This window comes from Streptomyces sp. NPDC037083 (genome assembly GCF_055606485.1).
In genome coordinates this window covers 1-112,472 of sequence record NZ_JBVJSQ010000010.1, presented here as the reverse complement: position 1 = coordinate 112,472, position 112,472 = coordinate 1, and the positions used below count along the sequence as shown (strand labels likewise).

The window sequence follows — 112,472 nt, the reverse complement described above, 5'->3', positions numbered from 1 at the left end:
GTCGAACATGCTATCGGAGCGATTCACAGGTTTTGTCGGTAACGCGGGGCATCACACAAACCCCCAGGTCATGGACCTGGGGGCGGGAGGTGTGCAGACGGTCAGACGGAGGGGTTGACGACCACCACGGCCGAGTTGTTCTTGGTCCTCGGGTCGAAGGTGCCGGGCCTGTCGGAGTGGGCGTGGACGACGACCCGACCTGTCGCGTCGGGCACAACCCGGTCGATGCGCAGCCGGAACGGGAAGGCGGCCTTCAGGTCCGGCTTGGCCCACATCGGCAGGGTGCAGGCGTAGTGGCCGAGGCTCGGGTCGTCGCCGGCCGTCCAGGCGCTGTGGCAGGTGGCGGGCACGGACGTGGCGGTGGTGCCCGGCGGGAGGTAGTAGTCGATCACGGCGACGGGGTCGCCGGAGCCGACGTTGCCGACCCAGGCCGGACCCCGGTTGACGAAGCGGAACCCGGCGGTGACGGTGTCGCCGGCCGCGCCGCTCGCCTCGCTGCCGTGCACGGCGAAGTCGGCGGTGTTGTCGGCGTCGATCCGCCAGGCGCGCCCGTTGTTCGAGCTGTCGAGGTCGGTGACGTCGCCGCCGGGCTGGACCTCGTAGTCGAACCGCTCGTACAGCGCGTGGCCGGTGACGGTGAGCCGCAGCGGCTCCGGCAGCTCCACGGTGGCGCCGGGCGCGACGTCGGTGTCGAAGGAGCAGGTCACGTACGTCATCGGCGTGTACTCGCCGCCGCCGTCCGGCCCGGTGTAGGTGCACTGCGGGTAGCGGGTGGCGACATCGAGGCCGTAGGTGGCCCACAGCTTCACACTGAGGCCGTGGGCGGTCTCGTTGCCGGTGTTGGTGACGGAGAACGGCACGGTGAGACTCGTGCCGGGCGCGACGCCGGTGACGTCCTGCTGGGCGCCGATGCCGAGGTCGGGGCCGGAGCCGACGGTGACGAAGGTCTCCGCGGAGAACTCCGGGGCGACGAGCTTGCCGTCGGGGCCCCCGGTGGCCTCGGCGGAGTACTCGATCGCACCCTGTGCGCCCACGGCGGCGCCGGCGGCGGCCCGCACCTTCAGCTGCACCTGCGCGCTGTAGCGGGTCGGAACGTCCCCGGTGTCGCACACGGCGACGGTGCCGGCGTCGTTCGGCGCACAGTTGGCGGGCCAGACCACCTCGGCGACCCCGGCGAGCCCGGAGACGTCGACGGTCAGCCGGCCGTCCGTCACGGTGAAGTTGTCGTTGTCGTGGTACAGGCCGAGCGCCAGCGACCGGTACTCCGCCGCACCGCCGTCCGCGGCCACGACGACCGCCTGCTCGTACGGCGCCTGGATCCACAGCTGATCGCTCTGCGCCTCGTCGTCGGCGAAAGCGACCCCACCGCCGAGAGCGGCGACGACCGACGCGCCCACCGCTGCGGCACATGCCCCGCGGCGCAGCACACGCCGGACGGAGACAGAACTCATGACATCCCCCATATGGGACAGAAGAGACCCCGGTGCAATGACCAGCACCGGACGCGCGTTGGACAACCCTGCGAAACGAAAGGTTGTAGCCGCGGCACGCCCGGCGCCTGATTCTTACCGTCCTCCGGTCACAGAGACTTTCTTCTCGGGCTGTTCTCGAACTCGCGCTCGACCCCCCGGACGTTGTCGAGGACGTCCTTGCCCTGCTGGTCCACCAGCCGTGTGACGCTCTCCTGCAATATGCCGAACAGGATCGCCCAGGCGAGGATCTGCGGACCGTTGTCCAGATTCGACAGACCCGGCACGAATCCCCCATGGATCAGGACGAGACCCAGCAAAGCGGCCAGGGCCCCCACCGGGATCCGGAGCAGCACCAGCATCAAGGGGACCGAATACGGAGTGGACGTCCCCTGAATTCCCTTCAGGGAGACCGCCGCCGCGAAAGCCGCCGCCGCCGAACCGAAGGCCATCACCAGGAGCAGGTCCTCGCCCCTTTCCGGGCCACTGATGGGACAGACCTTCTTCTTCGGCGGCGGAGTGAAGCAGACGTTCGACACGATCGAATCGGGAGAAAGGAAACCCCACAGGATGAACATTCCGGCGATCACTGTCGTCGCGATCACCGACACCAGCAGAATGTTCCGGAAACTCCGAGCCTTCGCCCGTTCCTTCTCCGACGCCCTTTGAGAAGCCAGCAGCGTGGTGACGGCGAGCTCACGCATTTCCTCGGTGAGCTTGTGGCCGTTGGCCCGCAGCTCCTTCTCCAGTTTCGCCCGGCGGGGGTCCGAGTCACCCAGATGCTGCCGTGCGCTCGCCAGCACCAGCGGCCCTAACTCGTCCAGCTCTTCCTTGGGCGTGAGGCGAAGAATGTTCGCTTCCGCGCGGTGTATGTTGGCGAGCGCCCGGTCGATGTCCGATCCGGAGATGACGGACCACGGGTTCTTTTTCCGATTGGCGGCCTGGCGCGCGACTTTGAGATGCGTTTCGACCTTTGCCGCGATCTCCTCTTCATGCGCCGCGAGTCCCTGGGGATTGAGCATCCTGATCCGGTTGATCTGGCACTGCAGTTCCGCTATGTGTGCGACGGTGCGCTGCCACCAGGAGGATCTGGCATAGCCGGCAACATCGCTGTCCGAGTCCAGAATCGCGTTCTTGCCGGATGTCATGACTGACGCCTCCCGTTAATTCCGGAGGTCGATCCGCTCCAATCCCCTATTGTCATGCTAAGCACGGCACGGCACGGCTGCATCTCGCCGGGTTCCGATCACTGTTCACCGACGGGAAGCCGGACGGTGAAAGTGGTGGATCCGGGGCTGCTGTCGAGCGCGACGCTCCCGCCGTGGGCCTCCGCCACCGCCGCGACGATCGACAGGCCCAGGCCGGTGCCGGCGCCTCCGCCCGCGCCCTCGGCCCGGCGGCGGTCCGCGTGGGTGAAGCGTTCGAAGACCTTGGGCCGGATGTCGGCGGCCACGCCCGGCCCGTCGTCGCGGACCTCGAGCACCACTTCCCCTCCCCCGACCTGAACCGGAACGGCCCCGAACCGGGGGGGTCTCGGGCCGGGGGGTCTCCGGTGGGGCGGTGGTCAGGGAGATGGTCACCGTGGTGCCGGTGGGGGTGTGGAGGCGGGCGTTGGCCAACAGGTTGGCAAGGACCTGATGGAGCCGGTGGGCGTCGCCCGTCACCGTGACCGGGTGGATCGGGCGGATCCGCGGCCACGCAGACCCTCACCGGGGATTCGGTCCGGACCCGCTGCGGGCCCGTCCAGGTCCGCGTCACCCTGACGAACGGGAAGATCACCGACGTCACCGCGGTCGGCTACCCGCAGGAGAATCCGAGGGACCAGCAGATCAACGCCTACGCCGTTCCGCAGCTGACCAGAGAGGCGCTCACCGCCCAGAGCGCCGACATCGGCACCGTCTCCGGCGCCACGTACAACAGCGACGGCTACCGCCAGTCACTCCAGTCGGCGCTGGACGCGGCCGGCCGCTGACGCCTCCGCCCGGGGCAGCGCTGCCCCGGGCGGAGGTGCGCTCAGCGCTGGGTGTAGATGAAGCCGATCTTGTCGACCTCCTCGGCGGCGCGGCCGTGGAATCCGGCGATCTGCCGGCCGGAGGGGGCGGTGCGGGTCACGCAGTCGGAGGTCGTGGTGCCGCCGGCCAGGGTGCGCCCCAGGTTGGTGGTGAACTTGGCGTAGAAGACCCGGGTGCGGCCGTCCTTCTGGCCCTGGCAGAGCTGGGCCGTCGTCACGTACTCGCCGTCGCCGAGGGTGAGGGAGGACGCGGTGCCGCCCGTGCCGCCGTGGGCGAGCGTGACGCCGTTGCTCAGGGTGAGGCTCATCCGGTCGACGCGGGAGCCGGCGCGCAGGGCGAGGGTGGTCGCGCGGGCGGCGGCCGGGACGCTGTCGATGTCGTTGAAGTAGTCGCCGTGCGGCCCGCCGAACTGGTCGCTGAGCTGGAAGGCGGCATTGCGCGACCAGGTGAAGCCGACCGTGATCGGGTCGTGGTCGGAGAGCATCAGCCCGCCGTCGGTGAGGAACTTGGCGTGCTCGTTGTCGTAGGCGGTGGCGGAGAGCGAGACGAGCTTGCTGCCCCGGTAGAGGACCTTGTCGACGACCTCGCACGTGTTGGGCACGGTGGGCTTGGTCTGGTCGCAGACCAGGGCGTCGCTGCCCTTGGCGGGCGGGGTGCCGCCGCGGATGAGCTGGACCCAGGCGTCGGTGAGTCCGTTGGCCGCGCCGAACTCGGCGATCGTGTCGCCGGAGCGGGTGTAGCGGGTGTTGGTGTCGCCCATGACCACGACGGCGTTGCCGGCGGAGTGGCTCTTGATGAAGGCCGTGAGCTGGGCGAGGTTGTCGGCGCGCGAGGCCAGGTCGCCGGCGTTGGTGCCGGCGTTGGTGTGGATGTTGTAGAAGTCGACGTAGACGCCCTCGGCGAGGCGCTCGCGCATGAACGTGAAGCCCTTGGGGGTCAGACAGTCGCCCGAGTCGTACTGGCAGGAGTTCCAGCGCACCCGCTCGAAGTCGTCCACGTCGTAGGGGATCTTCGACAGGGTGTTGAGCCCGCTGCCGATGCCCGCCCCGCCGCTGGTGGGGGTGCGGTAGGCGTGAGCGGTGTCGCCCGCGTACAGGTAGGCGTGGTAGTTGAAGTCCTCCTGCGCGTGGACGATGTCGTACGGCGCGATCCGCTGACCGATGGTGGTGGTGCTGGACTCGCGGGGCGTCGTCGCGCTGGAGATGGCCTCGGGCAGGCCCGCCACGTTGTAGCTGAGCACGCTGAACGTGCCCGAGTCTGCGGCCGCGGCGGCCGCTGCGGGCGGCGCGGCCGCGGCGAGGCCGCCGAGGGTGGCGGCCGCGGCCGCCAGGCAGGCGAGGAGTCTGCGCATGCGGGAGTGCTCCTGAGGAGTGAAAGCGGTTGTGAGGGAACCGGAATCGAAGTTACCGGCGGTCACTCCACTTGTCGTGCCCCTGGCAGAACTTTGTGCCCGCTGTTGCCCGGCCCGTGGGGACGGCGCCGGCAACCGTTTTCGCGCCGTTTCCCCGGGCGCTCGCGAGGCCAGGACGAGAGGCGGCTCGCGGGGAGCGGGCGTGCCTCACGCGACGGCGGGCCGGACGCGTGCCTCACGCGACGGCGGGCCGGACGCGTGCCTCACGCGACGGCAGGGCGGACGCGTGCCTCACGCGACGGCAGGGCGGACGCGTGCCTCACGCGACGGCAGGGCGGACGCGTGCCTCACGCGACGGCGGGGCGGAGATTCGCCCTACCGAGCGGCGCCCGATCCGCCTCCGGCCCGGGCGTCGCCTCCTCGCGGGCGCCCTCCCCGCGCGCCCCCTTCTCCTGGGGCCTCTGCCCGTGCGTCCCCGTCCCGGTCCGACGTCGGCCAGACGTACGGCAGGTCGTCCGGCACGTCGGGGAAGAGCGGTGCGTAGACGGCCGGGTCCTTGCGCACCAGCGCCGACCGGTGGCTGCGGTGGAAGTCGGCCTCGCCGAGCCACGGAGGCAGTTCCCCGGCCGCCTCCAGCCGCGCCTGGGCACGCGGAAGCGCAGTCGCCTCAGCTGTCGCAGCCGTCGCAGCCGTCGCAATCGCGGCAGTCGGCGCGTCGGGGAGGTGACGGAAGGCCGCGAAGTCGGCGACCAGCGTGGCGGCGCAGGTGTCCTGGTGCCCCTGGTCGCACCACACCTCGCAGATCTCCAGCCCGTACCGGACCAGCGCCTCCTCGTAACCCGCCCACATACGCACGGCCGGATGGCGACGCCATCCGTAGCCCGGCCGGACGAGGCCCCGAAGGACCTGCAGCGCCTCGACGCGCTGCTTGCCGAGGCGGCGAGGGTCCAGGACCAGCGCCGTGGCTCTGAAGTCGGGGCAGGGCAAGAAGGTCTGCATGCCGCCACCCCTTCCAGAGCACGCCGCGTTGTCTGCAGGTCAGAGGGTCGAGCCGGGGTTCTCGGGCCGGATGCGTCCGCGCCAGGCGCCCGTCTCGCCGCCGCGCCCCTCGACGTACTCCTTGAAGCGGTGCAGGTCTCCCTTCACCCGGCGGTCGATCATGCCGAGCATGTCCGCGCCCTTCTCCGCCATGCCCGAGGGCTCGACGTCCATCACGAGCTCCACCCGGGTGTGGGTGGCGTCCAGCCGCTCGAACCTGACCGAGCCTCGCTGCTGGGTCTCGCCGCCCACGGAACGCCAGGTGATCCGGTCGTCCTGCAGCTGGTCGACGATCTCGGTGTCGAACTCGCGCCGCACTCCGCCGATCTTGGTGGTCCAGTGGTTGTGCCGGTCGTCGAGCTGCCGCACCTCCTCGACGCCCTCCATGAAGTTGGGGAACTCCTCGAACTGCGTCCACTGGTTGTAGGCCGTGTGGACGGGGACCTCGACGTCCACTGCTTCCTTCACCGTGCTCACGGGTTCCTCCTCGTCGACGATCGGTACCGCCGGCCTTCGCCGACGGTCGTTGGGCACGACGCCGGGTACCCACCCACGGAGACGTGAAGACCCGCATTCCTGCATCAATGACTCGAAGCCCCACGAAGAAAAGTCCGTTATGTCTTGAATATGCGTATGGGCTGCGTCGAGCCGGATACCCGTGCGGCATGACACGGACACTGAGACCGCGAGGGTGGCACGCACGGCACGACGACCGCGTCGCCGCCGAGCACGAGGACGACAGGCGCGTGGACGACGGACGCGCGGGCGACGAGCGTCCGGACGATCAGCGCGCGAGCTACGAGCGCCTGGACGACCGGCGGGCGGAGGACCGGCGGGCGGAGGACCAGCGCGCAGGCGACGAGCGCCTGGACGACCGGCGCATGGAGGACCAGCGCGCGGACGACGTGCGCCTGGACGACCGGCGCGCAGACGACGAGCGCGTGGACGACCGCCGCGTGGACGACCGGCGCACGGACGACGAGCGCCTCGACGACCGGGGTGAGGGTGGGCGGGCTGCGGCCGCCGCCGGGCCGGACGAGCAGGTGGAGCAGCGGGCGCCGGACAGTCCGACGGACCTGCCCAAACGCTCCTGGGCGGCGGTGCTGAAAGGCACCGTGAAGGAGTTCAAGAGGGACGAGCTGGCCGACCGGGCCGCGGCCCTGACCTACTACTCGATCCTGGCGCTCTTCCCCGCCCTGCTGGCGCTGGTGTCGCTGCTGGGCATCGTCGGTAAGTCGGCCACGCAGACGGTCCTGGACAACATCCAGAAGCTCGCCCCGGGTCCGGCTCAGGACGTGCTGCGCAGCGCCGTGCAGCAGATGCAGGGCAAGGGCGGGATCGGCTCGCTCATGGCGATCGTGGGCCTGGTGCTGGCGGTGTGGTCGGCGTCCGGTTATGTCGCCGCGTTCATCCGCAGCGCCAACGCGGTCTACGACGTCCCCGAAGGCCGTCCGGTCTGGAAGGTGCTGCCGGTGCGGGTCGGCGTGACCGTGGTGCTGATGGTGATGGCCGTGATCAGCGCGCTGATCGTCGTATTCACCGGCGGTCTCGCACGGCAGGCGGGCACGGCGCTCGGGGTCGGTGACGCGGGTCTGACCGTGTGGTCGATCGCGAAGTGGCCGGTACTGGTGCTCCTGGTCACCGTCATGATCGCGCTGCTGTACTGGGCGACGCCGAACGCCAGGGTCCGCGGCTTCCGCTGGATCACCCCGGGCAGCTTCCTCGCCCTGGTGATCTGGATGATCGCCTCGGCCGGGTTCGCGCTGTACGTGGCGAACTTCGGCTCCTACAACAAGACGTACGGAACCCTCGCCGGTGTGATCGTCTTCCTGGTGTGGCTGTGGATCACGAACTTGGCGATCCTCCTCGGCCTGGAGTTCGACGCGGAGCTGGTGCGCCAGCGTGCCGTCGCCGGCGGCCACCCGGCCGACGACGAGCCGTACGTCCAGCCCCGCGACACCCGGGCGTGGGACGAGGAGGACCGACGCCGTCTGGGTTCCTGACGAGCGCCCGGGGAGCCGACGAGGGAAGCTCCCGTCGTCCGGTGACGTGTTCTGCACCGACGAGCGGTATCTCCGGTGCGTCGGCGGGTACTGGGGTGACCGACCGGCATGCACGCCGAACGGGCGGCCCGCTCGTCCGGAGGAAGGGACCCAGTGAGCGTTCAACCCCCTCTCGCCCTCGCGGCGGCCACCGTCATCGCCCTCGTCCTGCTGGCCCGCTGGGGAGCCACCCCCCGCCCCCAGCACGACCGCCGCCCCGGCCGGGTCCTCCCGCATCCCCCGCTTCCGCGCCGCCTTCCCGGCCCCAAGCCGGGCCCGGTCGGACACGAGACCGCCCGGGCCGTTCCCGCACCGGCTCCGGCCGGCCCCGCGCCGGGCGGAACGGGAGAACGGCGGCGGTCCGCCGCCCCGGACCCCGGCGCCCGCAGCGCGTTGCGCGACGTCGAGCAGCACCTGAGCCGCCACTGGGAGCGGCTCCGGCCCCTCTACCCGCACGTCTCCGACGCCCCGCAGCGCCCGGGCCGGTGACCGGCGGAGCCGTCAGCCCGACTGCGACGCCGTCCCGGACGGCGTCTGCCTGACGCCGTCGACGACGGCACGGTTCATGACGGCGCTGGTGTAGACGACCGTGCCGGGCTTGATCAGGCCGTCGTCTCCGTCGGCGCGGTTCACCTGGACCGTGCGCTCGCCCAGGAAGACATGGGTCTTCCTGTCGAAGATCCACTCTTCGCGCTGTCCGCTGGTCTCGTCGAGGCGGGCCACCGCCACGCCGTGCCGGCCCGCCGCGTCCACCGCGTCGTCCACCACCACGACGCCGGGGATCTTCGCGGCCGCCTTGAACAGGGCCGAGTACAGCGCCGCCGGCGGGTAGCTCTCGCCGAGCAGGTCGCCGATGGTGGTGAACGCCTCCTGGTCGGGACCGTTGCCGTGGCCCGCGGTCTCCTTGTAGATCTTGGCCAGCAGGGCGTCGGGGTCGGTGGTCAGCTTGGCCAGGTAGTCGTACGACGGAGCGTTCAGGTACGCCTCGGGCGTGTTGCCCTTCTCGTCGGGGAGGCTCAGGGTCTCGCCCTCGGGGCCGTCGTTGACGGCCGGGTCGATCAGCCAGCCCTTGGTGCCGTCCGGGGACATCCACACCTGACGGGTGTGCAGTTCGTGCGCGGCCAGGGTGCTCTTGTCGCCGTCGGTCCGCACGAAGCTGTCGGCCTGCTTGGACTCGACGTAGATGTACTGGCCGGGTTTGACGGTGGGGTGTCCCGCCTCGGCCGCCGCCAGCGAGATCCGGTCCAGCAGCTGCGGCACGCCCTTCGTGGACGCGACGCCGACGGTCGTGGTCAGGGCCGGTCCGGTGGCGACGCCGCCGTCCTCGACCCCGCCGCCGGACTTCATCACACCGAGGACGACCGCCGCGGCCACGGCGACGGTGAGCGCGGGCAGCGCGATCGCCGGGCGCGGCAGCCGCAGCCACCCGGCCCTCGACGCGCCCGGCGCCTTCGCCGCCGCGCCGGTGCGCTCCGCCTGCTGTGTCTCGTGAATCCGGGTCTCGTGAATCCGGGCCATCATGCGCTCCTTGTGGAACTGGTGACGGCCCGGCGGCAGGTCGCGCGTCGTCCGGTCGAAGAGCTGGGCGCCCTCGTGCCGCTCGGCGGCGTCGTGCCGGGACGGGTTCGCGTTCATCGGTTTCCTTCCTGTGCGGGCCGGATCGCGTGTGCGTGATCGCCTCTTGTCTGTCTGCCGGGGCGGCCGCCTTCCCGTTTCACCGGACTTTCCGCGGGGTTTTCTCCGCCATGGCCGTCGACGCGGGCACGAGCCCGGGCGCCCGTACGGGCGGGGGCCCGGCGGTCGGCAAGGGCCGCGGGACGGGCAGGGGCATGGTCATCGGCCTCGGCGAGCTTGCGGAGCTTTCTGCGGGCGCGGGAGAGCCGGGAGGCGACCGTGCCGACCGGAATGCCCAGTGCCTCCGCCGCGGCCTCGTAGTCCAGCCCTTCCCCCAGGCAGAGGGCGATGACCTCGCGCTCCGGGCGGCGCAGCGAGGCGAGAGCGGTCAGCGCCGTCGCGAGGCGCTGCCGGTCGTCGAGCCGGTCCGCCACCTCCTCGGCGTGGTCGGGCACCGAGAGCTCGGCCGCCGCGGCGGCCTGCGCCGCCGCCCGGTAGCGCCGGTTGCTCCGGTACTGGTTGCGCGCGGTGTTGGTGGCGATGCCCAGCAGCCACGGCCGCAGGGAACCGCCCTCGGGGTCGACCCTGTCGCGCAGCCGCCACGCTTCCATGAACGTCGCGGCCATCACGTCCTCGGCCGTCGACCAGTCGGCGGTCAGCCGGAAGGCGTGGTTGTAGACGGCGCGGGCGTAGGCGTCGAAAAGCTCCGCGAACGCGCTCGAATCCCCGGCCCGTATCCGGGTTCGCATAGGAGTGCTCACCTCAATGAGCTGTCCGGCACCCCGCACCGACTTCCCGTGACCTGCGCCACACGTGACCCGCGGCGGGGGCCGGCACTACAGGTAGTCCTCCAGGCGGGCGACCGTGTAGCCCTGTTCCTGGACGTGGCGCAGCAGGTTCGCCGTCATCTCCGTCATCGTCGTGCCCTTGAGCTCGGACGGGCCTCGGAAGTGGGCCAGGACGATGTCGCCCGGGTGGAGTTTCCTGTCGCCGCGCTGGTACTGCATGTTCTTGATCTGCATGGACTCGCGCCACAGGACGATGGCCTCCACGCCGCAGGAGGCCGCGGCGGCCCTGGTGTCCTCGTTCCAGTTGCCGTAGGGCGGGCGGAACAGCCGCGGCGCGGAGCCGTAGTGCTCCTTCAGCCGCTGCTGCTGACCGCAGATCTCCTGTTTCTGGGCGTCCGCGCCCAGGGTGCGGAGGTTCGGATGGGTCAGCGTGTGGTTCTGCACGCCGCCGCCGAGTGCCTGGAGCGGCTTGAAGTACCCGTAGTCGGCGCTGATGGCGGAGTCGGTCAGGAACATCGTGAAGGGGATCTTCAGCTCGCGCATCATCGTCACGAACCGCGGGTCCTTCTCGGCCCCGTCGTCGAACGTGAGGAAGACGATCTTCTTGTCGGTGGGTATCTCGCTGATCACCGGCACGCCGCCGCCGGCGCCCGTCCGCACCGCCGGTTTGGTCGCGGGCGGGGCGGGCGGCGCGGCGAGCGGCTTGAGACCCCACTTGCGGTAGGCCGCCTCCGTGGCCGCACGCGCCCCCGCGCCCGCCTCGCCGCGCGGGGCCCGGGCGGCCGGCGCCGAGCGGTGCGGGCCGGCGGAGGAGGAAGCGGAGGGGGAGTCCGAGCCGGAGCCCGCCGTGCAGCCCGTGGTCAGGGCTGTCGTGAGAAGAAGGCAGGCCAGTGCCGCCGTGCTGATCCGCCTGTCCACCGCGCGCCCCACCCCGTGTTCGTCCTTCACAACGGCCTGTCCGCCTTGCTTGATGGCGAACAGGTGTCCGAGGTTCCACAGTCTGGCCTGCGGATCTGCCCTCATGGGGGTCCTCGCCCGGTGATGTGTCCTTCGTCTCTGCGGGACACGCCGGCCCGATCGCCGACGCCTCCGCACGGCGGGCGCGGCCCTCCGGAGATCGGCATCAGAGCAGGTCACAGCCGCAACGGGACATACCGACCGATGACACCGGGGTCCACGGCGAAGGAATATCTGCGGCCGCGACATGAGAAATGGTTATGGCGCGCGACGGCTATTCCCCGACACGGAAGGCAGCCGGAATTATTTTTCGCGCGGGCTCGATCTAGGCGTGCTAGTGTCGATCTCAGTTGCAGTTGTGGTTGCCTTGAGGTTTTCCGACGGGTTGATCATCACGGCGACCGGAGTCCGCACAGGGCGAACTCCGAGCACCGTCCCGAAGGAGATTCAAATGGCTACCGGTACCGTGAAGTGGTTCAACGCGGAAAAGGGCTTCGGCTTCATCGAGCAGGACGGCGGCGGCGCCGACGTCTTCGCCCACTACTCGAACATCGCCGCCCAGGGCTTCCGTGAGCTCCAGGAAGGCCAGAAGGTGTCGTTCGACATCGCGCAGGGCCAGAAGGGCCCGACGGCCGAGAACATCGTCCCCGCCTGACACAGGCGCTGACGCATACTTCTTGCAGCTGGGGCCCGCACCTTGGGGTGCGGGCCCCAGCTCGCTGCATTTCCGGGTGTTTTCCTCCCCGCCGGCCGACGCTTCGGCCCCCTCGTTTTTCGGCTCGTTCTCGCGATTTTCTGCGCTGTTCATCTCGCTGCGGAATTCCTTGGCACGCGCCCGTATCAAGGAAGGTTTCTTCATGAATCGTTCGCAGAAAACTCGCACATACGACCGTTTCGCCGGCTCCTCCGCCGGGCGTTTCGGCGGTTCGCGCCGCTCCCCCGGCCGCGGACACCGACAGGCCGCGCCGCAGGGCGAATTCGCCCTGCCGAAGACGGTCACCCCGTCGCTGCCCGCCGTCGAGTCGTTCGCCGACCTCGCCCTGCCGGCCCCGCTGCTGGCCGCGCTCGGTCAGGAGGGCGTGACCGTGCCGTTCCCCATCCAGGGGGCGACCCTGCCGAACTCGCTGGCCGGCCGTGACGTGCTCGGCCGCGGCCGCACCGGTTCGGGCAAGACCCTCGCCTTCGGCCTCGCCGTGCTGGCCCGGACGGAAGGCCGGCGTGCCGAGCCCCGACGGCCGCTCGCCCTGGTCCTCGTCCCCACCCGCGAGCTCGCCCAGCAGGTCACCGACGCGCTGACCCCGTACGCCCGCTCCGTGCGGCTGCGGCTGGCGACCGTGGTCGGCGGAATGTCGATCGGCCGGCAGGTCGCCGCGCTGCGCGGCGGCGCCGAACTCGTCGTCGCGACGCCGGGACGGCTCAAGGACCTCATCGACCGCGGCGACTGCCTGCTCGACGACGTCGCCGTCACCGTCCTGGACGAGGCCGACCAGATGGCCGACATGGGCTTCATGCCCCAGGTCACCGCGCTGCTCGACCAGGTGCGCCCCGACGGGCAGCGGATGCTGTTCTCCGCCACTCTGGACCGCAACGTCGACCTGCTCGTCCGCCGCTATCTCAGCGACCCGGTGGTCCACTCCGTCGACCCGTCGGCGGGCGCCGTCACCACGATGGAGCACCACGTGCTCCACGTGCACGACGCGGACAAGCACCGCACCACCACCGAGATCGCGGCACGCGACGGCCGGGTGATCATGTTCCTGGACACCAAGCACGCGGTGGACCGGCTGACCACGCACCTGCTGAACAACGGCGTGCGCGCCGCGGCCCTGCACGGCGGCAAGTCCCAGCCGCAGCGCACCCGCACCCTCGACCAGTTCAAGAGCGGGCACGTGACCGTGCTGGTGGCGACCAACGTCGCCGCGCGAGGCATCCACGTCGACAACCTCGACCTGGTGGTCAACGTGGATCCGCCCAGCGACCACAAGGACTACCTGCACCGCGGCGGACGCACCGCCCGGGCCGGCGAGTCCGGCAGCGTCGTCACCCTGGTCACCCCCGCCCAGCGGCGCGGCATGACCCGGCTGATGGCCACGGCCGGCATCTCCCCGCAGGTCACCCCGGTGCGTTCGGGCGAGGCCGAGCTGAGCCGCATCACCGGCGCGCAGACGCCGTCCGGCATCCCGGTCGTCATCACCGCCCCGGCCGTGAAGCGTCCCCGCCGTGCCACGTCGTCCTCCTCTTCCTCGGCTTCGGGTTCGCCCTCCGGCTACCGGGGCCGTCGCGGCCGCGGCGGCGCGGGCCGGCCCGACCGGGACCCGGCGCAGCGCAGGACGCAGCGGCGACCCGCCGTCGATCCGGCTGCCTGAGGCCTCGTCACCGTCCCGCCCGCCGCGACCGCCCCGCCGCGCCACGGCGCTCGGGGCGCTCGCGGCAGGCAAGCTCATCCATCTCGGCAGGAGGCTTTCTTTGACACCGGTTCGGACGCGACAGCACCGGGCGGACTCCGCCCTCACGACCAGGGTCCACGACGTCGAGGTGGCCGGTCCCCGGGTCCTCGACGACATGACCGTCGAGGTGGCCCTCTCCCTGATGGCCGGCGCCGGAGTCGAGTACCTCCTCCTGTGCGACAGGGACGACCAGCTCACGGGCGCGGTCAGCCGCGCCCGGCTCGCCGTCTTCCGGGACGGTCCCGCGTACACGGACCGGGTCCGTCTGCGGGACGTCCCCGGCACGGACGACGTCCTCTCCCGCCTCGCCTGACCTGTCCGCGTCCCGGCCGGTCCGTTCCCTTCTTCCTCCTGGGAGGCATCACATGCGCTGTGTCATCGCCCGCTATCCGTTCGACCTGACCAAGCACGGAGTGCTGGACTCGATGAAGGGGATCCCGCCCGAGATCGTCACGGGCGAGTCCGTGACGATCGGCCGCCGCCGCTACCCCGTGAAGCAGGTCGGCGAGGTCATCACCCGGCAGGACCGGCGCGACTTCACCGGCGGCGAGGTCGTCCGGGCCATGGTCCGCCTCGGCTTCACCTGTCACGCCCGGCCCGACGCCGTCCCGCCCCGGTTCGCCCTCACCCCGCTGCAGACCGCGTCGGAGCTGCTCGGCAGCCCCGGGCCGCAGCCCGTCTGAGGCGGAACCGGCTCGCCTTCCACGCCGACGTCGAGGCACTGTCGAGCCGCGTTCGCGCAGCCGCGCCGCGCCGCCCGCGAAGCAGGCCGGAAACCCCGGGAACCCCGGGCGGGTGTCGCGCGCCCGACGGACGGGGCGCATCAGGAACATCGCCCGGAAATCGTCACGCCCGCCGCGCGCCGGAGATCACGGCCTTCGAACCGCGTCCGTTCCCCGCGTTCGGGCTGCCGATGACGCTCCGAGCCGCCGGCGGCCGATGAGTTTTCCCGGCGCGCGCGTCCTATGAGTGACGGGCGCACAGGGGCGCCCCTGTGCGAGGAGCGGACGAGTCATGGCGAAGAGCCTGGAGAACAAGGTCGCGGTCGTCTACGGCGGAGCGGGTGCGCTCGGCGCGGGAGTCGCCAGGGCGTACGCGGAGGCGGGGGCGCGGGTGGTCCTCGTCGGCCGTACGGAGGAGACGCTGCGCCAGGTGGCCGCCGAGACCGACGCCGAGTACGACGTGCTCGACGCGCGCGACGAACAGGCCGTCGAGGCCCATGCGACGGCCGTCGTCGAGCGGTGCGGCCGGATCGACGTCTCCTTCAACCTCGTGCCGCGCGGCGACCTCCAGGGCGTGCCGCTGACCGAGATGTCGGTCGACGACTACACCCGGCCCGTCGTGCAGGGCATCGCCTGCCAGTTCGTCACCGCCCGGGCGGCTGCCCGCCGGATGACCGCGCAGGGGTCGGGCGTGATCCTCTCCCTGAACAGCGGGTCGGCCAACGGCACCCCGATGCTGGGCGGGACGGGCGCGGCCGACGGCGCGCTGGACGCGCTGATCCGCCAGTTCGCGCAGGAGGTCGGGCCGGCCGGCGTGCGCGTCTGCGGGATCTGGACCGCCGGCGTCGTCGACACCCTCACCCCGGAGAAGCTGACGGCCGCGGGCGCCCCGGCCGCGGACGAGGCCGCGGTGGACGGCATCCGCTCCCACCTGGACGGTCTGCGGATGACGAGGCGCTCGCCGCGGATCGCGGACATCGCCGCGCTGGCGACGTTCCTCGCCTCCGACGCCGGCGTCGCCGTCACGGGCACCTGGGTCAACGCCACCGCCGGGATGTTCCCCAGCTGATCCCCGGCTGACGCGGGCGTTACGCCCGGACGTACGAGAGGGGGACGCTTCCGCGACAGGGCAGCGCGTTCCCCGAACTCGGCGGCCGCTTCGCCGACATGGGCTTCGACCCGGCGCGCTCCGCACCCCGGAAACCGGCCGTCGTGACCGGGCCGGGCCGGGTGAGCGGCCGCGGACGCCGACGGGCGGCGCACGCCGGCCCGGTGCCGGGGTGCGCCGCCCTCGGGCGGAACGGTGTGCGGGGGCGGCCCGCGCTGTCACCGCGCCTACTTCGGGTCGCGGTTGAACTTCGAGGCCGACCAGAAGTAGCCGAGCACGGCGAGCCCCAGGCACCAGGCGACGGCGAGCCACCCGTTGTGGCCGATCTCGCTGCCGAGCAGCAGACCGCGCAGGGTCTCGATGGCGGGCGTGAACGGCTGGTACTCGGCGATCGGCCGGAACCAGCCCGGCATCGCGTCGACCGGGACGAACGCGCTGGACAGAAGCGGCAGCAGGATCATCGGCAGCGCGTTGTTGCTGGCCGCCTCGGCGTTGGGGCTGATCAGACCCATGCCGACCGCGACCCAGGTCAGCGCCGTGGCGAAGAGCACGAGCAGTCCGAACGCCGCCAGCCACTCCAGGGCCGTGGCGTCCGTGGAGCGGAAGCCGATGGCCACGGCGACGGCGCCCACGAGGACCACGCTCATGACCGACTGCAGCACACTGCCGACGACGTGACCGATGAGCACGGCGCCGCGGTGGATCGCCATGGTGCGGAAGCGGGCGATGATCCCCTCGGTCATGTCGTTGGAGACGGACACCGCGGTGCCGATCACGGTGCTGCCGACGGTCATCAGCAGCAGGCCCGGAACGATGTAGGCGATGTAGGCGGAGCGGCCGGCGCCGCCGATGCCCGCGCTCATCACGTCGCCGAAGATGTAGACGAAGAGCAGCAGCAGCATGACCGGGGTGAGCAGCAGGTTGAGGGTGAGGGACGGGTAGCGCCGGGCGTGCAGGAGGTTGCGGCGCAGCATCGTGGCCGAGTCGCGCACGGCGAGGGAGAGCCGGGCGGGGCGGGCGGGTGCGAGGGGCGAGCTCATCGGACAGCCTCCTTGGACTGGTTCGGCTGGGCGGGCAGGTCGGGGCCGGTCAGGGCGAAGAAGACGTCGTCGAGGTCGGGGGTGTGCACGGTCAGCTCGTCGGCCTCGACGCCGGCGCGGTGCAGCCGGTCGAGGATGGCGCGCAGGTCGCGCTGGGTGCCGTCGCTGGGGATCTGCAGCGCCAGCGCCGCGTCGTCCCGGACGGCGTCGCTCACGGCCGAGGCGGCGCTCCGGTACGCGGACGGGTCGGAGAAGCGGAGCCGGACATGGCCGCCGGGGATCATCCGCTTGAGCTGCTCGGCGGTGCCCTCGGCCGCGATCCTGCCGTCGTGGAGCACGGCGATGCGGTCGGCGAGCTGGTCGGCCTCCTCCAGGTACTGCGTGGTGAGGAAGACCGTGACCCCGCCGGTGACGAGTTCGCGGATGATCTGCCACATGGTGTGCCGGGAGCGCGGGTCGAGACCGGTGGTCGGCTCGTCGAGGAAGATGATCCTCGGGTCGCCGACCAGGGTCATGGCGATGTCCAGGCGGCGTTTCATGCCGCCGGAGTAGGCGGCGGCGGGCTTCTTCGCGGCCTCGACCAGGTCGAAGCGCTCCAGCAGCTCTGCCGCGACCCGCCGGCCCTCGCTCTTCGACAGGTGGTGCAGGTCCGCCATGAGGAGCATGTTCTCCTCGCCGGTGATCAGGCCGTCGACGGCGGAGAACTGCCCGGTGACGCCGATCGCGGCGCGGACCGCCTGGGGGTCGGCGGCGAGGTCGTGGCCGCCGACCCGGATCTCGCCGGAGGCGGGGTCGGGCGAGACGAGGGTGGAGAGGATCTTGACCGCGGTGGTCTTGCCGGCCCCGTTCGGGCCGAGCAGGGCGAAGATCGTCCCCTCGGGGACGGTCAGGTCGACGCCGTCGAGCACGAGCTTGTCGCCGTAGGACTTGCGCAGTCCGTTCGCCGCGATGGCCGGGCTGGTCATGAGGGGTGCTCCTTCGGAGGCTGTGGGGCCGGAGGCCGCCGGGTCAGAGGCTGCGGGCGGTGATGTCGCCGTGCGAGGTGGTCGCGTGGATGGTCAGACCGGCGGCCGCGCCGTCGGCGTTGTGCAGCGCGTTGTCGATCCGGCCGTAGGAGGTGCCGGCGTTCAGGGACGCGGAGACTCCGCGGGCGGCGCCGATCGTGATGTCGCCCTTCTGGGTGCTCAGGGTGACCGTGCCGCTCCCGGCCTCGTCGACGCGGATGTCGCCCCGCTGGGTGCTGATCTCCGCGGGACCGCCCAGCCGGCCGACCGCGATGTCGCCGTCGAGGACGGTGAGGCGGACGCCGGCGGCCTCGTCGAGCTTGATCGGGCCCTGCGCGCCGTCGACGGCGACGTCTCCGAGCCGCCCGACGCCCCGGAACTCGGCGGCGGCCGCCTTCGCCTCGACGTGGGATCCGGCGGGCAGCTGGACGGTCACCTCGACGGCGCCGGAGGGGCCGAAGAGCTGGTTCTTCGCCTCGGGGGCGGTGATCCGCAGGACCCCGTCGGCGTACGCGACCTCGATCTGCTCCGCCGCCTTCACGTCACGGCTCCTGGCGGCGTCCGCGGGCCGGACCTCGACCGCGGTGTCGGTCCGGTCGGCGCCGATGAACCGGATGCGTCCCGCGGGGATGTCGACAACGGCGGAGACCGGGGCGGGGGTGTCGAACTTCTGCATCGTGCGCTCCTTCGAGGCGTTGTTTCTGACGATGGAAAAGCTACGTTGCGTTCATGGATTGCTCAACACCTTCGTTGCGCGCGCTGCTAATCATTGCAGCTCAGAGCGCATATTTTGTTGCAATGGATCTGAATGTAATGCAACAAAGAAAGGGGTCTCGTTGCAATGAAATGCCGGTGAACGCTATACTCGGGGGCACCACGGAGCACGAAGGAGACCGCGATGCCGGGAGGCAGGCTCACCCAGCAGGAACGCCAGCGGATCGCGCTGGGACTGGCCGACGGCCTCGCCTACGCCGAGATCGCCAGAGGGCTCGACCGTCCGACCTCGACGATCACGCGCGAGGTGATGCGCAACGGCGGCCCCACCGCCTACCGCGCCGACCTGGCCCAGCGCGCCACCGAACGCCGCACCCACCGGCGCAGGCAGGCCGCGCCCCGGGGCGCCGAGGCGCCCCCGCAGGCCCACGGGCGCGACCCCGAGGCCATGCGCGAGTACGAGGAGGTGTTCACCACGGTCCTCATGGGCTCGGGCATGCCCACGATGACGGCCCGCGTGCTGGCCTGCCTCACCCTCACCGACGACGGCAGCCTCACCGCGTCCCAACTCGTGCAGCGCCTCCAGGTGAGCCCCGCGTCCATCTCCAAGGCGATCGCCTTCCTGGAGAGCCAGGGACTCGTGCGCCGGGAACGCGACGACCGCCGCCGCGAGCGCTACGTCGTCGACGACGACGTCTGGTACCAGTCGATGATGGCCAGCGCCCGGTCCCTCCTCCAGGTCGTGGAGATCGCACGGCAGGGCGTCGGCGTCCTCGGCCCCGGCACCCCGGCCGCCGCCCGCCTCGAGAACATCGCCCGCTTCCTCGACTTCGTCAGCGAGAGCACCACCCGCGCCGCGGAACAGGCCCGCGCGATCCTCAACACGGGACCCGGGACGCCCTCCGCATGACGAAGGCCCGGGTCACGGGACCCGGGCCTTCGTCGGTCGTCAAGCCGTCGTGCTCACATCGGTCACAGCGTCACCTGCCTGCCGCCCAGCGTCACGACGAGACGGCCGTCCGAGGCGAACGACCAGCCCAGGGCGCCCTGGTACGAGGCGCACCGGGAGCCGTTCGCGCCGGTCCAGAACTGGTTGGTGCCGTCGACGTCGCCGATGGTCCTGTCGTGCGACCCGCTCACCGAGAACCTGCACGAGGTGTTCCCGCGGAAGACCGAGGTCCCGGCGTCCCACGAGTAGTTGCGCTGCGCGTTGTCGACGCTGAGGTTGTTCGACACGGCCATGGAGCCCGGGTTGCTGTTGTAGGTGAACCCGTGCTTGCCGTTGTGGAAGGCGATGCTGCGCCGGACGACGTGGTTCACCGCGATGTCGTCGCCGCCGAGCTTGTAGCCGTTGCGGTCGCCGTTGGAGTTCACGGTCCCGTCCGAGAGGGTGCCGTTGTCGTACGACAGCGAGTCCTCGACGGTGACCGGACCGATCGCGCCGGTGTCCGTCTTGGTGTACAGGTCCCAGCCGTCGTCGATGTTGTGGTGGGAGACGGCGTAGCGGAAGACGTTGCCGGCGCCGGTGGTGAGCTTGGCGGCGAAACCGTCGGCGTCCTCGCCGTCGGAGTCGGCGTTGTCGTGCGACTCGGCGCTCAGGATCAGGTTGCCGGACGGCCACTGGCTGCTCGGGGTGGTGGAGGCGATCCGGCCGAGCTGCAGCCCGGTGTCGCGGTTGTACGCCGTCACCGTGCGCTCGATGACGTTGTTGCTGCCGCCGACGTAGATCCCGTTGTCACCGGCGTGCTGGACGCTGATGCCGTACACCCGCCAGTACGACCCGAAGAGCTGCAGTCCCCGGTTCGACGCGCTCTCGCTCTGCGCCGAGAAGTCGAGGACCGGCCGCTCGCCCGGGTAGGCGGACAGGGTGGTGCGGGCGGCGGAGGTGCCGCTGTTGGTCTGCGGGACGGTGACCGTCGAGGAGTAGGCGTACGTCCCGCCGCGCAGGTAGATCGTCCCGCCCGCGGAGACGCGGCCGATCGCCGAGGTGAGGGTGGTCGGCGCGGACTGGGTGCCGGCCGCCCCGTCGACGCCCGTGGGCGAGACGTAGATCGCTCCGTCGGCGGGCGGGGTGGTGCCGCCGTCCGGGGTCACCGCGTCGAGACGGTCGACGTTGGGCAGACCGGCCGAGGTGGTCGGGGCGAGCCGGATCGTGTTGCTGCCGGCGTTCAGGGCGACCGTGAGGGACTTGGCAGCCCAGGTCGACCAGGCGCCGGTGGCCTCGAAGGACGGGGTCTGCACGGCGGCGCCGTTGACGACGAGCGAGGCGGGCCGCGCGTCGGCGGTCCCGTTGGCGAAGCGGACGCTCAGGGTCGCCGTGCCGGCCGTGGCCGCGGTCACGGTGAACTGGGCGTATCCGCCGGTCGAGTTGGCGCCGTTGCAGAATCCGCTGCCGGAGTAGCCGGCCCAGTCGGAGTCGATGGTGCCGGTGCAGACCGCCGGGGAGGTCTCCGCCTCGTAGCGGGCGGTGGCGGCCTGCGCCGTGGTGCCGGACAGCGCGACGAGCGCGCCTGTCACCAGGCTGACGCACGCCATGACGGATCTCAGCTGCATGATCATCTCCAGGAACGGGGCGAGTGCGGGTCGGCCGAACTGGAAAGCGCTTTCTCCCGGAAGCTAGAGCCCTGCCCTGAGCGCGTCAATAGTCGCGTACATGATTCCTGTTCACATGGATGGACGGCATCTTGAGCCCTCAAGGGATTTGTGCAGGAGCCTCACACAGGCTGCACACAGTCTCGCGAATGACTCGTTAGCGTGACGGCCGTTCGATCCCACGTGCGAACGTGACCAGGTCGCGGCCCCCGACGGGGTGACGGCACGTCAACTCAGGAAGACCGCAGATGGACTACTGCTCCTCGTGTCGTCGGCATCTCAACGGCGCCCTGGTGTGTCCCGGGTGCGGGGCCTACGCCCCGGACATCGCTCCGGTCACCGCCCTCGACCGCACCGTTTCGGCCCGGGTCGCACAGCCGATGACGTACACGACGGCGTACGCGGACCCGTCGCCGTGGACCGAGCCGTCCCGTGGTCCGGCGCCCGACCCGGCACTCGACCCGGCGCCCGCAGCGTCCGCCGGCGCGGAGGACGAGCCGTCCGTGGAGCCCGCGCCGTCCGCGCCGCAGGGGCGGGCCGCACGGCGGAGGCAGCTGGCCCGCTGGAAGAAGAACCAGCGCCGGGCCGTGGTCGCGACGGCCGTCGCCCTCGTCGGGGGTGGGCTGACCGTCGCCGCGCTGGGCCACCAGGGCGGCGACCGCACCCAGGCGGCCGCCGCACCGGAGCTCCCCGACACGTCGGCCGGGAAGGAACCCACCTCGGACCACACCCGGCCGACGGTGAGCCGGTCCGACGCGCACCGGCCCACGCCCGGCGCCCGGTCGCAGTCGCCGTCGCCGTCGACCGAGCTCGGGGGCCGGCGGTCCACACCGTCGGGCGCGGACGCCCCCGCCGCCGCGCCCCGGACCCACTCGACGACTCCGTCCGCCCCCCAGCGGGCGACGGGGTCCTCCTCCTACGACGCCCCGGTCACCGCCCCCGGCGACTCGGCCGGGCAGCAGTCGTCCACCTCGGGCACGACCGGCGACACGGGCTCGTCGAGCTCGAACTCGACCTCGTCGGACTCGAACTCGACCTCGGCTTCCGGGTCCGGGTCGGGTTCTGGTTCCGGAGCGGGTTCGTCGTCCTCCCAGACCGACCCCGCACCCGCGGCGACCTCCCCGTCCGAGGTCTGCCTGCTGGGGCTGGTCTGCCTCAGCTGAACCGAACGGCCTGCCTCAGCCGAACCGGACGCCCTCGAGCCCGCCCGCCCTGTCCGGCGGGCGGGCTCGGCCACGTCCGTGAACCCGCCGGAACTTATCCGGTCGGCCGGAAGTTTCTACGTTGCTGTAGATGTCGCCGCACCCGTGGTGCCGGCGCCGAACCGATCATCTGGAGTTCTGATGGCCCTGTGGGACCGCCTCAAAGAGTCCGCGTCGACGATGCAGACCCAGCTCGTGGCACGGAAGAACGACCTCAAGAGCGGCGCCTTCCGTGACGCGAGCATGGCGATGTGCGCCCTGGTCGCGGCGGCGGACGGCACCGTCGACCCCACCGAGCGGCGTCGGGTGGCACAGCTGATCGCCACCAACGAGGTGCTGCAGAACTTCGACGCCACCGACCTTCAGCGGCGCTTCGACGACAACCTGAACAAGCTGACCGCCGATTTCGACTTCGGCAAGGTGAGCGTCCTGCAGGAGATCGCCAAGGCGAAGAAGAAGCCGGCCGAGGCGCGGGCCGTCGTCCAGATCGGCATCGTGATCGGCGGGGCCGACGGCGACTTCGACAAGACCGAGCAGGCCGTCGTGCGGGAGGCGTGCTTCACCCTCGACCTGGCGCCGCACGAGTTCGACCTCTGACGGTCCGCACCGCACACGTCCGACGGTTCGCGTCCGCCACCGCCCCGAGGCCCCCGTCGGGCGGGCTCCGGCCCGCCCCGGCGGTCAGCCGGCGTCCGTCAGGGCGGTCGCCCGGCCGTGGTCGTCCCAGCGGACCTCCAGGACGCGGACGACGGCGTCCCGGTCGAGCGGGCCGAACACGTGCGGGAACAGGGTCCCGGGCCCGACGCCGGGCGGCGGCGCCGGGGCGGCCGCCTCCCACGCGCACCGCGAGGTGAGCCGCTCCTCGTCGAGGACCAGCGCCAGCAGCGGCCGGGGGGCCGTGCGGTAGAAGGCGTTGACGATCGCGAGCGTGGTCTCCTCGTCGGGCGAGCAGTGCACGAACCCCTCCTGCGCGAGGGAGGCCGGCGCGTAGGGCCGGCCGGCGTCGGCGTTCCACTCGTCGAGCGGTACGACGTGATAAATCATGATCCGTTTATACAACGGCACACCGCGGACACGCGGCCCGGAACAGCCGTCCTTCCGCGCCCTATTCGCCCTCGGGGAGTTCGATGATCCGGCCGTTCTCGTCGAGGGTGCGGGTGCTCCAGTAGACGTCCCACTCGTCGCCGACCTTCTCGGGCTCCTTGCCTTTCGGACAGCGGGCCCAGCCCGCCGCCGGTTCCTCGTCGTCGGGCACGCAGTCGCCGCCGCCGCTGTTCACCGCGAGCACCGGGTAGGAGCCGCTGCCGCAGACGGCCTCCTCGATCTGCAGGGAGCAGCCGCTCAGGGCCACCACGGCCGCGAGCATGGCCGGGGCCGCGGCCGCACGGGTGCGGCCCGCACCCGTGCTGCTCCTGGTCACACGCATGACGGCTCCTCTGCTCGCCCGGACGGCTGGACTGCTCGTGTCCTCAGCCTGCCGAGCCGCGGGCCGTTCCTCCTGAGTACGCGTACTCAACCTCGACCCGCGAAGAGACATGCACCACGTTGCACGGGCTCTTCCCGCCGACGTGTGCTACCGTGATAAAAGTGGCAGTTTCGGTTACCAGAGGCTTTTGAGTGCTCTTCGACCATACGTCGACGGGCACTCTTTTTGTTTTTGGGGCTTTCCTGATCCTGCGACGCCGGGTCCGCAAGGTGCGGACACCGGGCATTGCCCCAAAGGAGATACAGCATGGCATCTGGCACCGTGAAGTGGTTCAACTCGGAAAAGGGCTTCGGCTTCATCGAGCAGGAGGGTGGCGGCCCGGACGTCTTCGCCCACTACTCGAACATCGCCACGTCCGGCTTCCGTGAGCTTCAGGAAGGCCAGAAGGTCACCTTCGACGTGACGCAGGGCCAGAAGGGCCCGCAGGCGGAGAACATCCTCCCCGCCTGAACCGTCTGACGTCTGTTTCAAGCGGACGACACGGCCGGGGCCCGCACTCATGAGTGCGGGCCCCGGCTCATGGTGTGTCGCCCTTTCGAGGAAGGTCACGGATGAACCGCAACAGCTCCGTCCGCTCCCGTACGGACCGGCGCCAGGGCGCCCCGTCCCGTTCGGCCAAGGCCGGGCGGAACGGACGCGGGAGCCGTCCCGCCGCGTCCGGCGGTGAGTTCGCCGTGCCCGTCACCCTCACTCCCGCGCTGCCGCCGGTCGAGGCGTTCACCGAGCTCGACATGCCCGAGCAGTTGCTGACCGCCCTCGGAGCCGAGGGCGTGACCACACCCTTCCCGATCCAGGCCGCGACGCTGCCGAACTCGCTGGCCGGCCGGGACGTCCTGGGCCGCGGCCGGACGGGCTCCGGCAAGACCCTCGCCTTCGGCCTGGCCCTGCTGGCCCGTACGGCCGGACAGCGGGCCGAGCCCCGCCAGCCGCTGGCCCTGGTCCTGGTCCCCACCCGGGAACTGGCCCAGCAGGTCACCGATGCCCTCACCCCCTACGCCCGCGCGCTGCGGCTGCGGATCGCCACGGTGGTCGGCGGTATGTCGATCGGCCGGCAGGCGAGCGCCCTGCGAGGCGGAGCCGAGGTCGTCGTGGCCACGCCCGGCCGGCTCAAGGACCTCATCGACCGGGACGACTGCCGGCTGGACCGGGTCGCCGTCACCGTCCTCGACGAGGCCGACCAGATGGCCGACATGGGCTTCATGCCGCAGGTGACGCAGCTGCTCGACCAGGTGCGTCCCGACGGCCAGCGGCTGCTGTTCTCGGCGACCCTGGACCGCAACGTCGACCGGCTGGTGCGCAACTACCTGAACGATCCCGTCGTCCACTCGGTCGACCCGTCCGCGGGCGCCGTCACCACGATGGAGCACCACCTCCTGCACGTGGAGGACGAGGACAAGCACGCCACGACCACGGAGATCGCCGCCCGTGACGGGCGCGTGATCATGTTCCTGGACACCAAGCACGCGGCGGACCGGCTGGCCAAGAAGCTGCTGGCGGTCGGGGTGCGCGCGGCCTCCCTGCACGGCGGCAAGTCCCAGTCGCAGCGCAACCGGACGCTGGCCCAGTTCAAGGACGGCCACGTCACCGTGCTGGTGGCGACCAACGTCGCGGCGCGTGGCATCCACGTCGACAACCTCGACCTCGTCGTCAACGTCGACCCGCCCGGCGACCACAAGGACTACCTGCACCGCGGCGGCCGTACGGCACGCGCGGGCGAGTCCGGCACCGTCGTCACGCTGGTCCTGCCGCATCAGCGCCGCGAGATGACGCGTCTGATGGCCGACGCGGGCATCACCCCGCAGACCACCAGGGTCCGCTCGGGAGGCGCCGAGCTGAGCCGCATCACCGGAGCGCAGACGCCCTCCGGCGTCCCCGTCGTCCTCACCCCGCCGCCCGCCGCCGAGAGCCGGCCCGCGCGCGGCGGCTCGGCGCGCAAGGGCGCGGGCCGCGACGGCTCCCCGCGCGGCGGCGCCGAGCACAACGGCTCCACTCCCCGCCCCCGTCGCGGCCGGCCCGCCCAGGGCCGCCGGCGTCCGGCCGCGGGCGGCGGCGGCGCGGCCGGGCGCTGACGCCGGGCCGCGGCTCAGCAGCCGGCGGCCTCCGCCAGCGTGTGCGCGACCAGCGCGTTGGCATGGCCGTGGCCCAGACCGTGCTCGGTCTTCAGCCAGGCGACGAGCTCCATGTGACGGGTCAGCGGCGAGTCGCGGATCAGGCCCTTCCACTCGTCGATCGGACGGCCGTACTTCTTCTCGATCGACGGGAAGTAGCTCGCGGGGCCCTTCACGGGTGAGGTCATGGTGATCGCGTCCCTTCGTCTGCGTCCGTTGCTGTCCCTCTGTCGACCGACGGCGGGGGCGGAAATGATCGGGCCGTGAACGTGACCCGCGTCACACTTTGGTGCGCGCGGTGCGGACGTCGAGTCTCCCCCGGCCCCGGGAACCGGCCCCGGCCGGGCTCCGCTCACTCCTCCAGCGCCTCCCGCAGCTCCCCCCTGCGCCGGATCCCCAGCTTCTTGTACGTGCTCGTCAGGTGCGTCTCGACCGTACGGCGGGCCAGGTGCAGCAGCCCCGCTATCTCCACGTTCGTACGGCCCTCCGCCGCGAGTTCCGCGATGCGGCGCTCGCTGCCGGTGAGGGCCGCGGAGCCGGTGCGGGCCGGCGCGGTACGGCGGGCGCCGGCGGTGCGCAGCGCGTGCTCGGCGCGGGCCAGGAGACGCGCGCTGCCCAGCCGTTCGGCGCGCTCGGCGCCCTCGCGCAGGTGCTCGCGCCCCCGGGCACGGTCGCCGGCGTCGGTCAGCTGCCGGCCGTGGTCGAGGAGCGAGGCCACGAGTTCCGCCTCGGCCGGGGAGCCACGCAGGACGGCCACCGCCTGCGCGCCCAGCTCCAGACCCCGCCGGCCGCGGGTCGCCAGCCCGAGGACGCGCAGCGCCCGTCCCGTCGTGCGCGGGGTGCCCCACGCGCGGGCCAGCCGTAGTTCCTCCGCCGCCAGGGTCAGCGCCTCCTGGGCGTTGCCCAGCGCCAGCCGGCACTCCGCGGCCGCCGTCCGCCACGGCGTGACGACGGGACTGCGGACGGCCCGCGCGGACTGTCTGCGGCCGCACTCCAGGAAGTCGTGGAGGGCTCCGGCGACGTCCCCTTCGGTGAACCGCTGCACGCCGCGCGCGTAGAGGAAGCGGTTCAGCTCCCAGGAGTCGGGGGCGTCGCGGAGGTCGAAGGCGTCCGCCAGAGCGCGGGCCTCCCGCGCGCGGCCCGTCTCCACCATGGCCATCAGCGCGTGCGCGTCGACGTTGGCGGGCCCGGCGCCCGCGCACCGCGCGCGGGTCTCGCGGTGGGCGGCGAGCAGCACGTCGTACGCGCCGCGCGCCGCGGCCGTGTCCCACCGGGTGTCCAGCAGGGACTGTGCCGTCGGGTGCAGGAGGGCGGGATGCTGGCCGGCCAGGCCGCGATCCACCAGGCGTTCCGCCTCGTCGAGTTCGTCCGCCCACTGGGCCACCGCCGCGGCCGTGCCCAGCAGGAACGGCTCGGCCAGGGGGTCGGCGGGTTCCGTCAGCAACGAGCGCAGGCGGCGCATCGCCTCGCGCGCCGTGACGTCCCCCGCCGTCGCCGCGTAGCGCACGAGCAGGGCCAGGCCGGAGGCGCCGACGAGCTCCGGGGAGCGTCGCGCCGCGTCGGTGAGCCGGCTGTAGGCGTCTTCGCGGACCGTCTGGTCCCGGTCGGACAGGAGCGCGGACGCCGTCCGCAGGGTGCGGGCCAGGTCGGCGTGGTCGGTCGGCAGCCGGGACTCCAGGCGGCGCAGCTCCGCCACCGCCCCACGGACCTCGCCGCGGCCCGCGAGGGCGGTGCCCAGGGCTATCGCCGTGCGGACCTGGTCGCGGGGGTCGGCGGGCAGGTCCAGCGCCTCGGTCAGCCGCGGGATGCCGGCCCGGCCGTCGGCGCAGGCGTACTCCAGCGAGCCGAGCTCGGTGAGCAGGCGCTGGCGCAGGTCGTCGGTCAGCGGCTCCTGCAGGGCGCGGCGCAGATAGCGCACGGCGTCCTCGAGGCGGGCCTCGCGGGCGGCGACGGCGCCGGCCTCGCGCAGCGCGCGTATCGCCCAGGGCAGGCCGGCGGGCGCACTGCGCAGCAGCTGCCGTGCCACCGCGTCGACGTGGTCGCCCCGGCGCAGCATCGCCCGGGCGACCGCCCGGTGCGTCTCCTGACGGCGGACGGTCGGCCAGCCGCCGAGCACCGCGTCCCGCAGGAGGGGGTGCGCGTACCGGGGCCGGCCGGCCGGGTCCGGGCGCAGCACCCCGAGGCGTGTCATCGCGGTGAACCAGCCGGTGACGCGGGCGGGGTCGGCGCCGGAGGCGTCGGCGACGAGGGCGGCGAGGCCGGTCTCGGGCGCCGCCGCAGCGGAGCACCCGCCGACGCCGGCGCGCTCGGCGCCGGCCCGGTCGGCCCGGTCCGCGCCCTCCTTCCGCTCCGCCTCGTCCTCCCGCTCCGCCTGGTGGGCCTGGTGGGCCTGTTCGAGCGCCGCGAGCGTCCGCGCCACCTCCGCCGTCGCCGGGCCCGCGTTGTCCAGCCACCAGGAGACGGCCGCCGGATAGGAACCCGGGTACAGCGCGGCGCACGTCGACGGGACGGCCGTCGGCGGCGGGGCGCCGTCGAGGTCGTCGAGGAGGGCGTGCAGGAACAGCGGGCTGCCCGCACCGGCCCGCACGCAGTCCGCCGTCCACCGGTCGGAGGCGGTCGGGAAGGCGGCCCGGACCAGGCCGGCCGAGGCCTCGTCGGTCAGCGGGGCCAGCGTGTGGGTGCGGACCAGGGACGGGGACAGAGCGTGGGTGAGACCGGCGGGGGCCGGGTCGATGTCGTACTGACTGCGCTCGGTGGCCACCAGCAGGACCGGTAATCGGTCGATGCGGCGGGCCGCCTCCACGAACCAGCGGCGCGAGGACTCGTCGGCGAGGTGGACGTCGTCCACGGCGACCATGAGCGGCCCCCGGTCCGCGTACGAGCGCAGCAGCCGCCACAGCCGCGCGGCGCTCCCGCGGTCCTCGCCGCCCGGCGCGAAGTCCGCGAACTCCGGTACGGGTCCCAGGAGATGCAGCACCGAGGAGAAAGGCAGCGCGGTGTCCTCGGGGGAACAGCGGGACCGCAGGACGCGCAGGCCGAGCCGGTTCGCGTGGGCGGCGGCGGCCTCCAGCGCGGCGGAGCGGCCGGTGCCCGTGGCCCCGCGCAGCAGGACGAGACGTCCTGCGCCGGTGCGGGCGCGCTCTGCCTCCGCGGCGAGCAGCGCGTTCACGTCGTCGCGTTCCCGCAACGGTCCGGTCATGCCTGCCTCCTGCGGTCGAATGCGTCGGGTGTGTAGAGGGAGAGGTCGTGTGGTTCGGCCCGGGTCCCCGAGGCCGTTGTGGCGAGGCTCACGACGGACCGCAGCGCACTCACGGTTACGCGTCTGACCTGCAGCGACGCAGGGAAACCGTGGTGCTCTCGGGCTTCCTCTCGTGGTCGGCCTCGTGGTGCTCCACGATTGCGCGCGCCCCGGAGGGCACAGAAGTCTGGACCAGACCCACCCGCCACCGGTCCCCTCCGGACCGCGGGCTCGTGAACTTGGGGGAAACGGTTGCTCAGCTCACCCCGGACACCAGAGACCGGCGCCCGGCGGCGGATTCCCGTGGCCGTCCAGGCGCCGGACCCGATCTCCCGCGAGGGCGCCGTCAGCCAGTTGCGCGGGCGACCGGAGGTCGAGGTCCGCGAGGAACTCTCGACCGCCGCAGGCACGGTCGCCCTGCTGATCGAGGACACCCTGGACGAACCGGCGCTGGCCCGGCTGCGGCGGATCGTGCGCAGCGAGGGGGCGCGCGCGGTGCTCGTCGTGGGCACGATCCGCGAGACGGAGCTGCTGGACGTCATCGAGTGCGGGGTCGGGGCCATCGTCTGGCGCCGCGAGGCCACCGCGCACCGGCTGGTGCAGGCGGTGCTGGCCGCCCAGCGCGGCGACGGCGACCTGCCCGCCGATCTGCTCGGCAGGCTCATCAGCCAGGTGGGCACGCTGCACCGCGGTGCGGCGGGCCGGCCCGGCGCCCCCTCCCTGGGGCTCGCGCCACGGGAGGTGGACGTCCTGCGGCTGGTCGCCGAGGGCCTGGACACCGGAGAGATCGCCAGCAAGCTGTCCTACTCCGAACGAACCGTCAAGAACGTCATGCACGGACTCACGACGCGGCTGCATCTGCGCAACCGGGCGCACGCAGTGGCATATGCCCTCCGGGAAGGCTACATCTGACCTAACGGGCAATCGAAGGCGGACCCGCGGGCAGCACGTCCTGCCCGTCCGCCGACCCCGGCGCGCCTGCGGCTCGGGGGCCGGCCGGGGCACGATCGGTGAGCGGCGGGCACAGCGGGGCACACGAGCAAGGCAGTTGAGGAGCGCGACGGTGATCCACGAGGTGGACGAGGTCCTCAAGGGCCTGCTCGAAAGCGGTGCGCTCGCCGGCTCCGGCATCGACGTGTCCTTCGAGGCCCCCACCCGCGACTGGGCCGCCCGGCGCAACGCACCTGTGATCAACACCTACTTGTACGACATTCGCGAGGACGTCTCCCGGCGGCAGCGCGGACAGATGGCGGTGCGCGACGAGCGGGACGTCGTCGTCAAGCGCCGTCAACCACCGCGGTGGTTCCGCCTGTCGTACCTGGTGACCGCGTGGACGCGGACCCCGCAGGACGAACACCGGCTGCTGTCGGCGGCGTTGGCCACGCTGTTGCCCCGCGAGCTGCTCAGCGCCGACGAACTTCCGGGGTCGCTGAGGGCGTTGGGGCTGGCCGTGCCGGTGACGGTGGCCGGCATCCAGACCGAGTCCCGTTCCCTCGCCGAGATCTGGTCCGCACTGGGCGGCGAGCTCAAACCGTCCCTGGACCTGGTGGTGACCGCGCCCTTCCCGGCCTACCCCGAGTACGACGCCGGGCCGCCGGTCACGGAGGGCGCGGCGGTCCGCCTGCGCGGCATGGACGGCGACCCCCCGGAGTCCGGCGAACGCGCCCACCGCCCCCACCAGGTGGCCGCGGCCCGCGCCGCCCGGGAAGCCGCGGCCCACCGCCCGGACCAGCCGTGAACGGGGCGTACGCAGGTCAGGACGACGCAGTCGACGTCCGCCCTCCGACGAACCCCGAGAACACCCCCGCCGGGGACACCGCGATCCCTGCCGGGGGCACTACCGATCACGCCGGGGACACCGCGATCCCTGCCGACACCGCCGGGGGCACTGCCATCCCTGCCGGGGGCGCTGCCGGTCACGCCGGGGACACCGCCGACCACGCCCGGGGCACTGCCGGTCACGCCGCGGACGGCTTCGACGCCCGGCCGCCCGCGAACCCGTCCGGCACCCGGGGCCCCTCCGATACCGGCGACACCTTCGACGCCCGGCCGCCCGGGAACCCGTCCGACACCGGGAGCCCGTTCGACGCCCAGCCGCCCGCGAACCCCTTCGACACGCAGCCGCCCGTGAACTCGGGCGACGGCGACGGCCGGTTCGGGGTTCCGGTGTCCGCGGGGCCGTTCGGGGCCGGGGGCCCGCACGCGATCGCCGGGGTGTGGGACGGGGCTGCCGCGCTGCTCGGGCGGCTCGCCGCCCTGCGGGACGGGGTCGCCGCCCTGGTCGACCGCCGGGCCGCCGACGACCCCACCGCGGCCGACCCGCTCCGCGGCCTGTACCTCTCCGAGGAGGCGGTGCGCCGCCTCCTCGACGGCGGGCCGGCCGACCCCGGTCCCGCCCTCGTCCCGGGCGGCCCCGACTCCCTCGGCGGCCTCGCCGCCCGGCTCGGTCTCACCGCTCTGGACGCCGCGCTGCTGCTCGTCGCCCTCGCGCCCGATCTCGACCGTTCCTTCGAGCCGCTGTACGGCTACCTCAACGACGACGTCAGCAGGCGGCGGGCCACCGTGGGGCTCGCCCTCGACCTGTGCGGGGCGCCCGCGCACCTGGCCTCGGCCCGGGCCAGGTTCCACGCCTCCGCGCCGCTGCGGGCCTACGGCCTGCTGCACGTCGAGGAGCCCGAACGGCCCTTCCTGTCACGCTCGTTGCGCGTACCGGACCGGCTGCTCGCCCACCTGCTGGGCGACGACACCCCGGACGCCGCCCTGCACGGCTGTCTGCACCCGCTTCCCCCGCCGCTGCCCGACGACGACGAAGGCTTCGTCCACCGGCTGGCCGACCGGCTGCGGGAGGGCCGACCGCTCACCGCCTACCTGCGCGAACACCGTGAGGGCGACGGCCTCGCCGCGATCGCCTCGGCCCTGCGCGCGGCGGGCGTCGGCGCCCTGCGCTTCACCGGGCCCGACGACCTCGTCCCCGACCTCCTGCGCGAGGCGCGCCTCGGCGGCCGGGCGGTCGTCCTGTCCGGCCTGCCGGACCTACCGGGCCCGCTGGTCGGCGCGTTGACCGACGCGCCGGACGTCACCGTCCTGCTCACCGACCCGCGCCCCTACGACCCGCACTGGGCCGCCCGCGATCCGCTCGTGCTGGACGCGCCGCGCCGCCGGGCGGGCGGGACGCCGGCCTGGGCCGCCGCTCTCGACGCGGCGGCTCCGGACGCGGCCAACGCCCCCGGCACCGTCCCCGGTTTCGACCTCGCCGCCACCGTCGCCCCCTACCGGCTCGGCGGCGAACGCGTCGCCCGGGCCGCACAGGCCGCCGCCGCTCTGGCCGCCTTCGAGGGCGGCCCGCTCACCGCCGACCATGTGCGGCTCGCCGCCCGGCAGCAGTCGGCGTCCGGGCTGGAACGGCACGCGCGGCGGATCCGGCCCGACGTCGGCTGGGACGATCTCGTGCTGCCCGAGCGGCCGTTGACCCAACTGCACGAACTCGCGCTGCGCGCCCGGCACCGCGACCGCGTCCTCGGCGACTGGCGGCTCAGCGCCGGCGGCGGACGCGGCCGAGGCGTGCTCGGCCTGTTCGCGGGCGAGTCCGGCACCGGCAAGACGCTGTCCGCGGAGGTGGTCGCCGCAGAGCTCGGGCTCGACCTGTACGTCGTCCAGCTCTCCTCGGTCGTCGACAAGTACGTCGGCGAGACCGAGAAGAACCTGGAGCGCATCTTCACCGAGGCCGACCGCACCGACGCCGTGCTGCTCTTCGACGAGGCCGACGCCGTCTTCGGCAAGCGGTCGGAGGTCAAGGACGCGCACGACAAGTACGCCAACATGGAGAGCGCCTACCTGCTGCAGCGGCTGGAGTCCTTCGACGGCATCGCGCTGCTCACCACCAACCTGCGCGCCAACATCGACGAGGCGTTCACCCGGCGTCTCGACCTCGTGGTCGACTTCCCCTTCCCCGACGCCGGACAACGGCTCGCGCTGTGGCGGCACGGACTGTCCCACGTGCCGTGCGCCGCCGACGTCGATCCGGAGGCGCTGGCCAGGGACTTCGAACTCGCCGGCGGCTCGATCCGCAGCGCGGTCGTCACCGCCGCCTATCTCGCCGCCGGGCGCGACGAGCCGGTCGGCGACGGGGACCTGCTGGAGGGGGCCCGCCGCGAGTACCGCAAGGCGGGCCGCCTGGTGCCGGGCGAAGCCACCTGGTGAGCCCTGCCGGCGGCCGCCGCGTCACTGGGCGCGCCATTTCTGGTTGGGGGTCCCCGAGCACGACCACAGCTGGAGCTTCGTGCCGTTGCCGGTGCCGTTGTCCTTGGCGTCCACGCACTTGTTCGCCTGCGGGTTGACCAGGTCGCCCTCCTGGCTCAGCACGAACTGCTGGGCGGGGTTGCCGGAGCAGTTGGCGAGCTGGATGACCGCACCGTCGTCACGGGAGCCCCAGGCGACGTCCATGCACAGGCCGAGCGCGCGGACCGTGCCGTCGCTCCTGAACACCCACTTCTGGTTCGCCGACCCGGCACAGTCCCACAGCTGCAGCGGTGTGCCGTCCTTGCCCTTGCCGTTCTGGGCGTCGGTGACGTCGACGCACCGGTCGGAGGCCTTGCCGATGATGACGGCGCCGGGCACCGGGGCGGTCGTCTTGGTGCCGCCCGAACCGCCGGAGGCGCTGCCGCCCCCGCTCCCGTCCCCGCCGCCCGACGTCGAGGAGCCGCCGGAACCGGAACCGCCCTCGTCGGCCTGGGGCGCCGGAGCGGACGGCGTCTGCTGCTCGGGCAGCGGATCGGCGGAGGCGTCCGCCTTCGGCGCGGACGGCGCGGACACCGCCGGGCTGGGCAGCGCGGTGCTGCCGGCCTCCACCAGCTTCTCCTTGGCGCCGCTGTTCACCTGCGGCTTGTACGTCAGCCAGATCATCACGAACGCGATGGCGAGGGCCAGGCCGAGGCTGAGGGCGGTCGCCAGCCAGCGGGGCAGGAACCCGCGCTGCACGAACGTGCCGTCCACCGACAGGGGCACCTCACCCGAGCGCTGCACGCTCAGCGCGTACGGCCGCTGTTCCTTCGAGCCGAACCAGATGATCTGACGCGGACGCAGCGTCGTGTCGACGAAGGCCGCCCGCCCCGGCTCGATCTGCACACTGCCCGGCCGGAACTCGTACCCCAGGTGGTCGCCCATGTCGGAGCCCGCCACGGACGCCGTCACGCGCGTGTTGCCGAGGTTGTCGAGGGCGAGCCTCGGCCGGCCCCGGAACCGCCCCTTCACGGTCGGCGGCACCAGTTCGGCCCGCACCTCCGTGAACGGCGTGATCGTCAGGTTCCCCTCCGGCACCGTGACCGCGTCCGGATGCTCGGTGGGCGTGATGCGCACCGCGTACGGGTTCGGACCGGCCGTCGCGTCCGGCGTGCGCGGCGGAGCGAACGTCAGCTCCACCGTCCCCGTCGTCCCCGGGTAGAGCCGCAGCGTCTGCGGCTCCACCGTCGTCCACGGCGCCACCGGGCCCACGGGCTCGAAGCGGTACTCGTCGACCACGTCACCGGTGTTGCGCACACGCAGCCGCACCGTCGTGGCGCCGCCGGGATCCACGGTCGCCGCGGCCGGTTCCAGAGAAGTCCACAGAGTCACCCGCCGACGCTACGACGCGGGGCGGGGGACGGTCAGGAGGCCATCGGGCACGAACGCTGCCCCAAAGGGACGTGCGGCCGTGCCCGTTCACACCGTTGCGCGGCGGCCTCGTCAGACGGTGAAGCGGACCGCCTCCAGCTGGAGCTTCTGCTCCATGGGGCTGCCGCCGTAGATCCACTTACCGGCCTCGGTGCAGCCCAGGCCCAGCCAGCCCTTGTTCCTGATGTGCGCGTTCTGGCACACGGAGCCCTTCTTGACGCCGATGGTGAACCCCTGGAGCGGCGAGAGCGCCTCCTTGGTGCTGCCGATGTACATGTCGACGCCGTCGGCCGCGGCCGACCACTTGTCGCCGGTGTACCAGCCCTCGTTCACATGGGCGCCGTTGCCGTTGACACCGCCGGTCCCCGCCGTGGCGATGTTGAGGGCCTTGACGGGCAGGTTCTTGCCGGTGGTGCCGGCGATCGCGCCGTCGCAGACCGGGTCCTGCCAGCCGTTGTCCGCCACGTAGGCGCGGTAGCAGATGTGCCGGCCGTCGCTGCGCGCCGCCAGTTTCTGCACGGCGACGGCCGCGGTCTCCTTCTTGGGCGCCGCGGGCTTCTTCGACTCGCTCCCGCCGCCTCCGCCCCCTCCGCCGCCACCGCCGTCGGCCGCCTTGCTGCTCACCGGGGCCTCGGGCACCACGGGAGCCGTCGGGGTGGGCACCAGGGCGGGGGCGCTGGGCGTGGCCGAGGGGCTGGGCGCCAGGGTGTTGACGTCCGCCTGCGCGACCTTCTCCGACGCCAGGCTGCGCACCTGCGGCTTGTAGGCCAGCCAGATCATCACGAACGCGATGGCGAGGGCCAGGCCGAGGCTGAGGGCGGTCGCCAGCCAGCGGGGCAGGAACCCGCGCTGCACGAACGTGCCGTCCACCGACAGGGGCACCGCACCCGACCGCTGCACGTTCAGCGTGTACGGCTGCTCCTCCTTCGAGCCGAACCAGATGATGCGGCGGGGGCGCAGCGTCGTGTCGACGAACACAGCCCGCCCCGGCTCGATCTGCACACTGCCCGGCTGGAGGTCGTACGACAGGCGGTCCCCGGTGTCGCTGCCGCTCAGCGAGGCGGTGACCCGGGTGTTGCCGACGTTGTCGACGGCGAGCCTCGGCCGGCCCCGGAACCGCCCCTTCACGGTCGGCGGCACCAGTTCGGCCCGCACCTCCGTGAACGGCGTGATCGTCAGGTTCCCCTCCGGCACCGTGACCGCGTCCGGATGCTCTGTGGGCGTGATGCGCACCGCGTACGGGTTCGGACCGGCCGTCGCGTCCGGCGTGCGCGGCGGAGCGAACGTCAGCTCCACCGTCCCCGTCGTCCCCGGGTAGAGCCGCAGCGTCTGCGGCTCCACCGTCGTCCAGGGGGCCGCGTTCCCCACCGGTTCGAAGCGGTACTCGTCGACCACGTCACCGGTGTTGCGCACACGCAGCCGCACGGTCGCCCTGCTGCCGGGGTCGACGGTGACGGAGGAGGGTTCGAGAGAAGTCCACAGGCTCACGCGCCGACGCTACGGGGAGGGCGGCGGGCGGGGTCAGAGGCGAGGGGGCAGGCTGCCGTGCCCGGCGGGACGCTTTGGCCTGCCCGAGCGGGCCGCCGGCCGCCGGTTCGTCCCCGGGATCGCCCCGCGGCCCCGTCGAGGACGCCCGCCGGACCGCACGGGCGGCAGCGGGCGGGAGCGGCACGGCGGCACGCGGCTGCCCGCGAGGGCAACAGCGGTGCCCCGGGCTGTGCACCGAGGGCCGTTTCGGGATACGCGCTTCGCGCGTGACGGTGAAAGACGTCCTGACGCGTACCCCGAGGAGAGCACAGCATGCCGTCCTACCTGTCGCCCGGCGTATACGTCGAGGAGGTGGCCAGCGGCTCCCGCCCGATCGAGGGAGTGGGCACCTCGGTGGCGGCCTTCGTCGGGCTCGCCCCGACCGGCCCGCTCAACGAGCCGACCCTGGTGACCAACTGGACCCAGTACGTGGCGGCGTTCGGTGACTTCACCGACGGCTACTACCTCGCGCACTCCGTCTACGGGTTCTTCAACAACGGCGGCTCGGCGGCGTACGTCGTCCGTGTCGGCGGCTCCCCCGCCGGGGTCTCCGGAGAGGCCAAGTCCCCCGCCGCGGTGACCGGTTCGGGCACCGCGCCCGCCGCCCTGCCGGCCGGCGAGCCCAGGCAGCTCGGCACGTTCACGGTGACGGCCGTCGCGCCGGGCGAGAACGGCGGCCCGCTGAGCGTCGAGGTCGCGGACGCCGAGGGCGAGGGCCCCGCCGAGCGGTTCAAGCTGATCGTGAAGGACGGCGACAAGCCCGTCGAGACCTTCGACGTGAGCGCCAAGAAGGGCAACCGCTCCTACGTCGTCACGCAGGTCAAGGAGCGCTCCAAGCTCATCACCGTGGCCGAGGCCGCGCCCGCCGCGCAGCTGGCCCGGCCGGAGAACCAGACGGTCGCCCTGCCCGCCGCGCCGTCCGCCGCCCCCGCCGTCCCGTCCGAGGAGACGGCCTCGGCCGGCCCCGCGCAGTACCTGGGCGACAGCGCCGACCGCACCGGCTTCGGCGGCCTGGAGGCCGTCGACGAGGTGTCCATGGTCGCGGTGCCCGACCTGATGGCCGCCTACCAGCGCGGCGCGATCGACCTGGAGGCCGTCAAGGCCGTCCAGCTGGGCCTGATCGCGCACTGCGAGCTGATGGGAGACCGCGTCGCCATCATCGACCCGCCGCCCGGGCTGAACGCGCGTCAGATCCGCGTCTGGCGCCAGGAGACGGCCGGCTACGACTCCAAGTACGCGGCCCTGTACTACCCGTGGATCAAGGCCTTCGACCCGGCCGCCGGCCAGGCCCGGCTGATCCCGCCGAGCGGTCACGTGGCCGGCGTGTGGGCCCGCAACGACTCCGAACGCGGCGTCCACAAGGCCCCCGCGAACGAGGTCGTGCGCGGTGCGGTGGACCTGGAGATCCAGATCACGCGCGGTGAGCAGGACCTGCTGAACCCGATCGGCGTGAACTGCATCCGCGCGTTCCCGGGCCGGGGCATCCGCATCTGGGGCGCCCGCACCCTGTCCTCCGACCCGGCCTGGCGCTACCTGAACGTCCGGCGGTACTTCAACTACCTGGAGGAGTCGATCCTGATCGGCACCCAGTGGGTGGTCTTCGAGCCGAACGACCACGCCCTGTGGGCCCGGATCCGGCGCAACGTCTCGGCCTTCCTCGTGAACGAGTGGCGCGGAGGCGCGCTGTTCGGCTCCCGCCCCGAAGAGGCCTTCTACGTCAAGTGCGACGAGGAGTCCAACCCCCCGGAGTCGGTCGACCTCGGCCGGGTGGTCTGCGAGATCGGCATCGCACCGGTCAAGCCCGCCGAGTTCGTGATCTTCCGGCTGGCCCAGTTCCAGAGCGGAAGCGGGGAGCTGGAGGAGTAGGCCCGCGGCCCGCCCCTGACCCGTACCGCTCCGCAGTCAACTCCCCCAGAAGGAAAGCCAGATGAGTCTCCAGCCGGGTGACGCCCTCACTTCGCACAATTTCGGCCTGCAGATCGACGGCGTGATGGTCGAGTACCTCGCCGAGGTCAGCGGCCTCAGCCTCGAGCAGGACGTCATCGAGTACCAGCAGGTCTCCGCGCAGGGCAAGCCGGTCACCAAGAAGCTGCCCGGCGTGAAGAAGGCCGGCACCTGCACGGTCGTGCGCGGCATGACCCAGTCCGCGGCGTTCAACCAGTGGATCACCGAGTCGATCAACGGCGTGATGGGCACCGCCCGCAAGAACGCCACGATCATGGTGATGGACTACATGAACAACCCGGTCAAGCGGTACAACATGCGCAACGCCTGGTGCAGCAAGATCGACACCAGCACGGTCAAGGCGGGCGAGGCCTCCGCGCTGACCGAGACCGTGACGATCACGTTCGAAGAACTGGTCATCGAGTAATGCGGCGTACGGCTGTCCGGGCGGCGGCGGCGAGCGGGGAGCCGCAGGAGGAGCTCCCGGCCACCGCCGTGCCCGATCCCGCAGCGGCCGCGGCCCCCGCCCCGGCGCCCGCGGCGTACCGGCTGCAGACGGAGTTCCCCTTCGAACTGCCGCGCGGCTACGTCGACGAGGCGGGCACGGTCCACCGCGACGGCGTGATGCGGCTGGCGACGGCACGGGACGAACTGGTCCCGCTCCGCGACATCCGCGTCCAGGAGAACCCGGCGTACCTGTCGGTGGTCCTGCTCGGCCGGGTCATCACCCGCCTCGGCACGCTGCCGCTCGTCCACGACGGGATCGTGGAGAACATGTTCGCCTCCGATCTGGCGTTCCTCCAGGACTTCTACCGCCAGGTCAACGCCGAGGGGCACACCCGCGCCTCGGTGCGCTGCCCCCACTGCTCGGAGCCCTTCGAGGTGGAACTCGGCGGGAGCCGCCTGGGGGAATCGTGACGTACGCGACCGACCGGCTGCACGAGGAGATCGCGTACGTCGCCTACCACTTCCACTGGGGACAGGACGAGATCCTGGACCTGGAACACCACGACCGGCGCCGTTACGCCGACCAGATCGCGTCCCTGGTGACCAGGGGCGGGGCGGAGGGCTGAGGCATGGGGTTCCTGGAGCGACTGCGGGGCGGACGCGGGGGGCGCGCGGGCGACGCGCGCGGCGCGGGAAGCGCGGCGCGCGTCGGTGACGCAGGTGCGCCGACGACGACGAGCGGCGCGCACTCCGGCACGGGCATCGGGTCCGGGTCCGGGGCGGCGGAGGACGGCGGTGCGGGGGCGCGGGTCGTGCGGGCCGCCTGGCCCTCGCTGCCGCCCATCCAGCGGGCGGCGGCCGCGAACACGTCGGGCGTCGCCGACGCCGGCTTCGGCGGACGGCTGGCCACCTGGCAGAACCCCTCCTTCACCAGCACCCGCTCCCACGCGGTGCTGGACGCGGCGCCCGGCGGCCTGATGAGCAGCCTGCGGGCCGCCCCGCCGGCCGCTGAAGCGGAGCCCGAACGCGTGGCCGTGCCGCCCCGGGCGACCCCCCTGCAGCGCGCGGTCCCGTCGACGCAGACACGGGGGACGACACCGGCACCTGGACCGGCGCAGGCACACGCGCCGACGCGGACACCAGCGCCGACGCCGACGCGGACTTCCATTCCCACTGCCACTCCGCATCCGGCGGCGACGACGACCGCGCCCACGGCTGCCGCTGGACCTGCGACTGCGGCTTCGGCTGCCGCTGGGCCTGCGACTGCGGCTTCGGCTGCCGCTGGGCCTGCGACTGCGGCTGCGACTCGGGACCGGTTCGGCGTGACCACGGCGCCGAGCCCGTCCTCGCCGTCAGCGTCCTCGCCGTCCTCGCTGTCTTCGCCGTCCTCGTCCTCCTCGCCGGTTCCGGCCTCTTCGGCGACTTCGGCCGCCCAGGCGCTGCCCGTGGTTGCGGCTCGTCCGACGGAGTCACGCACTCCCGCTCCCGCCTTGCCGGCGCGGGGCATCCGGGTGTCCCCGGCAGCCCCGCGTCCGTCGGCAGGGCCGACCCCGTTGACGAGGTCGACGTCGGCGCCGGTCCAACGGCGGACGCTGCCCGCCCGGCCGGCGTCCGCGTCGTCGTCCGCCGGCGCGGACTCGGCGCGTGCCTCGGGCGGGGGCACGGACACCGGCGGCGGAGGCTCGACGACCGTCGGGGAACCGGCTCCGGGACCGCGACCAGGCAGCGCCGCGGGCTCGGCCGGAGCTGTGACGACCGGCAACTCCGCTGCCGAGGCGGGCGGTTCGCATGTCGTGACCCCGGCGGCCGGGGGCCGGGCTGCGGAGGTTCAGCGTGCGGTGACCGCTCCACCCCCCGGGGACACCAAGCCTGCCGTCCCCCTGACGCGGGGCAACCCCACGCCCGTTCAGCGGGCGATGCCCACACCCCCGTCGATCGCACCGGGCAACACCCGCACGGGAGTCGGCGGACCCACGCCCGGCGACGCCCCGGCGTCGGTCGGCCCCGCGCCCACCCACCAACCGGCCGACCTCCAGCGGGCCCTGCCCCGGCACGAGGAGACCAGGCCCGGCATCGCCCCGGCAGGAGAGCCCCCCACGTCCGCCCGTCCGGCGGTCGCACCCCGGCGAGCGCTGCCCCGGCGCGAGGCAGCAGCACCCGGCAACGCACCGACGCCAGGCAACCCGGCGCCAGGCAACCCGACGCCAGGCAGCCAGCCGAGGCCGGGCGGCGCCCCGACGGCGATCGGCCCCACGCCCACCCGCCAACCGACCGACGTCCAGCGGGCGTTGCCCCCGCACCAAGCGGTCGCGTCCGATGCGCGAGGCGGCTCCGCGCCCACCCGGCAGTCGGTCCCGCTGCAGCGGGCGGTACCGAGCGCGGACGCCCCCGGTGGGGCCCCCGGTGCGTCGGCGGCGAACGGTGCCGTTCCCGCCGTCCCGAACAGCTCCGCCCGTCCGACCCCCGCGGCCCCCGAAGCCCCGACCACCCCGCATGCCTCGCCCGCCCCGCGCGAAGCGGTCAAGCCGCCGACGTCTGCGCGCAGTTCGGCGGATGCTCCGGTTCCGTCCGTCGGCTCTCACCACGTACAGCGTGCGGTCGCGGGCCGGCATACGCCGTCGTCCGCCTCGGGCAGCGGTCCCGCCGCTCCTCCACCGGGCGACGGGCAGGGGCGGACGGTCGCTCCACGCTCCGACGCGGCCGCGCCCGTCCCCGTGAGCAGACGAGCCGCACCCGCCACCCCCGCCGACGTCCCCACCGGGCCGTCGGCCACCCGCGGTTCCGGACCCGGCGCAGGTCCCGGCCCTGTTCACGGTCGGACCCTCGACTCCACTGCCGACAAGGGTGGTTCCTCCGCTCCACTCGACGTGCAACGTGCGTCGACGGCACCCAGGTCACCCTCGGCCTCCGCCGCCCCCGCCCCCGCCCCCGCCTCGGGCGGTCCCGGTCGGCCCGTGGCGCAGAGCAACCCGGTGACGGCGGCCACCCGACCGGCTCCCCCGACGCCGCCCGCGCGTCCCGACGCCGACTCCTCGGCAGCCGGCACCGCTTCCGCCTCGACAGCCGCACCCGCACCCGCACCGACACCCGTGACGAGCGTGCAGCGGGCCTCGGCCGACGCCAGTGCGCCCCGTCGTCGCGCGGGCCTCGGCGCGCCCACGAACGCCCCGACACCCCTCACCCGGAACGCGCCCCCCGCCACGGCCCCCGCGCCGCCGACGCCCGTCGTTCCCTCCTCCAACGCCCCGGTTTCACGGCCGGAGTCGATCCAGCGCTCCGCCACACCTCTCGGCGCCCCCGTGCAGCGCACCGCCCCGACGACGCCCCCCGCGCGTCCCTCCGCTCCCGTGCCCGCACGCCCCCTGCTGGGCGCCCCGCTCTCCGCCCGCCCCGCCGACGCCCGGCCGCTCGAAGCACCGAGCGGCATCCCCGTCACACCGCGGGGCGCCCCCCGCAGGACGGCCGGCCCCGCGGTCCCGCCCCCCGTCGTGCAACGCGCCACCGCGACACCGGGCATCCCCGCACTCCCGCGCCGTGCCGCCAGCACGCCCAGCACGCCCAGCACGCCCGAGACACCCACGAGCCGCATGGCTCCCACCGGCGCCCCGGCCCTCCCACCGCCGCTCGCCCCGGGGGCGGCCCCCGTCTCCACGGCCCTCTCCATCCCCTCCGCCTCAGCGCCCCGCGGCTCCTCCCTCCCCCATGCGGTCGGCGCCACGCCGTCGGCCGTCCGCCCGTCGGCGCCCGTGTCCTCCGTGCAGCGCCGTGCGGTCCAGGCCCCGCCGCCGGGCCCGGTACCCCTGCGCCGCACCGCACCCGGCGCGGTCTCAGGCCACCCCGTGGCCCGCCCGTTCTCCACCGCGACCGCCGACTCCGCCCCCGCCGCCGTCTCCGCGCCGACGCCCCCGGCCCCCTTCCTTCCCCCGGTCGCCCCCGCGCCCCTCGCCGTACAGCGCCGGGAGCTGCACGCGCCGAACACACCGACGGCACCGACGGCGCCTGCGTCGACCACACCGATGCCCACACCGCTGCCCATGGCGAAGCCCGCCCCGGTACCGGCCCCGGTGATCCAACGCGCCGCCGCACCGCCCAGGACCCCGCCCCCGCCCCCACCGCCCTCGGACCGGGGGTCGTCCGGCGCGGCGCATACGGAGGCGCCGCCGGGGTTCGATCCCCGGGCCCTCACCGACTTCCAGCTCGACGAGCTGACGCACCGCCTCACCGGCCGCATCACCCGTCTGCTGCGCACCGAACTCCGGCTCGACCGCGAACGGATCGGCAGACTCCGCGACCCCCGCCACTGACCCGCCTCCCCTGACCCGCGAACGCCCGCGGACCGTCCCCGGACGCCCCGCCCTCCGCCCCGCCCCCCGAACCGAACCGACCCGACCGACCCGAAGCCACCCCGCCCCCTCTCCCGGAAAGGCCAGGACCCGATGCCCTCCGATCTCGACCCGGGCTCCACCGTCTTCTTCACCCTGACCATCGACGGCGAGAGCCTCGGCTTCTTCAACGGGTGCGAGGGGCTGTCGTCCCAGGTGGAGATCGAGCACCGGCAGGAGGGCGGCAACAACGGGTTCGTCTGGCAGCTGCCCTCCCGGGTCACGTTCTCCACGATCCGGCTGACCCGTCCCCTCACCCCGGACACCACCAAGGTCGCCAAGTGGATCTCCTCGGTCACCACCGGGGTGACCCGTCCGACGGCCCAGATCGCGGCGCTGCGCGCGGACGGTTCGGAGGTCGCCCGGTGGGGCCTCATAGACGTGCTGCCGGTCAGCTGGCAGGGGCCGTCGCTGAATCCGGAGAGCCCCGGCGTGGCCACGGAGGTCCTGGAGATCACCCACCACGGCTTCACCGACTAGCAGAACACCAAGAGGACGAGGACGTCATGGCCAAGGGAAGCAAAGGCGGCGCCGGCAAGAGCCTGGTCCGTGCCACCCTCGCGATCCACGAACCGCCGGTCGGCACCAGCACCACCCCCGGCGGACTGATCAAGTCCTTCGGGTTCGACTTCAACCCGGCGCAACTGCAGCTCGGCCGCCGGGCCCAGTGGAAGGTGACCCCGACCGCGGCGGTCCGCGACGGCTCCGTGCCGGAGTTCATGGGCCCCGAGCCGCGCGAGATGACCGTCGAGATCTTCCTCGACTCCTCCGACCAGCCGGGCAGCAACACCGTCCTGAAGAAGGTCGAGTCACTGCTGGAGTGCTGCGAGGTCACCACCAAGAGCATCGCCGCCAAGCAGCCCTCCCCGCCGTGGGTGGTGTTCCAGTGGGGCTCGTTCTCCACGGCCCGCTTCACCGCCTACGTCAGCAGCATCGACGTCACGTACTCGCTGTTCGGCACGACCGGCGTCCCGATCCGCGCCACCTGCCAGGTGCGCCTGCACGAGATCCCCAGCAAGACGAAGGGCCAGAACCCCACCTCCGGAGCGCTCACCGCGCAGCGCGTGCACCGGGTCGTCGCCGGTGACTCCCTCCAGTCCCTGGCCTGGCGCGAGTACGGCGACGCCTCCGCCTGGCGGTCCATCGCGGAGGCCAACGGCATCGACGACCCCTCCCGGCTGCCGACCGGCGTCGAGCTGGTGCTGCCCGCCGCCGAGGAGGTGCGCTTCTAGTGGTCCAGTCCGCGTTCTCCAGCGTCATCCAGGTCACCCTCGGCGGCAGCCCCCTCCCCGTGGACATCGCGCCGCTGCTCGTCGAGGGCTGGGTCGACCAGGGGCTCGGAGTGCCGGCCGCGTTCCGGCTCACCTTCCGCGACCCCGGACGTCAGGTCCTGGGCAAGCTGCAGGTCAAGTTCGGCACCCCCGTCGTCCTCGCGCCGATCGCCGACGGCAAGGGCGCCTCCGACCCGCTGTTCACCGGCGAGGTGTGCGGTCTGGAGGCCGACTACGACGGCACCGGCAGCTTCACCGTCATCCGCGGCTACGACGCCGGCCACCGTCTGATGCGCCAGCGCCGGGTCGCCGCGTACCGCAACCAGAGCGCCTCCGACATCGCCCGCAAGCTGGCCGCGCAGGACGGCGTCCCGATCGGCAGGATCCAGGCCACCAAGACCGTCTACGAGTTCATCAGCCAGGCCAACGTCACGGACTGGGACTTCCTGGCCCGTCTCGCCGACGAGAACGAGATGGTCATGTCCGTGGACGCCAAGGGCAAGTTCCAGTTCCTCAAGCCCGACCCCGCCTCCGGCGCGCCGCCCGTGTCCACGCCCGGCGACAAGAGCCCGTTCGTCCTCGAGGGCGGCACCGACATCCTGCGTCTGCGGGCCGCCGTCACCGCCGCCGAGCAGGTCGGGACGGTCGAGGCGCGCGGCTGGGACGTGACGACCAAGAAGAAGCTCACCGCGACCGCGCCCGCCAGGACCAACCCGGGCATCAGCATCGGCACGACCCCCGGAGAGGCCGCCGCCAAGTTCAAGCCGGCCAAACTGGTCGACGCGCAGACCCCCTACGACCGGCAGTCGGAGGTGAAGTTCGCCGCCGAGGCCCTCGCCGACGACGTCACCGGCTCCTTCGCCGAGCTGGAGGTCGTCGCGCGCGGCACCCCGAAGCTTCGGCCCGGCCTGCCCGTCACCCTCGCCGACGTCGGTGCCCCCTTCGAGGGCAAGTACACGGCCACCTCCGTCCGGCACGTCTTCGGCGACGGCAAGCACTACGAGGCCTGGGTGACGGTCAGCGGACGGCAGTGGCGGTCCCTGTACGGGCTCTCCTCCGGCGGCGGCAACGCCTCCAACGGCCTGAACCTCCCCGGCACCGCCAACGCCCTGGTCACCGACGTCAGCGACCCGCTCAAGCAGGGCCGCGTCAAGCTCCAGTTCCCCTGGCTCGACGACGCCTACGTCAGCGACTGGACGCGCGTGGTGCAGTGGGGCGGCAAGCGCGGCGGCTCGATCTTCCCCCTCGACGTCGGCGACGAGGTGCTGGTCGGCTTCGACCGGGGCGCCCTGGACCACCCCTACGTCATCGGCGGCCTGTACAACGGCAAGGACAAGCCGACCCCCGTCAAGGACGTGCCCCTGCACGACGGCGCCCGGCAGCGGGCCTCCCGCCACACCCTGTCCGACCGCGAGGGCAACCGGCTGGACCTGCTCAGCCAGCGGACCGGCGGCAAACAGGGCGTACGGCTGACCAGTGGCGACGACAAGCTCGTCATCAACCTGGACCGGGCGCAGACCGAGATCACCGTGGACAGCAAGGGCACCGTCAGCATCAAGGGCAGCCGCTCGGTCTCCGTCAAGGCGGGCACCGACCTCACCCTCACCGCGGGCCGCAACATCGCCATCAGGAGCGGCGGATCCATCACCCTCCGGGGCAACCTGATCAACATCAGGTCGATGACGGGCATGGTGTCGGTCGACGCGGCGGGCCTGCTCAACCTCAAGTCGGGCGGCGCCGCCACGTTCAGCGCGGGCGCCACCGTCCAGATCAACTCCACCGCCAACGTGGGCATCCGGGCCGCCACCCTCATGCTCCAGGGCATGGTCATGGTCAACGCCAAGCCGTACCCGCTGCCGTGACGCGCGGACGGCACGCAGTGCGAATCAGGAAAAGGCAGGTGGCCCTCTGATGGCCGAACAGTTCGTCGGGTCCGGCTGGGCGTTCCCCCTGCGCATCGGACCCACCGGGGGCATCGCCCTGGTCAGCGGGGAGCGCGAGATCGAGGAGGCGATCCGACTGATCCTCGCCACCGCGCCGGGCGAGCGCCCCATGCGCCCGGAGTACGGCTGCGCCATCCACGACCTGGTCTTCGCCCCGGTCAACGAGGCGACGGCCGGGCGCATCCAGCACGAGGTGTACACCAGCCTGGACCGCTGGGAGCCGCGCATCGAGGTCAACGACGTCGAGGTCACCGCCGGCGCCGAGCAGGGCGTCCTCTTCATCGACGTCCGCTACTCCATCCGCGGCACCAACAACCCGCGCAGTCTCGTCTTCCCCTTCTACGTCATTCCGTCCCACGACGAGCCGGGCGACCCCGGCTTCTCCGGTACGGCTTCCGAAAGCGACCGCTGATGGCCCTGCCCTCCCCCAACCTGGACGACCGCCGCTTCCAGCAGTTCGTCGACGACGCCAAGCGCTACATCCAGCAGCGCGCGCCGGAGTGGACCGACCACAACGTCTCCGACCCGGGCGTGACCCTCGTCGAGACGGTCGCCCACATGGCCGACCAGATCGTCTACCGCCTCAACCGCGTCCCGGAGAAGAACCATCTCGCCTTCCTCGACCTGGTCGGCATCCGGCTCTTCCCGCCGTCCGCCGCCCGCACGGAGGTGACGTTCTGGCTGTCGGCGCCCCAGGAGGAGCCGGTGCTCCTCCCGGTGGGCACGGAGGTGGCGACGGTCCGCACGGAGAGCGAGGAGGCGGTCGTCTTCGCCACGGAACGCGAACTCATCGTCGTGCCCTGCTGGTTGAGCCGACTCGTCGTGCAGCACCAGGGCGAGCCCGTCACCGACCGGACGGCCGACCTCGCCGAGGGCAAGGACCTGCTCTGCTTCGCCGAGGCGCCGCGCCCCGGCGACTGCATGCTGTTCGGCCTGAGCGCGGCCGTCCCGCACTGCGCGGTGGTCCTGGAACTGGACAGCCGGGTCGACGGCGTCGGCGTCGACCCCCGCCAGCCCCCGCTGGTCTGGGAGGCCTGGACGGAGGACGGCTGGCAGGAGTGCGAGGTCGACCGGGACGGCACCGGCGGCCTCAACCGCCCGGGCGAGATCGTCCTGCACATCCCCGGCGGCCATGTCCTGTCCCGCTCCGGCGGCCAGGAGGCCGGCTGGCTGCGCTGCCGCGTCACCGATCCCCTCCCCGGCCAGCCCTTCTACACCACCTCGCCGACGGTGCGGTCCGCCGAGGTGTTCACGGTCGGCGGCACCGCCCCCGCCGTGCACGCCGAGACCGTCCGCGACGAGGCCCTCGGCGAGTCGACGGGCCTGCCGGGCCAGCGCCTCGCCCTCGTCCACGCGCCGGTGGTCGGCGACGACCCGCCGCTGCTCCTGCAGACCGCCGAGCACGACGGCTGGGTGGACTGGCAGGTCGTCCCGCACTTCGCCGCCTCCGGCCCCGCCGACCGCCACATCACCCTCGACGCGGCCACCGGCGAGATCGCCTTCGGGCCGTCCGTCCGCGAACCCGACGGCCGCCTGCGCCAGTACGGCGCGGTCGCCCCCAAGGGCTCGGTGATCCGCGCCCTCCGCTACCGCACCGGCGGCGGCCGGGCCGGCAACGTGGCCCGGGGCGCGGTCCAGGTGCTGCGCACCTCCGTCCCGTACGTCTCGGAGGTCGTCAACCGCGAGGCGGCGCGCGGCGGGGTCGACGGCGAGACCGTGGAGGAGGCGAAGCTGCGCGCGCCGATCACGCTGCGCGCCCAGGAGCGGGCGGTGACCCTGCGCGACTACGAGGAGCTGGCCCGCCGTGCCGCCCCCGAGACCGCCCGCATCACCTGCCTGGAGGGCGAGCCCGACGAGCACGGCTCCTATGCGGTGCGGGTGTTGGTCGTCCCGCAGGCGGTCCCGGATCCCGGCGGCCGGCTGCGCTTCGAGCAACTGGTTCCCGGCGACTCGCTGTTGGAGCGCATCACCCGCCACCTCGACGAACGCCGTCTGATCGGGACCCGGTTGGCGGTCGGCCCGCCGTTCTACCAGGGCGTGACGGTCGTGGCGACGGTGCACGCCTTCCGGGGCGTGGACACCGACCGCGTCCGCCGCCGGGCCCACGACGCCCTCTACCGTCATCTCGACCCGCTGACCGGCGGCGCGGACGGCCGGGGCTGGCCGTTCGGCCGCCCGGTGCAGTCGGGCGAGGTCTTCGCGGTGCTGCAACGCGTCCCCGGGGTGGAACTGGTCGACCAGGTCATGCTGCACCCGGCCGACCCGCTGACGGGCAAGCGCGGCGAGGCGACCGACCGCATCGACCTGGCCGCCCCGGCGCTCGTCTTCTCCTACGACCACCGCGTCCGCGTGATCGGGGACGGCTCGTGAGGGGCTCGGTCGACGGGCTGGGCTCCTCCACCCCGATCGGCGCGATGCTGCCGGCCGTCTTCGCGGACGACGACCTCGCGCAACGGTTCGTCGCGGGCCTGGACGAGGTCATGGCCCCCATCCTCAACTCCCTGGACTGCCTGCCCGCCTACTTCGACCCGGCCCTCGCCCCGATCGACTTCACCCGTTGGCTGACGGGCTGGGTCGGCGCGGAGACCGACGGCACGGAACCGGAGGCGAGACTGCGTGCCGCGGTCGCGGCGGCCGCCTACCTGCACCGGGTGCGCGGCACGCGCCGGGGCCTGTCGGAGGCCGTCCGCCTGGCGTTCGGCGTGGAACCGGAGATCTCCGAGAGCGGCGGCTCCGACTGGAGCCCCCGGCCGCTCGGCCCGTTCCCCGGCGAACGGCGCCCCCACCTGCACGTCGCGCTCCGCCTGCCCGACCCGGGCCCGGCGGACGAGCACCGCCTGGACACCCTCGTGGCCGCCGCCCGCCCCGCCCACATGCCGTACTCGGTCAAGGTGACCGCCGCCGAAAGGACCCCGGAGAGATGACCACCCAGAACTGCGCCGAGTGCGGCACGAGGGCCGAGCCCGGCCAGTCGTTCTGCGACGCCTGCGGGGCCGTGCTCAGCTGGACCGACCGGACTCCGGCCCGCGCCGCGACCGGTTCCGGCTCCGGCTCCGCGAGCAGCGCGGAGGCCGGCTCGGGCACGGGTACGGCGGCCGGGTCCGCAGGCGGGGGCGGAGCCGCGCGCCGCTCGGAGGAGGCCGCGCACGAGCCGTCGGCCGCCGAGCCCGCCGGCCCGGGATCTGCCGGGCCGGCCCGCGTCGACGCCGTCCCGGCACCGGACGACCACCAGGACCCGGACGACGAGGACACCACGGAGACCCCTCTCCCGGCCATCCCGCCGGAGGTCGGCACGGCGACCGCGGCGAACGACGCACCGCCGCCCGGCCCCGCCCCCGCCGCCGCTCCGGCCCCTCCCCCCGCCTCCACTTCCGCCGCCGCGCCCGCCGGCGCTCCCGTTCCCGCGCCCGACGCGACCGCGCCCACCGTGCCCGTCCCGGCGGCGCCGACCGCCGCCCCCGCGCGCCCCGAACCCGCGTCCGCCCCCGCGCAGCCCCCCGCGGCCCCCGCGCCCGCCGCACTCGGCGACACGATGGCCGACCGGGCCCGCTCCCTGCTCGTCCCCGTGGCCGACGCGGAGCCGCGCCCCGCCGCGCCCCCGTCCGTCGCCCCGGTGCTGCCGGGCAGGCCCGTCGCGGACCGGCCGCAGGTCCGGGCCCCCGGTCCGGTCCAGGGCGAACTGCACGGCGTCGCGTGCCCCTGGTGCGCCACCCCCAACAACCCCGACCGTCACTTCTGCGTCCGCTGCGCGATGCCCATGACCCTGGAGGACCGCTCCTCGGCCCGCCTCCCGTGGTGGCGCCGCCTGTTCAACCGCAACGGCGAGACCCCCTGGGCCGGCGACCGCCCGCGCCTGCGCCGGACGTTCGACCGCATCGTCACCTGGGTGGTGGCGGCCGTCGTCCTCACCCTCCTGATCATCGCCGGGGTGAACACGCCCGCCGCGGTCCAGGCCACCCGCGACCACTTCTCCAAGCGCGCCCCGGTCCCGCCGGACTCGGTCGCGGCGTCGCGCTCCTACCCGGGGCACAAGCCGGAGCTGGCCTTCGACAAGATCAACAACAGCTGGTGGGGCCCCGGCGTCTCGCAGTCGGGCGAGGGGGAGTGGATCGAGGCCCGCTTCGACGAGCCCACGCGCCTGCTGGACGTGATCATCACCTCGGGCACCTCCACCCGCGCCGACCAGCTCAGCGAGTCGGCCCTGCCGCACCGCATCAAGGCGACGATCACCCTGAAGGACGGCACCACGACGACCCGGCAACTCGTCCTGGACCAGAGCGCGGGCGGCCAGCGGCGCGCGTTCCGGGTCGGCGAGGTCACCAAGGTCCGCTTCACGATCGAGTCGTCGTACGCGGTCTCCGCGAGCAAGCAGGTGGCGCTGGCCGAGATCGAGTTCTTCGGACGCTCCAGCGCGAGCGTGTCCTGACGCCGTACGGCGGCCGGGCCTCGGGTGCCTGACGCCGGGCCGCGCGCCGGCGGGCGGCAGGAGGGACTCCTCTCCAGCCGCCCGCGGCGCTTCGCGGCCGTACGGGAGCAGGGCGGCGGCAGACGGCGGCAGGCGATGGCCCGGTAAACGAAACGAGTCCCACCCCGTCTGACACGGGATGGGACTCGTTCTCGATGGAGCGCCGGGCAGGCCTTGCACCTGCATTTCCCCGCAGGAAGCGGGGCGTCTTTCCTTGGACCACCAACGCAGAGGTCGTTCACCGTTGTGCTTTCCGGTGACCGGCTCAAGATCAAGCTTACCCCATCCCGGGGGCGATGACGACCACAAAGACAGCCGGAGACGATCAGAGACAGACAGCAGTCGGCGCCGGCAGGAACAGAAGCGGGCGCGGACGATCAGGCGACGTCTTCGACCTTCAACTCGGGCCCGACCACGAGGGTGACGACGCCCGCGGCGGCCGAACCGTCCGCCGTGGCCCGCAGTCCGGGCAGCCGGGAGGCGAGGACGGCGGCCTGGCTGTCCAGCCCCGTGGGGTAGGTGACGGTCGTCTTCGCCACCGTCCGGGGCGCGTTGCCCGTCCCGGCGACGGTGAAGCCGGCCTCGCGCAGCTTCTCGGCGACGGCCGCGGCCCGTCCGCCGACGCCGGTGCCGTTGAGGACCTGGACGCGCACCCGGGAGGCGTACACCAGGTTCTTCTTCGACGCCTCCAACTGCGCCTTGGTCACCTCCTTGTCCTTGGCCAGCGAGGTGAACAGGTCCGCGGCCTGCGGGTACTGCCACACGACGTTGGCCCGGTCGGAGGGCTTGTCGGCCTCACGCGGGTAGTTGGGCACCGTGAGGAACCCCAGTCGGTCGCTGGGGATCCCCTTCAGCTCGTCGGCGAGGCCGTAGAGCGGCTGGATGCCGGCCAGATCGGGGTCCGTGGTGAGGGACTTGGTGCCGGACTGCAAAAAGCCGTACAGCGACTTGGGGCTGGTGAGCTTGTCCTTGGCCTTTTTGACCAGCGCGTTCATGAACTCCTGCTGCCGGCCGATGCGTCCGATGTCGGAGTTGTCGCCGACGCCGTAGCGCACCCGGACATAGCCGAGGGCCTGCTCGCCCTTGACGGTCTGGCAGCCGGGCTCCATGTCCAGGCGGGCCTTGTCCGAGTGGATGGCCTGCTTCGGACAGACCTCGATGCCCTCCAGGGCGTCGACCATGCCCTTGAAGCCGGAGAAGTCGACCGACATGAAGTGGTCGATGCGCAGCCCCGTGTTGGCCTCGACGGTCTTGATGCTGCAGGCGGCGGCCTCGGCGACCTTGCCCTTGCTGCCGCCGATCGCGAAGGCCTCGTTGATCTTGTAGTGGTGCGGGGCGGAGGTACTGCCGTCCCCCTTCTCGCACGCGGCTATCTCCACCCAGGAGTCACGTGGGAAGGAGACCACCGAGGCCCACTCCCGGTTCGCGGGGACGTGCAGCACCATCAGCGTGTCCGACTGCATGGTGGTCAGGTCCTTGCCGTACTTGGCGTTGGCGCCGTCGCGGCTGTCCGAACCGACGATCATGATGTTCTTGGAGCCGGGACTGAGGTTCACCGGCCGGTCCGTGCCCAGCTTGTCGTCCACGTCGGCGGAGTTGATGTTGTCGTTGAGGTCGTTGTAGATCCACGCGCCGACCCCGCCCATGCCCAGGACGACCACGGAGGTCACGCCCGCTCCCCAGGCGAGGATCCGCCCGCGCCGGGTCAGCCGCGTCCTGCCGGACCCGCTCGGCCGCCGGCCGCCGTTCCCCCTGCCGGCCGCCTCCACCGGAGAACGTCCACGCCTTCTCGATCCGCTCACCGGCGCTCGCCCCTCTGCCTCGGCCGTTTCACCCCGTACACCGTGCTCGGGTCGTCGGCGCTGGTCACCGCCGAACGTCGGAACCCTACCTGCGTGCAGTAATACGTCCGAAGAGCACAGATGTCTCAGGAGACTCGCCAGGACGCCGGAGGGTTGTGCCCGCGGGCCGGCCCGGACGGGGCCGGCCCGGGCCGACGCCCCCGCGGGTCGTCGTCTCCACGGGGGCGTCAGGGGCGGACGGTTACGGCGCGTTGATCAGGTCCACCGGCGGGACCGACACCGTGCGGGCGCCCGGGGCGCCGCCCAGGACGACCTTGCGCAGCGAGACGTTGTTCTTGGTGCTGGTCTCCTGCAGGCGGTTCGCCGGGTTGGCGACGACCTGGATGTAGTAGGTGCCGTTCGGCAGGTCCGTGATGTCGAAGGACTGACCGGGACGATACTGGGTGTACGTGTCACCGGAGCCGACGTCGAGGACCTCGCGCACGGAGATGGAGTTCTGCTGACCGCAGGCCGTCGACAGGTCGGTGTTGTGCGGGTGCCAGTTGGCGTTCTTCACCGTGTAGTCGACGGCGTCGGTGTTGGCCAGGCAGAACGCCTCCTTGCCGCTCTTGACGACGTCCTTCTGGTCCGCGGACAGCAGGTGGTAGCTGGCGAAGTCCGTGAAGTGCCAGTGCTCGTGGCCGATGCGCGGGTCCCACTCCATGGTGCCGGCGGGCGTGTAGCCGATCTGCTTGCCGGCCGCGTCGTAGAAGTACTGGTACGAGTCCATGAGGTCCGCGCCGGGCTTGCGGAAGCCGTCCACGACGAGCGGGGCGGGGCCGGCGTTCCAGACGTTGGCGCTGAAGGCGAGGTAGTCCTTGCCGGGCGCGTCGCCGTCCTCGCCGTCGGTGACGGCGATGTCCCAGGCGGGCAGCGAACGCAGGTCCGGCTTGGGCACGTTGGCGGGGACCCCGGCCCGCCCGGAGGGCCGCTGGGCGGCCGGCTTCAGCGCGGGCGCGATGCGGGAGCCGTCGGTGTGCCCGGCGCCGTCGCCCAGGTGGTGGGCGAGACCGCGGGCCTCCAGGGCGTGGGAGAGCGCCGAGGGCGTGGGGGCGTCGGCGCCGCGGGGCCCGTAGTGATGGTCGGCGTGATCCCCCGCTGCTCCGGCGGCGGAGTGGCCGGAGTGCGCCGAGTGGCCGGAGTGGGACGAGGACGCCGACGGCCGCAGCCCGGCTCCGCCCTCTCCTCCCGCACTCTGTTGACGGACCGTCACCTTGATGGTCGCCCGGTCGTTCGGCATCCCGAAGAGGTCGCGGTACTTCTTCGCGACCGACACCGTGGCCGTGTACTCGCCCGCGGGCAGGTCGACCTGCCGGTCGTAGTCGACCGCGGTGGTGTTGGCCGCCCAGCCCTTCTCGACGCCCCACACCGAGCCGAGGGTGAAGGGGTTGGTGGGGCAGCTCTCCGGATAGTGGGAGGTGGCCGGGGCGTCCGGACGCAGCCGCCCGGACGCGTTGTTCGGGCAGAACGCGCCCGTCGTGCGCTGGATCTCGGCCCCCGAGGCGTCCTTGACGGACACCTCCAGGAACCCGGGCAGCCCGGTGAAGTCCTTGACGGTGCCGGCGGGCAGCGTCCTCGACGTCACCCTCGACCCGTCGCGCAGGATCTGCTGGGCGACGATCCGGTCCTTGTACGACGTGCGCGTCACCTTGAACTCGAGGGGCGCCTTGTCGACGGCGACGTACGTGCCGAGGTCGAAGTCGAGGCTGAACCCGCCCTCCCACTCGTAGCGGTCGAGGACCACGGACTTCGACGCCGCGATCAGTTTGAGCTGCGGCTTGCCGGCCGTGGCCGCCGGGGCCGCACCGGCGCCGGGAGCGGCCCCGGCGACGGCGACGACGGTGAGCGCGGCCCCCGCGGCGAACGCCGCACGTCTGAGGCCCTTGCGGTGGTGCTGTCTGGTCATCGGGTTCCTCGTCTGCGAGTGCCATGGTCAGTGGCATCGGACTGGACAGCCCACACCCCGACCGTCTTGCCGACGCACCCCACGCGCCCGAGCCGGAACTGTGAGCAACCTGTGAGAGACCCAAAGGACCTTCTCGGGTTGCCTGTTGAAGAGGAAAACAGGTTTTCGGGTGAGGTGAGGTGAGGTCAGGGGGTGCGCAGATCGCGGATGAGCCGGTCGGCCGCCTCCAGCCGTCGCGCGCTGTCGGCCAGGGCGCCGTTGAGCCGGTCGATCTCCTGCGACAGTTCCGTGCGCACGGAGGCCAGTTGCGCCTCCACGCGCTCCCGCTCCCGCTGCTCGAAGCGGCCCCATTCGTAGTTGGAGTGGTACTGCCAGGTGAAGAGCTGCTTCTCCTCGTTGACCAGGTCCAGTTTCTCCGCCGTCATGTCGTTGAGCTGCCGGCGGAGTGCGGCCGCCTGGCCGCTCAGCATGTCGTGCCGCTCCATCAGTTCCGCAAGCAGCCGTTTCTGTCTCGCGTTGTCCTCGCGTTCGTCGCTGAGTGATTTCCTGAGATCGCGAATACGCGCTTTCAGTTCGGCACGCTCGTCCAGGAGCTCGCGGAATTGCTGCTGCGTTTTCTCCTGGTGCGCTTCCAGGCCCGCGATGATGTCCTTCAGGCCCTCCTTCGCGGCCTCCAGCTCATGCCGGGGGGCGTCCTTGGGCGGGAGCTGGAAGTCGACGCGCGGATGCGCGGGCGCCGGGCGCGGCCTCGGCGGGTGCGCGGGCTGCGGGCTGCGTCGGCTGCGTTCCTGCAGCCGCGCCAGGCGGGTCCACTCCTCGGCCCACGTGTTCAGCCGCGGGTCGTCCCGGCCGACCTGCCGAACCTCGCGGCCGTCGCCGACGGCGATCAGGACGCGGACCAGGGCGATCAGAGGTTCCCGCTTGGGCAGACGCTTTCCGTTCAGCGCATCGCTGACACCGCTTTTCGTCAGTTCGTCGGGCTCCGCGCGTTTGACGATCTCCCCGAGACCGGGACGACCGCACGCGATGTGAAGATCGCTGAGTTCCTGGGCGAAAGCCGCGAGCTCTTCGTCGAACGAACCGGTCACATCCCCCCCTGCCGACGCGTGGCCCCATGCTAGGACCGCGCCGTGCCGGCCGACGTGTACACAGGCGAATGCGTCATACCGACCGACTGCGGTCGGCGCGGGCGCGAATGCGGAGCCCGTGAAGCACTCCAGGCCGACGCGCCGGCCCCGGTCGCCGTCGGCGCCGCCCTGCAAGCCCTCGGTGCCGGGGCAGCCCGTGCCCGTCCCGCCGGCTCGGCGAAAAGCTGGACCCCGTTCCGGATGGTTCGGCGGCGATTCCCGTGTGCGGACGGGCACGGACCGTCATCATGTGCCGATGCTTCTGCCACTGTTTCGTCCTCTTCGTGCTCTGTTGAGGCCAGGGGTGCGGTGCCGTTTCCGGCCGCCTCGTTCCGCTCTGGCGCCTCTTCTCGCCGCGCTCGTCCTCCTCGCCGGGCCGGCCTGTGTGCCCGCCGGGGAGCGGGCGCGGACCGGCGACTCCGGCGTCTCCGACGTCTCCGAAGGAAAGCCCCCCAGTCCGGCGCCGCTCGGGCCCTTCGGGGCCTACGTCGGGTACGGCCCCGAAGGGATCCGGCGGATCGCGGAGATCGACAAGTGGCTGGGACCGGCCACCCCGCGGGTCGGGCACGCCTATCTGAAGGGAGCCCAGTGGGGATACATCGAGGGCGCGGCCGGCGACCTCGAGCACTGGGCCAGGTGGCGGAAGGCCCGGCCCGACCGGCTGTTCGTGCTCAACGTGCCGATGCTGGACCGTGCGGAGGCACATCTGCCCGACTCCGTCGTACGGGACGAACTGCGCAAGGGCGCGCACGGCGCGTACGACGGCCATTTCCGGAGACTGGCCCGGCGGCTGGTCAGGCTCGGGGTGCCGGACACCGTGCTCGTGGTCGGGTGGGAGATGAACGGGATCACCTACACCCATCGGTGCGGGCCCGACCCGGCGGCCTGGAAGGCGTACTGGGTACGGATCGTGCAGGCCATGCGGGACGTGGACGGGCAGCGGTTCCGGTTCGAGTTCGCACCGAACCGGGGGCGGGACGCCGTCCCCTGGACCAGCTGCTATCCCGGCGACCGGTACGTCGACATCGTCGGCATGGACGCCTACGACCAGCCCCAGGGCATGCCCTTCGACCAGCAGGTCGCCGAGCCGTACGGTCTCGCCGCGCACGTGCGGTTCGCGCGGGCGCACGGCAAGCCGGTCTCGTATCCCGAGTGGGGGCTGTTCCGCAACGGCGACAACCCGCGCTACGTACGAGGCATGCTCACCTGGTTCGCGAAGCACCGGCCGCTGTACCAGACCATCAGCGACTACTGTCCGCACGGCGTGTGGCGCTGCTCCGCCAATCCGCGGTCCTCCGCCCTCTACCGCGCCCTGGTCACTGAGCCGTTCGACTGAACCGGCCGTGGTGTCCGGCCGGGCTTCGCGCCCCGGCGGGCGACCGGTCCGATGATCCCAAGATGGGACGAGAACACCACGCGCGCCTCCCGCGAACACGGACGCGCCCCCGCGCCGCGACCGGGACGGCCCTCCTCGCCCTCCTCCTGCTCGCCCTCGCCGCCGTGCCCGCCGGCGCCGGGAGCGACGGGATCCGCAAGGAGGCCGCCCGGGCCGTCCGCGCGCACGAGAAGGCGCGCGAGCGGGTCGACCGGCTCCGGGAGGTCGACGCCCGCCCCAACGCGATCGAAGAGGCGGAACGCCACCGCAAGGCAGTCCGCTCCGGGTTGTGGGACCGGCTGCGGGCCGGGGCGAGGGACACCGGCGACCCGGTCGCCGTCGATCCGGCCGGCCGGGAGGGCCACTGCCGGTTCGGGGACCGCAGCCGCCGGCCCGTGCACCGCGCCCGCCGGCCCGTGCACCGCGCCCGCCACTGGACGGCCCCGACCCGCCACTACTGGCTCTCCGCCGGCTACGCCGCCAAGGGCTCCCGATGGGCCCACCGGCACACGGGCCAGGACTTCGCGGTGGGCTCCGGCACCCCCGTGTACGCCGTCGGCTCCGGCGTCGTCCGCATCACGACCTGCGGCGACGGCTTCGGGAACCAGGTTCTGGTCCGCCACCGTGACGGCTACTTCACCCAGTACGCCCACCTGTCCCGCATCGACGTGCGCAGGGGCCAGCGGGTGGCGGCCGGCCAGCGCATCGGGCTCTCCGGCGCGTCCGGCAACGTCACCGGGCCCCACCTGCACTTCGAGGTGCGGATCACCCCCTACGCCGGGTCCTCGGTGCCGCCCCTGCCGTGGCTGCGCCGGAAGGCGGTGCAGGTGGCGGGAGAGCCCGCGAGGTCCTGACCGCGGGCCGGTTCGCAGGCGTCGTGACGCCGGTGCAGGCGGCGCAGGTCCTGGACCAGGGCCACCGGGAAGGCGTGCGCCGCCCACCGCTCGCGGTAGCCGTCCTCGCCGTGCTCCGCGAGAACGGCCGACGCCGCGGTCAGCACGGCGAGGGCGAACACCGAACGGGGCTGCTCGGACCGCCAGATCACCGTGCCCTCGCCGTCGGGCAGATCGGGGCTCACCCCGACGTCCGGGAAGCGGTACACGGTGACCTCGGCTCCGTGGCCGGTGGAGGGGCGCAACACCCAGCGCAGTTCGGCCGGTTCGGCGTCGAAGAAGAACCGGGTCTCGCGGAACGGGCCGTAGAGGGCGGCGGCGCCCGCCACCAGGTCGGCCAGCGCGTCGGTGAGGTGGCCGAAGGACAGCTCCCGCCGCCGGCCCCCGGCCGACAGACGGCACTCCGCCGAGCCGTGGCCGGTCAGTTCCCACTCGATGAGCACCGCTTCAGGTTACGGACTCACCGGCCGTGCCGGACCGGGCCGCCGCCGGTCCGGGGGACCGGACGGGCGGTTACGCCTTCTTCTGCTGGGGCGACGCGGCGGGCTCGTAGACCGCCAGCGCCCAGATCACGAAGACGTCGATGGCGATCTGGATGACCGCCCAGAACGGCGCGTAGGGCAGGAACAGGAACTGCAGGACCAGGCTCAGGGAGGCCAGCGCGATACCGCTGACCCGGGCCCACACGGCGCCCGTGAGCAACCCCCAGCCGGTCGCCGCGGCGACCACGCCCACGACCAGCAGGACCCAGCCCCAGCCGGTGAGGTTCATCTCGTAGACGTAGCTGCCGATCCGGGCGTACACGTCGTCCTCTGCGATCGCCGCGATGCCCTGGAAGGCGGCGAGGACACCGCTCACGAACATGAGCACGCCCGCGAAGACGACTCCGCCGGCGGCCAGCCCGCCGCCTCCCGACGAGGTCGAGGGCCGCCCGGGTGTGCCGGTGCCCTGGTGGGACGGGTCCCAGACCGGGGACCCCTGCGACGGCTGTGCGTGCGACTGGTCGCTCATGGCGTACCCCGTCTCTTCGGACTCTTCTCGGCGGCTGCCGTACGGACCTGCTGTCCAGCAGGTCCGCTCGGCTGTTCTGTCCAGCTGTTTCTGTCCAGCTGTCCTGTGTCGACCATCCGTCCGGCCGGGTGCCGCCACCACGGGGGTGTGCCGTTCGGGTGACCCGGCATGCGGGCCGGGCCGTCCCGCCCTTCACTGGAGATCCGGTCCCCGTTCGGGCCCGGTAGGCGACCTGGAGGCGAGATGGCAGCTCACCGCACACGCCGGCGAAGGGGCGTGCCGCTGACGGCGGCCTGCGCGACGGCGCTCGTCGGGCTCGCCGCTCTCACCGGCTGCTCCGACGACGACAGCCCTTCCTCGGTGGCCAGCAAGGCCGCCTCCGCGGCGAAGTCGGTCGGCGCGGAGGCCACCGCGGCGGCGTCCTCGCTCGCTTCGGAGGCGTCGGAGGCGTACGAGTCGGCGACGGCGGAGGTGGACCGCCGGTTCGACGAGATCAAGGGCGGCGTGGACGCCCGGGACGACGTGGAGCTCGGCGCGCCCGGCACGGCCGGTGACCGCAGCACGGTCGTGGTCACGGTGACCAACAGCGCGGACTCGACGAAGTCGTTCGCCGTCCAGGTCGACTTCGAGGACCCGGACGGCAACCGGCTCGACACGGTCCTCGTCACCGTCTCCGACGTCCCGGCCGGCAAGACCGGCACGGCCACCGCCCGCAGCAACCGCGAGCTGTCCGGCGAGGTGAAGGCGCAGACGGCCCGGGCGGTGCGGTACTGAGCCGGACCGCGCCGAGCGGCCGGGTCAGGCCATCCAGAAGAAGACGGCCGTCATCCGCTTCTCCTCCAGCGTCGCGCCGCAGTAATCGGTCGCGCTGTGCACGAGGTTGGCGTTGTAGAGGAGCAGGCGGTTGTGCCTGTGGGGCACGCGTACGTCCTCCACGAAGGCGTCCGGTGCGACGAACCGGGTGCCGAGGGCCTCGACGAGGTTGTCGTGCGGGGCCTGGACGACGTTGCCGCCGAGCCGGCCGCCGGGCAGGGACTGCCGGTAGAAGCTGGTCCCGCAGTCCTTGGGGACGTCGGGGTTGAGGTAGAGCACGGCCGCGTACCGGCACAGTGCACGCGAGTCGGAGTGCGGGCGGGGCGAGCTCTCGCCCTCCCCCACCACCTGGACACAGTTGTGGTTGAGGGTGCCGCCGCCGGGCGCCTGCTGCACCCACAGCTTCCGCGCGCCCGTCGTCTTCCGCACCAGCCCTTCCACACGCGCGAGTTCACCCGGCTCCAGCCCCGGCATGGTGCGCAGTCCGGGCCAGCTCTCCGAGGTGTACGGGTGGCCCCTGACCCAGTCGTCGCGGGCGAGACAGCGCTCGCGTATCGCCGCGGCGTCGGCCTCGGGGAAGACGTCGTCGATCACCCAGTAGTCGCGGCCCTTGGTGGGCTTGCGGTAGGGCAGGACGGGGAGCGTGGCGGCAGCCCTCGCGGGCTGGTGGGGCCGCAGCGGCATGGACATGCAGAGAATCTAGGCGGGGGTTCCTCATGGCTCGCCCTGCCGTTCGTCCGCACTCCGCCGTGAACTGGTCAACCTTTCACCGGGGTTGGTCAACGGTTCGCCAACCGAGGAGCTCCCATGTCACCCGCCCCCTCTGCCGCCCTCGGCGTCGGCGCTCACTTGCTTCACTCCATGCGCACGGAAACTCCCGGAATTGTGGCCTCCATCACAGCATGTACACGCCGCTCCTGCTGAAGTGACCGGATGATCGGTCTCGTCATCCGCGTCCTCCCGTTCTGGGTGCGCGAGCCCCTGCTCGCCGTCGTCGGCGTCCCCTTCAGCGCCCTCCTCTTCTATGCGGCCGTCCGGGACCAGGAGTGGATCGGGGCCGCCCTCGGCACCGCCGTCGCCGTGTTCACCGCGGTGCGCGTGCACACCATCCGCCGCGCCCTCCAGGCCCGCCGCCAGGTGAAGGCGGTCGAGGCCATGGCGCGCGCGGAGGGCGTGAAGCGGATCGAGGGCATATAGCGGGCACATGGCGACCCCCGGCCGGCTCGCTCACGGCCCCGCGGCCGTCGCGGAGATCACCGCCACCTCGTCCCCGACCGACACCCTCCCCGGCCGCCGCACCTCGAAGTACGCGCCGAAGGCGACACCGCCGCCGTCCGCCCGGCGGTACTCCGCGAGGGTGCGCAGGGGCTCCGGACCCGAGCGGCGGCCGGTGTGCTGGTCGACCATCGTGATGGCGCAGCGGATCGTCTCCTCGCTGAAGGCCAGTTCCGTGCCGGCGACGGCGAGACGGGCGGCGCCGTCCTCGGTGTGCGGGGCGTCCCAGCCGTCCACCACCAGGTTGGGGCGGAAGCGGTTCATCGGCAGCGGGGCGGATCCCCGGGCGGCGAGCCGGTGGTTCAGGGCGTCCAGACTGGCCCGGGAGACGACGTGCAGACGACCGTGGTTGCCCGCCGGGACGCGCACCAGGGTGCTCGGGGCGCCCAGGACGTCCGTCAGCCAGGCGTGCACGTCCGCGCCGTCCGCCCGCACCGGGTCCCGGCCCGGCGCCCGCAGGGTCAGTTCGCCCCCGGTCAGCTCGGGGGTGATCAGGGCCAGGCCGGGGTCGCCCCACTGCCAGCGCAGGTCGCCCTTGTCGTCGGCGATCGCGTATGTGCGGTCGTCCGGCAGACCGGCACCGGTCAGCGTCGCCTCCTTCAGCGCCGTCCCCGCGCATCCCTTCACCGGGTAGTAGGTGATCCCGCTCAGTCTCGCGACCGTCATCCCGAGGCCTCCTCGTCAGTCCGTCACCAACGCCGGCACGAAGCCGTCGTACCCCTTCTCGCCGACGTCTGCACCGCAGTGGCCGTCAACCCGGGCTGTTCCGCGACGAGTTCGGTGAAGCGGCGGACGCCCTGGACGCGCGGGTCGGTGCTGCCGGCGTCCGTCACCGCGCCCTCGCGCACCACGTGGTCGCCGACGTCGCCACCGCCACCTGCACGTGCCGCTCGTCCGCCTCCAGGGTCACCAGGCGGCCGCCCTCGCGCAGGGCGCGGGCGAGCCACGGGGTGCTGCAGCCGCCGAGGGCGCCGATCTCCAGGATCCTGCGGGCGCCCCGCATACGAGCGATCAGGTGCAGCAACTTGCCCTGACTGGGCGCTACTTGGTGAGGTGGCAGGGCGGCGGCCTCGCTGCCGCGGCCGGCCGCCCGGAGGGCTTCGCCCTCCTCCACCAGCAAACCGTTGAAGTAGTCGTCGACGGCGGTCCAGGTCTGCTGCACCACGGTTCCCTTCGCTGCCCGGCACGGCGTTCAGTGAGTTCCTTGTGGGAACTCACCTGGGCTCCGGATTGCCGTCCATCAACTTTTCCCGGCTACCGGTGAGTCGGATCGGCCTCGTGCCCGTATCCCTGGGTGTCCGCCCCCACGGGCACGGCACATCGACACATCGGCGGAATCCCCGACCGGGCAGGAGGCACGGTGCCAGTTTCGCGAAACATGATGGGAACCCTGTTCGTCGGCGGTGCGCTGACTCTGACACTCAGCGCCCTCGCCTACCCATCGATGCTCGGACTTGACACCGTGTCGACCTCGGGCGACCGGATCATCGCCAACACCCAGTGGGGCCCCCTGACCGAGAGCGACCGCGCCTTCGTGGTGGCGGTGCGGGCGGCCGGTCTGTGGGAGTACCCGGTCGGGCAGATCGGGCTGCAGAAGGGGCAGAGCAAGGGCGTTCTCACCGCCAGCCAGCACCTGATCGACGGGCACGCGGCGCTGGACGAGACCTGCCGCAAGATCGCGCCGATGCTGAACATCACGATCCCCAACGTGGCCAGTCCGCAGCAGGAGGGCTTCGTCAACACCCTCAAGGCGGACCAGGGCAAGCAGTTCGACGTCGACTTCGCCAACATCCTGCGCATGACGCACGGCTCGATCTTCAACACCGTGGCGAAGGTCCGCTCGACGACGAAGAACACGCTGGTGCGCGCCCTGGCCGACCAGGCCAACAACACCGTCCTGGACCACATCACGGTGATGGAGAAGACCGGCCTGGTCGACTTCGACACCACGCTGTTCACCCAGACCACCCCGCCGAAGCTACCCAAGTCGGACATGACCCCGCCGGTCCCGCCCGCCGGTCAGCCGCTGATCGTCCTGACCCCGCCCCCGAACGCCACCTCCACCCCGGTGGACATCGGCGGCGTCGTGGCGGGCAACGGCCAGTAGTCGGCCCGACGGCCGGTACGCGCCGCCGCGGCGTCCCGGCCGCGCCCCCCGTGGCGTCCCGGCCGCGCCCGGGTGGGCCCGGCCGAGGCGTCTAGGCCAGCCAGACCGTCGTGTCCGGGCCCAGTCGGCCGTCGCCGGGCAGGGGCGTGCTGCTCAGCAGCACCTCGCCCGGCGGCAACGGCACGGGCTCGTCCGACAGGTTGGTCACGCACCGCCAGCCGTCGCAGCGGGCGAAGGACAGCACGCCCGGCGGGCTCTCCTGCGCCCAGGTGAGCTCCTCGCCCTCCAGCAGCTTGCGGCGCAGGCGCAGGGCCGTGCGGTAGAGCTCCAGGGTGGAGCCGGCCACGCCGTCCTGCGCCTCCACGGCGTACCGCGCGAAGTACGGCGGCTGCGGCAGCCACGCGCCGACCGCGCCGAAGCCGTACGACGGGCCCGTCGTCGCCCACGGCAACGGCACCCGGCAGCCGTCGCGGCCCTTGCGGACACGGCCGGTCTGCTCCCACAGCGGGTCCTGGAGGACCTCCACGGGCAGGTCGGCCACCTCGGGCAGGCCCAGCTCCTCGCCCTGGTAGAGGTACGACGATCCGGGCAGCGCCAGCATCAGCAGCGTCGCCGCGCGGGCCCGGCGCAGGCCGGCCCGCTCGTCGACGCGCGGGGCGTGGCCGCCGGACAGAAGCCAGGCGTTGTCGTCCGTGCCCGGCGGGAGCATGAGACGGCAGGTGTGGCGCACGACGTCGTGGTTGGACAGGACCCAGGTGGCCGAGGCCCCGACGGCCCGGGCGGCGGCCAGCGAGCCGGAGATGACCGAACGGATCTCCTCCGCATCCCAACTCGCCTGAAGGTACTCGAAGTTGAAGGCCTGGTGGAGTTCGTCCGGGCGGGCGTACAGTGCGCGGCGCGCGCCCGGCACCCAGGCCTCGGCGACGGCCGTGCGGGGCGGGGTGTAGGAGTCCAGGACGCGGCGCCAGTCCCGGTAGATCTCGTGGACCTCGTCGCGGTCGTAGAAGGGGTGGCTGCCCGGCGGCAGGTGGGCGAGGGCCGCCTCGCCGGCGACTTCCGGTGTGCCCAGGTCCCGAAGGGGCTCCGCGAGGTCCTTGGCGAGGGCGTGGGCCACGTCGACGCGGAAGCCGTCGACGCCCCGGTCGGACCAGAAGCGGAGGGTGGCGCGGAAGTCCTCCCGGACCTCCTCGTGGTCCCAGTTGAGGTCCGGCTGCTCGCGGGCGAAGAGGTGGAGGTACCACTGGCCGTCCGGGACGCGCTCCCAGGCGCTGCCGCCGAACACCGACTGCCAGTCGGTGGGCGCGAGCGCGCCGCCCGGACCGCGCCCGTCCCGGAAGACGTAGCGCTCGCGGGCGGCGGAGCCGGGGCCGGCGGCCAGCGCCTCCTGGAACCATTCGTGCTGGTGGGAGGTGTGGTTCGGAACCAGGTCGACGATCACCTTCAGACCGAGGCGGTGCGCCTCCGCGACCAGCCCGTCGAAGTCGGCCAGGTCACCGAGCCGCGGGTCCACGTCCCGGTGGTCGGCGACGTCGTAGCCGCCGTCGGCCAGCTCCGAGGGGTAGAAGGGGGAGAGCCAGAGGGCGTCCACGCCGAGGGCGGCCAGATGGGGCAGCCGCTCGACGACGCCCCGCAGGTCTCCGAGTCCGTCACCGTCGGCGTCGGCGAAACTGCGCGGATAGACCTGGTAGACGACGGCCTGGCGCCACCAGTCGGGGCGGTGGGAGGAGAAGTCGGTCACGCATGCAATTCTGTCCAGGTTGCCGGGAAAGTGAACATCCGTCCGTACGAAACAAAACATTCCCCACACTCCGCACCGAAGCCGACAGCACAACCCCACGGCCCACGCGACAACGCCCCCGACGACACGCACCAGACGCCGCGGGCGCAGCGGAGGGAGGCATGCGGGCGGCAGCAGGCGGCGGGAGGCGGAGGCCGGGCGGCCTGCTGCGGGGCGGCCGACAGCAGGCGGTCGGCGGCGGGCGGGCCGCTGACAGCGGGCGGCGGAAGCCGGGCGGCCTGCTGCGGGCGGCAGGCGGCGGGCGGCGGAGGCCGGGCGGCCTGCTGCGGGCAGCAGGCGGCGGGAGGCGGAGGCCAGCCGACGACGAGCGGCCGCTGACAGCAGGCGGCGGGTGGCGGGCGGCGAGCAGCCGACGGTGGGCGTCGGAGGCCAGGCGGCCTGCTGCGGGGCGGCCGACAGCAGGCGGTCGGCGGCGGGCGGGCCGCTGAGAGCGGGCGGCGGAAGCCGGGCGGCCTGCTGCGGGCGGCGGGAGGCGGAGGCCGGGCGGCCTGCTGCGGGCGGCGGGCGGCGGAAGCCGGGCGGCCTGCTGCGGGCGGCGGGCGGCGGAAGCCGGGCGGCCTGCTGCGGGCGGCAGGCGGCGGGAGGCGGAGGCCAGCCGACGACGAGCGGCCGCTGACAGCAGGCGGCGGGCGGGCCGCTGACAGCAGGCAGCGGGCGGCGGGCGGCGGAGGCCAGCCGAGAGTGGGCGGCGGAAGCCGGGCAGCCTGCGGCGGGGCGGCCGGACGACAGCGGGCGGCAGAGGATGGGCAGCCGGGGCCGGTGGGGAGCGTCGTTCGGTGAGGGGTCGTACGGTGGGCTCATGGCCGACAGTCCGGAAGACGTCGTCGAAGCCGCGTTCCGGCACTATCGGGCGCAGGACCGCGCGGCGGCCCTGCCCCTCTACGCCGACGACTTCACCTTCACCAGCCCCCAGGACGACCACATCGACAAGGCCGCCTTCTTCGAGCGCTGCTTCCCGACGGCGGACCGGATGACCGAGCAGCGGCTGCTGCACGTCACCGCCGCGGACGCGGAACTCGTCCTCGTGTACTACGAGTACGAGCTCACGACGGGCGCCAGACACCGCAACGTCGAGGCGATCACCGTCCGGGACGGTCTCATCCGCGAGGTGCAGGTCTTCTTCGGCGGCAGGGTCGGCCGAGACGTCGACGTCGGGGTCGGCGGCGAGGGGTGAGACCCGCAGGCGCGCGGGCCCGCGCTCACCCCCGGGCGCTGCCTCAGACGCCCTCCACCGTCGTCAGCCACAGCTTCACGTAGCGCTCCACGTCCACGTCCAACGCCACGTCCACCAGGCTCTGTTCGCGCGCGCCCTCGTGGATCTCGGACTCGCCGGGACGGGGGCGGCGGTCGACGATCGTCTGGCCGCGGCTCGGACCCGGCGCGAGCGAGACCTCGACCGGGAGGGGCTCGGTGATCAGGCCCCCCGGATCGACCACCGCGCAGACCGCGCCCGCGTCGCCCAGACCGCCGGTGGGGGTGGGATCCCCGGAGGTGGCCGGGTCCCGGTGGGCGAGCAGTTCGCCGGCCAGCCGCAGGCGGGGCTCCGGGCTCGCCCGCAGACGCGCCACGTCCGCCGCCGGGACCAGGACCCGCTTGAACACGTCCAGGCCGTACATCGTGATCGGCACGCCCGCGGTCAGCAGGACCGCCGCCGCCTCCGGGTCGTGCCACACGTTGAACTCGGCGACCGGCGTGGCGTTCCCGGTCGTCACCGCGCCGCCCATGAACACGATCCGCTCGATGTTGCGGGTCACCTCGGGGTGGGTGCGCAGGAGGAGGGCGATGTTGGTCAGCGGGGCGGTCGGGATCAGGGTGACCGGCCGCGGGCAGGCGAGGATCTCGCGGCGCAGCAGGGTCACCGCGTCCACGTCGACCGGGGTGCGGGTGGGGGCGGGCAGACCGAGGTCGCCCATGCCGTCCTCGCCGTGCACGTGCCGTGCCACGCGGACCGGCTCGATCAGCGGACGTTCGGCGCCGCGCGCGACCGGAACGTCCCCGGCACCCGCCTGTTCCAGCACGGTCAGCGTATTGCGGACCACCCCGTCCACGTCCGTGTTGCCCGCCACGCAGGTCACCGCCCGCACGTCCAGGCCCGGGTGGCGCACGGCGAACAGCAGGGCGAGGGCGTCGTCGACGCCCGTGTCGCAGTCGATGATCACGGGAATGGGCTGCTCGGTCACCTGAGGACTCCTTCCGCACCACGGTCGCCCCCGACCCTATGCGGGCTCGGCCCGTCCCACAGCAGGGTGCCGCGCGCGGCCGCCCGCTCCCCGATCCGGCGGACCAGTTCACCGACGGGCACCGCCCCCGGGCGACGGCCGTCGCGCAGCCGCACGGCCGCCGCGCCGTCCGCCGCCTCGCGCTCCCCGATCACCGCCAGGTACGGCGCGAGCCGCGCCGCTCGGACCCGCGCCCCGAGACTGCCCTGTTCCGCTCCCGCGAGCTCTGCCCGCAGCCCCGCCGCCACCGCCCGCCGCACCAGCTCCGCCGCCGGCGGCTCCTGCGCCCGCGACACCGGCAGCACCACCAGCTGGACGGGCGCCAGCCAGACGGGGAACGCGCCCCCGTGCTCCTCGACGAGGTGCGCCACGGCCCGCTCCACGCTGCCGATGACGCTGCGGTGCACCATCACGGGCCGGTGTCGCGCCCCGTCGGCGCCGACGTAGTGCAGGTCGAAGCGTTCGGGCTGGTGGAAGTCGATCTGCACGGTGGACAGGGTCGACTCGCGGCCGGCGCGGTCGGTGATCTGCACGTCGATCTTCGGACCGTAGAAGGCGGCCTCGCCCTCCGCCTCCTCGTACGCGATGCCCGAGCCGTCCAGGGCCTGTTTGAGCAGCGCGGTCGCCCGCCGCCACAGCCCCGGGTCGGCCACGTACCCGCCGCCCGCGCCGGGGAGGGAGAGCCGGTGCCGGGACGCGCGGACTCCCAGGTCCGCGTAGGCGCGGCCGATCAGGGCGAGGGCGGCGCGGGCCTCGTCCACGGCCTGCTCGGGGGTGCAGAAGATGTGGGCGTCGTTGAGCTGGATGGCCCGTACCCGGGTCAGGCCGCCGACGACCCCGGACGGTTCCGAGCGATACATGCCGCCCAACTCCGCCATACGCAGCGGAAGTTCGCGATAGCTGTGGGAGCGGGAGCGGTAGATCAGGGCGTGGTGGGGGCACAGGCTGGGCCGCAGCACGACCTGCTCGGCCCCCAGCTCCATGGGCGGGAACATGTCCTCGCTGTAGTGGTCCCAGTGGCCCGAGATCTCGTACAGCTCGCGTTTTCCCAGGACCGGCGAGTACACGTGCCGGTAGCCCGCGGCGCGCTCGACCTGCCGTACGTACTCCTCCAGGGTGTGGCGTACGACCGCGCCGTCGGGCAGCCAGTACGGCAGACCGGCGCCCATCAGCGGGTCGGTGTCGAAGAGGCCGAGTTCGCGGCCGAGGCGGCGGTGATCGTGGTCGTTCACGGGAGCTCCTCGCTCGGGGGGGCGAGGCACCGGGGAACGGCGAGGGAACGGCGAAGCCCCGGGGCGCTCGCCCCGGGGCTTCGGTCATCCAGTCGTGGATCAGCGCGCCGGGACGGTGTCCGGCGTCGTCGTGAGGGACGGCTGGGCGCGCTGCATGGCCCGACCGTAACAACGGCCCTCCGGCCGGGCCACCCGTTTTCGCCGGGCGCGGTGCTCCTCCGCCGGTTCGTCGGCCACCCGCCCGCACCAACGCCGGTAACCCGTACGGCCCGCTGCGCTGGTCGCCGTGTGGCGGCGGTGTTGCCGTGGGTGGAGGCACCCGCGCGCACTCTGGAGGCATCCCCGATGACCCGTCGCATCCTGCTGGCCTCCACGCTCGTCCTCGCCACCGTCAGCGGCTGCGCCGCCCTCGGGCTGGAGCATCCCCCCACCGCCGCTCCGGCCACGCCGACGGTCGAGCGGTCCTCGGCCCGGCCCACCGCTCCGACCGCCTCCCCCGTCCTCACCGAGGCGCAGGCGCACGCGGCCCTCATCACCGAGACCGACCTCGGCGCGCCCTGGACCCCCAGCCGCGGCGCGGCCACCTGGCGGGACGGGATGCTCAAGGCGGCCACCGCGAGCGCCGAGTGCCAAAAGCTCCTCGACGACCTCTACTCCGACGAGCTGCTCGGGGGACCTGCCCGCGCCGTCGTCGCCCTGGACGACCCCGACTCCGGCGCGCAGCTCCGCTATCAGCTCACCGGCCACCGCCCGGCGGAGGTCGACCGCAGGCTGACCTGGCTCAGGACGATGCCGCAGAAGTGCGCCCGGTTCACGGCCAAGGCGACCGGCGACACCGTGCTGGACGTGCAGGTCTCCGAACTGCCGCTGCCGGAGGTGGGTGACGTCCGCCAGGGTCTGCGCGTGACGGCGACGATCTGGGCGACGGCCGAGGACGACGCCGGCGGCGACCCGACCGTCCTCACCCTGGACGTCGCCGCGGTCCGCGCCGGCCAGGACGCCTTCGCCCTCGTCAACGGCGGTCTCAACGACGCCCCGAACGCGGCGACCCAGGCGGCGGTGCAACTCGGCGTGCGACGCCTGGAAGAGGTCAGAAAGCAGGGCAAGGCCCAAATCTGACCTCCCAGGTCCCACGCCCCGGCTCCGGGACGACCTGGCCGGCGGGCCGAGCAGGGGCTGACCGGACGCCGAGTCGCGGCGGCCGAGCCGGGGGTCCCGGCCGCCCGTCCGGGCGCGGTCCCGGGGTCGGGCGGCTCAGGCCGTCGGGTCGTCGTCGAAGCGGGTTCGTAGCGCGACCACCTCGTGGGACAGCTCGAGCACCGAGCAGTCCTTCGCGAAGGCCTGGCCGCGCAGCAGCGAGAGCGCCTCGTCCGCGCCGACGCCGAGCTGCGCCATGACCATGCCGACGGCCCGGTACACCTCGCCGTGGTCGATGGCCAGCGGGCTGAGCCACAGGCCCACGCCGTCCGGACCGTCCTGCTCGCCCTTGGGCAGCGCCACCAGCGCCGCCGTCACGATGTCGGCCACCTCCCGCGCCGTGCGCATCTCGTCGGCGGCCAGCTCGCCGGGCACGTCCCGGTAGAGGTCGAGCGTGCCCACGCACACCACACGGTCGCCGAGCGGCAGCGCGTACACCGACCGCACCCCGGCGGCCGCCGCCTGCTGGGCGAACACCGGCCAGCGACAGGCGTCGCGGCTGGAGGCCAGATCCTGGGCGAAGACCAGCGAGCCGGTCGCGGCGGCCTCCAGACCGGGCCCGTCCCCGAGGGTGACCTCCATCTCCAGCACGTCCGCGGCCCGCTGCCCGCTCGCGCCCAGCGGCACGGGCATCCCCTCGCCGCGCAACGCCACGCTCGCGCCGTGCACCGGCAGCAGCTTCACGGCCGCGTCGCACAGCCGCTGCGGCACGTCCTGAGGACCGGCGCCGCGCATCTCCCTCGCGATGACCTCGGCGACCCGGCTCCGCTCCTGGTCACCCACGGCCATCACCTCCGTGACGGGAGCCACGCGCCGTCGCCCTCGCCGCTTGGCCGGGTACCCCCCGCCCCGCACGGAAACCGGCTTCGGCCACGCCGTCTCCCAGGAATCCGCAGCCCGGCCCGGCCCGACCCACGCCGACCAGGTACGGACGGGTGCGGGACCGACCGCCATGGCCGTGGGCAGCACCGGCACGGGCACGGGGCCCGCCACCGGCACACCGACTACAGCGGCGGCTGGGCCGGCGCCGGCCCCAGCGTCGTCGATCCGGGCGCCGTCCGATGGCCGAGCCCGGTGCGGTACGCGTCCAGCGCCGCCTCGACGCGCCCCGTGCGCCGCAGCAGGTCGCCCAGCATCCGGCAGAGGTCGGCCAGGTCACCCGCCGCGCCCGCCCGCTCCAGCAGGCTGAGCGCACGCACATAGTGCTCCTCGGCCGCCTCCGTGTCCCGGGCGTCCTCGGCGATGATGCCGAGCAGTCGGTGCGCGCCCGCGGAGTGCACGGCCCCCCGCTCCGAGGACAGGTCTCCGAGGACCTCGTGCAGCAGCGCGGCGGCCTCCTGCGACTTGCCCCTCCGGTGCAGCACGTCGGCCAGCTCGACGGTGACCTGGCTGCTGTAGAGGGCGGCGCGCTGTGCGGAGAGCATGGCCTGGGCCTGCCTCAACTCGTCCTCGGCATGCTGTAGTTCGCCGTTCTGGGCGTAGACGTAGCCGCGCATCCAGTGGCAGTTGGCGAGTTCGGTGCGCAGCTGGAGCTGACGGTAGAGCTCGGCGGCCTTGGCCAGCGAGGCGTCGGCCTCCGCGAGGCGGCCCTCGGCGAGGAGGGTCCGGGCGACGGACCGGTGCATGCGCGCGACGAGTGCGGGGTCGCCGACCCGGGGGGCGAGGGCCAGGGCGAACTCGGCGGCCTGCGCGGCCCGGGCCGCCGCGCCCATGTCCATGTACGGGCCGATGACGGAGGCGTAGAGGAGAAGGAGCGCGTCGGGATCGTGCAGTCCGCCCCGGTTGAGCTCGTCGAGGGTGGATTCCAGCAGGTAGACGGCGTAACGGAGTTCGCCGGCGAGGTAGTGGGCGACGGCGCGGCCGCGCAGGGCGGGGACGCGGGCGGGCAGCGGAGCGTCGGCGAGCCGGCGCTCGGCCCGCTCGAAGCAGCGGCGTGCCGTGTCCAGGTCGCCGGTGTCGATGCCGCACTCGCCGAGGCCGAGCAGCGCGGTGGCCTCCTCCTCGGCCAGCCCGTGCTGTTCCGCCTCCGCGAGCAGCGCGGTGTACGTCCGGGTCGCCTCCTCGGCCTCTCCGGTGGCCAGCGCCCGTTGGGCCTCGGTGAGGCGGAGCCGTAGATCGGTGACGAGGCGGGCGGGCCGGCCGGTCGCCAGCTCCTCGAAGTCGACGCCGAGCCGCTCGGCGATGTGCCTGAGCGCGGCGTCGGAGGGCCGCACCCGGCCGGCCTCCAGCGTGGACACATAGGCAGGGGTGTAGGTCGGCTCGGCCAACTGCTTTTGCGTAAGGCCTCGTTCGATGCGCAGTCGCTGCACCCGGCGTCCGACGACCTCCGGTTCGTCCCGCTCCGCCACTCGTCCCCCAACTCCCCCTGGACCTCTTGCCGTTGGGCTGCCCCAGCCCCTAGGTTAAACAGCGAGTTAAGCATGCTTAACAGCTGGCTGACGTGAGTATCGCAGTCGCCGACGTTGCGAGGTAGCCGTGTCCGGACGCATATCCGCACGCCCTTCCGCGCCCTGCGTCAGGGCGGTCGCCGCGGCCCTCCTGGCCGTGACGGCGCTGATCACCGCGGGCAACGCGGGCCCGGCCGGAGCCGTGGACGGGGACCGGCAGCCGGTGACGTCCTCCAGGCAGACGCCCGCACCGTGACCCGGCGGCGGCGGCCACCGCCCGGGACGGGCCGGCGGGTCCGCCCCTGCGCGGGCGCCCGGCGCCGCGGTGATCAGTTCGGTGAAAGGCCGTCTCAAGTTTGATAGAAAGCCCTTTCCGCCGTGCTCTCGGCTTGCCAGTCTTCGTCCCGGCCCGGATGGCATGTCCGGGTCGACCGGACCGTCGACTGGAGCCCCCCGTGCCCCGAGCAGTGAGCAGGAGCAGGACCCGCCACCTCACCCGATCCGCCGCCGTGGCGGGCAGCGCCGCCGCCCTCGCCGTCGGCCTGTCCGGCAGCGCCTCGGCCGGCGTGCTGCAGAACCTGCCCGAGAACGCGACCGCGTTCCAGAGGAACTTCGAGCCGGTCTACGACTACGACTCGGACAGCTGCTACCCGGCCGCCGCGATCGACCCGAACGGGAACCTCAACGGCGGCCTCAAGCCGACCGGTTCGGTCACCGGCGAATGCCGCGGCGGCCACCTCGGCCACGCCAACACCTACTCGCGGGCCAAGTGCGACAACGGCTGGTGCGGGATCGTCTACGCCAGCTACTTCGAGAAGGACGAGGCCTCCCCGGGCATCGGCCACCGCCACGACTGGGAGTGCATGGTCGTCTGGGTCAGGCAGGGCGCGGACACCCCCTCCTACCTGTCCGCCTCCGCCCACGGCGGCTTCAGCACCCACCCGGTCGCCGAGGTCCCGATGAGCGGGCAGCGCGTCGAGGCCGTGTACCACAAGGACGGCGCGAGCACCCACGCCTTCCGCTTCGCCAAGTGGGGCGAGACGCCGGAGAACGACACCGGCGCCTGGCACCAGGAGAACCTGGTCACCTGGGACAACATGGCGTCCGGCCTGCGCGACCGGCTGAACGCCTCCGACTGGGGCGACGCGAACTTCCCGCTCCAGGACTCCAAGTTCGCCGACCACCTCGCCAAGGCCGAGCCGAGCGGCATCACGTTCAACCCGTACGCCTGACGCCCGCCGACGGCTCCGGAGAGCCGATCGCCCTGAGGGAAGGGGCGATCGGCGCCGGCCCGCGGACGCGGCCGCCGACGCGCACTCCCCCACCGGCGTCGGCGGCCGCTCGCGTCCACGGCCGGCCACCGGACGGCTGTGTGCCCGACCGCGGTGACATGGGCGTCGCCGCCGGTCACCCTTGGGTCTGCAACTGCCGCAACTGCTGGTGGACATGGTCCAGCGCGCCCTCGCGCCGGCCCGGGACCCGGCCGCGCAACTGCGCGAGCGCGGGCCCGAGCGCACGGGCGCCGGCCGCGCTGCCGATGCGCCCCCACTGGTGGTGTGCCCGGTCCACGGCCGCCTCGACGGCCGGCGCGTCCACCGGCTGACCGGCGTCCAGCCGCGCGACGGCCACCGCCATCCAGGTACGGCAGCTGCGCTCGGCGTCCCCCGCGAACATCGCCAGGTCCGCCCGCACCTCGGTCCAGTGCAACGCCTCCTCTGACCCGCCCCCGTGGGCGGCGGCGGCCGCCTGCTCCCACCGCGCGGCGAGCGCGTCGGCGTCCGCGTGCCGGCCGGAGCGGACGGCGGCGGAGATGTCGGCATGCGGATCGCCGTCCACCACCGCGTCCGGCACCCCGAGCCCGTCGGACATACCGAGCCCGTCCGGCACGCCGAGTGCGTCCGGCACCCCGAGCCCGTCCGGAGGTCCCCACCGCGGGGGCGCCTGGGCAGCGGCGGAGGTGTCGGCGTGCGGATCGCCGTCCACCACCCCGTCCGGCAGGCCGGGGCCGTCCGACAGGGCTGGCACATCCGGCAGGCGGTGCCCGGCCGGCATACCCAGCCCGTCCCGGGGTCCCCACCCTGGGGGAGCCTGGGCGGCGGGGGTGCAGAGGACGAGGTCCCCCGTCTCCCCGTCGCCGGCGATCCGGGCCGACGCCATCTGGTGCAGCCGCTCCGGGTCCGGCCGGCCGCCGCTGCGCAATATCGTCGCTATCGCCTTCATGTACGAGGGCGGGGCGATCCCCCGCCGCCCGCGTCCCGGCGGCGGCGCGACCCTGCCGTACACGGTTGCCGCGGGCCCGCAGTCCAGGACGTTGCCCCGCAGCCACTCCCAGGTCTCCGCGTCCGCGTGCAGGTCGAGCAGCACCGTCGTGGACCCGGCCGGCCGCAGCCGCAGCTCCTCCCGGAACCAGTGCCACGGCAACGCCGTGTACCGCACCGTCGAGGGCGTCGTGCGCGCCAGCGCGAGATGCGGCAGCCGCTGGCGGCGGTCGAGCTGCAGCTGGCCGGTGACGTACACGGTCAGCGGGCCGGGCGCGCCCGCGGCGGCCCGCAGCCGGGTCAGAACGGCCTGCGGCTCCAGCGGATCGGCGAGCTCGACGACGTTCGCGGTGTCGGCGCCGGCCAGCACGGGAGGCGGCACGGCGGCCAGCACGGGGAGCACGGAGGCCGCGTCCACCAGACACCCCTTGCCCATGGGCGAGGCCGCGAGCAGCAGCACGGTTCCCTGCATGGTCCCCTCCCGCATGGTCCCTCCCCCGTCGATCACGTACGTCAGCACCGTAACCGCTGCTGCTGCAAAGGGGGGCCTCAGGACTGCAAACGTCCCCCTACGGGGCCTTCGTGGCCGCCGTCGGCCCGGCGAACGGCGAAGACCGTCGTGTCGTCGGCGAGCCGGCCCCCGCAGTGCCGCAGGGTGCCGTCCCGCACGAAGGCCACCAGAGGGCCTGGGTCGGCCGTGCGCGGATCGCGGGCGACCGCGGCCGTGACCTCCGCGGCCAGCGGATAGAAGTCGCCGGCGCCGTCCCGGGCCTCGGTCACCCCGTCGGTCACCAGCAGCAGCGTCTCGCCGGCGGCCACCGCCACCCGCTGCACCGGAGGCGGCCCGTCCTGCCCCGCCAGCTCGCCGAGCCCCAGGGGCAGCCCCCCGCCCTGGGGCAGGGACCGTACGCCCCGCTCACCGCCGACTGCGAGCGGGGGCTCGTGCCCGAACCCGACGAGCTCGACGACCCCGCTCCCGCCGCCCCCGGCCGGCCCCGCCCCCTCCTGCCCCGCGGGGAAGCCGATCAGCACAGCCGTGGCGAACCGGTCGCCGTCCGCCCGCCCGAGGGCCACGGTGTGCAGGCGGTGCCGCCGCATCCGGGTCTCCAGCCGGGCGGCCACGGTCGCCAGGTCCGCCTCGTGGTAGGCGGCCTCGCGGAAGGTGCCCAGCAGCGCGGCCGCCGCCTCCACCGCGCCCAGTCCCTTGCCCTGCACGTCGCCGAGGAGGACGCGCGTGCCGTGCGGGCCGGGCTGGATGTCGTAGAAGTCGCCGCCCATGCGCGCGTCGGCGTCGGCGGCGAGATAGACGGCCGCGTGGTCGAGGCCGCCCCAGCCCGCCGGCAGCGGGCGCAGCACGGTGCGGCGGGTCGTCTCGGCGATGTGCATCATGTGCAGCATCCGCCGCTCGCCACGCACCCGGACCGACGCGGCGAGCACGGACAGCACACCGCCGACCAGGACGAGCACGAAGTCGGCCGGGCCCTCCCGGTACTCGGAGGGCCAGGCGGCGTCGCTGGTGGCGTAGGTGAGCAGGGCGAGCGCCGCGAACAGCACGGTCGTCCACACCCCGCACAGCGCGGCGGCGATCGCGGAGACGAACACGCACCAGGAGACGATGCGGAAATCGCCGGTGGTGTTGAAGTCGGCGTAGGTGATGGCGACGAGCACGCCCAGCGGCACCAGCCAGGTGACGCTGCGGCCCCGGATCTGGAGCAGTTGGTGGCGCTGCAGGACGTCCCGGCGTCTGACCCGCGGACGGCGGTCGAGCAGGCCGTGACCGCCGGACTCCATGAACTCAGCGAAACACGGCCCGCCGGCGGCCGCATCCGGGAAGTCGCGGCATCCGACTTGCCACCGCGGCGGCCCAGGTGTGCCCTGGAAGGCGGGGGCGAGGAGGAAGGAGTGCTCTCATGGCTCATGCGGCACCCACGTCGGGACTGCGGACCGCGTCCGCGCGCCCCCGCACGCCCGACGTCTTCAGCGAACGGACCCACCGGATCGCGCGCTGGGCGACGCCCGCGGTCCTGGGGCTCGTCTACGGCTACTGGGTGGCGGCCAACGACCGCTCCGGCGGCCCCATCACCGGCTGGAACGTCCTGCTCGGCTTCGTGAGCGCGATCGTGTTCGCGGCGCTGTGGGCGGCCGTCCAGGCGCTCGCCCCGCACATGCGGCGCGAGGTGCACGCCCTGCTGTGGGCGGCGTTCGCCGGCTGCGCCTTCGGCTTCCTGTACAACCAGAGCGCCGAGAGCGTGCTGCGCTCCACGGGCATGGCGCTGACGGTCGCCGCCGCCACCTTCGTCACGCTGTTCTTCCGCTACTACACGCACGAGGACGCGGAGGGACACCGCATCCGCTGACTCGCGCACCGTCAGATGTGCACGTGGGCCCCGGCGGGGTTGCGCCGGGGCCCACGTACTTCCCTCATCCCTCCACTCACCGGCCGGCCGGGATCCACTCCCAGCCACCCGAGGAGGTCTGTGACGTCACGGTCACGCTGAAGCTCCAGGAGCCCGAGACGGTGACCGTGGCGGCGGTGAACGGGGCGTCCCAGTTGGTCCAGTGCCCGTTCTTCCACTTCGGGCACGGGTCGGCGCAGTCGGGCACCCGTGCGCCCCCGACGTCCACGAAGGCGGCGCTCGCCCAGCCCTGGGCGCCGTAGAGCCAGTACCAGACCGGATTGCCGTTGACGCTCTGCCCCTTGACCCTGCACTGCACCAGGTCCTTGCTGCCGGGTGCGAGCGTCTCGACGACGGGCGAGTGCGTGGTGGGTTCCTGTCGCACGTTCAGGTCGGTGCGGGAGACGACCGTGCCCCGGATCGGGTGGTCGTCGCCGCGGGCCGGCGGGGCCGCCGCCGCGGTGGTGGTCGTCACGGCGGCGAGCGTGCCACCGGTGAGCAGGGCCGCGGCAAGAGTCCGCAGGGCCGGAGTGGTGCGCATCATCGGCCTCCTTCTCCCCAGAACCAGGAAACACCCGTTCGGGTGAACCCTCCACCGGAGGAGGTGAGGAGGGGGCCGGACACGGGCGGGGGAGAGCACGGGGCGGGCACGCCGACCGCACCGGCGAAACGCCGCCCGGGCGGCGCCACCCGTACGGCCGCGACGGCTCGCGCCCCCCGCCCCGGGCCCGTTGGCTGGAGGGGTGTCCTCCAGCCTGCGGACCGCTCTCTCGGCCGTCCTCGTCGCCCTGTCCTGCCTGCTCGTGCCGTTCGGCGCGCTCGCGGCCTGGGCGGCGTACGGCCTCACCGACACCCGCGGCTACGTCACCGCCATGGCGCCGCTCGCCTCCGATCCCGCCGTGCGCAACGCGGTCGCCGACACGGTGGGTGACGGTGTGGCACGCGAGGCCGGGGTGAGCCCGCTCCTCCTGCGGGACGCGGTGCGCTCGTTCACCGCGACCCGCGCCTACCGCACCGCGTGGGACGCCGCCAACGAGGCCGCGCACACGGCGGTGATGCGGGCGCTGCGGGAGGACCGCGCCGGTCGCGACGACGACCCGGTCACCGTGGACCTGGCGACCGTGACCGCACCCCTCAAACGGCAGATGACGGTGGATCACGTGCCGTTCGCCGAGCGGATCCCGGTCGAGCACACCCAGGTGGCGCTGCTCCCGTCCGCCGACCTGGCCGCACTACGGAAGGGCTACCGCGTGCTCGACTTCGCGGGATTCTGGCTGCCTCTGGCGGCCGTCGTGTTCGCGGTCGCCGGCATCGCCGTCGCGGCCTGCCGTCGTCGGGCGATCACCGCGACGGCCCTCGGCACCGCCCTGGGCGGGGCGTTCCTGGGCCTGGCCGTCGTCGTGGGCCGCCGTCTGACCCTCGCCGACCTGCCCGACGAGACCCGCCGCCCGGCTGCGGCCGCGGTCTACGACGCGCTCACCGCCCCCCTCCGGACGGCATCCTGGCTGCTCCTCGCACTGGGGCTGACGGTGGCGGCGGCGACCTGGCTCACCCGTCCCCGCTCCCCGGCGGTCCGGCACCGGCGACGGCGGCGAGGGTCCGCAGCGCCCGCGCCAACTCCCCCACCGGCGCCGACGCGAGTCCGAGCCTGACCGCGTCCGGGGTGCGGTGCGGGTCGACGGCGAACGCGGTGCCCGGGGTGACGGCGATGCCGTGCGCGGCGGCAGCGGCGGTGAAGGTGTCCGCCCGCCACGGTGGGGGCAGCTCCCACCAGGCGAAGTAGGCGCGCGGATCGGTCCGTACCGTGAACCCCGCGAGATGCTCGGCGAGGATCGCCTGCCGCCGCGCGGCGTCCGCCCGCTTCTCCTCGACGAGCCGCCGCACCGCCCCGTCCCCGGTCCACCGCACCGCCGCCTCCAGCGCGAAGCGCCCCGCGCTCCACCCGCCGGACCGCACCGCGGCCGCCACCGCCTCCCGCCGCCGCTCCGGCACGACGAGGAAGCCGACGGTCAGCCCGGGCGCGACCCGTTTGGACAGCCCGTCGACGACATGGGTGAGCTCCGGGGCGTGCGCGGCGAGCGGAACGGCGTCCGGGCACAGGAACGACCAGATGCGGTCCTCGACGACCGGCAGCCCCAACTCCTCCACCAGCCTGCCCAGTTCGGCGCGACGCGGCTCGCTCGTGGTCGCGGACGTCGGGTTGTGCAGCGTCGGCTGCAGGTAGAGGGCAGACAGGGGAGCGGCCCGGTGCGCGGCGGCGAGGGCGTCCGGCCGCACGCCTTCCGCGTCGCCGGCGAGTGGCACGAGCACCACGCCCAACCGCCCGGCGATCTCCTTGACCAGCGGATACGTCAGCTCCTCCACCCCGACCCGGCCGCCCGGGCGGACCAGGGAGGCGAGGGCGGCGGCGACGGCCTGGCGGGCGTTGCCCGCGAAGAGGAGCCGCGCGGGGTCGGGCCGCCAGCCGGGGAGGGCGAGCAGACGGGCGGCGGCCTCACGGGCGGACGCGGTCCCGTCGGCGGGGCCCGGCCGCATGGCCCGCTCCAGCACGTCGGGCCGCAGCAGCGGGGCGAGGGCGGCGGAGAGCAGCTCGGACTGCCCGGGCACGGAGGGGTAGTTGAGCTCCAGGTTGACGGGCGCCGCGGTGGCCCTCTCGACGAGGGCGCGGCCCTGTTCGACGGCCGGCGCGGCCCGCACGAAGGTGCCTCGCCCCACCTCCCCCACCACCAGCCCGCGCCGCACGAGTTCGCCGTACACCCGCCCCGCGGTCGAGGGCGCGATGCGGTGCCGTCGTGCGAACCACCTTTGCGGGGGCAGCCGTTGGCCGGGACGCAGCCGACCCTCCGCGATGTCGTCGGCGATGCGGTCGGCGATGTGGCGGAAGTCGGCCATGGGGGCTCACGGACCTTCCTGGGGGATTGCACCGAGGGCAAAGATCTTATTGCACCGAGGAGTCGGGCCGCCCTACTGTCGGCCTCATGGCACCCTTCCTCGCATACGAGGACAAAGGAACCGAAACGCCCCGGGCGCTTCCCCTCGTCCTCGTCCACGGCCACCCCTTCGACCGCACCATGTGGACCCCGCAGATCGAGGCGTTCTCCGCCGAACGCCGGGTGATCGTCCCCGACCTGCGCGGCTACGGCGCCTCCCCGGTCGTCCCCGGCGTCACGCTGCTCTCCGACTTCGCCGACGACATCGCGGCGCTCCTCGACGAACTGAAGGTGGAGACCTTCGTGCTGGCGGGGCTGTCGATGGGCGGCCAGATCGCGATGGACTTCTGCGGGAGGCACCCCGACCGCGTCCGCGGTCTGGTCCTCGCCGACACCTTCGCCGCACCGGAGACCCCCGGCGGCAGGCTGGCCCGCAACGAGATGGCCGACCGCCTGCTCACGGAGGGCATGCGCGGCTACGCGGACGAGGTCCTGGAGAAGATGGTCGCCCCGTACGCGGCCCCCGACGTCAAGGCCCACGTGCACCGCATGATGACGTCGACGTCCCCCGAAGGCGCCGCCGCCGCCCTGCGCGGCCGGGCCGAACGCCCCGACTACCGGCCCGTGCTGACCCGCGTCGCCGTCCCCGCCCTGGTCGTGGTCGGCGAGGACGACGAGTACACCCCGGTGTCGGACGCGCGGGCCCTGCACGCGGCGCTCCCGCACGGCGAACTGCACGTCGTCGAGGGCGCGGCCCACCTGCCGAACCTGGAGCGCGCACAGGAGTTCAACCGGGTGCTGGGAGCGTTTCTGGCGAAGATCGAGGCGTGGCCTGGGCCGCGATGAGGTCGACGCGAGGACGGCTCCTCGGCGCCTGGTGTGCGGGGCTGACGCTGGCCGCGGTGAGCGCGGTCGTCGGGTTCCGGATCGCCGACGCCGACGGCGTCACGCCCGTGCCGCAACTGCTGGCCTTCCTGCCGTGGCTGATCGTGCCCGTCGGGACCGCGGTCCTGCTGACACTGCTCGCCCGGTGGTGGCCCGGTCTGCTGTGGGGCGTCGTCGTGCTCGGGCTGCTGGTCTGGTTCGTCCGCCCGTACGGCGGGAGCGGCGAGCCGGGCGGGCCGGCGCTCGCGCGGCTGCGGGTGCTGACCGCGAACGTCGAGTTCGGCTGGGCGACCGACGCCCTGATCCCGCTGGTCCGGCGGGAGAAGCCGGACATCGTGTTCGTCGAGGAGTGCGAGTACGTCTGCCAGGCGGCGGTGCGGCGCGAGCTGGGCCGGAGCCATCCCCACCGGCAGGCCGTGCCGGGGGACTCCTCCGTGGGGTCGGTGATCCTCAGCCGATACCCGCTCGCACCCGCCGCGGACGTTCCCGGGAGCATGGGGATGCCGGGGGCCGTCGCCGACGTGCGCGGACACGCCGTACGGCTGCAGCTCGCGCACCCCAAACCCCCGCTGCCCCGCCAGGTCGCCCTGTGGAAGCGGGAGCTGGGAAGGCTGCGCGACTTCGCCGTCCGGTACGCGGACCGCCCGCTCGTCCTCGCCGGCGACTTCAACGCCTCCCAGGACCACGCGGCCTTCCGCCGCGTCCTCGGCGCCGGTCTGCGCGACGCGGCCCGCCTGGCCGGCGCGGGACGCGAGCCCAGCTGGCCCAGCCGCACCGCGCCCGCCTTCGGCGCGCAGATCGACCACGTGCTCGTGTCGAAGGAGTTCTCCGCGAGCCGTGCCCGCTTCCTCCGCCTCGACGGCACCGACCACCGTGCGCTGCTCGTGGACCTCGCACTCCACCGGGCCGGACGACCGGCCCGGGCGCTGCCCGCGCGGAGCCCGCGTGACGCGGTCGCCCTCCGGCCGCTCCCCGCGGACCGGCCGGTGCGGCCCCCCGGGCCCCGGCGGGCCCCCGTCGACCGGTCCGCGGGGCTGCCGCCGCCCGCCTTCCCGACTCGCCGCGGCTAGACGCCCACGTCCCCGCCGTCCTTGCGCCACACGGCCACCACGGCCGGGCGGACGATCTTCCCCGGGCCGTCCGGCCAGGTGCTCGCCGGCTTGTCCACCGTCGCGCCGTCGATCTCGCCCGGGTGCTGCACCGCGACCAGCACCCGCCGGTCCTGGACGATCGGGCCGCAGGTCTCCGCGCCCGTCGGCACCGTCAGGAACTGCTTGAGCTCACCGCGCCGCGGACCGCGCGTCGCGACGCCGAAGAGTCCGTCGTGCGAGCCGAGCTGGTTGCCGTCGGTGGAGATCCACAGGTTGCCGTGCGGGTCGAAGGCCACGTTGTCCGGGCACGAGATCGGGCTGACGTCGTCCTTGGGGAAACCCGCGAAGTAGGTCGCCGGGTCCTCGGGGTCGCCGGCCACGAGGAACAGCGACCAGGCGAAGGACGTGCTCTCCGGACGGTTGCGGCGCTCGGTCAGCTCCAGGACGTGCCCGTGCTTGTTGGCGTTGCGCGGGTTGGCCTCGTCGGCCTTGGCGTTGGCGCCGACACCGCGGTTGGAGTTGTTGGTGAGGGCGACGTACACCTTGCCGGTCACGGGGGACGGCTGGATGTCCTCGGGCCGGTCCATCTTCGTCGCGCCGACCTTGTCACCGGCGAGGCGGGTGAAGACGAAGACCTCTTCCGCGCTCATCCCCTCGACGTGCGACACGGCGCCCTCGGCGGTGGCGGTGGCGATCGGGATCCACACCCCGCTCCCGTCGAACTCGCCGTCCGCGGGCAGCCTGCCGGCGCCGTCGATCTCGACGGCGGGGGAGTCCCCGGTGAGGCGGGCGACGTACAGCGTCCCCTCGTCGAGCAGCGAGAGGTTGTGCTCGCGCACGGCCCTGCTCGACCCCTTCTTCATGCGCTTGGAGCCGACGAACTTGTAGAAGTAGTCGAAGCGCTCGTCGTCCCCGGAGTAGACGACCGGCCGGCCGTCCTCGGTCAGCCGCACGGTCGCGGCCTCGTGCTTGAACCGCCCCAGGGCGGTGTGCTTGCGGGGCGTGGACGTCGGGTCGTACGGGTCGAACTCGACGACGTACCCGAACCGGTGCACCTCGTTCGGCTCCTGGGCGACGTCGAACCGCTTGTCGAACCGCTCCCACTTGCGCTCGGTGGCCCCGGTCCCGATCCCGTACCGCTTGTCGGTGGCCCGGCTGCTGTTGGCGAAGTACTGGTTGAAGTTCTCCTCGCCGTGCAGCGTGGTGCCCCACGGCGTGGTCCCGCCGGAGCAGTTGTTGAGCGTGCCGAGGACCTTGCGGCCGGTGGGGTCGGCGGACGTCTTCAGCAGGTCGGACCCGGCGGCGGGCCCGGTCAGCCGGAACTCGGTGGTCGCGGTGACCCGCCGGTTGAGGTGGTGCCGGGGCACGGCGGTCAGCCTGCCGGTCCTGCGGTCCTCCTCCACGACGACGGCCGCCAGTCCGTGCGCCGCCCAGGCCACCTCCACCTGCTGCCGGGTGGGGTTGGCCGGGTCGTAGCCGCGGAACATGAGCACTTCGTCGGTGTACTCGTGGTTGGCGACGAGCAGCTGCCGACGGCACTCGCCCGGCAGGGGCAGCAGCGCCAGGAAGTCGTTGTTGTAGCCGAACTGGCCGGCCTGGGCGGCGGCCGTCTGGTTCTCCGGATCGAAGGCGGGCGCGCCGCGCAGAATGGGCTCGCCCCAGCGGATGACGACGTTCTGCCCGTACCCGTCCGGGACGGTGACGGCGTCGGCCGTGTTCGGGGCGACGGGGCTGTAGCGCAGCCCGCGCGCGCCCTTTCCGGCCGGTTTGCCCGACGGCGTCCCCGCCGGTTGCCCGGCCGCTCCGGCGGGCGCGGCGGCGGCGGGCCGCGCACCGGCGACACCGGCGGTCCCGGCGGCCGCCACGACGGTGACGACGGCGGCGGCCCGCATCATCGCGCGGCGGCCGATCGCCCCCGCGATGACGTCGCCGACGTACTCGTTGTCACTGGTGTTGGGCACCTCGTGGAAGCAGGCGTCGCCGCAGCGGAAGCGGCAGGTCATGGCGGAGCGTCCGCCGGGATGGGACTGTGACGGCGTTCCTATCAGCGGCAGAAGCTTGCGCACCTTTAATCTCCCCTTGCATGCCCTTGGTGTGAGCGTGACGGTAGGGGCGCGTATGTGCCGATGCGCTGCTACAGCATGAACGGAGAGTGAATCCCCAGCAGCCACGAGGGTGTTGGGGCGGCGGGGAGCGGGTGTCAGGGCGGTATTGACACACCCGGATTCCGCACACTCACCCCTGCCCAAGATCGCCACACGGGGCCGCTAACCTTACGTGTCCGTCCTGGCCAGGGATTGACGGGCACCAACTCATGCGAAGGGTTGCGCAAATGGGCATTCTCACTCTCCTGCGGAATGCGTTCGGCAGGTCCCGCAAGGGGCGTACCGCCGAGGCAGAGGGTGCGGAACAGGTTCCTTCGCAGGAACGAACCGCCGCCGAGGGGCGGGAGCAGGAGCCGTTTTCGGCCGACTCCACGCCGACGACCACGTCGAAGCCGGAGCCGGAGCCCGAGCCGACGGTCCCGTCGCCCTCCCCCTCCCCCGAACCCACCACCACCGGCAGGGTCCCGGAACCCCGCCCGGCGAGCCAGGACGAGCACGACCTCGTCGCGGCGGCCTTCGACAACGTGACGGTCCCCAAGCCGACGAAGTCGTCCGAGTCCGTGACGGAAGAACCCGCACCGGACGCGGCGGAGCCGCAGGCCGACCCGGCCACCGCAACGGACGCGGCGGAGCCGCAGCCCGAGCCCGAGGCGGAGCAGTCCGCCCCGGAGACGGCCGCCGAAGCCACCTCCGACCGCAAGCCCGAGTCGACGGCAGCCACGGCGGAGGCCGAGGTCCAGGCCGAGGTCCAGTCTGAAGCCGAGGTCCAGGCCGAGGTCGCGCCCGGAGCCGGCACCGAGGTCGAGGCTGAGGCCGAGGTCGAGGCTGCGCCGGAAGCCGAGGCCGAGCCGGAAGCCGAGCCCAAGACCGAGGCCCTGTCCGAGGCCGACGCCGAGGTCACCCCGAACGCCACGGGCGAGACCGCGCCCGACACCGAGGCTGAGGCCGAGATCGACACCGAGGCTGAGGCCGAGATCGACACCGAGGCTGAGGCCGAGATCGACACCGAGGCTGAGGCCGAGATCGAGGCAGCCCCGAAGGCCGACGCCGAGGCCGAGACGGAGCCCGCGCCCGAGGCTGAGGCAAAGCCGGAGGTCGAAGCCGGGACCGAGCCCGAGGCCGCAGCAGACGCCACGGACGCCACGGACGCCACGGACGAGGCCGCGCCCGACACCGAGCCCGACGTCGAGCCCGAGGCCGCCCCCGCCGCCGAGGCCCAGGCCGACACCGAGCCCGAGGCCGCCCCCGCCGCCGCCGAGCCGGAAGCCGCACCCGACGCCGAGGTCACGGCCGAGCCCAAGGCTGAAGCCGAGGCCAAGGACGCTCCTGCCGCCGAGGCCGACGCCGCCTCCGACGTCGCGGACGAAACCGTGACCGCCGCCGAGCCTCAGGCCCCGGCCGAGGCCGACGCCAAGGACGAGGTCGCTCCCACCGCCGAGCCCACGGCCGAGGCCGCTCCCACCGCCGAAGCCGGGACCGAGACCGAGCCCGCGGCCGAAGCCGAAGCCGAAGCCGAGCCCGAGGCCGAGACTGCGGCCGACGCCGAGCCCGAGGCTGAGCCCAAGGCCGCAGCCGAGGTCGAGGACCAGGGCGCCCCCGCCGCCGAGCCCCGGGGCGAGGCCTCCGCCGAAGCCGCCTCTGACGCCGCCTCCGACGCCGCGGACGAGGCCGTGACCGCCGCCGAGCCCCAGGCCCCCGCCGAAGGCGAAGCCGAGGCGCAGGCGCCGTCACAGCCGCCGGCCCAGGCACCCGCACCCGCCCTGCCCGCCGGCCTCGCCACCGCCTACCAGGCAGCCGCCACCGCCCTGGAGAACACCGGCCTCACCGGCACCCGGGCGAAGCTCTACCTCGTGCTGGACCGCTCCGCGAGCATGCGCCCGTACTACAAGGACGGCTCCGCCCAGGCCCTCGCCGAGCAGGCGCTCGCCCTGGCCGCCCACCTCGACCCCGAGGCCACGGTCCACGTCGTCTTCTTCTCCACGGAACTCGACGGCACCGGCGAGCTGACCCTCACCGACCACGAGAACAAGATCGACGAGCTGCACGCCGGCCTCGGCCGCATGGGCCGCACCAGCTACCACGCGGCGGTCGAGGCCGTCGTCGCACACCACGAGAAGGAGGCCGCCCCGGGCACGCCCGCCCTGGTGGTCTTCCAGACGGACGGCGCTCCGGACGCGAAGACCCCGGCCACCCAGTCCCTCACCGACGCGGCGAAGAACCACCCCGCCGTCTTCTTCTCGTTCGTGGCCTTCGGAGAGCACGACAACAAGGCCTTCGACTACCTCCGCAAGCTCAAGACCCCCAACACGTCCTTCTTCCACGCGGGCCCGGCCCCGCGCGAGCTCACGGACGCCGAGCTGTACGAGGGCGTACTGGCCGACTGGCGGCCGTAACCGCCTCCGGCGCCGCGCGACACCCCGGGCCGCCCGCCTCCCACCCGGTAAAACGGGAGGCGGGCGGCCCACCCATGTCGGCTACGATTTCAATTTCAAGGCTCATAAAACGACCGCCGCACGACCGACCTGGGAGCAGCCTCCGATGGCTCGACACCTCATCACCAGCGCCCTTCCGTACATCAACGGAATCAAGCACCTGGGCAACATGGTGGGGTCCATGCTCCCGGCGGACGTGTACTCCCGCTACCTCCGCCAGCGCGGCCACGACGTGCTCTACATCTGCGCGACGGACGAGCACGGCACCCCCGCCGAGCTGGCCGCGAAGGAGCAGGGCCTCCCGGTCGCCGAGTTCTGCGCGCAGGCGCACGACGCGCAGAAGGCCGTCTACGACGGCTTCGCACTGGCCTTCGACTACTTCGGCCGGAGCTCCTCCCCGCAGAACGTCGAGATCACCCAGCACTTCGCCCGCCGCCTCAACGAGAACGGCTTCATCGAGGAGCGGGCGATCCGTCAGGTGTACAGCCCGGCCGACGGCCGCTTCCTCCCGGACCGCTACGTCGAGGGCACCTGCCCGCACTGCGGCTACGACAAGGCCCGCGGCGACCAGTGCGAGAACTGCACCCGCGTCCTGGACCCGACGGACCTGATCGCCCCCCGGTCCGCGATCTCGGGCTCCACCGACCTGGAGGTCCGCGAGACCAAGCACCTCTTCCTCCTGCAGTCCAAGCTGCAGCACGAGGTCGAGGAATGGGTCTCCCGCCACGAGGCCGACTGGCCGCAGCTGGCCTCGTCCATCGCCCGCAAGTGGCTGACCGAAGGCCTGCACGACCGCGCCATCACCCGCGACCTGGACTGGGGCGTCCCGGTCCCGGCCGACACCTGGCCGGAGCTGGCCGCCGAGGGCAAGGTCTTCTACGTCTGGTTCGACGCCCCGATCGAGTACATCGGCGCGACGAAGGAGTGGTCGGACCTCGACCCGCAGAACCGCGACTGGAAGTCGTGGTGGTACGAGGCCGACAGCGGGGAGAACCCCGTCCGGTACACCGAGTTCATGGCCAAGGACAACGTCCCCTTCCACACGGTGATGTTCCCGGCCACCGAGCTGGGCGTGCGCGAGCCCTGGAAGAAGGTCGACTACGTCAAGGCCTTCAACTGGCTGACGTACTACGGCGGCAAGTTCTCCACCTCGCAGAAGCGCGGCGTCTTCACCGACCAGGCCCTGGACATCCTCCCGGCCGACTACTGGCGCTACTTCCTGATCGCGAACGCCCCCGAGTCGGACGACTCCTCCTTCACCTGGGAGCACTTCACCGCCACGGTGAACAAGGACCTCGCCGACACCCTGGGCAACTTCGTCAACCGCGTGCTGTCCTTCTCCAAGAAGCGGTTCGGCGAGGAGGTCCCGGCGGGCAGCGCGCCCGGCGAGGCGGAGGCGAAGCTGGGCGAGCAGATCGCCGAGCTGCTCGCCGAGTACGAGTCGCAGATGGAGGCCCTCCAGTTCCGCAAGGCGGCCGCCGCCCTGCGCGCCCTGTGGTCCGCGGGCAACTCCTACCTGGAGGAGAAGGCCCCCTGGCTGGAGATCAAGACGGACAAGGACGGCGCGGCCCTCACCCTGCGCACGGCGATGAACCTGATCCACCTCTACGCGGTGGTCTCCGAGCCGTTCATCCCGGCGACGGCGAAGATCATGCGCGAGGCGTTCGCGCTGGAGAACGACACCGCCGCCTGGGTCTCCGCGGACGAGGCCCGTGCCCTCGCCTCCGTCCCCGCCGGCACCCCCTTCACCGTCCCGCCGGTCCTGTTCGCCAAGCTCACGGACGAGGACCTGGAGACGTACAAGGAGCGCTTCGGCGGCACCGAGGAGTGACATCCGCGCGGGGAGTGGGACGTCCCGCGTCCCTCTCCCCGCGTCTGGAGGGGAAGCCGAAAAGGAGAAGATGTAGAGGAAAAGGCGTAGGGCTTCCCCCCGCTTCGGCATGTTCTCGCCAAGCCGTATGGTTTCCGCCATGGCAGTCCCCGAGGTCATTCCGATCGCCTATGAGCCGAGACACCGCACCGAGTCCATCGGGCGGTACGCGGACGGGCAGTTCCTCGCGTCGGTCACGTACGCCTTCCCCCAGGGCTTCCGCCTCGACGACGGCTGGGAAGAGCACAAACGCCTCTACACCGTGCTGCACACCTTCGACGCCGAGGGCCACTACCGCGACTCGGACATCTGGTGCGCGGGCACCTGGGCGCAGCAGCAGCGCAACCCGCACGGCGACGACTCGGTCCTCACCCGCGCCCGCGTCCGCCTGGCGACCCTGCTGCGCAGCCTGCCCCGCCGCTCCTACACGGACATCGCCGTACGCCCCTTCCAACTCACCTACGAGGACGTCCTGTTCGGGCTCGTCCTGCGCGAGGACAAGGACGAGGACGGCGGCACGGAGACCTGGGCGGAGCTCTACCCGGACCGCCTCGCCTTCGCCGACCCCTGGGACGGAACGTACGACACCTGACCTCGACGGACGCCCCCGGGCGGGGGCGGCAGGGCGGACGCGAGGGCCGGGGGCTCGTGGTCTCCCGGCCCTCGCGCGTCTTGGGGGTTACTTCAGGACGCCCGCGCCCGCCGTCGTCGCCAGGGCCGTCGGCAGGTTCTTCGCCGAGGTCTCCAGGCCGGCCGTCAGGGCCGGGGTCCAGTCGACCGTCGTCCTCAGGTCCTTGGACGAGGCGGCGTTGTACGCGGCGACGAGGTCGGTCACCGTGCCGTTGACGAGGTTGCCGGAGCCCTTGACCGAGCCGGTGCCGTCCCCGCTGAGCAGCTTGGCGACCTTGCCGCCCGACGGCAGCTTCCAGTAGTTGTTCTCCGCGACGACCTGCGCCTTGGCCCGGGAGTTGATGCTGTACTGCGTCGCGTAGCCGTTGAGGGTCGTGACGTCGTAGTAGTTGTTGTAGAGGTGCACCTGTCCGACGCGGGCCAGCGGGGCGCGCTGCACGATGCCCTTCCACACGTTGTGGTGGATCGTCACGCGCAGCTTGCCGGCGGGCTCGCTGTCGCTGCTGCCGATCAGCATCGTCTTGTCGTGGTTGGTGAACTGGTTGCGCGAGACGGTCACCAGGTCCGAGCTCTTGGTGATGTCCAGGGCGCCGTCGTGGATCTGGTACTCGCGGCCGAAGTACTTCGGATTGGCGCTGTCCAGGTGGGGTGCGTCGGTGAACGTGTTGTGGTCGGCCCACACGTGGGTCGCGCCGCGCAGGGTGACGGAGTCGTAGTCGGAGTTCCAGTTGCCGTCGTCGCCGTCGGTCGGGTCCCACTGCGGGAAGCAGTCCTCGGTGGCGGCGAAGGTCAGGTTGCGGACGACGACGTCGTCCACGTTCTGGATCTGGAGCATGCCGCCGGAGATCCCCGCGCCCGTGCCGGGGACGCCGACGATGCTGGTGTGGGCGGGCACCTTGAAGACGATGTTCTTCGCCTGCCGGGTCTGGGCGGCGGCGCGGGCCTTCTCCTGCGTGCCGGAGGGCAGCTTCGAGCGGCCGTACACGGCGGGGTCGTACGCCTTCAGGTACGCGGACAGGGAGTACCCCGTACCCGCCGCGTAGTCCGCGCAGGTCAACTTCTTGCCGGCGTCGTCGGTGTTGGCGTCGACGACGCCCTTGACCTTGATGATCCGGGGCGCGGTGTCGGACCCCGAGCCCAGCGCCTTCACCAGCTCGGCGCGGGTGGAGACGGTGAAGGTGTGCGCGGCGTCGGCCTTGGCGCCACCGGTCGTGCCCGTACCGGAGGAGGCCCAGCCGTCCTTCGCGGCGAGCGTCTGGTGGTACAGGTCGACGGTCCCGGCGCTGGCGTTCATCACGACGACGCCGGCGCCGACGCCGGCGGCCACGGCGGCGGCGGTGACCACGAGGACACGGCGCGAACGGAGGGACCGGCGGTGGGAGGGAGCTGCCACGGGGGGATCCTTACGGGTCTGTCGAACAAGCCTTACAACCCGTCAGTGGTCGCCGAGACATGAAGAGTTGCCGCGAGTCGAGAACTTTCCCGACCGCCCCGATCGCCACGCGATCAAACACCTTCACGCTTCCCACACCTGGCCTTTAAGGTGCCTTCGGGGGGCCGAACCCCTTACGGGGAGGGGAACGGTGCACCTCTACAAGGGTGCGAGCGGCGGCGGCTTCAGCGGCTGCAACGCCCTGTTCTGATCAACCGTTCTCATGAACCCACTGGGGGGATTCACCATGGCGCTCTTCGGCAACGCCCACACCATCGACAACGGCCAGGCCCAACAGGACTACGCGCGTCTGCTCGGTCAGGGCGAGCAGGTGCACGCCGCGTTCCTGCTGATCCGCGACACCATCCTGTTCACCGACCGCCGGCTGCTCCTCGTCGACAAGCAGGGCATCACCGGCAAGAAGGTCGAGTACCACTCCGTCCCGTACCGCAGCATCACCCACTTCGCGGTGGAGACCGCCGGCACCTTCGACCTGGACGCCGAGCTGAAGATCTGGGTCTCGGGCACGCCGACGCCGATCCAGAAGACGTTCACCAAGGGCGTGGACATCTACGAGGTGCAGGCGATCCTCACGCAGTTCGTGGCGGGGTAGCCCTCGGCCCGGGCCCCGGAGGGATCGGGAGCGGGTCCAGGACCGGGGTGGGAGCGGGGGGGCGGTTGCGTCGCGTGTGCCGCAGCCCCGCACGGCGGCCGGACCTGCTACGACTGATCGGTGGACCTTCTCCAACCCCACCTTCGTCTCCTCGCCGAGGTCTTCGGCGAGGCCCTGCCCGCGGCCTCCTGGACCCTGGCCGGCGGTTACGCCCTCCAGGCGCACGGGCTGCTCCAACGCCCGCACGACAACGTGGACTTGGCGACCGAGAGCGCCGAGCCGATGCCCCTGCTCGCCGAGGAGCTGAGCGGGGCGCTCACCTCGCGGGGCCGGCACGAGGCGACGCTCCAGGACAGCGACCCGCTGTCCGCGCACCTGTCCGTGCTGGACCGCGCCACGGACACGGTCCTCCGGTTGGCCCTGCACAAGGAGACCTTCTGGAGCCCGCCCGTCGAGACCCGCTATGGACCGGCGCTCTGCCTGCCGGACGCGGTGGGCACGAAGATCAGGGCGCTCTACGACCGCGGGCTGGCGGTCGACCTGATCGACGCGAGGGCCGCGTCCACCCGCTTCACCCACCCCGACCTGGAGGAACTGGCGCGCCGCCATGCCCGGGACGACTTCGATCTGCCCACCCTCCAGGCCCGTCTGACGGGCACCGACCACTACCCGGACAGCGCGTTCACGTTGTACGGCCTTGCGGCCGACGACATCGCCGACCTGCGGGCATGGGCCCAGTCCTGGTCGACGGACATCGCGGAGCGGCTGTTGGAGGAGGGGGCGTCGCCGGACGATTGAGCCGGGCGAGCGAGCCGGGCGCGTCCCGACGGAAGGGCCGGCCGGACGGGACGCCCCCGCCGGATCAGCTCGCCGAGGCCGACGCGGTGTCCGACGCCGAGGCGGACACGCCCGGCTGGACGGCGTCGTCGGTGCCGTCATGGGTGGCGTCGGGGGGGACAGCGGACGACGGTGTCCGGGGCACAGCGGACGGCGGTGTCCGGGGCACAGCGGACGGCGGTGTCCGGCGGTGTCCGGGGCGTGGGCCCTTCAGCCGGCCGAAGGCGAGCCCCCCAAGCCGAGCCGAAGCCGTCAGCCCGCCGGGGCGGACGGTGACGGCGAGGCGGACGCCGACGCGCTGGGCTGCGGCGGTGGCCCCTGGCCGTCCTGCGTCGCCTCGGGGTCGATCCCTACGGTGATCGTCCCGTGGACGCCCTTGGAGATGTCGCGCCTGTCGTACCGCAGCCTCAGCAGGCCGCCCCGGGTGCCGCTCTGGTCGTAGATCGTGTCCTCGGCGAGGGTCGTGCGCTCGGCGGTGTTGCTCGCGTACGGCTCCACCGCCGCGGAGGCCAGGACGGACGTCTCGTCGAAGAAGAACTGGCCGGTGTGGCAGGTGTGCCCGCCCTCGTACCCGGCGTCGGTCCACTCCCCGTCGACGTGCACCTTGACGTGGATGTGGACGCACCGGCCCCGGTACCAGCCCGGGAACACCGTCCGGAAGGACACGCGACCGTGCCGGTCCGTCCGCCACGTGCCGCGCAGGTAGCGGCTGTCGTCCGTGGGCTCCTGGTGGCCGCCTCCCGGGGGCGCGCCGGTGGGTGCGCCGGTGGGAGGTTCGCCGGTGGGCGCGGGGCCGCCCCCGCCGCCTCCGTTGCCCTGGTCCTCGTAGCCCGAGTAGACGCCCGCCGCGTCGCAGTGCCAGATGTCGACGGCCGCGTTCCCGACCGGCCTGCAGGTCTCGGAGTCGATCACCTCGAGGCCGAGGAGGAGCGGGATGCCCTCCCGGTCCTCCGTGACGTCCCGGCGGAGCTTGTCGGCGTCGATGTAGTAGGGGCCCTCGACCGTCTCCGAGGTCAGGAGGTAGCAGGCCTCCGCGCCGGTACCGGTCCGAGCGGGGCTGCCGCGCTCGGCGGCAGCGCTGGCCGTGAAGGCGGTGCCGCCCAGCCCCGCCGCCGCGATGCCGCCCACACCGGCGACCACGACCTTGCGGCGCGTCAAGTCCTGTTCGCTGTGGGGTTTCTGGGTTTCCGTCATGAGGCCGGGACGCTAGGGACGCACCCTGTCAGGAGCATGGGCGGGAGCTGTCATTTCCCCGAGAAAACGAAAGTGGCCCGGAACCGACGTCGGTTCCGGGCCACCCGGCGTTCTTCGTGCGCCTCCCGCCGTGCCGGCGGTCGCCCCGCTACTTCGGCTGCGGCTTGCGCACCGACAGGTGCAGCTCCCTGAGCCGGGCCTCCTCCAGCTCCGTCGGCGCGCCCATCATCAGGTCCTGGGCGTTGCCGTTGAGCGGGAAGGCGATGGTCTCGCGGATGTTCGGCTCGTCGGCCAGCAGCATGACGATGCGGTCGACGCCGGGCGCGATACCGCCGTGCGGCGGGGCGCCGAAGCGGAACGCGCGCAGCATGCCGGCGAACTTCTCCTCGACGGTCTCATGGTCGTAGCCGGCGATCTCGAACGCCTTGAGCATGATCTCGGGCTCGTGGTTGCGGATCGCACCGGAGGACAGCTCGACGCCGTTGCAGACGATGTCGTACTGCCAGCCGAGGATGTCCAGCGGGTCCTGGGTCTCCAGGGCCTCCAGGCCGCCCTGCGGCATCGAGAACGGGTTGTGCGAGAAGTCGATCTTGCCGGTCTCCTCGTCCTTCTCGTACATCGGGAAGTCGACGATCCAGCAGAACCGGAAGACGCCCTCCTCGAAGTGACCGGCACGCTTGGCGGCCTCGACCCGCACCGCGCCCATGATCTTCGAGACCTCGTCGAACTCACCCGCGCCGAAGAACACCGCGTGCCCGGCGGCCAGCGACAGGCGCTTGGTCAGCTCGGCGACGTTCTCCTCGGTCAGGAACTTCGCGATCGGACCGGACAGGGAGCCGTCCTCGGCGACCCGGACCCAGGCCAGGCCCTTCGCGCCCTGCGAGACCGCGAAGTCGCCCAGCTGGTCGAAGAACTTCCGGGGCTGCGCGGAGACGTCCGGCACCGGCAGCGCGCGCACGTGCTTGCCGGCGAACGCCTTGAACTCCGAGCCCTCGAAGATGTCGGTGATGTCGACGAGCTCCAGCTGGGCCCGCAGGTCCGGCTTGTCGGAGCCGTACTTCAGCATCGACTCGCGGAACGGGATCCGCGGGAAGGGGGAGGTGACGTGGCGACCGCCGCCGAACTCCTCGAACAGCTCGGTCATGAGCTTCTCGATCGGCTGGAAGACGTCCTCCTGCTCGACGAAGCTCATCTCGACGTCGAGCTGGTAGAACTCGCCCGGCGAGCGGTCCGCGCGGGCGTCCTCGTCACGGAAACAGGGCGCGATCTGGAAGTAGCGGTCGAAGCCCGAGATCATCAGCAGCTGCTTGAACTGCTGCGGGGCCTGCGGCAGGGCGTAGAACCTGCCGGCGTGCAGCCGGGACGGGACGACGAAGTCGCGGGCGCCCTCGGGGGAGGTCGCGGACAGGATCGGCGTCGCCATCTCGTTGAAGCCCAGCGCCGTCATCTTGTGCCGGATGGCCGAGATGACCGCCGTGCGCAGCATGATGTTGCGGTGCATGCGCTCGCGGCGCAGGTCCAGGAAGCGGTACTCCAGGCGCCGCTCCTCGTTGACCCCGTCCTCGGTGTTGATCGTGAAGGGCAGCGGGGCGGCCGCGCCCAGCAGCTCGACCTCGCCGACCTCGACCTCGATCTCGCCGGTCGGCAGGTCCGCGTTGACGTTCTCCGCGCCACGCGAGACGACCTTGCCGTCGACGCGGACCGTCGACTCCTTGGTCAGCTTGTCGAGGGCCTCGTAGGCGGGCGTGCCCGGACGGGCGACGAGCTGCGTGATGCCGTAGTGGTCGCGCAGATCGATGAAGAGGATGCCGCCCAGGTCGCGCCGATTGTGCAGCCAGCCGCTCAGCCGGACGTCGCTGCCGACGTCAGAGGCGCGGAGCTCGCCGCAGGTGTGGGACCTGTACCGATGCATCGTCGTTCATCCAGTCTTCGCGGATCGGGGGCACGTTTCACGTGAAACAACCCCCAGCGTACCGGGCACGCCGTGCTCGCCTCCCACCATTACCGGGCGGCCGCGACGCCGGTGATCAGTGGCACTCTTCGTTCTCCTCTTCTTAAAGTGGGGCAATGCGCACTGGCGAGCCGCTGCCCGCCGTGGGGGAGGTCCTTGTCTCCCTCGCGACCGGCGTGTGGCACTGGGACACCGCCACCGGGCTGGTCACGGTCGACGCCGAGGCGGCCCGGCTGCTCGGGCTGCCCCCGGAGGAGACGGTCCTCACCGAGGCACAGACCCGGGCCCGACTGCACCCCGTCGACTGGAACGAGATCACCGGCGTGGTGCAGCTCGCCGTCGCCGAGGGCACCCTCGCCGAGGTGCGGGTCCGGATCATGGACGACCGGGGGCGGATCGTCCGGGTCGTGCGCAGTCGCTCCAAGCCGTCCTTCGACCAGGCGCGCAAGGCGTACGAGCTGATCGGCACCCTCCAGGAGGTCACCGAGCCGACGCCGGGCACCGCCGCCGGACGGACCGCCGTCACCGGCGACTGGCGGCGCTCCCGGGAGGCGTTCCTGCTGGACGCGGGCCGGGCGCTGGCCGAGGCGCGGTCCACGGAGGAGGTGCTGCGGGTCGCCGCGGGCCTGTCGATGCCGGGCTTCTCACCGGACGGACTGGCCGTCTTCGGCGTGGAGGGCGACCGACTGACGATCATCGGCCACCACGGACAGCAGCCCGGCGACGAGGACCCCTTCACCCAGATGTCCATCCACACGGACTATCCGGCCGCCGAGGTGGTCCGCACCGGGCGGGCCGTGTACCTGTCCTCGCCCGAGCACTACAAGGAGCGCTATCCGCTGACCTGGCCGATGGCCGCGCACTTCGGCCGTCACTCATGGGCGTTTCTGCCCCTGACGGTGGCCGGCCGCACGATGGGCGCCTGGATGGCCGCCTTCGCGTACCCGGTGGCGTTCACCCCGGACGAGCGGTCCGTGCTGACGACCGTGGCGCGGATGCTCGCCCAGGCCCTCACCCGCGCCGGCGCGGCGGAGACTCAGCGTGAGCTGACCGACGGTCTGCAACGCTCCATGCTCCCCACCCTCGGCCCCGAGATACCGGGCATGACCCTGGCCGCCCGCTACATACCGACCGGCGGCGGCCTCCAGGTCGGCGGCGACTGGTACGACATGATTCCGCTGCCAAGGGGCCGCTTCGCCCTGGTCATCGGCGACGTCCAGGGCCACGACGTCCGCGCCGCGAGCCTCATGGGCCAGCTGCGCATAGCGGTACGGGCGTACGCCGCCGAGGGCCACCGCCCCGACGCCGTCCTCTCCCGCGCCTCCGGCTTCTTCCACGGCCTCACCTCCACGGACGCCGGGGCCGATCCGCGGTTCGCCACCTGCCTGTACATAGAGGTCGACCCGGCGACGGGCGTCCTGGAGGCCGCCCGGGCCGGTCATCTGGACCCCGCGATCCGGATGGCCGACGGCACGGTGCTGGTCCGCGCCACCGCCGGGGGCCTGCCCCTGGGCATCGACCCGGACGCCGACTACCCCACCACCCGGCTCGCCCTGGAACCGGGCGAGGCGATGATGCTGTGCACCGACGGCCTGCTGGAGACCGGGGGCCACGACCTCGACACCGGCTGGCGGCGCGTCCGAAAGACCCTGGAGGCACACGAAGGGGACCTGGAGGAGCTGGCCGACGCCCTGGTGCAGGCGGTGCACGGCCCCTCCTCCCACCACACAACGGGCCCCCTGGCGGACCGCCGCGAGGACGACATAGCGGTACTGCTCCTGTGCCGGCAGGGCGAGGGCGGCTGCGGCCCGGGCAGCGCGCTGGCGCCGGTGCGGCACCCGGTGCGCCGCACGATGCTGACGGTCGCGCAGGCCGAGCCCGAGCGGATCGCCGCGGCCCGCCAGCAGCTGCGCGAGCTGCTGCACGACTGGCCGAGCGAGGACCAGATCGACTCGGCCGTCCTGCTCGTCTCCGAGACGCTGACGAACGTCCTCGTCCACACCGACGCGGACGCGCTGCTCGTCGCCGAGGTCACGGGCGCCCCCGGCGAACGCCGGCTCCGCATCGAGGTCACCGACACCGGCGACGACCTCCCGCACCTGCGCCGCCCCGGTGAGATGGCCTCCTCCGGGCGCGGCCTGGTCCTCATCGAACTGCTCGCGGACACCTGGGGCGTGGCGCCCCGGGGCAAGGGCAAGAGCATCTGGTTCGAACTCCACGAGCCCCAGGACCCCCGGCGACCTGCAGAAACGATGCCTCAGCATCCCCTGAAAGGATGAACCTCCGTCACGGGCCCCGCGCGGGTCGGGCATATGCCTAGCGTCCGAGGCGGAGGTGATGCTCGATGTACGAGCAGAACGACACACCGCCGCCGAATCAGCCGGCGGCACACCAGGACGCGATCGACATCAACGACTTCGTCTTCGCGGCGACGGGGGCGCGACTCAGGAGGCTGACGACACCGGACGGGGAGCACTGGTTCGTGGCGGCAGACGTCGCCACGGAACTGGGGTACGTGAACACACGTCAAGCGCTCATCGCGCACGTCGCAGCAGATTGCAAGAAGACCTTGAGCGACCTTGCACAAAGCGTCTTCGGAGCAGACGCTTCACACAAAGTCGCAGGTCACGGGCTCAAGAAGTCGATGAACATGGTGAACCTGAAGGGGCTTGTCAGGCTCGTCAACGGATGCTCCAAACCAGAGTGCGAGCCGTTCAAGGCCTGGGTCTCCGAGGTCATCAGAACTGTCCTTCACGACGGCTCCTACTCCCTGGAACCGTCCCCCGTGCAACCCGCGCCCGCCGGCGGCATCTCGTACGTCATGCCCGAACAGGTCGTCGACGCCCTCGTGCGGCTCGAGGAACGCAACATGCAGATGGACGAGAGGCTGGCTGCCTTCGCCGAAGAGCGCAACGATCTGCTGCGGCAGATCAACCAAGGCCGGCAGGGCATCGCAGCGGCCCTCGACCGCCCCGCCCACCGCTCCCTGCCCGCCGCCGACGCTGGCCTGACGCCCCAGGCGATTCTCGCCGTCTGGAAGGCGAAGAACCTCGTCGTCACGGATGACGTGCACGCCGTCGCGGCCCTCCTCGCCCCGGCGCTGGTGAACGGCGAGGCCCGCTACCGCGTGGAGGAGATCGCCACGCGCACGGGGCTGTCGCACGAACGCGTCCACGACTGTCTGCGCCTGCTGCTCAAGCGGGGGTGCGTGCGGCAGGCGGGCTGTTCTGCCGACGGCGCTCCCGTCTACGTGCTGCCGTAGACGGGAGCGCCGTGGGATGAGACAGGCCCGAAGTCGCAAGACAAAGTTGCGGCTTCGGGCCTTCTCTCAAGTTACCGGATCTCAGGCGGTCCGGGGGCCGCCCTCCGTCATGCCGTGCACCGCGGGGATCGTCCCGAGGCGCCCCTTCTGGAAGTCCTCGAACGCCTGCATCAGCTCGTCCTTGGTGTTCATGACGAACGGGCCGTAGTGGGCCATGGGCTCGCGGATCGGCTGTCCGCCGAGGAGGACGACCTCCAGGTCGGGCGTGTGGGAGTCCTGCTTCTCGTCCGCGCGGACCGTCAGCGAGGAACCCGCGCCGAAGACCGCCGTCTGCCCCAAGTGGATCGGGCGGCGCTCCGCACCGACCGAACCGCGACCCGCCAGGACGTAGGCGAGCCCGTTGAAGTCCTCGCGCCACGGAAGAGTGAGCTCCGCACCCGGCGCGAGGGTCGCGTGGACCATCGTGATGGGGGTGTGGGTGATGCCGGGGCCCGCGTGCCCGTCCAGCTCGCCCGCGATGACGCGCAGGAGCGCGCCGCCGTCCGGGGTCGTCAGGAGCTGCACGTGACCGCCGCGGATGTCCTGGTAGCGCGGGGCCATCATCTTGTCCTTGGCCGGCAGGTTCACCCACAGCTGGAGGCCGTGGAAGAGACCGCCGGACATGACCAGCGACTCCGGCGGCGCCTCGATGTGCAGGAGGCCCGAGCCGGCCGTCATCCACTGGGTGTCGCCGTTGGTGATGGTGCCGCCGCCGCCCTGGCTGTCCTGGTGGTCGAAGATCCCGTCGATGATGTAGGTGACGGTCTCGAAGCCGCGGTGCGGGTGCCAGGGCGTGCCCTTCGGCTCGCCCGGCGCGTAGTCCACCTCGCCCATCTGGTCCATCATGATGAACGGGTCGAGGTGGCGGTAGTTGATCCCGGCGAACGCACGGCGCACCGGGAAGCCCTCACCCTCGAAACCGCTGGGCGCGGTCGTGACGGTGAGCACGGGACGTGCGACCGCGTCGGCCGATGCCGCGACGCGCGGCAGGGTCAGCGGGTTCTCGACGGTCACTGCGGGCATGTCCGTACCTCCTTGGGCGACGTACGTCCCAGTTTAGTTGAGCGTTGAACTTTCTGCTACCCGTAACGACGAAGGCCCGGAGGACATTCCCTCCGGGCACTCCCAGAACAAGACCTGCGAAACGCTCAGCCGTACATACGACGCATCGCGAACTCGACCATCTGCTCGACGGCCTTGGCGTCGAACACCATCCGGTGCTCGCCCTCCATGTCGAGGACGAAGCCGTACCCGGTGGGCAGCAGGTCGATCACCTCGGCCCCCGTGATCACGAAGTACTTGGACTCCTTGCCCGCGTACCGGCGCAGTTCCTTGAGGCTGGTGAACATCGGGATCACCGGCTGCTGGGTGTTGTGCAGCGCGAGGAAACCGGGGTTGTCGCCGCGCGGGCAGTAGACCTTGGAGGTCGCGAAGACCTGCTGGAAGTCCTCGGCGGCCAGCTGGCCGGTGGTGAAGGCGCGCACCGCGTCCGCGAGGGACGGCGGGGACGGCTCCGGATAGAGCGGCGGCTGCTGGCCGTAGCCGCCGTGGCCGCCGGGCATCTGCTGCTGCGGCGGGGCGTACTGCTGTTGTGCGGCGCCCCCGTCCATGGGCTGGCCGTATCCGTACATGAGCGCAAGCGTACCGAGACGAGGCGGACGGCGAGCGGCCGGGCGATTTATCTAGCGACCGCTATGAAATGCCGTTAGGGTGTTTCCGTATCGATCACTAGAGATATACGGAGCAGCATGCCCTCCCCCGACCCCCTGCCACCCCTGCCCTCCGCGCAGCTCGGGGCCTCGCAGCCCACGTCCCCCCGCCCCTCCTCACCGCCCCCGTCGTCCCCGCACTCCCCCTACGCCCGCACGGTCCGCGGCTCCGGCCCCGGTCTGCTGCTCGCGCACGGCGCCGGCGGATCCGTCGGGGTGAACTACGGGCCGGTCATGGACGCCCTGGCGGCCGGGCACACGGTCGTCGGCGTCGACTACCCCGGCACGGGCGGCACGCCGGCCGGCACGCATCCGCTCGAACTGGACACGCTGGTGGACGAGTTGACGGCCGCCGCCGACGCGCAGGGGCTGGAGCGGTTCGCCGTCAGCGGGTACTCCCTGGGCGGAGCGGTAGCGATACGACTGGCCGCGCGGCATCCCGAGCGGGTGACCGCGCTGGTCCTGACCGCCCCCTTCGTCCACGCGGACGCGGAGCTGCGGCTCAACGCCCAGGTGTGGCAAGCGCTCTGCACGGCCGGGGACGCCGAGACCCTCGGGCGGTTCCTGCTGGCACACGCCCTGAGCCCGGCCGCGCTGAACGCGATGACGGCCGCGGAGCTCCGTGCGGCGGCGAAGCTGACCGGGCGGACGTCCCCGGAAGGCGCCGCCGCCCAGGTGGAGTTGGTGACACGGACCGACGTCCGCGCCGACCTGGCCCGGATCACCGCGCCGACACTGGTGATCTCGCCGACGGACGACCGACTGGTTCCGCCCCGGCTGCACCGGGCCACGGCGGACGGGATCCCGGGAGCGCGCCTGGCCGAGCTGCCGGGCGGCCACCTGCCCTTCGCCGAGCACCCCGCGCACTGGGCCCGACTGCTCACCGGCGCCCTCACCGGCGCGCGACGGCTCCGCCACCGAAACCGCCAGCGCCACCGGCGTCCCGGCGCACCCGGCCGCGGAGTCTTCGGCGGCCGCTCTCGCCGATCCCGTCGGGTAGACCCTTCTCACACTTGGCCGAGTAGGGGTTGCGACTTATTACCGACGGGTAGCATCATCGTAGCTACTTGTTGGTACGTGAACTAGCGCGAGGATCCAGTGCCTCGCCGATCTCTCTAGGGAGCCGGGAGCCGTCGCCATGGGGCACTACAAGTCGAATCTCCGCGACATCGAGTTCAACCTCTTCGAAGTACTCGGGCGCGACAAGCTGTACGGCACCGGCCCGTTCGAGGAGATGGACACCGAGACCGCGAAAAGCATCCTTGAGGAGCTGACCCGCCTCTCGGAGAACGAGCTGGCGGAGTCCTTCTCGGACGCCGACCGCAACCCGCCGGTCTTCGACCCGGAGACCAACACCGCGCCGGTGCCCGCGTCGTTCAAGAAGAGCTACCAGGCCTTCATGGACTCCGAGTACTGGCGCCTCGGCCTGCCCGAGGAGATCGGCGGCACCACCGCCCCGCCGTCGCTGATCTGGGCGTACGCGGAGCTGATCCTCGGCGCGAACCCGGCCGTGTGGATGTACTCCTCCGGCCCGGCCTTCGCCGGCATCCTCTTCGACGAGGGCAACGACGTCCAGAAGAAGATCGCGCAGATCGCCGTCGACAAGCAGTGGGGCTCCACGATGGTCCTCACCGAGCCGGACGCCGGCTCGGACGTCGGCGCCGGCCGCACCAAGGCCGTCCAGCAGGAGGACGGCTCCTGGCACATCGAGGGCGTCAAGCGCTTCATCACGTCCGGCGAGCACGACATGTCGGAGAACATCCTCCACTACGTGCTGGCCCGTCCCGAGGGCGCCGGTCCCGGCACCAAGGGCCTGTCCCTCTTCCTCGTCCCGAAGTTCCTCTTCGACTTCGAGACCGGCGAGCTGGGCGAGCGCAACGGCGCCTACGCCACGAACGTCGAGCACAAGATGGGCCTGAAGGCCTCCAACACCTGCGAGATGACCTTCGGCGACCAGCACCCCGCCAAGGGCTGGCTGATCGGCGACAAGCACGACGGCATCCGCCAGATGTTCCGCATCATCGAGTTCGCCCGCATGATGGTCGGCACGAAGGCGATCTCCACGCTCTCCACCGGCTACCTCAACGCGCTGGAGTACGCCAAGGAGCGCGTCCAGGGTCCCGACCTGGCGAACTTCATGGACAAGGCCGCGCCCAAGGTCACCATCACCCACCACCCCGACGTGCGCCGCTCGCTGATCACGCAGAAGGCGTACGCGGAGGGCATGCGCGCCCTCGTCCTCTACACGGCCTCGATCCAGGACGCCATCGCGGTCAAGGAGGCGGCCGGCGAGGACACCAAGACCGAGCACGCCCTCAACGACCTGCTCCTGCCGATCGTCAAGGGCTACGGCTCCGAGAAGGGCTACGAGCAGCTCGCCCAGTCGCTGCAGACCTTCGGCGGCTCCGGCTTCCTGCAGGAGTACCCGATCGAGCAGTACATCCGCGACGCCAAGATCGACACCCTCTACGAGGGCACCACCGCGATCCAGGGCCAGGACTTCTTCTTCCGGAAGATCGTCCGCAACCAGGGCGCGGCGCTGAACTCCCTCGCCGAGGACATCAAGAAGTTCCTGGCGCTCGGCACCGGTGGCGAGGACCTGGCGGGCGCCCGCGAGCACCTGGCCAAGGCCGCCGTCGAGCTGGAGGCCATCGTCGGCCTGATGCTGACCGACCTCGCGGCCACCGAGCAGGACGTCAAGAACATCTACAAGGTGGGCCTGAACACCACGCGCCTGCTGCTCGCCTCCGGCGACGTGATCGTCGGCTACCTGCTCCTCAAGGGCGCGGCGATCGCCGCCGAGAAGCTGGAGACGGCCTCGGCGAAGGACCGGGCGTTCTACACCGGCAAGATCGCGGCGGCGAAGTTCTTCGCGGCCAACGTCCTGCCCGGCGTCACCCTGGCCCGCAAGGTCGCCGAGGGCGTCGAGCTGGACCTGATGGAGCTGGACGAGGCCGCTTTCTAGGACTCACCAGGACCACCCGGACAACCGGACGACCGCGGAGCTCCCTCCGGAGCACTCCGGCCGAGCAGCCCCGGTCACCACTCCACACTGTCCTCACGAAGGCCCGCTCCCATCTCCGGGAGCGGGCTTTCGTACGTCGTTAAGGTGAACCCCATGAGCGAACCCTCCCGCTTCGACCGCGGCCACACCGACGACCTCATGACGTTCCTGACGGCGAGCCCGTCGCCGTACCACGCCGTGGCGGCCACCGCCGAGCGGCTGGAGAAGGCCGGTTTCCGGCAGGTCTCGGAGACGGACGCCTGGGACGCGGAGACATCGGCGGCCTCCGCCTCGGGGAGCGGCGGCAGGTACGTGCTGCGCGGGGGCGCCATCGTGGCCTGGTACGTCCCCGAGGGCGCCGCGCCGCACACGCCGTTCCGGATCGTCGGCGCGCACACCGACTCCCCCAACCTGCGCGTCAAGCCGCAGCCCGACACCGGCGCGCACGGCTGGCGCCAGGTGGCGGTGGAGATCTACGGCGGACCGCTGCTCAACTCCTGGCTCGACCGTGACCTGGGCCTGGCGGGACGGCTGACCCTGCGCGACGGCTCGACGCACCTGGTCGACGTCGGCCGTCCGCTCCTGCGCGTCCCCCAACTGGCCATCCACCTGGACCGCTCGGTCAACAACGACGGCCTCAAGCTGGACAAGCAGCGCCACCTCCAGCCCGTCTGGGGTCTGGGCAACGACATGCGCGACGGCGATCTGATCGCCTTCCTGGAGCAGGAGGCCGGGCTGGCCGCGGGCCAGGTCACCGGCTGGGACCTGATGGTGCACTCCGTCGAGCCGCCCGCCTACCTGGGCCGCGACGAGGAGCTGGTGGCCGGCCCGCGGATGGACAACCTGCTGTCCGTGCACGCCGGCACGGCGGCGCTGGCGGCCGTGGCGGCCGGCGGCGGGGAGCTGCCGTACATCCCGGTCCTGGCCGCCTTCGACCACGAGGAGAACGGCTCGCAGAGCGACACGGGCGCCGACGGCCCGCTGCTCGGCAGCGTGCTGGAACGTTCGGTCTTCGCCCGGGGCGGATCGTTCGAGGACCGGGCGAGAGCCTTCGCAGGGACCGTCTGTCTGTCCTCCGACACCGGCCACGCCGTCCACCCCAACTACGCGGAGCGGCACGACCCGACGCACCACCCGCGGGTCAACGGCGGTCCGATCCTCAAGGTCAACGTCAACAACCGCTACGCGACGGACGGCACCGGCCGCGCGATCTTCGCCGCCGCCTGCGAGAAGGCGGGCGTGCCCTTCCAGACCTTCGTCTCCAACAACTCCATGCCGTGCGGCACGACCATCGGCCCGATCACCGCGGCCCGGCACGGCATCCGCACGGTCGACATCGGCGTGGCCATCCTGTCGATGCACAGCGCGCGGGAGTTGTGCGGCGACGCCGACCCGTACCTGCTGGCCAACGCGCTGGTGGCGTTCCTGCAGGGGTAGCCGCCCCGCCCGTCGGGGCCGGCCCCGGGTGAGCGCAAGGGTCGGCGCCCGCATGGGAGTTGCCGGGCGGGGTACCCGGATGTCGGAGCCGGACCGACCGGTACTCCTGACAGGGAGGCGACATCATGGGCCTCGGCGGGTGCATCATCCTCATCGCCGTGGGAGCCATCCTCACGTTCGCGACCGACTGGGACATGCAGGGCGTCAACCTCGACCTGGTCGGCGTCATCCTGATGATCGTCGGCCTGATCGGCGTGACGACCTTCAGCAGCATCGCCCGGCGCCGCCGCGTCATGGTGCCGCCGGCCTCGACCACGGTGGTCGAGACGGAGCGACGTCACCACGACGGATACAGCGACGGCTACGGCGTCTGACGGCCTGACGGAGACGGCACCCCGCGCGTTCCTCGGCGCGGTGTGCCTGGCGACCTTGTGTGAACATCGTGAAGACCCCGGGACCGTGAAGGCCGGGGATGCCGGAGACCCGGGGGTGGAGCCGCAGGGCCCGCACCGCCGGTGCTTCGGGTGATTCCGTCGTGGCCGGACGCGCGCCGCGCCCGTGCCTCGAGGCCGGGTCCGCGGCGCTGACACCGGCCCACGGGCATTCAGCCGGTCGGCGTATCCCCGGCGTTCCCGCGCCGACGGCGGGGAAGCGGTACCCGTATGAGATTCCTCGTGCGCGACCGGCTCCTCGGCATCGGTGACGACTACTGGATCGAGGACGACCGCGGCGACAAGGCGTACCTCGTCGACGGCAAGGCGATGCGACTGCGGGACACCTTCGAGTTGAAGGACACCCGCGGGCGGGTCCTGATCGACATCCACCAGAAGATGTTCGCCCTGCGGGACACCATGGTGATCGAGCGGGACGGCGAGCCGCTGGCCACGATCCGGCGCAAGCGGCTGTCGCTGCTGCGCAACCACTACCGGGTGGCCCTGGCCGACGGCCGTACCGAACTCGACGTCAGCGGGCGGATCCTCGACCGGGAGTTCGCGGTCGAGTACGACGGCGAACTGCTGGCCGTCGTCTCCCGGCGGTGGCTGCACGTCCGGGAGACCTACGGCGTCGACGTCGTCCGCGAGGACGCCGATCCCGCGCTGCTGATCGCCGTGGCGGTGTGCGTGATCCACCTCGCCGACAAGGAGCGCGAAGAGGACTGAGCCGGCCCGAGACGGACCGGCCCTGCCGGCCGATCCGCCCGGAACTGGGTCGAGTCCGAGTTCGCCGCGCTGCGCTACTTCGCACTCAACGGCACGGACCACCGCACGCACGACGAGCAGAACGCCGCCATCGCCGCCTACATGCGCTGGCACAACGCCCGGGCCGAGCCGAAGACTGGCTTCGCACCCGAGTCACCCATCCGGCATTGGACCGAATGCCCAGCCAAGGCTGCGTAACGCCATGGGACGTCGTCCAGCCCAGCGACAGCGATCTTCGCAGGGTGCACGTGGGTCCGACCGGCGGCGGCCTGATCGACGAGGACGTAACCGAGGGTCAGGTCACCAGGGCACGACCCCGTTGTCGTCGAACAGTTGGCCGGTAGGGCCGTCGTCCGGCAGGGTCGCCAGCCTGATGGCGATCGCCGCGCCCTGCTCGGGGGTCTGGGTCCCGCTGAATCCGTTGAGGTCGGTGGCCACGTAACCGGGGCAGGCGTTGTTGATCAGGATGTTGGTGCCGCTCAGCTCCTTGGCGTACTGGGTAGTGACGGCGTTGAGGTAGGTCTTCGTCGGCGCGTAGCCCCCGCTGATCCCCCCGAGGTCGACGCCGGGCGTGGTCTGCAGTGTCAGGGAACCGACGTGGCTGGACTGGTTGACGATCCGTGGGTGCTCCGAGCGGCGAAGCAGCGGCAGCATTGCGTTGGTGACCCTGATGACGCCGATGACGTTGGTCTCCACCAGTCGCCGCACGGTCTCGAGGTCGATGGTCGTGGGTTCCTCCGGCCAGCCGCCGGCAACGCCGGCATTGTTGACCAGTACGTCGAGCCGTCCTGCCCGCTCCTCGATCAGTTGGACCGCGGCGGTCACACTCCCGCCGTCGGTCACGTCCAGGGGTACGCCGAACGCGTCGGCGCCGGCCGCGCGCAACTTCGCCACGGCGTCCTCCCGGCGTTGCTCGTCCCGGGCGCCGACACCGACACTCCAGCCCCGCGCACCCAGCCCGGCCGCGATCTCATACCCGATCCCCTTGTTCGCGCCGGTGACCAGCGCGATCGTCTTCTCGCTCATGACAGCGAGAATGCTCGTGCTGCGGCCGGGCACCAACACCATCTCGGTAGTGCAGCGATACCTGGTCGGTATCGATCTGCCGTCAGCCGTCATTAGCCTGGACTCATGGAAATACGCGAGCTGCGGTACTTCGTCGCCGTCGCCGAGGAGCTGCACTTCGGCAAGGCTGCCCAGCGCCTCGGGATGGCCCAGCCGCCCCTGTCCCGCGCGATCACCCAGCTCGAACGGCGGCTCGGAATCGCACTGCTGGAACGCACCAGCCGCAAGGTCACGCTCACCGCGGCCGGAGGCGTGCTTCTGGCCGAAGGACGCGCGATCCTCAGCGCAGTGACCGCAGCTGAGCGGCGTACCCGTCGGGCCGCGACAGCACACCCCAGCCTTGTCCTCGCCGTGAAGTCCGGCACCGCTGGCGAACTGCTGACGAAACTGCTCGACGCCTACGCCGCGGAACCCGGCGCAGCCACCGTCGAGCTACTGCTCTGCGAGGCACACCAGCACCAGCTGCTGCTGCAGGACGGGCAAGCCGACGTAGCTCTGCTGCACCTGCCCTTCGACTCAGCAGCCGGGCTCGACACCGAAAACCTGTACACCGAGGGACAGGTCGCGATCCTGCCGGCCTCACACCCGCTCGCCAACCGCTCCCAGATCCGGATGGCCGACGTCGCCACGCTGCCAGAGCTCCCGATGGCGCGCTGGCCCGGTCCCAGCGGCAGCTACCCAGAGGGACCGGGCGCAGAGGTACGGAACCTGACACAGCTGTTCCAGCTGATCGCGCTCGGCCGTACCACCGTGGTCATTCCCGAGTCAGCCAGCGCCGACCTGCGCCGGGACCTCGCCGCCGTACCGGTCCTGGACGCTCCGCCCGTGACAACGGCGATCGCCTGGCCGCCGCACAGCCGCCTTCGTACCGTTGCTGACCTGATCCGCGTTGCAACACGTCTTTGAACTCGGATTAAGTGGGCGGCCATCCAACGGCAGCCCCGATCAAGCAACTGGCAGCTCAAACGCCTCCCCTGTCCGCTGGCACAACGCCCGTGCCGAGCCGACGACCCCCTCGCACCCGAGTCACCCACCCGGCAGTGGACCGAATACCCGGCCAAGGCTGCGTGACAAGCCACTAGCGGCGTGGAGGCCGTAGCCCGAGCACCCGGTCCTTGAGGGCCGGGAACTGCTCCCGGGTCGTGGCGACCTTCGAGGGGTCGAACTCGACCGTCAGGACCTCCTCGCCCGCACCTGCCTCGGCAAGCACCTCGCCCCACGGATCGACCACGATCGAGTGACCCGCCTGCGGAACTCCGGCGTGCGTCCCGGCCGTTCCACACGCGAGCACGAACGCCTGGTTCTCGACCGCCCGCGCCTGGGCCAGCAGCGTCCAGTGCGCCCGGCGGCGCTCCGGCCAGCCCGCGGGGACGACAAAGGTCTCGGCGCCGGCGTCCACGAGGCCGCGGAACAGCTCGGGGAAACGGAGGTCGTAGCAGGTGGCGACGCCGACGGTCGTCTCGGGAAGGCGCACCGTCACCAGGTCCTCGCCCGCGCCCATCAGCACGGCCTCGCCCTTGTCGAAGCCGAACCGGTGGATCTTGCGGTAGGCGGCGGCCAATTCACCGGAGGGGGAGAAGACGAGCGACGTGTTGTAGAGGGCGCCCTCGCCCGCGGCGGAGCCGCCGCCGGACGGCGCCCGTTCCGGGATCGAGCCCGCGTGCAGCCACACGCCCGCGTCGCTCGCGGCCTTGGCCATCGCCTCGGCCGTCGGCCCGTGCAGGGGCTCGGCCTCACGGCCGAACTCCTCGTAGGCGAACGCCCCGGTCGTCCACAGCTCGGGCAGCACCACGAGGTCGGCCGTACCAGCCTGTTCCCTCACCAGCGCGGCAACCCTCACCCGCCGCGCTTCGACCGATTCGCCCTCTTCTACGGCGATCTGGATCAGAGAGGCGCGCACACTACCACCGTCCTGGCATTCGAGTAGTCCACACGGGCCTACGATCGTCACACGAAAGCACTGCCGGGGTGCCTCACAGCAGCGTAACTTAGCGTTTCGAGACACCCGCCGACATCTGCCGACACCCGCCACCTCCCGCTGGCAACGCCGCCGCACGCCACCGAGTACCGACCGCCGAGGGGTCCCGTTTCCGTGAGTCTGCATCCCACCCTCCAGCCCTACGCCGACGCCTGGACCCACTCCATCGAAGCGATATCCGAGCTGGTGCTGCCACTGGTGGAAGCGGACTGGAACCGCCGGACGCCCTGCCCGGGCTGGTCGGTCCGCGACATCGTGTCGCACGTCATCGGGCTGGACTGCGAGATGTACGGCGACCCGCGCCCCATCCACACCCTCCCCCGCGACCTGTTCCACGTCACCAACGACCTTCAGCGCTACATGGAGATGCAGGTCGACGTCCGCCGCCACCACACGGCCCCGGAGATGACGTCGGAGCTGGAGTACACGATCATCCGCCGCAACCGGCAGCTGCGCAACGAGTCGCGCCAGCCCACCGCTAAGGTGCGCGGGCCGCTCGGCACCGAGCTCACGCTCGAGGAGTCCATGCGCATCCACGCGTTCAACGTGTGGGTGCACGAGCAGGATCTGCGCGCCGCCCTGGGCCGCCCCGGCAACCTCGACTCGCCCGGCGCGCACATCGCCCGGGACGCGCTGCTCGCCGAGCTCCCGGCGGTCGTCGCCGAGAAGGCCGACGCGCCGCGCAGCTCCGCGGTCGTGTTCGACGTGCACGGCCCGATCGAGTTCCTGCGCACCATCCGCGTCGACATCCAGGGCCGCGGGACCCTGGAGACGGCGCCCGCGCTCGGACCCGCCGCCGCGTTCACCCTCGACTGGGAGACCTACGTCCGCCTGGCCTGCGGCCGGGTGACGGCGCAAGCGGTGGCGGACCGGGTGAAGGCGGAGGGCGAGCCCGAGCTCACGGCGGCGATCCTGCGGAACTTCGCGGTCACGAAGTAGTCCGCCGACGCCGGTCCGCCGGTGGGGGCATACGCGACGGGCCCGCCGTGTGGATCACGGCGGGCCCGTCGCGTATGCGGTGTGCGAGGTCAGCTGATCTTCGCGTAGCCGTAGGTGATGAGCTTCTTCACGTCCGCCGTGCGGTTCGCCGCGTCGGGGGCCGTGAGGACCGTGCCCATCACGGACTCGCCGTTGAGCGTGGCGGCGAAGATGAGGCAGTACTTGGCCTCGGTGCCGGAGCCGGTCTTCACGCCGAGCGTGCCGTTCCAGCCCAGCAGCGTGTTGGTGTTGGCCCAGGCGCCCATGGTGCGCGTGGCGCCGGTCTTGGTGATCGTCTTCGCCGTGTACGACTTGGTCTTCACGACAGCCTTGAACGTGGCGCTCTTCATCACGCTGCGGGCGAGCTTCGTCAGGTCCCGCGGCGTCGAGTAGTTCGAGCCGTTGCTGAGGCCGTCGAACGAGTCGAAGTGCGTGTTCGTCATGCCCAGGTTCTTGGCCGTGGTGTTCATCTTGGCGATGAAGTTCTTGGTGCGGGCCGCGACCGTCGTGCCGGTGCCGAACTTGTCGGCGAGGGCCATCGCCGCGTCACAGCCGGACGGCAGCATCATCCCGTACAGCAGCTGACGGACGGTGACCTTGTCGCCGACGATCAGCCGGGCGGACGACGGGTAGCCCTTGGCGACCATGTAGTCGCTGACAGCCTTGGAGATCGTGATCCTGGTGTCCAGGTTCAGGTTCGCCTGGGACAGCACGACCTTGGCGGTCATGACCTTGGTGGTGGAGGCGGTGAGCCGCTTGGTGTCGGCGGCCTTGGCGTACAGCGTCGCGCCCGTCGCGCTGTTCATCAGGTATCCGCCCTTGGCGGTGATGGTGGGCGTCGTGACAGCCTGCGCGGGTGCCGCGGTGAGGACTCCTCCGGCGAGCACTGCACTGGCCGTGGCGAGGACGGCGGCGGCTCTGCGAACTCGGACGCCCTTGGTGGCGGTTATCAACTGAAATACCCCGATTACGTCGAATGCCCCTGCGATGCGGCCGAGTTGGAGGGGAAAGAAGAAGGGGCCGCATGTGTGTGACACGTAAGTAGCACAGAAAGTTGTGCGCCTGCTGGGCCGAATTTCGGATTACTTCCGCGAGACTCGCGACCGCGCCCCTCACCGGTCCCGCATTCTGGACCGGTCCGCCGTTGCGTACGTGTTGTATCTATCCTGTGGGCATGCAGTCCTCCGCCCCGCCGGCCCTCGCTCCCCTCAAGCAGCCGCCCGCCGCCGACCGCGTGTACGCCCACGTCAAACAGGGTGTCCTGGACCGACGTTACGGAGGCGGCACCCTCCTCACCGAGGGAGAGCTCGCCGAGGCCGTGGGCGTCTCGCGCACACCGGTGCGCGAGGCGCTGCTGCGCCTGGAGGTGGAGGGGCTGATCAGGCTCTACCCGAAGAAGGGCGCGCTGGTGCTGCCCGTCTCCGCCCAGGAGATCGCGGACGTGGTGGAGACCCGGCTGCTGGTGGAGGAGCACGCGGCGCGCAAGGCCGTCCCCGCGCCGGCCGGTCTCATCGAGCGCCTGGAAGAACTGCTCGCCCTGCAGAAGGAACAGGCCGCGGCGGGCGACCTGGCCGCGGCCGCCGTGACGGACCGCTGCTTCCACGCCGAGATCGTCCGCAGCGGCGGCAACGAGATCCTCTCGAGGCTCTACGACCAGCTCCGCGACCGCCAGCTGCGCATGGGCGTCGCCGTCCTGCACTCGCACCCCGACCGGATCGCCAAGACCCTCACCGAGCACGAGGAGATCCTCCTGGCGCTGCGCTCCGGCGACGCGGAACGAGCCGTGGAGATCGTGCACCGGCACATCGGCTGGTTCTCCCACCTGGCCCGCGGGGAGGTCCGATGAGCACCGTGCCCCGCGGCGTGAACTCCACCCTTCCGGGTGACCCGCCCGGCGGACGGCGCGCGATGGCCGTCTGGGGGATCGGCGTCTCCGTCTACTTCGTCGCCGTCATCTTCCGTACCTCCCTGGGGGTCGCCGGCCTCGACGCCGCCGACCGCTTCCATGTGAACGCCTCGGCCCTGTCGACGTTCTCGATCCTGCAGCTGCTGGTCTACGCGGGCATGCAGATCCCGGTGGGCCTGCTGGTCGACCGGCTCGGCACGAAGAAGGTGCTGGCCATCGGCGTCGTGCTGTTCACGACCGGTCAGCTCGGCTTCGCCTTCTCCCCGTCCTACGGCACGGCCCTCGCCTCCCGCGCCCTGCTCGGCTGCGGGGACGCGATGACGTTCATCAGCGTGCTGCGGCTGGGGAGCAGGTGGTTCCCGGCGCGCCGCGGCCCGATGGTCGCGCAGCTCGCCGGCCTGGCGGGGATGGCGGGCAACCTGGTCTCCACCCTGGTCCTGGCCCGGCTGCTGCACGGCATCGGCTGGACGGCGGCCTTCGCGGGCAGCGCGCTGGCGGGTGTGGTGGTCCTGGTCCTGCTGCTGCTCTTCCTGAAGGACCACCCCGACGGCCACGAACCCGAACCGTTCCGGCACCGGGGCGCCGCGTACGTCCGCAGCCAGATCGCCGCGTCCTGGCGTGAGCCGGGCACCCGGCTGGGCCTGTGGGTGCACTTCACCACCCAGTTCCCGGCGATGGTGTTCCTGCTTCTGTGGGGTCTGCCGTTCCTGGTGGAGGCACAGGGCCTGTCCCGGGCGACGGCCGGTGAACTCCTCACGCTGGTGGTCCTGTCCAACATGGTCGTGGGCCTGGTCTACGGCCAGGTCGTCGCCCGTCACCACGGGGCGCGGCTGCCGCTGGCCCTGGGCACGGTGGGCGCGACGGCCCTGATGTGGGCGGCCACGCTGGCCTACCCGGGCGACCGCGCGCCGATGTGGCTGCTCGTGGCGCTCTGCGCGGTCCTCGGCGCGTGCGGCCCCGCCAGCATGCTCGGCTTCGACTTCGCCCGCCCGGCGAACCCGCCCGAGCGCCAGGGGACGGCCTCCGGCATCACGAACATGGGCGGCTTCACGGCGTCCATGACGACGCTCTTCGCGATCGGCGTCCTGCTGGACGCGACCGGTGACGACTACACGGTCGCCTTCTCCTGCGTCTTCGTCCTTCAGGCGCTCGGCGTCAGCCAGATCCTGCGCCTGCGCAGGCGGGCCGCCCGGCGGGAACGGGAGCGGCTGGTGGCCAGCAGGGTGGAAACGGTCCACGTCCCCGCCTAGGGGGCGTGCAGCCTCGCAGGGGCACAGGGACACTGGGACGCGGGGACACAGGGACCTGGGGACGCGGAGGGCGGGGGCGCGAGGACGCGGAAAGGGAGCCGCGCCCCGTGTGGCCGGGGCGCGGCTCCCTCCGCGAGGCTTCGACGCTCAGCCCCAGGTGATCAACTTCTTCGGCTGCTCCAGGATCGCCGCCAGGTCGGCCAGCACCTTGGAGCCCAGTTCCCCGTCCACCAGGCGGTGGTCGAAGCTGAGGGCCAGGGTGGTCACCTGACGTGGTTTC

The 112,472-nt window shown here is 72.5% G+C and carries 99 protein-coding genes and 4 pseudogenes; 57 read left to right on the top strand and 46 right to left on the bottom strand.

Annotation, left to right across the window (positions count from 1 at the left end; all coding sequences use genetic code 11):
- Positions 1-101: 101 nt before the first annotated feature.
- From ACZ7DE_RS25845 to ACZ7DE_RS25835, 3 genes and pseudogenes are all read right to left on the bottom strand, one after another.
- Positions 102-1,451, bottom strand: coding sequence for a COG1361 family protein (locus ACZ7DE_RS25845; RefSeq protein ID WP_470765094.1), 1,350 nt, complete (start codon positions 1,449-1,451; stop codon positions 102-104).
- A 128-nt stretch (positions 1,452-1,579) separates the two neighbouring features.
- A complete protein-coding gene (locus tag ACZ7DE_RS25840) occupies positions 1,580-2,617 on the bottom strand; it encodes a hypothetical protein (protein WP_470765093.1) in 1,038 nt (345 codons plus the stop codon).
- A gap of 98 nt (positions 2,618-2,715) precedes the next feature.
- Positions 2,716-3,151: pseudogene (locus tag ACZ7DE_RS25835) on the bottom strand (sensor histidine kinase); the annotation flags it as partial.
- On the opposite strand from ACZ7DE_RS25835, the pseudogene ACZ7DE_RS25830 reads away from it, so the two are divergent.
- Positions 3,145-3,441 (top strand): annotated as a pseudogene (locus ACZ7DE_RS25830) (FMN-binding protein); the annotation flags it as partial. The pseudogenes ACZ7DE_RS25835 and ACZ7DE_RS25830 overlap by 7 nt on opposite strands.
- Positions 3,442-3,482: 41 nt before the next feature.
- On the opposite strand, the gene ACZ7DE_RS25825 reads toward ACZ7DE_RS25830, so the two are convergent.
- The 3 genes from ACZ7DE_RS25825 to ACZ7DE_RS25815 all read right to left on the bottom strand — a co-directional run bounded on the left by ACZ7DE_RS25825 (position 3,483) and on the right by ACZ7DE_RS25815 (position 6,347).
- On the bottom strand, positions 3,483-4,832 hold the full coding sequence (locus ACZ7DE_RS25825; RefSeq protein ID WP_470765091.1) for a jacalin-like lectin: 1,350 nt from the start codon (positions 4,830-4,832) through the stop codon (positions 3,483-3,485).
- Positions 4,833-5,207: 375 nt separating this feature from the next.
- Entirely contained in the window at positions 5,208-5,831 is a 624-nt protein-coding gene (locus tag ACZ7DE_RS25820) for an MSMEG_6728 family protein (protein ID WP_470765089.1), read from the bottom strand.
- A 39-nt stretch (positions 5,832-5,870) separates the two neighbouring features.
- A complete protein-coding gene (locus ACZ7DE_RS25815; protein WP_470765087.1) occupies positions 5,871-6,347 on the bottom strand; it encodes an SRPBCC family protein in 477 nt (158 codons plus the stop codon).
- 404 nt (positions 6,348-6,751) lie between these two features.
- Here ACZ7DE_RS25815 and ACZ7DE_RS25810 point away from each other — a divergent pair, with 404 nt between their 5' ends.
- Together ACZ7DE_RS25810 and ACZ7DE_RS25805 are read left to right on the top strand one after the other, a co-directional pair.
- Positions 6,752-7,873 (top strand): YihY/virulence factor BrkB family protein, encoded by a 1,122-nt coding sequence (locus ACZ7DE_RS25810; protein WP_470765513.1) that lies wholly within the window; start codon positions 6,752-6,754, stop codon positions 7,871-7,873.
- A 153-nt stretch (positions 7,874-8,026) separates the two neighbouring features.
- On the top strand, positions 8,027-8,401 hold the full coding sequence (locus ACZ7DE_RS25805) for a hypothetical protein (RefSeq protein ID WP_470765085.1): 375 nt from the start codon (positions 8,027-8,029) through the stop codon (positions 8,399-8,401).
- Positions 8,402-8,413: 12 nt separating this feature from the next.
- Here ACZ7DE_RS25805 and ACZ7DE_RS25800 read toward each other — a convergent pair whose 3' ends face one another.
- The 3 genes from ACZ7DE_RS25800 to ACZ7DE_RS25790 all read right to left on the bottom strand — a co-directional run bounded on the left by ACZ7DE_RS25800 (position 8,414) and on the right by ACZ7DE_RS25790 (position 11,337).
- Positions 8,414-9,547 carry a CU044_5270 family protein gene (locus ACZ7DE_RS25800; RefSeq protein ID WP_470765083.1) on the bottom strand — a complete coding sequence of 378 codons (1,134 nt, stop codon included), beginning with the start codon at positions 9,545-9,547 and terminating at the stop codon, positions 8,414-8,416.
- On the bottom strand, positions 9,544-10,275 hold the full coding sequence (locus tag ACZ7DE_RS25795; protein ID WP_470765081.1) for an RNA polymerase sigma factor: 732 nt from the start codon (positions 10,273-10,275) through the stop codon (positions 9,544-9,546). The genes ACZ7DE_RS25800 and ACZ7DE_RS25795 overlap by 4 nt, the downstream gene beginning before the upstream one ends.
- A gap of 87 nt (positions 10,276-10,362) precedes the next feature.
- The gene (locus ACZ7DE_RS25790; protein WP_470765079.1) at positions 10,363-11,337 is read right to left on the bottom strand and encodes a polysaccharide deacetylase family protein; all 975 of its coding nucleotides are present in this window, start codon (positions 11,335-11,337) and stop codon (positions 10,363-10,365) included.
- A 385-nt stretch (positions 11,338-11,722) separates the two neighbouring features.
- Between ACZ7DE_RS25790 and ACZ7DE_RS25785 the strand changes: the two genes are divergently transcribed.
- The 5 genes from ACZ7DE_RS25785 (at position 11,723) to ACZ7DE_RS25765 (ending at position 15,509) form a co-directional block, all read left to right on the top strand.
- Complete coding sequence (locus ACZ7DE_RS25785) at positions 11,723-11,926, top strand: cold-shock protein (protein ID WP_030224351.1); 204 nt, start codon at positions 11,723-11,725, stop codon at positions 11,924-11,926.
- A gap of 202 nt (positions 11,927-12,128) precedes the next feature.
- Positions 12,129-13,637 carry a DEAD/DEAH box helicase gene (locus tag ACZ7DE_RS25780; protein ID WP_470765077.1) on the top strand — a complete coding sequence of 503 codons (1,509 nt, stop codon included), beginning with the start codon at positions 12,129-12,131 and terminating at the stop codon, positions 13,635-13,637.
- A 100-nt stretch (positions 13,638-13,737) separates the two neighbouring features.
- Positions 13,738-14,031, top strand: coding sequence for a CBS domain-containing protein (locus ACZ7DE_RS25775; protein WP_470765076.1), 294 nt, complete (start codon positions 13,738-13,740; stop codon positions 14,029-14,031).
- Positions 14,032-14,083: 52 nt separating this feature from the next.
- Complete coding sequence (locus ACZ7DE_RS25770; protein ID WP_470765074.1) at positions 14,084-14,401, top strand: SCO5918 family protein; 318 nt, start codon at positions 14,084-14,086, stop codon at positions 14,399-14,401.
- Positions 14,402-14,732: 331 nt separating this feature from the next.
- Entirely contained in the window at positions 14,733-15,509 is a 777-nt protein-coding gene (locus ACZ7DE_RS25765; RefSeq protein ID WP_470765072.1) for an SDR family NAD(P)-dependent oxidoreductase, read from the top strand.
- Between the two features lie 266 nt (positions 15,510-15,775).
- Here ACZ7DE_RS25765 and ACZ7DE_RS25760 read toward each other — a convergent pair whose 3' ends face one another.
- From ACZ7DE_RS25760 to ACZ7DE_RS25750, 3 genes are read right to left on the bottom strand one after another with little or no spacing between them, the layout of a single operon-like run.
- Positions 15,776-16,588: an ABC transporter permease gene (locus ACZ7DE_RS25760; RefSeq protein WP_470765070.1), complete on the bottom strand. Its 813-nt coding sequence runs from the start codon at positions 16,586-16,588 to the stop codon at positions 15,776-15,778.
- Positions 16,585-17,553 carry an ATP-binding cassette domain-containing protein gene (locus ACZ7DE_RS25755; RefSeq protein WP_470765068.1) on the bottom strand — a complete coding sequence of 323 codons (969 nt, stop codon included), beginning with the start codon at positions 17,551-17,553 and terminating at the stop codon, positions 16,585-16,587. Before ACZ7DE_RS25755 ends, ACZ7DE_RS25760 begins: the two co-directional genes overlap by 4 nt.
- Before the next feature lie 43 nt (positions 17,554-17,596).
- Complete coding sequence (locus ACZ7DE_RS25750) at positions 17,597-18,268, bottom strand: DUF4097 family beta strand repeat-containing protein (RefSeq protein WP_470765066.1); 672 nt, start codon at positions 18,266-18,268, stop codon at positions 17,597-17,599.
- 222 nt (positions 18,269-18,490) lie between these two features.
- Here ACZ7DE_RS25750 and ACZ7DE_RS25745 point away from each other — a divergent pair, with 222 nt between their 5' ends.
- Positions 18,491-19,216, top strand: coding sequence for a GbsR/MarR family transcriptional regulator (locus ACZ7DE_RS25745; RefSeq protein ID WP_470765064.1), 726 nt, complete (start codon positions 18,491-18,493; stop codon positions 19,214-19,216).
- Between the two features lie 62 nt (positions 19,217-19,278).
- Here the strand turns inward: ACZ7DE_RS25745 and ACZ7DE_RS25740 are convergent, their stop codons facing one another.
- Complete coding sequence (locus ACZ7DE_RS25740; RefSeq protein WP_470765062.1) at positions 19,279-20,859, bottom strand: carbohydrate-binding protein; 1,581 nt, start codon at positions 20,857-20,859, stop codon at positions 19,279-19,281.
- Positions 20,860-21,146: 287 nt separating this feature from the next.
- Between ACZ7DE_RS25740 and ACZ7DE_RS25735 the strand changes: the two genes are divergently transcribed.
- Both ACZ7DE_RS25735 and ACZ7DE_RS25730 read left to right on the top strand, forming a co-directional pair.
- Complete coding sequence (locus tag ACZ7DE_RS25735; protein ID WP_470765060.1) at positions 21,147-22,061, top strand: SCO2400 family protein; 915 nt, start codon at positions 21,147-21,149, stop codon at positions 22,059-22,061.
- A 180-nt stretch (positions 22,062-22,241) separates the two neighbouring features.
- Positions 22,242-22,697 carry a tellurite resistance TerB family protein gene (locus ACZ7DE_RS25730; protein WP_470765058.1) on the top strand — a complete coding sequence of 152 codons (456 nt, stop codon included), beginning with the start codon at positions 22,242-22,244 and terminating at the stop codon, positions 22,695-22,697.
- Between the two features lie 84 nt (positions 22,698-22,781).
- On the opposite strand, the gene ACZ7DE_RS25725 is transcribed toward ACZ7DE_RS25730, so the two are convergent.
- Entirely contained in the window at positions 22,782-23,144 is a 363-nt protein-coding gene (locus ACZ7DE_RS25725) for a DUF952 domain-containing protein (protein ID WP_470765056.1), read from the bottom strand.
- 61 nt (positions 23,145-23,205) lie between these two features.
- The gene (locus ACZ7DE_RS25720) at positions 23,206-23,526 is read right to left on the bottom strand and encodes an SCO0607 family lipoprotein (RefSeq protein WP_470765054.1); all 321 of its coding nucleotides are present in this window, start codon (positions 23,524-23,526) and stop codon (positions 23,206-23,208) included.
- A 306-nt stretch (positions 23,527-23,832) separates the two neighbouring features.
- On the opposite strand from ACZ7DE_RS25720, the gene ACZ7DE_RS25715 reads away from it, so the two are divergent.
- Both ACZ7DE_RS25715 and ACZ7DE_RS25710 read left to right on the top strand, forming a co-directional pair.
- Positions 23,833-24,036, top strand: a complete 204-nt coding sequence (locus ACZ7DE_RS25715) for a cold-shock protein (RefSeq protein ID WP_057577999.1) — start codon at positions 23,833-23,835, stop codon at positions 24,034-24,036.
- 101 nt (positions 24,037-24,137) lie between these two features.
- Positions 24,138-25,655, top strand: coding sequence for a DEAD/DEAH box helicase (locus ACZ7DE_RS25710; protein WP_470765052.1), 1,518 nt, complete (start codon positions 24,138-24,140; stop codon positions 25,653-25,655).
- 14 nt (positions 25,656-25,669) lie between these two features.
- Here ACZ7DE_RS25710 and ACZ7DE_RS25705 read toward each other — a convergent pair whose 3' ends face one another.
- Together ACZ7DE_RS25705 and ACZ7DE_RS25700 are read right to left on the bottom strand one after the other, a co-directional pair.
- Positions 25,670-25,882, bottom strand: coding sequence for a DUF4287 domain-containing protein (locus ACZ7DE_RS25705; RefSeq protein WP_470765050.1), 213 nt, complete (start codon positions 25,880-25,882; stop codon positions 25,670-25,672).
- 164 nt (positions 25,883-26,046) lie between these two features.
- Positions 26,047-28,893, bottom strand: a complete 2,847-nt coding sequence (locus tag ACZ7DE_RS25700) for an AAA family ATPase (protein ID WP_470765048.1) — start codon at positions 28,891-28,893, stop codon at positions 26,047-26,049.
- A gap of 291 nt (positions 28,894-29,184) precedes the next feature.
- Between ACZ7DE_RS25700 and ACZ7DE_RS25695 the strand changes: the two genes are divergently transcribed.
- From ACZ7DE_RS25695 to ACZ7DE_RS25685, 3 genes are all read left to right on the top strand, one after another.
- Positions 29,185-29,844: a helix-turn-helix transcriptional regulator gene (locus ACZ7DE_RS25695; protein WP_470765046.1), complete on the top strand. Its 660-nt coding sequence runs from the start codon at positions 29,185-29,187 to the stop codon at positions 29,842-29,844.
- A gap of 151 nt (positions 29,845-29,995) precedes the next feature.
- Positions 29,996-30,670 (top strand): Pvc16 family protein, encoded by a 675-nt coding sequence (locus ACZ7DE_RS25690; RefSeq protein WP_470765044.1) that lies wholly within the window; start codon positions 29,996-29,998, stop codon positions 30,668-30,670.
- 428 nt (positions 30,671-31,098) lie between these two features.
- A complete protein-coding gene (locus ACZ7DE_RS25685; protein WP_470765511.1) occupies positions 31,099-33,132 on the top strand; it encodes an ATP-binding protein in 2,034 nt (677 codons plus the stop codon).
- A gap of 21 nt (positions 33,133-33,153) precedes the next feature.
- Here the strand turns inward: ACZ7DE_RS25685 and ACZ7DE_RS25680 are convergent, their stop codons facing one another.
- Positions 33,154-34,542 carry a ricin-type beta-trefoil lectin domain protein gene (locus ACZ7DE_RS25680; protein ID WP_470765042.1) on the bottom strand — a complete coding sequence of 463 codons (1,389 nt, stop codon included), beginning with the start codon at positions 34,540-34,542 and terminating at the stop codon, positions 33,154-33,156.
- Positions 34,543-34,653: 111 nt separating this feature from the next.
- Complete coding sequence (locus ACZ7DE_RS25675) at positions 34,654-36,069, bottom strand: hydrolase (protein ID WP_470765040.1); 1,416 nt, start codon at positions 36,067-36,069, stop codon at positions 34,654-34,656.
- 312 nt (positions 36,070-36,381) lie between these two features.
- Here ACZ7DE_RS25675 and ACZ7DE_RS25670 point away from each other — a divergent pair, with 312 nt between their 5' ends.
- The 12 genes from ACZ7DE_RS25670 to ACZ7DE_RS25615 all read left to right on the top strand — a co-directional run bounded on the left by ACZ7DE_RS25670 (position 36,382) and on the right by ACZ7DE_RS25615 (position 50,521).
- Positions 36,382-37,974 (top strand): phage tail sheath family protein, encoded by a 1,593-nt coding sequence (locus tag ACZ7DE_RS25670; RefSeq protein ID WP_470765038.1) that lies wholly within the window; start codon positions 36,382-36,384, stop codon positions 37,972-37,974.
- A gap of 61 nt (positions 37,975-38,035) precedes the next feature.
- Positions 38,036-38,479, top strand: a complete 444-nt coding sequence (locus ACZ7DE_RS25665; RefSeq protein ID WP_470765037.1) for a phage tail protein — start codon at positions 38,036-38,038, stop codon at positions 38,477-38,479.
- On the top strand, positions 38,479-38,970 hold the full coding sequence (locus ACZ7DE_RS25660; RefSeq protein WP_470765036.1) for a hypothetical protein: 492 nt from the start codon (positions 38,479-38,481) through the stop codon (positions 38,968-38,970). The genes ACZ7DE_RS25665 and ACZ7DE_RS25660 overlap by 1 nt, the downstream gene beginning before the upstream one ends.
- Entirely contained in the window at positions 38,967-39,125 is a 159-nt protein-coding gene (locus ACZ7DE_RS25655; RefSeq protein WP_020132885.1) for a DUF6760 family protein, read from the top strand. Before ACZ7DE_RS25660 ends, ACZ7DE_RS25655 begins: the two co-directional genes overlap by 4 nt.
- A 2,721-nt stretch (positions 39,126-41,846) precedes the next feature.
- Positions 41,847-42,803 (top strand): hypothetical protein, encoded by a 957-nt coding sequence (locus tag ACZ7DE_RS25650; protein WP_470765035.1) that lies wholly within the window; start codon positions 41,847-41,849, stop codon positions 42,801-42,803.
- A 132-nt stretch (positions 42,804-42,935) separates the two neighbouring features.
- Positions 42,936-43,361: a phage tail protein gene (locus ACZ7DE_RS25645; RefSeq protein WP_470765034.1), complete on the top strand. Its 426-nt coding sequence runs from the start codon at positions 42,936-42,938 to the stop codon at positions 43,359-43,361.
- Between the two features lie 26 nt (positions 43,362-43,387).
- Positions 43,388-44,113, top strand: coding sequence for a CIS tube protein (locus ACZ7DE_RS25640; protein WP_470765032.1), 726 nt, complete (start codon positions 43,388-43,390; stop codon positions 44,111-44,113).
- A complete protein-coding gene (locus ACZ7DE_RS25635; protein ID WP_470765029.1) occupies positions 44,113-46,014 on the top strand; it encodes a VgrG-related protein in 1,902 nt (633 codons plus the stop codon). Before ACZ7DE_RS25640 ends, ACZ7DE_RS25635 begins: the two co-directional genes overlap by 1 nt.
- Before the next feature lie 49 nt (positions 46,015-46,063).
- Positions 46,064-46,507 (top strand): GPW/gp25 family protein, encoded by a 444-nt coding sequence (locus tag ACZ7DE_RS25630; RefSeq protein WP_470765028.1) that lies wholly within the window; start codon positions 46,064-46,066, stop codon positions 46,505-46,507.
- Positions 46,507-48,465: a putative baseplate assembly protein gene (locus ACZ7DE_RS25625; RefSeq protein ID WP_470765026.1), complete on the top strand. Its 1,959-nt coding sequence runs from the start codon at positions 46,507-46,509 to the stop codon at positions 48,463-48,465. Before ACZ7DE_RS25630 ends, ACZ7DE_RS25625 begins: the two co-directional genes overlap by 1 nt.
- Positions 48,462-49,019, top strand: a complete 558-nt coding sequence (locus tag ACZ7DE_RS25620) for a phage tail protein (protein ID WP_470765024.1) — start codon at positions 48,462-48,464, stop codon at positions 49,017-49,019. The genes ACZ7DE_RS25625 and ACZ7DE_RS25620 overlap by 4 nt, the downstream gene beginning before the upstream one ends.
- Positions 49,016-50,521, top strand: coding sequence for an NADase-type glycan-binding domain-containing protein (locus ACZ7DE_RS25615; protein WP_470765023.1), 1,506 nt, complete (start codon positions 49,016-49,018; stop codon positions 50,519-50,521). The genes ACZ7DE_RS25620 and ACZ7DE_RS25615 overlap by 4 nt, the downstream gene beginning before the upstream one ends.
- 416 nt (positions 50,522-50,937) lie before the next feature.
- Here the strand turns inward: ACZ7DE_RS25615 and ACZ7DE_RS25610 are convergent, their stop codons facing one another.
- The 3 genes from ACZ7DE_RS25610 to ACZ7DE_RS25600 all read right to left on the bottom strand — a co-directional run bounded on the left by ACZ7DE_RS25610 (position 50,938) and on the right by ACZ7DE_RS25600 (position 55,395).
- The gene (locus tag ACZ7DE_RS25610; protein WP_470765021.1) at positions 50,938-52,329 is read right to left on the bottom strand and encodes an LCP family protein; all 1,392 of its coding nucleotides are present in this window, start codon (positions 52,327-52,329) and stop codon (positions 50,938-50,940) included.
- A 274-nt stretch (positions 52,330-52,603) separates the two neighbouring features.
- Positions 52,604-54,307, bottom strand: a complete 1,704-nt coding sequence (locus ACZ7DE_RS25605) for a lysyl oxidase family protein (RefSeq protein WP_470765019.1) — start codon at positions 54,305-54,307, stop codon at positions 52,604-52,606.
- Positions 54,308-54,492: 185 nt separating this feature from the next.
- The gene (locus tag ACZ7DE_RS25600) at positions 54,493-55,395 is read right to left on the bottom strand and encodes a hypothetical protein (RefSeq protein ID WP_470765017.1); all 903 of its coding nucleotides are present in this window, start codon (positions 55,393-55,395) and stop codon (positions 54,493-54,495) included.
- A gap of 424 nt (positions 55,396-55,819) precedes the next feature.
- On the opposite strand from ACZ7DE_RS25600, the gene ACZ7DE_RS25595 reads away from it, so the two are divergent.
- Positions 55,820-56,770 (top strand): glycoside hydrolase family 26 protein, encoded by a 951-nt coding sequence (locus tag ACZ7DE_RS25595; protein ID WP_470765015.1) that lies wholly within the window; start codon positions 55,820-55,822, stop codon positions 56,768-56,770.
- 62 nt (positions 56,771-56,832) lie between these two features.
- Complete coding sequence (locus tag ACZ7DE_RS25590) at positions 56,833-57,663, top strand: M23 family metallopeptidase (protein ID WP_470765013.1); 831 nt, start codon at positions 56,833-56,835, stop codon at positions 57,661-57,663.
- On the opposite strand, the gene ACZ7DE_RS25585 is transcribed toward ACZ7DE_RS25590, so the two are convergent.
- Both ACZ7DE_RS25585 and ACZ7DE_RS25580 read right to left on the bottom strand, forming a co-directional pair.
- Complete coding sequence (locus tag ACZ7DE_RS25585) at positions 57,582-58,145, bottom strand: hypothetical protein (RefSeq protein ID WP_470765011.1); 564 nt, start codon at positions 58,143-58,145, stop codon at positions 57,582-57,584. The two genes, ACZ7DE_RS25590 and ACZ7DE_RS25585, sit on opposite strands and share 82 nt — an antisense overlap.
- Before the next feature lie 70 nt (positions 58,146-58,215).
- On the bottom strand, positions 58,216-58,713 hold the full coding sequence (locus ACZ7DE_RS25580) for a DUF7144 family membrane protein (protein WP_470765009.1): 498 nt from the start codon (positions 58,711-58,713) through the stop codon (positions 58,216-58,218).
- Between the two features lie 243 nt (positions 58,714-58,956).
- On the opposite strand from ACZ7DE_RS25580, the gene ACZ7DE_RS25575 reads away from it, so the two are divergent.
- Positions 58,957-59,487, top strand: coding sequence for an FxLYD domain-containing protein (locus ACZ7DE_RS25575; protein ID WP_470765008.1), 531 nt, complete (start codon positions 58,957-58,959; stop codon positions 59,485-59,487).
- Between the two features lie 24 nt (positions 59,488-59,511).
- Here ACZ7DE_RS25575 and ACZ7DE_RS25570 read toward each other — a convergent pair whose 3' ends face one another.
- Entirely contained in the window at positions 59,512-60,216 is a 705-nt protein-coding gene (locus ACZ7DE_RS25570) for a DUF6445 family protein (RefSeq protein WP_470765007.1), read from the bottom strand.
- Between the two features lie 243 nt (positions 60,217-60,459).
- Between ACZ7DE_RS25570 and ACZ7DE_RS25565 the strand changes: the two genes are divergently transcribed.
- Positions 60,460-60,723 (top strand): hypothetical protein, encoded by a 264-nt coding sequence (locus ACZ7DE_RS25565; protein WP_470765005.1) that lies wholly within the window; start codon positions 60,460-60,462, stop codon positions 60,721-60,723.
- A gap of 30 nt (positions 60,724-60,753) precedes the next feature.
- Here ACZ7DE_RS25565 and ACZ7DE_RS25560 read toward each other — a convergent pair whose 3' ends face one another.
- Both ACZ7DE_RS25560 and ACZ7DE_RS25555 read right to left on the bottom strand, forming a co-directional pair.
- Positions 60,754-61,467 carry an MOSC domain-containing protein gene (locus ACZ7DE_RS25560; protein WP_470765004.1) on the bottom strand — a complete coding sequence of 238 codons (714 nt, stop codon included), beginning with the start codon at positions 61,465-61,467 and terminating at the stop codon, positions 60,754-60,756.
- A 15-nt stretch (positions 61,468-61,482) separates the two neighbouring features.
- Positions 61,483-61,966, bottom strand: a pseudogene (locus ACZ7DE_RS25555) (O-methyltransferase).
- Positions 61,967-62,182: 216 nt separating this feature from the next.
- Between ACZ7DE_RS25555 and ACZ7DE_RS25550 the strand changes: the two are divergent.
- A complete protein-coding gene (locus tag ACZ7DE_RS25550; protein WP_470765509.1) occupies positions 62,183-62,908 on the top strand; it encodes a DUF4142 domain-containing protein in 726 nt (241 codons plus the stop codon).
- 91 nt (positions 62,909-62,999) lie between these two features.
- Here ACZ7DE_RS25550 and ACZ7DE_RS25545 read toward each other — a convergent pair whose 3' ends face one another.
- Positions 63,000-64,646: a glycoside hydrolase family 13 protein gene (locus ACZ7DE_RS25545; RefSeq protein WP_470765003.1), complete on the bottom strand. Its 1,647-nt coding sequence runs from the start codon at positions 64,644-64,646 to the stop codon at positions 63,000-63,002.
- 859 nt (positions 64,647-65,505) lie between these two features.
- On the opposite strand from ACZ7DE_RS25545, the gene ACZ7DE_RS25540 reads away from it, so the two are divergent.
- Entirely contained in the window at positions 65,506-65,880 is a 375-nt protein-coding gene (locus ACZ7DE_RS25540; protein ID WP_470765002.1) for a nuclear transport factor 2 family protein, read from the top strand.
- 43 nt (positions 65,881-65,923) lie between these two features.
- On the opposite strand, the gene ACZ7DE_RS25535 is transcribed toward ACZ7DE_RS25540, so the two are convergent.
- The gene (locus ACZ7DE_RS25535) at positions 65,924-66,886 is read right to left on the bottom strand and encodes a nucleoside hydrolase (protein ID WP_470765001.1); all 963 of its coding nucleotides are present in this window, start codon (positions 66,884-66,886) and stop codon (positions 65,924-65,926) included.
- Complete coding sequence (gene thrS, locus ACZ7DE_RS25530) at positions 66,883-68,094, bottom strand: threonine--tRNA ligase (protein ID WP_470765507.1); 1,212 nt, start codon at positions 68,092-68,094, stop codon at positions 66,883-66,885. Before thrS ends, ACZ7DE_RS25535 begins: the two co-directional genes overlap by 4 nt.
- Positions 68,095-68,502: 408 nt before the next feature.
- Between thrS and ACZ7DE_RS25525 the strand changes: the two genes are divergently transcribed.
- The gene (locus ACZ7DE_RS25525) at positions 68,503-69,276 is read left to right on the top strand and encodes a hypothetical protein (RefSeq protein WP_470765000.1); all 774 of its coding nucleotides are present in this window, start codon (positions 68,503-68,505) and stop codon (positions 69,274-69,276) included.
- A 135-nt stretch (positions 69,277-69,411) separates the two neighbouring features.
- Here ACZ7DE_RS25525 and ACZ7DE_RS25520 read toward each other — a convergent pair whose 3' ends face one another.
- Positions 69,412-70,164, bottom strand: coding sequence for a GAF and ANTAR domain-containing protein (locus ACZ7DE_RS25520; RefSeq protein WP_470764999.1), 753 nt, complete (start codon positions 70,162-70,164; stop codon positions 69,412-69,414).
- 194 nt (positions 70,165-70,358) lie between these two features.
- Positions 70,359-71,702 (bottom strand): helix-turn-helix domain-containing protein, encoded by a 1,344-nt coding sequence (locus tag ACZ7DE_RS25515; RefSeq protein ID WP_470764998.1) that lies wholly within the window; start codon positions 71,700-71,702, stop codon positions 70,359-70,361.
- A gap of 127 nt (positions 71,703-71,829) precedes the next feature.
- Between ACZ7DE_RS25515 and ACZ7DE_RS25510 the strand changes: the two genes are divergently transcribed.
- Both ACZ7DE_RS25510 and ACZ7DE_RS25505 read left to right on the top strand, forming a co-directional pair.
- Positions 71,830-71,997: a hypothetical protein gene (locus ACZ7DE_RS25510; RefSeq protein WP_470764997.1), complete on the top strand. Its 168-nt coding sequence runs from the start codon at positions 71,830-71,832 to the stop codon at positions 71,995-71,997.
- 199 nt (positions 71,998-72,196) lie between these two features.
- Entirely contained in the window at positions 72,197-72,973 is a 777-nt protein-coding gene (locus ACZ7DE_RS25505) for an NPP1 family protein (protein ID WP_470764996.1), read from the top strand.
- Between the two features lie 175 nt (positions 72,974-73,148).
- On the opposite strand, the gene ACZ7DE_RS25500 is transcribed toward ACZ7DE_RS25505, so the two are convergent.
- Together ACZ7DE_RS25500 and ACZ7DE_RS25495 are read right to left on the bottom strand one after the other, a co-directional pair.
- Positions 73,149-74,471, bottom strand: coding sequence for a hypothetical protein (locus ACZ7DE_RS25500; protein WP_470765505.1), 1,323 nt, complete (start codon positions 74,469-74,471; stop codon positions 73,149-73,151).
- 77 nt (positions 74,472-74,548) lie between these two features.
- On the bottom strand, positions 74,549-75,790 hold the full coding sequence (locus tag ACZ7DE_RS25495; protein WP_470764994.1) for a PP2C family protein-serine/threonine phosphatase: 1,242 nt from the start codon (positions 75,788-75,790) through the stop codon (positions 74,549-74,551).
- A gap of 119 nt (positions 75,791-75,909) precedes the next feature.
- Here ACZ7DE_RS25495 and ACZ7DE_RS25490 point away from each other — a divergent pair, with 119 nt between their 5' ends.
- The gene (locus tag ACZ7DE_RS25490; protein ID WP_470764993.1) at positions 75,910-76,356 is read left to right on the top strand and encodes a hypothetical protein; all 447 of its coding nucleotides are present in this window, start codon (positions 75,910-75,912) and stop codon (positions 76,354-76,356) included.
- A 76-nt stretch (positions 76,357-76,432) separates the two neighbouring features.
- On the opposite strand, the gene ACZ7DE_RS25485 is transcribed toward ACZ7DE_RS25490, so the two are convergent.
- A complete protein-coding gene (locus ACZ7DE_RS25485) occupies positions 76,433-76,936 on the bottom strand; it encodes an SH3 domain-containing protein (RefSeq protein ID WP_470764991.1) in 504 nt (167 codons plus the stop codon).
- A 202-nt stretch (positions 76,937-77,138) separates the two neighbouring features.
- On the opposite strand from ACZ7DE_RS25485, the gene ACZ7DE_RS25480 reads away from it, so the two are divergent.
- Positions 77,139-78,047: a hypothetical protein gene (locus ACZ7DE_RS25480; protein WP_470764989.1), complete on the top strand. Its 909-nt coding sequence runs from the start codon at positions 77,139-77,141 to the stop codon at positions 78,045-78,047.
- Here the strand turns inward: ACZ7DE_RS25480 and ACZ7DE_RS25475 are convergent.
- Positions 77,944-79,287 carry an aminotransferase-like domain-containing protein gene (locus ACZ7DE_RS25475; RefSeq protein WP_470764987.1) on the bottom strand — a complete coding sequence of 448 codons (1,344 nt, stop codon included), beginning with the start codon at positions 79,285-79,287 and terminating at the stop codon, positions 77,944-77,946. The two genes, ACZ7DE_RS25480 and ACZ7DE_RS25475, sit on opposite strands and share 104 nt — an antisense overlap.
- A gap of 86 nt (positions 79,288-79,373) precedes the next feature.
- Between ACZ7DE_RS25475 and ACZ7DE_RS25470 the strand changes: the two genes are divergently transcribed.
- Positions 79,374-80,171: an alpha/beta fold hydrolase gene (locus tag ACZ7DE_RS25470; protein ID WP_470764985.1), complete on the top strand. Its 798-nt coding sequence runs from the start codon at positions 79,374-79,376 to the stop codon at positions 80,169-80,171.
- Positions 80,168-81,115, top strand: a pseudogene (locus ACZ7DE_RS25465) (endonuclease/exonuclease/phosphatase family protein); the annotation flags it as partial. The gene ACZ7DE_RS25470 and the pseudogene ACZ7DE_RS25465, both read left to right, overlap by 4 nt.
- A gap of 161 nt (positions 81,116-81,276) precedes the next feature.
- On the opposite strand, the gene ACZ7DE_RS25460 reads toward ACZ7DE_RS25465, so the two are convergent.
- Complete coding sequence (locus ACZ7DE_RS25460; RefSeq protein WP_470764983.1) at positions 81,277-83,367, bottom strand: PhoX family protein; 2,091 nt, start codon at positions 83,365-83,367, stop codon at positions 81,277-81,279.
- Between the two features lie 266 nt (positions 83,368-83,633).
- Here ACZ7DE_RS25460 and ACZ7DE_RS25455 point away from each other — a divergent pair, with 266 nt between their 5' ends.
- From ACZ7DE_RS25455 to ACZ7DE_RS25445, 3 genes are all read left to right on the top strand, one after another.
- Positions 83,634-85,799, top strand: coding sequence for a VWA domain-containing protein (locus ACZ7DE_RS25455; protein WP_470764981.1), 2,166 nt, complete (start codon positions 83,634-83,636; stop codon positions 85,797-85,799).
- 145 nt (positions 85,800-85,944) lie between these two features.
- The gene (gene metG / locus ACZ7DE_RS25450) at positions 85,945-87,669 is read left to right on the top strand and encodes a methionine--tRNA ligase (RefSeq protein ID WP_470764979.1); all 1,725 of its coding nucleotides are present in this window, start codon (positions 85,945-85,947) and stop codon (positions 87,667-87,669) included.
- 139 nt (positions 87,670-87,808) lie between these two features.
- Positions 87,809-88,300, top strand: a complete 492-nt coding sequence (locus tag ACZ7DE_RS25445; protein WP_470764977.1) for a hypothetical protein — start codon at positions 87,809-87,811, stop codon at positions 88,298-88,300.
- Between the two features lie 87 nt (positions 88,301-88,387).
- Here the strand turns inward: ACZ7DE_RS25445 and ACZ7DE_RS25440 are convergent, their stop codons facing one another.
- The gene (locus ACZ7DE_RS25440) at positions 88,388-89,731 is read right to left on the bottom strand and encodes a pectate lyase family protein (RefSeq protein WP_470764975.1); all 1,344 of its coding nucleotides are present in this window, start codon (positions 89,729-89,731) and stop codon (positions 88,388-88,390) included.
- Positions 89,732-90,017: 286 nt separating this feature from the next.
- On the opposite strand from ACZ7DE_RS25440, the gene ACZ7DE_RS25435 reads away from it, so the two are divergent.
- On the top strand, positions 90,018-90,383 hold the full coding sequence (locus ACZ7DE_RS25435) for a PH domain-containing protein (protein ID WP_470765503.1): 366 nt from the start codon (positions 90,018-90,020) through the stop codon (positions 90,381-90,383).
- A 120-nt stretch (positions 90,384-90,503) separates the two neighbouring features.
- The gene (locus ACZ7DE_RS25430) at positions 90,504-91,181 is read left to right on the top strand and encodes a hypothetical protein (protein WP_470764973.1); all 678 of its coding nucleotides are present in this window, start codon (positions 90,504-90,506) and stop codon (positions 91,179-91,181) included.
- Positions 91,182-91,472: 291 nt separating this feature from the next.
- Here ACZ7DE_RS25430 and ACZ7DE_RS25425 read toward each other — a convergent pair whose 3' ends face one another.
- Positions 91,473-92,414, bottom strand: coding sequence for an intradiol ring-cleavage dioxygenase (locus ACZ7DE_RS25425; protein ID WP_470764971.1), 942 nt, complete (start codon positions 92,412-92,414; stop codon positions 91,473-91,475).
- Positions 92,415-92,562: 148 nt separating this feature from the next.
- On the bottom strand, positions 92,563-94,326 hold the full coding sequence (gene aspS, locus ACZ7DE_RS25420; protein WP_470764969.1) for an aspartate--tRNA ligase: 1,764 nt from the start codon (positions 94,324-94,326) through the stop codon (positions 92,563-92,565).
- Positions 94,327-94,481: 155 nt separating this feature from the next.
- On the opposite strand from aspS, the gene ACZ7DE_RS25415 reads away from it, so the two are divergent.
- Both ACZ7DE_RS25415 and ACZ7DE_RS25410 read left to right on the top strand, forming a co-directional pair.
- Positions 94,482-96,644 (top strand): SpoIIE family protein phosphatase, encoded by a 2,163-nt coding sequence (locus tag ACZ7DE_RS25415; protein ID WP_470764967.1) that lies wholly within the window; start codon positions 94,482-94,484, stop codon positions 96,642-96,644.
- Positions 96,645-96,709: 65 nt separating this feature from the next.
- Positions 96,710-97,627: a BRO-N domain-containing protein gene (locus ACZ7DE_RS25410; RefSeq protein WP_470764965.1), complete on the top strand. Its 918-nt coding sequence runs from the start codon at positions 96,710-96,712 to the stop codon at positions 97,625-97,627.
- An 81-nt stretch (positions 97,628-97,708) separates the two neighbouring features.
- Here the strand turns inward: ACZ7DE_RS25410 and ACZ7DE_RS25405 are convergent, their stop codons facing one another.
- Together ACZ7DE_RS25405 and ACZ7DE_RS25400 are read right to left on the bottom strand one after the other, a co-directional pair.
- The gene (locus ACZ7DE_RS25405) at positions 97,709-98,689 is read right to left on the bottom strand and encodes a pirin family protein (RefSeq protein ID WP_470764963.1); all 981 of its coding nucleotides are present in this window, start codon (positions 98,687-98,689) and stop codon (positions 97,709-97,711) included.
- Between the two features lie 125 nt (positions 98,690-98,814).
- Positions 98,815-99,297 (bottom strand): SseB family protein, encoded by a 483-nt coding sequence (locus ACZ7DE_RS25400; RefSeq protein ID WP_319337746.1) that lies wholly within the window; start codon positions 99,295-99,297, stop codon positions 98,815-98,817.
- 117 nt (positions 99,298-99,414) lie between these two features.
- On the opposite strand from ACZ7DE_RS25400, the gene ACZ7DE_RS25395 reads away from it, so the two are divergent.
- The 5 genes from ACZ7DE_RS25395 (at position 99,415) to ACZ7DE_RS25375 (ending at position 104,976) form a co-directional block, all read left to right on the top strand.
- Positions 99,415-100,461, top strand: a complete 1,047-nt coding sequence (locus tag ACZ7DE_RS25395) for an alpha/beta fold hydrolase (RefSeq protein ID WP_470764960.1) — start codon at positions 99,415-99,417, stop codon at positions 100,459-100,461.
- A gap of 52 nt (positions 100,462-100,513) precedes the next feature.
- Positions 100,514-102,340: an acyl-CoA dehydrogenase gene (locus ACZ7DE_RS25390; protein ID WP_470764958.1), complete on the top strand. Its 1,827-nt coding sequence runs from the start codon at positions 100,514-100,516 to the stop codon at positions 102,338-102,340.
- 153 nt (positions 102,341-102,493) lie between these two features.
- Complete coding sequence (locus ACZ7DE_RS25385) at positions 102,494-103,816, top strand: M18 family aminopeptidase (RefSeq protein WP_470764956.1); 1,323 nt, start codon at positions 102,494-102,496, stop codon at positions 103,814-103,816.
- Positions 103,817-103,941: 125 nt separating this feature from the next.
- Positions 103,942-104,190 carry a DUF6458 family protein gene (locus tag ACZ7DE_RS25380; RefSeq protein WP_470764954.1) on the top strand — a complete coding sequence of 83 codons (249 nt, stop codon included), beginning with the start codon at positions 103,942-103,944 and terminating at the stop codon, positions 104,188-104,190.
- 288 nt (positions 104,191-104,478) lie between these two features.
- Entirely contained in the window at positions 104,479-104,976 is a 498-nt protein-coding gene (locus ACZ7DE_RS25375; RefSeq protein WP_470764953.1) for an LURP-one-related/scramblase family protein, read from the top strand.
- Positions 104,977-105,315: 339 nt separating this feature from the next.
- Here ACZ7DE_RS25375 and ACZ7DE_RS25370 read toward each other — a convergent pair whose 3' ends face one another.
- Positions 105,316-106,041 carry an SDR family oxidoreductase gene (locus tag ACZ7DE_RS25370; RefSeq protein ID WP_470764951.1) on the bottom strand — a complete coding sequence of 242 codons (726 nt, stop codon included), beginning with the start codon at positions 106,039-106,041 and terminating at the stop codon, positions 105,316-105,318.
- Positions 106,042-106,146: 105 nt separating this feature from the next.
- Between ACZ7DE_RS25370 and ACZ7DE_RS25365 the strand changes: the two genes are divergently transcribed.
- Positions 106,147-106,986 carry a LysR family transcriptional regulator gene (locus ACZ7DE_RS25365; protein WP_470764950.1) on the top strand — a complete coding sequence of 280 codons (840 nt, stop codon included), beginning with the start codon at positions 106,147-106,149 and terminating at the stop codon, positions 106,984-106,986.
- A gap of 172 nt (positions 106,987-107,158) precedes the next feature.
- Here the strand turns inward: ACZ7DE_RS25365 and ACZ7DE_RS25360 are convergent, their stop codons facing one another.
- Positions 107,159-107,980: a carbon-nitrogen family hydrolase gene (locus ACZ7DE_RS25360; protein ID WP_470764948.1), complete on the bottom strand. Its 822-nt coding sequence runs from the start codon at positions 107,978-107,980 to the stop codon at positions 107,159-107,161.
- Positions 107,981-108,172: 192 nt separating this feature from the next.
- Here ACZ7DE_RS25360 and ACZ7DE_RS25355 point away from each other — a divergent pair, with 192 nt between their 5' ends.
- Positions 108,173-108,997, top strand: coding sequence for a maleylpyruvate isomerase family mycothiol-dependent enzyme (locus ACZ7DE_RS25355; RefSeq protein WP_470764947.1), 825 nt, complete (start codon positions 108,173-108,175; stop codon positions 108,995-108,997).
- An 89-nt stretch (positions 108,998-109,086) separates the two neighbouring features.
- On the opposite strand, the gene ACZ7DE_RS25350 is transcribed toward ACZ7DE_RS25355, so the two are convergent.
- A complete protein-coding gene (locus ACZ7DE_RS25350; protein ID WP_470764945.1) occupies positions 109,087-109,989 on the bottom strand; it encodes a D-alanyl-D-alanine carboxypeptidase family protein in 903 nt (300 codons plus the stop codon).
- Positions 109,990-110,210: 221 nt separating this feature from the next.
- On the opposite strand from ACZ7DE_RS25350, the gene ACZ7DE_RS25345 reads away from it, so the two are divergent.
- Together ACZ7DE_RS25345 and ACZ7DE_RS25340 are read left to right on the top strand one after the other, a co-directional pair.
- Positions 110,211-110,882: a GntR family transcriptional regulator gene (locus ACZ7DE_RS25345; RefSeq protein WP_470764943.1), complete on the top strand. Its 672-nt coding sequence runs from the start codon at positions 110,211-110,213 to the stop codon at positions 110,880-110,882.
- A gap of 62 nt (positions 110,883-110,944) precedes the next feature.
- Positions 110,945-112,192 carry an MFS transporter gene (locus tag ACZ7DE_RS25340; RefSeq protein ID WP_470765501.1) on the top strand — a complete coding sequence of 416 codons (1,248 nt, stop codon included), beginning with the start codon at positions 110,945-110,947 and terminating at the stop codon, positions 112,190-112,192.
- 147 nt (positions 112,193-112,339) lie between these two features.
- Here ACZ7DE_RS25340 and ACZ7DE_RS25335 read toward each other — a convergent pair.
- Positions 112,340-112,472: 2-oxo acid dehydrogenase subunit E2 (locus tag ACZ7DE_RS25335; RefSeq protein WP_470765499.1), on the bottom strand; the 133-nt coding region annotated here is incomplete at its 5' end.

What these genes read in the sequence shown, in the direction of transcription:
- ACZ7DE_RS25500 (WP_470765505.1), bottom strand. Translation starts at nt 74,471, where the DNA reads ATGCAGGGAACCGTGCTGCTGCTCGCGGCCTCGCCCATGGGCAAGGGG.
- ACZ7DE_RS25645 (WP_470765034.1), top strand. Translation starts at nt 42,936, where the DNA reads ATGCCCTCCGATCTCGACCCGGGCTCCACCGTCTTCTTCACCCTGACC.
- ACZ7DE_RS25400 (WP_319337746.1), bottom strand. Translation starts at nt 99,297, where the DNA reads ATGTACGGATACGGCCAGCCCATGGACGGGGGCGCCGCACAACAGCAG.
- ACZ7DE_RS25415 (WP_470764967.1), top strand. Translation starts at nt 94,482, where the DNA reads ATGCGCACTGGCGAGCCGCTGCCCGCCGTGGGGGAGGTCCTTGTCTCC.
- ACZ7DE_RS25370 (WP_470764951.1), bottom strand. Translation starts at nt 106,041, where the DNA reads ATGAGCGAGAAGACGATCGCGCTGGTCACCGGCGCGAACAAGGGGATC.
- ACZ7DE_RS25660 (WP_470765036.1), top strand. Translation starts at nt 38,479, where the DNA reads ATGCGGCGTACGGCTGTCCGGGCGGCGGCGGCGAGCGGGGAGCCGCAG.
- ACZ7DE_RS25405 (WP_470764963.1), bottom strand. Translation starts at nt 98,689, where the DNA reads ATGCCCGCAGTGACCGTCGAGAACCCGCTGACCCTGCCGCGCGTCGCG.
- aspS (WP_470764969.1), bottom strand. Translation starts at nt 94,326, where the DNA reads ATGCATCGGTACAGGTCCCACACCTGCGGCGAGCTCCGCGCCTCTGAC.
- ACZ7DE_RS25375 (WP_470764953.1), top strand. Translation starts at nt 104,479, where the DNA reads ATGAGATTCCTCGTGCGCGACCGGCTCCTCGGCATCGGTGACGACTAC.
- ACZ7DE_RS25570 (WP_470765007.1), bottom strand. Translation starts at nt 60,216, where the DNA reads ATGTCCATGCCGCTGCGGCCCCACCAGCCCGCGAGGGCTGCCGCCACG.
- ACZ7DE_RS25670 (WP_470765038.1), top strand. Translation starts at nt 36,382, where the DNA reads ATGCCGTCCTACCTGTCGCCCGGCGTATACGTCGAGGAGGTGGCCAGC.
- ACZ7DE_RS25770 (WP_470765074.1), top strand. Translation starts at nt 14,084, where the DNA reads ATGCGCTGTGTCATCGCCCGCTATCCGTTCGACCTGACCAAGCACGGA.
- ACZ7DE_RS25745 (WP_470765064.1), top strand. Translation starts at nt 18,491, where the DNA reads ATGCCGGGAGGCAGGCTCACCCAGCAGGAACGCCAGCGGATCGCGCTG.
- ACZ7DE_RS25565 (WP_470765005.1), top strand. Translation starts at nt 60,460, where the DNA reads ATGATCGGTCTCGTCATCCGCGTCCTCCCGTTCTGGGTGCGCGAGCCC.
- ACZ7DE_RS25810 (WP_470765513.1), top strand. Translation starts at nt 6,752, where the DNA reads ATGGAGGACCAGCGCGCGGACGACGTGCGCCTGGACGACCGGCGCGCA.
- ACZ7DE_RS25605 (WP_470765019.1), bottom strand. Translation starts at nt 54,307, where the DNA reads ATGACCAGACAGCACCACCGCAAGGGCCTCAGACGTGCGGCGTTCGCC.
- ACZ7DE_RS25665 (WP_470765037.1), top strand. Translation starts at nt 38,036, where the DNA reads ATGAGTCTCCAGCCGGGTGACGCCCTCACTTCGCACAATTTCGGCCTG.
- ACZ7DE_RS25525 (WP_470765000.1), top strand. Translation starts at nt 68,503, where the DNA reads ATGACCCGTCGCATCCTGCTGGCCTCCACGCTCGTCCTCGCCACCGTC.
- ACZ7DE_RS25845 (WP_470765094.1), bottom strand. Translation starts at nt 1,451, where the DNA reads ATGAGTTCTGTCTCCGTCCGGCGTGTGCTGCGCCGCGGGGCATGTGCC.
- ACZ7DE_RS25755 (WP_470765068.1), bottom strand. Translation starts at nt 17,553, where the DNA reads ATGACCAGCCCGGCCATCGCGGCGAACGGACTGCGCAAGTCCTACGGC.
- ACZ7DE_RS25705 (WP_470765050.1), bottom strand. Translation starts at nt 25,882, where the DNA reads ATGACCTCACCCGTGAAGGGCCCCGCGAGCTACTTCCCGTCGATCGAG.
- ACZ7DE_RS25495 (WP_470764994.1), bottom strand. Translation starts at nt 75,790, where the DNA reads ATGGAGTCCGGCGGTCACGGCCTGCTCGACCGCCGTCCGCGGGTCAGA.
- ACZ7DE_RS25630 (WP_470765028.1), top strand. Translation starts at nt 46,064, where the DNA reads ATGGCCGAACAGTTCGTCGGGTCCGGCTGGGCGTTCCCCCTGCGCATC.
- ACZ7DE_RS25475 (WP_470764987.1), bottom strand. Translation starts at nt 79,287, where the DNA reads ATGGCCGACTTCCGCCACATCGCCGACCGCATCGCCGACGACATCGCG.
- ACZ7DE_RS25700 (WP_470765048.1), bottom strand. Translation starts at nt 28,893, where the DNA reads ATGACCGGACCGTTGCGGGAACGCGACGACGTGAACGCGCTGCTCGCC.
- ACZ7DE_RS25540 (WP_470765002.1), top strand. Translation starts at nt 65,506, where the DNA reads ATGGCCGACAGTCCGGAAGACGTCGTCGAAGCCGCGTTCCGGCACTAT.
- ACZ7DE_RS25590 (WP_470765013.1), top strand. Translation starts at nt 56,833, where the DNA reads ATGGGACGAGAACACCACGCGCGCCTCCCGCGAACACGGACGCGCCCC.
- ACZ7DE_RS25485 (WP_470764991.1), bottom strand. Translation starts at nt 76,936, where the DNA reads ATGCGCACCACTCCGGCCCTGCGGACTCTTGCCGCGGCCCTGCTCACC.
- ACZ7DE_RS25795 (WP_470765081.1), bottom strand. Translation starts at nt 10,275, where the DNA reads ATGCGAACCCGGATACGGGCCGGGGATTCGAGCGCGTTCGCGGAGCTT.
- ACZ7DE_RS25840 (WP_470765093.1), bottom strand. Translation starts at nt 2,617, where the DNA reads ATGACATCCGGCAAGAACGCGATTCTGGACTCGGACAGCGATGTTGCC.
- ACZ7DE_RS25640 (WP_470765032.1), top strand. Translation starts at nt 43,388, where the DNA reads ATGGCCAAGGGAAGCAAAGGCGGCGCCGGCAAGAGCCTGGTCCGTGCC.
- ACZ7DE_RS25735 (WP_470765060.1), top strand. Translation starts at nt 21,147, where the DNA reads ATGGACTACTGCTCCTCGTGTCGTCGGCATCTCAACGGCGCCCTGGTG.
- ACZ7DE_RS25790 (WP_470765079.1), bottom strand. Translation starts at nt 11,337, where the DNA reads ATGAGGGCAGATCCGCAGGCCAGACTGTGGAACCTCGGACACCTGTTC.
- ACZ7DE_RS25615 (WP_470765023.1), top strand. Translation starts at nt 49,016, where the DNA reads ATGACCACCCAGAACTGCGCCGAGTGCGGCACGAGGGCCGAGCCCGGC.
- ACZ7DE_RS25765 (WP_470765072.1), top strand. Translation starts at nt 14,733, where the DNA reads ATGGCGAAGAGCCTGGAGAACAAGGTCGCGGTCGTCTACGGCGGAGCG.
- ACZ7DE_RS25425 (WP_470764971.1), bottom strand. Translation starts at nt 92,414, where the DNA reads ATGACGGAAACCCAGAAACCCCACAGCGAACAGGACTTGACGCGCCGC.
- ACZ7DE_RS25820 (WP_470765089.1), bottom strand. Translation starts at nt 5,831, where the DNA reads ATGCAGACCTTCTTGCCCTGCCCCGACTTCAGAGCCACGGCGCTGGTC.
- ACZ7DE_RS25380 (WP_470764954.1), top strand. Translation starts at nt 103,942, where the DNA reads ATGGGCCTCGGCGGGTGCATCATCCTCATCGCCGTGGGAGCCATCCTC.
- ACZ7DE_RS25625 (WP_470765026.1), top strand. Translation starts at nt 46,507, where the DNA reads ATGGCCCTGCCCTCCCCCAACCTGGACGACCGCCGCTTCCAGCAGTTC.
- ACZ7DE_RS25490 (WP_470764993.1), top strand. Translation starts at nt 75,910, where the DNA reads ATGGCTCATGCGGCACCCACGTCGGGACTGCGGACCGCGTCCGCGCGC.
- ACZ7DE_RS25395 (WP_470764960.1), top strand. Translation starts at nt 99,415, where the DNA reads ATGCCCTCCCCCGACCCCCTGCCACCCCTGCCCTCCGCGCAGCTCGGG.
- ACZ7DE_RS25720 (WP_470765054.1), bottom strand. Translation starts at nt 23,526, where the DNA reads ATGCGTGTGACCAGGAGCAGCACGGGTGCGGGCCGCACCCGTGCGGCC.
- ACZ7DE_RS25780 (WP_470765077.1), top strand. Translation starts at nt 12,129, where the DNA reads ATGAATCGTTCGCAGAAAACTCGCACATACGACCGTTTCGCCGGCTCC.
- metG (WP_470764979.1), top strand. Translation starts at nt 85,945, where the DNA reads ATGGCTCGACACCTCATCACCAGCGCCCTTCCGTACATCAACGGAATC.
- ACZ7DE_RS25390 (WP_470764958.1), top strand. Translation starts at nt 100,514, where the DNA reads ATGGGGCACTACAAGTCGAATCTCCGCGACATCGAGTTCAACCTCTTC.
- ACZ7DE_RS25345 (WP_470764943.1), top strand. Translation starts at nt 110,211, where the DNA reads ATGCAGTCCTCCGCCCCGCCGGCCCTCGCTCCCCTCAAGCAGCCGCCC.
- ACZ7DE_RS25435 (WP_470765503.1), top strand. Translation starts at nt 90,018, where the DNA reads ATGGCGCTCTTCGGCAACGCCCACACCATCGACAACGGCCAGGCCCAA.
- ACZ7DE_RS25445 (WP_470764977.1), top strand. Translation starts at nt 87,809, where the DNA reads ATGGCAGTCCCCGAGGTCATTCCGATCGCCTATGAGCCGAGACACCGC.
- ACZ7DE_RS25470 (WP_470764985.1), top strand. Translation starts at nt 79,374, where the DNA reads ATGGCACCCTTCCTCGCATACGAGGACAAAGGAACCGAAACGCCCCGG.
- ACZ7DE_RS25410 (WP_470764965.1), top strand. Translation starts at nt 96,710, where the DNA reads ATGTACGAGCAGAACGACACACCGCCGCCGAATCAGCCGGCGGCACAC.
- ACZ7DE_RS25580 (WP_470765009.1), bottom strand. Translation starts at nt 58,713, where the DNA reads ATGAGCGACCAGTCGCACGCACAGCCGTCGCAGGGGTCCCCGGTCTGG.
- ACZ7DE_RS25740 (WP_470765062.1), bottom strand. Translation starts at nt 20,859, where the DNA reads ATGCAGCTGAGATCCGTCATGGCGTGCGTCAGCCTGGTGACAGGCGCG.
- ACZ7DE_RS25825 (WP_470765091.1), bottom strand. Translation starts at nt 4,832, where the DNA reads ATGCGCAGACTCCTCGCCTGCCTGGCGGCCGCGGCCGCCACCCTCGGC.
- ACZ7DE_RS25710 (WP_470765052.1), top strand. Translation starts at nt 24,138, where the DNA reads ATGAACCGCAACAGCTCCGTCCGCTCCCGTACGGACCGGCGCCAGGGC.
- ACZ7DE_RS25365 (WP_470764950.1), top strand. Translation starts at nt 106,147, where the DNA reads ATGGAAATACGCGAGCTGCGGTACTTCGTCGCCGTCGCCGAGGAGCTG.
- ACZ7DE_RS25760 (WP_470765070.1), bottom strand. Translation starts at nt 16,588, where the DNA reads ATGAGCTCGCCCCTCGCACCCGCCCGCCCCGCCCGGCTCTCCCTCGCC.
- ACZ7DE_RS25725 (WP_470765056.1), bottom strand. Translation starts at nt 23,144, where the DNA reads ATGATTTATCACGTCGTACCGCTCGACGAGTGGAACGCCGACGCCGGC.
- ACZ7DE_RS25560 (WP_470765004.1), bottom strand. Translation starts at nt 61,467, where the DNA reads ATGACGGTCGCGAGACTGAGCGGGATCACCTACTACCCGGTGAAGGGA.
- ACZ7DE_RS25800 (WP_470765083.1), bottom strand. Translation starts at nt 9,547, where the DNA reads ATGAACGCGAACCCGTCCCGGCACGACGCCGCCGAGCGGCACGAGGGC.
- thrS (WP_470765507.1), bottom strand. Translation starts at nt 68,094, where the DNA reads ATGGGCGCCGGTCTGCCGTACTGGCTGCCCGACGGCGCGGTCGTACGC.
- ACZ7DE_RS25730 (WP_470765058.1), top strand. Translation starts at nt 22,242, where the DNA reads ATGGCCCTGTGGGACCGCCTCAAAGAGTCCGCGTCGACGATGCAGACC.
- ACZ7DE_RS25785 (WP_030224351.1), top strand. Translation starts at nt 11,723, where the DNA reads ATGGCTACCGGTACCGTGAAGTGGTTCAACGCGGAAAAGGGCTTCGGC.
- ACZ7DE_RS25750 (WP_470765066.1), bottom strand. Translation starts at nt 18,268, where the DNA reads ATGCAGAAGTTCGACACCCCCGCCCCGGTCTCCGCCGTTGTCGACATC.
- ACZ7DE_RS25550 (WP_470765509.1), top strand. Translation starts at nt 62,183, where the DNA reads ATGGGAACCCTGTTCGTCGGCGGTGCGCTGACTCTGACACTCAGCGCC.
- ACZ7DE_RS25340 (WP_470765501.1), top strand. Translation starts at nt 110,945, where the DNA reads ATGGCCGTCTGGGGGATCGGCGTCTCCGTCTACTTCGTCGCCGTCATC.
- ACZ7DE_RS25385 (WP_470764956.1), top strand. Translation starts at nt 102,494, where the DNA reads ATGAGCGAACCCTCCCGCTTCGACCGCGGCCACACCGACGACCTCATG.
- ACZ7DE_RS25455 (WP_470764981.1), top strand. Translation starts at nt 83,634, where the DNA reads ATGGGCATTCTCACTCTCCTGCGGAATGCGTTCGGCAGGTCCCGCAAG.
- ACZ7DE_RS25715 (WP_057577999.1), top strand. Translation starts at nt 23,833, where the DNA reads ATGGCATCTGGCACCGTGAAGTGGTTCAACTCGGAAAAGGGCTTCGGC.
- ACZ7DE_RS25575 (WP_470765008.1), top strand. Translation starts at nt 58,957, where the DNA reads ATGGCAGCTCACCGCACACGCCGGCGAAGGGGCGTGCCGCTGACGGCG.